Below are 115343 nucleotides of genomic sequence, written 5' to 3'. Positions count from 1 at the left end.
AGCTTACGCAAAAGTAAACCGCTAATATAAAAGACGAGGAAAACGATCCTCGTCTTTATTTATGGGGAGGAAAGAAGATGACGAAGAAATTTGAATTGTCTCCGCAACAAGAAGCAGAGATGATTGCTAGTATTAAGGCGTATTTTCTAGAGGAGCGCGATGAAGAACTAGGTGATTTAGCAGCGCGACTTATCCTTGATTTTATTAGCAACAAGCTAGCTCCTCACTTTTATAATAAGGGAGTAGCGGATGCGCATCAGTATTTAAGTGAGCGATTAGAGGATGTTTTTGAAATTCAACGCTATTAATAAGAAGGGCTTCACGCAACGGTGTGAAGCCCTTCTTATTGAGAATATGGTTAAGGAAGAGGTCTTTTAAGCATGTTGTATTCTGGTATCAAACTTGATAATGGAACCATTTCTGCTTTATGCTCCTTAAACACAGGAATATATCTTTTTAAGACACTTGCTACGGTTGGACCCGTAATTCCTACATGACCAATCGCAATTACTTGCTGATCATAATCCAATCGTTGAGCAATTGTATTCGCTTTTCGAACGATGTGCTCGGCTGTGAAAATATCATCTAAAAACAATTCGTTTTCTAAATAAGGAACGCCGATCTCCTTTGCAAGCTTAGGGATGACGCTTTTTCCCGTTGTTCGACTATCAAGGTAAAACAACCCATGGCGCTTACATGCTTCTAACACAATACGCATCACCCGTTCATCTGCGGTTGCTTTGGAACCCATGTGCTGATTCATTCCTACTGCATGCGGAACCGTCTCAATGGCTTTTTCAACTCGGCGCTTAATTTCCTTATCGCTTAAGTCAGTTGTAATCGCTCCAGGGCCAAGCCAGCTCTTTTTCCCCTTCACAGGTTCCATTGGGAGATGAATGATTACTTCATGTCCATACTGATGTGCTTTGTTGGCATCTTGCGCCGTTGTAGCTAAAAAGGGCATAATGGCAACGGTAAGGGTCGTAGGCAATTTTAACATCTCATCTGTTCCACGCATATTGTTGCCAAAGTCATCAATGACCAGCGTCAAGGTTTTTGTTGGTTCGTTAGCTGTTGTTGCGCCGTAAACACACGTCGTACCGCTCGCTAATATCACTGATAGAAAAAGCGTAATCAACCCTTTCTTCATGAAAAATCCTCCTTTGTCCAATTGTCTTATTTATCCGTAGCATGTCCAAAGTAGGGCGGAAACATTTTCAAACCACACATTTGAATTGAAAAAGTTTTAAATGTGTAAAAAGGGGAATTTTATGTGTAGTTGACTTAAACATGAAATGGAGAAAGCAGATGAAGCCTAGAACAAAGCAGCAAGCGAAAAAAACAAAAGAAGACGTCAAGCCCTGGGTAGCAAAGTTTGGTCGTTTTGGCATTATGACAAGAGGGGCTGTATACATATTAGTTGGAATTGTTACCTTAATGGCTGCTCTTGGAATAGGAGGCAGTACGAAAGGAGCGCAAGGAGCATTCTCCTCTGTGGCGAGTGTGCCGTTCGGTGAAGTGCTTCTATGGGTTATCGGCGTTGGGCTTATTTGCTATATTATATGGCGCATTCTTGAATTCTTTACAGACCCCGAAAATCAAGGTGAAGATGTAAAAGGGTGGCTGAGCCGTACCGGATATATTATTAGTGGACTTATTCATATTGGTTTTGCCAGCAAAGCATTTATGATCGCTAATCACGCCGGAAAGTCGGGAGACGCCAAAGAAAAATGGACCGCTAAAGTATTGTCAGAGCCGTTTGGTCAATGGATGATTGGTCTACTTGGTGTCATTATTATCGGTGTAGGTATTCACGAGCTGTACGTAGCATATACAGAAAAATTTGTGAAGCGCTTTAATATTGCGAAGATGAATCCAAAGGAGATTCGCATTGGAAAGCTAACAGGAAAAATAGGCATAAGCGCAAGAGGAATCGTTATTTGTATTATCGGCTACTTTTTAATCATCACGGCCATTACACTAGACACGGACAAAGCAATGGGGATCGACGAAGCCATTGGGAAGCTTGCAAGTGAACCATACGGTCAGTGGATGCTTGTAGCTGTGGCGATTGGGCTGTTCCTGTACGGAATTTTTGAAGTGATTAAAGGCAGAAATCAGCACATGGGGTTGAAGGATTTTTAATGTAAAATGCCAGCAGCCCTTTTGCAAAAATACAACAATGAAACGAGTGAATGAAAGGTTCAAATCAACTATGATTTGAACCTTTTTTGACTTTTTCTTCATCGACTACCATCGGAATATGTAGAATCATAATTATTAGATGCCTTCCATAATCGGTATAAGCCATCACCGTGCATTTTGTTTAAATGGTATTTTATTACAAAAATATAGGTGCAGATGCTATAATTTTTAAAAAGGAAATGGCCATCGTTGTCGGAAACTTTTGTTTTATAAATAAGAGGGGGAGATTGAGTTGAAGTTTAAATTTATCTCAATTCTATTTGTATTAGCCACTTTTCTTGTTGCTTGTAACATGGGAGAGGATCCAAAGGACCACTTAGGAGAAATATACACGGTGGTACTGGACTCCATTATGAAAGAAGACAAATCGTTAAACAGTGATATGGAATTTATAGCGATTGATATGAGTAGTTTTAATGAGGTAAATGGAGATGATAAGAAGGTGATTTTAAGCTATTTTCGAGATAAATATAACGTTGACGTCATGAATGCGACAATGGATAAACTAAAAGACCAGGGATACTACAATCAGGATACAATGTCATTGGACGGTGTGCTTCTTAAAATAGAGAAGATTGAGGTTAAATTTAATAACAGCGTATTAATCCAAGCCTCTAAGTTTAGATCAGGAAAAGGTGCAATCGGTGTTGAAAGCAAAGTTCATTATAAAGATGGAAAGTGGAAAATAAAAGAGTCTAACGAAATATGGGCAAGTTGATTTACGTCTAAATTTCTATATCAAGCGGTAAGCAAAAGAGGTGTATAGCGCATCTCTTTTTCGGTGTGCTTTCTTGCTGAAGAGAGCTCAGCGCTACAAGATAGTATTCATAATGGAGAAATTTCTAATGGTTAATTTTACCTCAATAAAAAGAACGTTTGTTCCTGTTTTGTGTGGTATAATTTAAATGAAATGGAAAAGATTTATTTTTTTGTTTGAAATACGTTTCGAACGAGAAAGGGATTCTTATATAAAACTGGAAGTGAAAGAGAGGAGAAAAAGATGAAATCGTTAACAGAAGCTTATATTAATTCACTTGCTCCAAATGCAAATGCGATTAAAAACGGCTGGGGACTAGTAAAAAAAGGGAAGTTCCAAAAGCTTGCCCAAACAAGCGATGAGACGCTTTTGTTTGGAGAGTGTGCAGGAAGTGGGAAAACCCCTTATTATACGTCTGCTGACTTTATGAATGAAGAAAGCCCTGTTTTTCGGTGCACGTGTCCGAGTCGCCAATTTCCTTGCAAGCATTCGCTAGGATTACTTTATTCGTTTCTTGAAAAAGGGCCATTCCCAGAAGAAGACCCCCCACAAGATGTGATTGAAAAACGGGCGAAGATTGAAAAGAGAAACGAAACGAAAAAAGAAAAAGCAACCACACCGCGCAAAATAAATAAATCAGCACTTAAAAAGAAATTAGAGGCACAGCAAAAGGGCCTTGATATTCTTGACGTTCTGATACAGCGTATCACTCGGTCTGGTATTGCAGCAGTTGATGTAAAGCTTCTAAAGGAAATCGAACAAACCGCGAAAGAACTTGGAAACTACTATTTAAAAGAACTTCAGCAAACACTGCGAGAGTTTACATACATATGGAAAGAAAAAGTAGACGAGCAAACCTTATATAACGAAGCATTTTCACAGCTTACGTCTCTTTATACAGTTTGTAAAAAGGGGAAAAAGCACTTATCCGAGCGCTTACAAAGAGAAGATTTGCATCCAGATACAACTACCTCTATTGAGGAAAAGTTAGGTCACGCATGGCAATTGAGTGAGCTTCGTGAGTGTAGCCGCACCGAACGTGATGCAGAGCTACTTCAACTTTCATTTTCATGTCGGCTTCAGCCAGCTCGGAAGGAATACATAGATGAGGGCATATGGGTGTCGCTGAACGAAAAACAGCTTTATTACACAAAAAATTATCGACCTGTTCGCGCAGCGAAAATGATGAAAGCGGAAGATAGCATCTCAGCGGTTTTACAAACAAATGAGCTAGTCATTTATCCGGGGGAAGGAAACCTTCGTGTCCGCTTTGATGACTATCAGCTTCGTGAAGTAAAAAAAGACGACTGGAATAAACTTGAGCTTATGGCTGAAACCGACTTTGCGATGGTCATTAAAAAGGTCAAGCAGCAGCTAAAAGACCCACTTCATAACAAACACCCGCTTTCGTTGCTTCATTACAAGCAAATGGGAGTCGTAAATGGAACATGGAATATTGAGGATGAAAACGGTCAACGTATTACGCTGTCACATGGAGAACATGCTTCACTGAATACTCTTTCGCTGCTTCAGTCCACGCTCAGAGAAAACGGCATGATGCTTGTTCAGTTTCAACACGACCTTGCGACAGGGAAGTTAACTGCACAGCCGCTTAGTCTAATCCGTAACGAAAAACTCATTCGTTTAGCTATTTAAAGGGAGGATTTGTTATGATACCTGTTTTACATGAATTATATGAAGAAACGAAGCGATTAGCTGTGGCGGGAAGTGATTTGGCTGCAGGAGATCCTAAGTTACACAAAATTGCTGCTGTCCTCACGAAGATGGGTGAGAAGGCTCCAGTGTTTAAGCAGCTAGCTCAAATGACAGAGTTGCTTGCGAACGATCGCGAAGAAAGTGCGGAGCGCCTTTTATCACTCTCTTCGCTTCTGCATTCGGTTTTATATACGCAAGGAACGACTGGAGATGAAGGTGAATGGGAAGACCGATCAGACGAGGTAACGATAGAAGCTGACACGTCGTTTTCATATCGTACAATTGAACCGCTTCTTGAAGCACTCACGTCAAAAGGATCTGGACGTTTACAGGTCATTGAACAGGCGTTTCAAGCGAACGCTTATCACGATTTACGTCTTGTTCAGCCGCTTCTTCAAGCTTTGGATGATTCATACCCAGATATTGCTGACTTTGTTGCTCATCATATGCTCCCTTCGCTAGGAGAAGCTATTACTCCATTTCTTTTAGGTGACTACGATCTAAAAGGAAAGCGATCAGACGCAAGGCGATTAGAAGTTCTTGGGGAAATACTTCGTGAAAAAGGATTAGAGTTATATCGTGAGGCTCTAAGCGAAGGCTCTTTCCAAGTAAAGATCGCAGCTACCTCCATTTTAGCCGATTATCCAGACGAAGAAGATGCGATTATGGAAGAAACGAAGGCGAAAAAATTAGAAGTGCGTCAAGCGGCGTATGAAGCGCTAGTAAAGAGTAGCAGTGAAAAAGCTGCAAAGGTCATTTTAGAAGGCTTATCTTCACAAGATAACGATTGGCTTATCTATACCGTCGCACGTAGTAAATCTCCAACATTAAACGAGGGATTGTTTCGTTTAGTAAAGGAAGCGTACGAAACATACAAAGAGGGAGAAACGAAAGAATCAAAGCGTCATCTCAGTCTTCTTTTGTATGGATTAAAAGGAAAAGAACAGGAGAACATGAGAGATTTACTTCAAGAGATTGCTGCGGACGAGCAGGTTCCTAGTGGGATAGCAAGAGATGCTGTAACGATGCTACTAGAGTTGAAAGACGAAAAAAATCTCCTGTTTGTTGAGCAGATCTGTGCGAACAAGCAACGTTCTACGCTCGTGGACCTTTCATTTCAAGCATCTCTACAGTTAGGGCGTACAAAAGAAGACGTGTTTGATCGCTATCAGTACTATGTGAAGAAGACGAGAAGAGATCCGGTTGGAAAAGTAATATTAGAAGAATTAGATGAACGTATTGATTTTGTGCCCGCTTTAAAGGAATGGGAGCCCATCTATCGCTACTATTATATGGAAAACAATGAACGGAACAGCGGTTTAGAATGGGATCAGCGATGGTTATCTCTTTTTCAGTCGCTTGATGAAGAACAGCTTGTTTATCGTCTAAGCCGATCGGTCGAAGAAGAAGGTCATCTCCAATACTTGCTTGCAAAGGTAAAGAAAAATCCGTATTTTTCGAGTCAAAGAGGCGTGAGTGTCATCCTTTCTCTTATTCAGTCAAACTATGAACATACATTTGATGTAATGAAGGATATGCTCATAAAAACAGATCGATATGCTGACTCTGTGAAATTTCATATCTCATCCATTGTTCACAATTTGGAGCTATTCGCTCAGCTGTCCCCGTCGTACGCAGGTGAATTAGAAAAAGTCGTGCAAGAAGAAATGAAGCATCCGAAATTAAAAGATAAAATGCTAGAGGTTGTGTATGAAATGAAGAAAAGAGAGGGAGTTCAAGTATGAGTGAAGCACTGCGCCTTTCGGCAGAGGAGTTATACGAGCAGGAACTAAAACAATTAAAACAAGCAGATAGCGGCGTTCGACCCCCGGGGTGGCAAATGTCTCCTCGATCTGTCAAAACCTTTATTACTGGAGGCGTTTGTGATGGTCATGTCATTACGCCAAAATACATTGGAAACGAGCGCATCGTTGAAATGGCAATTGCGACCCTGTTAACTGATCGTGCGCTGTTACTCATCGGTGAACCGGGTACGGCAAAATCCACGCTGTCTGAGCTACTGGCAACGGCCATTCACGGAGATTCAAGGAAAATCATTCAAGGAACGGCAGGAACGACAGAGGAACAAGTTCGCTACGCCTGGAACTACGCGCTACTTCTAGCGAACGGTCCGACAAAGGAAGCACTCGTAAAAAGTCCCATTTACCGGGCGATGGAAGAAGGAAGCATTGCGCGTTTTGAAGAGATTTCACGCTGTTCCTCTGAGGTGCAAGATGCGCTAATTTCCATTCTGTCAGAAAAAAGCTTAACGATCCCTGAGCTTGGTACAGAGCTATCTGCTTCTCAAGGGTTCTCGATTATTGCCACGGCAAACACAAAGGATCGAGGCGTCAATACAATGTCAGCGGCGCTGAAAAGACGATTTAACATTCTTGTTTTGCCTGCTCCACAAGATTTAGAAACAGAAATGAACATTGTGCGAAAGCGGGTTCAGGAACTATCTACTCAATTTCAGCTGCAAGCAGATCTTCCAAGTGATGAAGCGATTGAACGCATCGTGACTATTTTTCGTGAGCTTCGAAGCGGAAGAACATTGGATCAAAAAGAAAAGCTTAAGCCACCAAGCGGTACAATCTCAACGGCAGAAGCAATCTCTCTTTTAACGAACAGTATGGCGCTTGCGTCTAGCTTCGGGAGCGGGCAAATTGGCTATGAAGATCTAGCAGCTGGTCTTCAAGGAGCGATCGTAAAAGATGAAGAAAAAGATAAGATCGTATGGAAAGAATACATTGAGAACGTGATGAAGAAAAAAGGAAGCGAGTGGCGTGGTCTTTATCAAGCTTGTAAAGAGCTGAACGAGAAATGATGCCACATATTTTTGGAATACGTCATCTGTCGCCGGCATCTGCTCATCATGTGTTGCATTATTTAAATGAGATCAAGCCAACAGCTGTGCTCATTGAAGGTCCTTCAGATGCGACACATCTCATTCCGGAAATCGTTCACCCAAAAACAAAGCCGCCTATTGCCATTATGGCGTATACGCAAGAAGTTCCCATTCAGACCATACTTTACCCCTTTGCACACTATTCAGCGGAGTACCAGGCAATGAAATGGGCTGTTGAGGAAGGTGTGCACGTTGAGTTCATAGATCTTCCTACTGACGTAACAATTGCACTCGATAAAGGGAAACCGTCTGCTACAGAGCGGGAGATAAAAGAATCTGTGTTTGATCAATTAGCTACACTAGCAGATGAACATGATTATGAATCTTTTTGGGAGCGCTCCTTTGAACACGTAGTCGATTCCTCTCAATTTGTAGACTCGATTCATTTGCTCTCTACTCATCTACGAGAATTAGTGGGGAAGGAAGATTCATCATTTGAACAAGGCGTCACGCATATTCGTGAGTCGTTCATGAAAAAACAAATTAACCGTGTCTTAAAGGAAGGACATTCACCAGAACGAGTGGTTGTCGTAACAGGTTCTTTTCATGTTGATGCGCTAAAAGAGGAATATAAAGAAGAGTCACTTTCGGTACCTGATACAGCTAAAACAAACGTGACGTTAATGCCCTATACGAATTATCGCTTGTCCAGTTACTCGGGATACGGTGCAGGGAACGCAGCGCCCGCCTATTTTCATCACATGTGGACGTACATGCAAGAAAATGATCGAACAAAACTTCCGATTTATTATTTATCGTCCATCGCAAATGCACTGAGACAAAGCGGAACCTTCCGTTCTGCGGCAGAGGTAATTGAGGGGGTTCGCCTTGCCTATGCGCTCTCATCCTTTCGCTCTGAGCCGTCTCCAACACTGAAGGATTTACGTGATGCGGCTACTGTGACAATGGGACAAGGAGACTTTTCGGTGATTGCAGATGCGTGCGCAACAATAGAGATAGGTAATATGGTTGGTTCACTTCCTGATGGGGTTAGTCAAACATCGATCCAAGAAGATTTTTCGAGGCAGCTAAAGCGATTGAAGCTTGAAAAGTATCGATCAACAACTGCACAGGTGATGGAGCTCGACATACGAGAAAATCGCCGGGCGAAAAAACGCGAAACGGCTTTTTTAGATCTTGAGCGATCGTTCTTTTTTCATCGTCTTCAGCTTTTAAATATCGAATTTGCCAAGCCCGTTATGCGTGCACAAGACGATGCCACGTGGGCAGAGAATTGGGAGATAAAATGGACGCCGACCGTTGAAATAGAGCTAATTGAAGCAATTCTTCAAGGAGAAACGATTGAACTAGCGACAGCGTTTGTATTCAAAGAACGTTTGAAATCTTGTGACGGCGTAGCGGCAGCGGCCGAAATGGTACGTCTTGCTTATCAGTGTGGAATGCCGCATGTGCTAAAAGAAGCACGTGGTGTTCTTCAAGAGTTAGCAACAGATACGGGAAATTTCGTTGATACGTCACAGGCCATTCGTGATATTGGTTATGTCATACGCTACGGAGATATTCGTCAAACCGACATTTCTCCACTATATCCGATTATGACGCAGCTATTTCTTCATGCCACACTGTTACTTGTGCCATCTTCAGCGTGTAACAATGAGTTTGCGCATGAAATGATGGGCGCGATTCAAAGCGTTCATATGATTGCGCTTGAGCAGTTTGAATCGGTTGACGATGAGTTGTGGCATCAAAAGCTAGAAAAAGTGGCAGAGCAAGATAATTTAAATGCATTGCTTTCTGGCTATGCATGCGCCATTTTGATTGAACGAAATCGGTTAACGGCTGACTGGCTGTCACATGAGGTGTCAAGGAGGCTCTCACCCGGCATCCCAGTTGATCTTGGTACGGGGTGGTTTGAAGGACTTTGCATGCGAAACAAATATGCTCTGTTATCACGGACTTTTATATGGGAAGAGATGGATCACTATATTTCATCGCTCGATGAGGATGAATTTCGAAGAGCTATTGTATTCCTACGCCGAGCGTTTATGTTATTTTCAACATCAGATCGAAGCAAAATCGCAGAAATACTCGGTAGTCTTTGGGGAACCGATGAATTACAAACGGCTGAGCACCTTGCTTCACCGTTATCAGAAGAAGAAGAATCAATGCTTGATGATTTAAATGACTTTGACTTTGGAGACTTTTAATGATGAGTGAACAAATGAAGAAATGGCGGTTAATTTTAGGCGAAGCAGCAGAGCGTACGTTTAACGAACAAGGATTTACAGCTTCTTCTCTTTCGGTAGAAGAGCGACTGATGGACGAGGCGCTTCACGCTCTTTATGAAGGTGATCAACAGCTTGGACGATCGATTAAACTGTCAAAATGGCTTGGAGATGTGCGAACATTATTTCCGTCTGACATTGTCTCAGTCATTCAGCAGGATGCGATTGAAAAAAGAGGTCTCACACAGCTTCTGTTCGAACCTGAAACGCTAAAGAGCGTGACACCAAGCATCGAAATGGTCGCTACGCTTATGGCGCTAAAGGGACATATTCCCGAGCAAACAAAGGAAACGGCGCGTGAACTGATCGCAACGGTCGTTGAAGAAATAAAGAGTCGGTTAGAAAATGACATCCAGCAAGCGGTAAAAGGCGTTCTAAACCGTAAGCAGCGTACGCCTCTCGGCAGCGGTGCGCAAAGTATTGACTGGAAATATACGATTCAGCGCAATTTAAAAAACTATGACCGTGAACGAAAGGTTGTTATACCAGAACGTTTTTATTTTTATGAGCGGGAGCGGAAATCGACGAATTGGACCATTATTCTTGATATTGATCAAAGTGGATCAATGGCAGATTCCGTTATTTACGCTTCTATTATTGGCTCTATTTTTGCCAGCCTTCCAGCTCTCAATACGCACGTCATCGCGTTTGATACAGAAGTAGTTGACCTTACGGAACAATGTCAGGATGATCCTGTGGACATGCTGTTTGGGATTCAGCTGGGCGGTGGAACAGATATTAATCGTTCACTTGGCTACTGTAAGCCATTAATTGAAAATCCGGATAAAACCATTTTTATTTTGATTTCGGATTTATATGAGAATGGAAACGAAGCTGCCATGATGCGGAAAATGAAAGAGCTGAAAGAAGACGGTGTTAAGGTGATTTCTCTTCTTGCGCTTTCAGATGACGGAGTACCCTCTTACGATGAACGAAACGCGCGAAGACTCGCAAGTATGGGCATTCCTTGTTTTGGCTGTAGTCCACAGCTTCTCCCGGAATTGATTGAGCAAGCGCTAAAGGGAGAGGACTTATCGCAATGGAAATCGACAAATAACCACAAATAATACGAAAACCCTTTCAAAAAAGAAAGGGTTTTGGCTTTTTATAGGGAAATAAGTAAGAGACACAGAGGAGGAGAAATTGATGAATACTATTCCAGTAGCAGTTCAGCTTTATACATTACGAAACGAAACAGAAAAGGATTTTATCGGAACGTTAAAAAGCGTCGCCGAGATGGGGTATGATGGCGTTGAGTTTGCGGGGTATGGAGACCTTCAGCCACAAGAAGTAAAAAAGGTGCTAGATGATCTTGGGCTAAAGGCTGCTTCAAGTCATGTTCCACTTTCATACATAAAAGAAAAAATAGATGAATTAATTGAAACGCAAGTAACAATTGGAAGCAAACATATCGTTTGTCCATATTTAATGCCAGAAGAACGCACAGAACAGCATTACAAGGAGCTCATTTCGGTGCTAAATACAGCCGGAGAAAAATGTGCGAAGAATGACATTACGCTTTCTTATCATAACCATGACTTTGAGCTACAGCTTCTTTCAAATGGAAAAACAGCGCTGCAAACGATTTTAGAAGAAACAAATCCGCAGTGGGTAAAAGCAGAGCTCGATGTATACTGGCTTACTTATGCGGGAGAAGATCCAGTAGAATGGCTGAAGAAGTATGACAGCAGAACACCGCTTGTTCATTTAAAAGATATGACGACTGATGGGAACCGTGAATTTGCGGAGCTTGGAACAGGTGGAGTGAATCTTGAATCAATCCTTTCACAAGGGGCACAATCTATGGTAGAGTGGTGGATTGTCGAGCAAGATGTTTGTAAGCAGTCTCCATTAGCGAGCGTGAAGCAAAGTCTTGCTTACTTACAACAAAGAAAGTAGGAACATCATTGGCGTTAGAAATGAAAAGCCACTGCGAAAAATGTGAACGGCTGTTGTACATTAATACAGAGGCTTATATTTGCAGTTATGAGTGTACGTTTTGTAAAAAGTGTGCAGAAGAATTAGGGCACTGCTGTCCTAGCTGTCATTTTGAGTTAGTGAGAAGGCCAAAGCGTAAGAGGATACGATAGAAGGACGGCATGAAGCCTTCCTTCTATTTTAATTTCTTCGTCATAAAGACGCTATTTGGGTCAAGTGTATAATCACTAAATGGACCGCATTCGGTAAACCCTGCTTTTTGATAGAGAGTTCTTGCTGGAAGAAAAGCTTCCATTGAGCCTGTTTCTAAGCTTAATTGCGTATAACCACGTCGTGTTGCTTCCGCTAAAATGTGGTGAAGCATCTTATTTGCCACGCCTTTTCGTACGTGCTCTTTCGCCGTTTTCATAGACTTTACTTCACCATGAAAAGCATCTAGCTCTTTTAAAGCACCGCATCCTAGTAAATGACCATCTTCCCAAACACTCCAAAACGTAATGTCTGGTTGCTGAAGCTGACTAAGATCGAGCGCATGAATGCTCTCAGCAGGTGAATGAAGCGTCATACTATGTAAGTGATCTTGTAGGAGCCCCGCAATCTCTATTCCGGTTAAATCATCGTTTCGAATTTCCATATGTATGTTCCTTTCTTTTGCTAGATTGAATCTTTTCATTATACAGTATCCATTACTGTATTTGTTCAGAAAATTTAAAAAATACGTTGACGAACGTTTTGAGCTTATCCATAATAAAGAAAGGTATAAGTAAAGGGGAGCTGTATATGAAGGTAGAAGGAGCCAGTATTTATCCGTTTTCCGAGCAGCATATAGAAGAGACCTATTTGACCCCAAGTTATCGCATTGATTTACGTAATCCAGTGAACGTCGCACCATTTATAAATGCAAATGTGGTTAGTGATTGGTCACAGCTCACATGGAAAGACGTTGGAAAGCCATATGAAGTAAAAAAAATGGCCAAATCACGTTTGGACTGGGAGGCCGAGCATTCTGAGCCGATGCCCGTGAAAGAATCATGGAAATATTTCAATCAATCGTTTCACGAATGGTTTGTGAAGGATGTGCCGACTGCAATCGATGAATCGAAAAAGAGGTTTAAAGAAAAATTAAAGCGCTTTCAAATAAAAGAAGTAAAGTCTGCAATTGGAGATGTTGTCCAGATTTCCTTGTGGAATTATGTGCACCGAATAGAGGATGGCATTTGGGATCCAAGAGGAAAGCGAGCGTTGTTTGAAGATTTGGATCTGCAAAAGCCGCGCATTCTATTTTTAGGTGCAGCAGAAGGGTACGAAGCGATGCAGCTTGCTGCGATGTATCCAGGAAGCGAAGTCGTTTTGGTTGATTATGATGAATATTGCAAAACCCATCGCTTCGCGGAGTTTCCGAGTACGTATCCGTTTTTAGGTGGAAACCCAGCTACGGGTGGCTTGAAGGTGTGGTATAAAGATCAGCTAAACATTGAATACGTGGTAGAGGATATTCGCAACTTGTCTTACGGAAGGGAGTTTGACGTAGTCATGAGCGTCGGGCTGCTTGAGCACGTTCCGGATGAGCACAAACCCGAAATTATGGATATGCACCGTCGATTTTTACGACCTGGTGGCTATGTTATTATGACAACTCCCCGAAATCAGCTAAAGTCTCGCATGTATTACCGAGTAATGGCTGACGTCATGAATCATACGTATCGTGAACTGATGGACATTCGCCAAATGGGGTTATACGTCTATGAATCCGGTCTTGATATTGTAAGACATGGTTACATTAAGGTTCACAACGGAATTGTAGCGAAGGAGCGCTAGTCGTGGTTTAAGAGTGGCCTTTTAGGGAACACTCCCTGTACGAACAATTTTTAGGGAGTGTTTCGCATGATTAAAAAGAACGAAGAAACGATTGCGTGCTTTAGTGAGTACGATGCATTACATAAAGTGATTGTTTGTGAACCTGATCATATGAGGATTAGTGAAGTCATTAACGAAACGCAGCGTCGTTATGTAAAAGATAATATTGATGCAGAGGTCGCAGTTCAGCAGCATCGCCATTTTGTAAGTGCAATGCAAAAAGAAGGGATTGAGGTTCTGACGCTTCCTTCGTTTGAACGCTACCCGGAACAGGTTTTTACCCGTGATATTGGATTTACGCTCGGGAACACGTTATTCATCTCTGAAATGGGGAAAGGGATTCGACAGGGTGAAGAGCAAGTTCTTATGACGTGGCTTAGGGAACATGGATATTCCTATCATAACCTTGAAGATTACCGTATTGAAGGTGGCGACGTCATCATTGACCGAGATCGTATTTTTATCGGTGTAAGTGACCGAACGTGTTCAGATGCAATTGCTCACCTTCAAGAACAGCTCCCAGCGTTCACGGTTATCCCAATACCGTTTAACGAGCGGTATCTCCATCTAGACTGCGTATTCAACATTATTTCACCAACTGAAGCGCTTGTCTTCTTACCAGCATTATCCAAAAAAGAACGAAAGCTTTTAGCTTCTTATTATCATTTAATTGAAGTAAGTCAAGAGGAACAGTTTACGCTTGGAACGAACGTGCTTTCAATTGGACAGCAAAAAATATTGAGCCTACCGGTTAATCCAGGCGTAAATACAGCACTTCGTGAAAGAGGCTATCACGTCATTGAAGTAGATATTACCGAAATCATTAAGTCAGGTGGATCATTCCGTTGCTGCACAATGCCCGTAGTGAGAATAAAGTCATAAAAAAACCTTGTCAATGGACAAGGTTTTTTTATGGATCAAGTCGTTCGCGGTACCATTTAATCGTTTCTTTTAATCCTTCTTCCATGCGAATTGATGGAACATAGTCTAATAATCGTTTCGCTTTTTCTAGACTAGGCTCACGGTCCTGCATATCTTCAAAGCCTTTCCCGTATGCAACGTCATAGGGGACTTCCACAATGTCTGAACGAGAGTCGGCAAGCTTTCTAATTTGAGCAGCGAGTGAAGCGATGGATATTTTTTCATTTGATCCAATGTTGATTACTTCGTCATTTGCTTTTTCATCAATACAGTTCACGAGTGCGTGAATGGTATCATGGATGAACGTAAAACAACGCGTTTGTGTACCGTCACCGTATACAGTGAGGTCTTCATTGCGAAGCGCCGCAACAATAAATTTCGGCACCACACCACCGTATTGAGAGGACGTTTGTCTCGGTCCGTACGTGTTGAAAAAGCGTACAATCGTAATCGGTAAACCGAGCGCACTATAAGCAAAGCATAGATGCTCATCAAGGGATTTGGCGGTTGCATAGCACCAGCGTGTCGTCTGCGGAGGGCCTAGTACCCGATCAGAGTCTTCTGTGAAGGGAAGCTTTGTGTTTTTTCCGTAAATCTCAGACGTGGAAGCAAACACGACTTTAATTCCTTTTTGATAAGCAACTTCTAAAATGTTTCTCGTTCCTAAAATACAGCCATCAATCACCTTGAGCGGGTTTTCGACGGTATTTTTTACACCGAGAACCGCTGCTAAATGATAAATGAGATCGCATTCCTCTACTAAATCCTCTAGCAAATGCCGATCTAATATATCACCCTCCACAAACGTGAAATGCTCAACGTTTGTGGAAGGAAGATACTCCTTTTTTCCGTTTGAAAAGTCATCAACTGCTGTAACATGATGACCAAGGTAGAGAAGACGTTCAATTAAATGGGAGCCGATGAAGCCAGCTCCCCCTGTTACAAGGATGTTCATATTTTTTTTCCTTCCCCAAGTCTCACCACTTTACCTACACTACTGCGACCTCTCGTAATATTACGCGTATCAAAGATAATGGAGGAGTGATCAAGGATTTGTTGCAGAGGAATGGAAGAATGATCAGTTAAAATAACTACTGCGTCCATATCGCTTAGAAGCTGATCGGTAAGGGAGGAGCTTGTTAATAAGTCGTTTTGAATGCGTAAGCTCGGAATGAGCGGATCATGGTAATAAACGTCCATTCCTTCCGCCTTCATTTCTTCCATAATTTCAAGCGCTTTTGAATCACGCGTATCGGCGACATCTTTTTTATAGGTTACGCCGTATACGAGTACTTTAGGGGAAGCGTCTTTTCCTTCCGCCTGTAAAAGTTGCTTCGTGTAGCGAACGATGTAGTGAACCATCCGTTCATTGATTTCATCCGATAGGTGAATAAATTCACTTACAGTTGAATACTGTCCTAGTTTCCACTGTAAATAGAGGGGATCGACAGGGATACAGTGACCACCGATTCCTGGTCCGGGATAAAATGGGGTAAATCCGTATGGTTTCGTTGAGGCGGCGCCGATGACTTCCCAAATATCAACACCTAAGTGCTCACAAAGCATGGCGATCTCATTAATAAACGAGATGTTAATGAAACGAAACGTATTTTCAAGTAATTTGGTTAACTCTGCTGCTTCTGCTGATGAAACGAGAACGACCTTATCGTAAATTTTGTCGTAAATGTCAAAGGCCGCTTCCGCACAAGCAGTCGTAATTCCACCTAACACCTTTGGAATTTGGTCTACGCGATACGTTTCGTTTCCTGGGTCAATTCGTTCAGGAGAATTAGCAAGGAAAAAGTCAGATCCTGCCTTAAGGCCGCTTTTCTCTAAAATAGGAAGCAGCACTTCTTTTGTTGTACCAGGGAACGTCGAACTTTCTAACACAACAAGATGGCCTTTTTTTAAGCGTTTTTGAATTTCTTCTCCAGCACTATTTACAAACGTTAAATCTGGATTTTTGTCCGCGGTCAACGGAGTGGGAACACAGATAATAATATTTTTAACATCTTCAAGACGATCAAAATCATCCGTTACGCGAAAGCGGTTCGCCTTCATGACGTTTGTTAATCGTTCGCTACTAATATCATCAATATAGCTTTTAAAGCTATTAATAGATGCAAGTTTTCTAGGATCAAGGTCAATTCCCGTTACGTTGAACCCTTTTTCCGCTAGCATGACTGAAAGAGGCAATCCAACAAAGCCTAATCCGAGAACAGCGATGGTTGCTTCTCTGTCTAAATGTTTGGCGTCTTTCATTACAGTTATCTCCTCGCAATACAAAATGATCATTCATTCTAAGTTATGCTCTATTAATATGAAAGACATAGGTATCCTCCTATTTATGAGAAAATTAGGCTTTTTCTAGGAGAAGGACGTTCGTTTTTTAACAAAGACTACTTCATTTGTTTCTTTTTCACCTTCTAACCAATAGAAAGCTTCTTCTTCTGTTAAGAGATCGCTTTGGTCAGGAAGCGTTGTTTTGTAATAGCGTGGAATTCCTTCAAATACAGCGCGGTTTCGTTTTCCGTCTGTAAATCCTCCTCTAAATCCGTTCATTTGATTCCAATAGTCAATTCCTTCTAAAATATCTCCGAGGATCTTTTCAGGATTAAACACTTTTTCAAGCGTGACGGGATTAATGCGGCGAAGGTAATCAATTTTGACGACCTGCTGCATTCTAAGGTTTGTCTGCGTAGCTCGAATGTGCGCGATGCACAAATTATAAAGCGAATCTTTTCCGATCGTCTCTAGCACCTCATTTGTCATCACAAAAGGAGAGATCGTCAAGGCGGATGTCTTAAATGAGTTCATTTTACACGTAATGTTAATAAAATGATTGGCCATGTGCAGGGCGTTCATGCCTTCAAGCTTTCCGGCAAAGTCACTTTGATCATTTAAGGCAATATCGGTTTCTTTGTTCATCACCCGTCTTGCCATCATGAGGAGCTCCTCGATATCGACCGGAATGGCGGCTTCATGAAACACGAGGGTATTTTTCGAAGCAACCTCGGCACCTAAACGGAAGGCCGTCCCATAGTCACGAATTTGAGAAGAAATAAAGTATGGTAGATTTAATTCCTCTAAAACTCTTACTACCTTTTCCGTTTTATTTCCGTAAATAATCGGAATGATTTCCCCATGTGTTTTTACAAGTGCTTTTAATAAATGACGAAGATAAGTGGAGTGACGAGAAATCGGAACGATAAAAGATACCTCAGCAAGCCCCTTCGTTCCATGTTTTTGCCATTGACCTCTTAAATCTTCTAATGTTTCTTTCGTCACTACTCGTTTCCGATGGGTAGGAAAGTGTAAGCGTGGTCCGTATTCATCTATTAAATATTGAAACGCTTCTAACGTATCTCCGTGAATACGCTGATAGGCTTCAGGCATCACTTCAAAGAGCTTTTTTCGGTGGTCCGTTCGCGTTTTATTCACAGAGAGCACGTCAATGTCATTCGACACGCGGATTTTTACCTTTTTTTCGATGGCAATGCATGTCGCGAGCTGAGGGTTCGCGAGAGATTCAACACCAATTTCTTCAATTGCCTTTTTACTTAGCGCATGGGGAATGGTGAGAAGATTTTCAAGACCGAGATCAAGTCGACCTTGGATGATGTTTGATAAATAGCGGTCGATACACGGTTCATCTGGAGATGGGTGACGAGCTACCCAATCGATTGCATTTAACGTCATTCCTGCACCGTCTTCAATGTCGGTAATGAAAGGGAGAAGGTGCTCTGCTTCAATGGCGATATCTGCATCTGTAAAAAGGTAAATATCTGCATCAATGGAATGGATAGCGCCTACCGCACGTCCGACGTCATTTCCAAGGCGCTCCTCATACTCGATTACCGTTGCTCCGTAGTCTCTGGCGATATCCGCTGTTTCGTCCGTCGCGCCGTTAACAACAACGACGACTTCATCTGGCTGCAATCGGTTGACTTCTGCTAGTACGCCACCAATCGTATCACTCTCATCCATCGCTGGAATGACGACCACTAGTTTTTTACTCATATCACGTTCTACAAAAAGGGTCATTCAACATTATTCCTTTCTAAAAAGACTTGTGCCTTTATATATATATGGTAGATGCGGAATTTGGTAACAGTGAATGTGAGGAAGAAGCCTGACATGACAGGGGGGACAGCCATGATAACCGTTGTGACCGTAACGAATCGGGATCATTTGATTGAAAATGTATTCACGAATTTTGAGCACCAAACCAAGGCCGAGAAGGAGATGATTGTTGTCTTAAATCATTCAACGATGGATGTCGGGGAATGGAAGAAAAGGGCATCGCTACATCATAATATTCGGGTATACGTTCATCATGAAAGCGCGACGCTCGGAGAATGCCTAAATCTGGCTGCTAGTGAGGCTAGTTATTCCGTGATCAGCAAGTTTGATGATGACGATTTTTACGGCCCTTTTTATTTAACAGAAGTGGAGTCATCTTTTAAAGAAACAGATGCAGACGTTGTAGGGAAAGCAGCCATTTATACATACTTTGAGGAGGATGAACTACTTTCTTTGTTTCAACCAGGACAAGAAAATATGGAAGTGAGCGCTGCTGATTTTCCCACCCAGCGATGCTTAACGGGAGCGACGCTTTCGTTTAGAAAAGAAGTTTCAGAGAAGATTCCCTTTGCATCGCTTAATATAGGAGAAGACGTTGATTTTCAGAAACGCTGTCTCCGGAGTGGAATGAGGTTATGGTCGTGCTCAAAGAAGAATTATGTACACATTCGCTATAGTGATCAAACCCATCATTCTAGCATGCACGGAACGGCAGTGTTAAAGCGAGTCTCTCAGCCTATCGGTTACCACATAGATTATAAAATTTTCGTGAACTAACGTAAAAAAGGAGTGAAAATCACTCCTTTTTTGTTAAATGCACGTTGTATCTCCATCAACAAGAGCGGAAATACTTTCGACTTGGTTTCCATCTAATACAATTAGCTTCGAAGCGACAAATGGAGAAATAAGCTCTGGTACAACGATGCAAATATAGCATTCTTCTTGATTAACGTTTGTAATAATGCCCCGAATGACATCTCCAGACTTTGTTCGTATATCGACATCTTCATTAATAAATTTTTCGACAAAGCTTGGAATACAACAAGGGATAATAGGGGTAGGGTCAACGCAGTTTGAACGTTTGAACCGTACGTTAGCATAACTCATGTAACATCCTCCTTTGTTTCATTTAGTTCGTGTTTTCATGGAGCAACAAGCAAGAGCACTGCGGAATGTACTCCTTGCAGAGAGGTACAGGTTTTGTATCTTTTCTTGGGGCGCACTCATTCGCCTCGAGCTCAATTCGAACAGTCGCTTCACTCGTGACATCCAAACAAAAATCAAGGTCAATTTGAATTTGTTGAATGGCATGATCACAAATGACGACAGGATCACATTGGAAAGACGAGATTACAGGTATAATTCTCGTTCCGTGTGGGGCACAAAGCAGTAAGCGCTGGGTAGTGGTGAATGGGGTTGGATTGGAAGAGAGTACGCAGCCACAGTCATCTTCAATCTCTAGCGTAATAAATCCTGTAACGGTTGCGCTGACTTTTTCTAGATGAACCGTCTCTCCGTTTGGAAGAGTAACAGCTACCGTTGAATGACGCCGTATGGTAATCATGTCCGATAATTCTTCAAGCGAAATCGGTTCTCCGTATGAATCGCTTAAAAAGCAGTCAATTCCTTCACGGTGATGAAACAGCTCACATAAATCTCCGATTGCCACATTGTATTGATCATCTCCTGCAGGAGGGTTTTCACATAAGCTAAAACCTATGATGGATAAGTGGACATGACGATTAATCCAATCATAAATTTTGGGCACGCGTATACATACGTTTTCTTTTTCTTCCATACTCATAGTACCTCCTTTCTGATGGTTGTTAAGTTAGCCATGCCGCTTATTACATACTATTTTCAATCTGTATAAAGGTGTCATGGAAAAGGGTCATTTTTCATCCAAGGTGAATATAATGCAGAAATAAATGACGAAGGATGGTTGATTGCCGTGACCACCAAACGTTTTTTACATAGCTTATTGTGATTGGGTGAATGTGATAGAGAAATTCTATGCCCGAAAATTTCCATTTGTTTTCGTGAAAATGACCTGATGCAGGACACAGGCATTCAAAAACGAGCAACACGACACGACTTATATGAAAAAGGAGACTGCTATGATCAGCTTAGTAGACTTAAAAAGACAATTTCAATCTATTAAGGACGATATTTTAAAAGAAATTGAAGGGGTCATTGACGGGGGGCAATATATTTTAGGGCCAAAGGTAAAAGAGTTAGAAGAGAAAATTGCCCAAAAGTTAGGTGTAAAAGAAGCGGTAGCCGTTGGGAACGGAACAGATGCGCTTGTCTTAACCCTAGACGCTCTTGGTATTAAAAGTGGAGACGAAGTGATTACGACACCGTTTACTTTTTTCGCGAGTGCAGAAGCCATTTCACGCGTAGGAGCAACACCGGTATTTGTTGACGTCGATCCGATCACCTATAATCTCGATCCAAAAAAACTAGAAAAGGCCATTACTTCCGCGACGAAGGCCATTATTCCGGTCCATTTATTCGGTCAGCCAGCCGAGATGGATGACATTGTGGAAATTGCGAAAAAACATCAATTATATGTGATTGAGGACGCATGTCAGGCGTTCGGCTCTTCTTATAAAGGACGCCGTACAGGAAGCCTAGGAGACGTGGCTTGCTTTTCCTTTTTTCCAACAAAAAACCTTGGAACGTTAGGAGACGGTGGAATTATTACGACCTCTAACGAACAGCTAGCAGCGCGTATTCGGAAGTTACGAATGCACGGAACATCGAAAAAGTATTACCACGATTCCATCGGCTATAACAGTCGATTAGATGAAATCCATGCAGCCATTCTGCTGATTGTATTAGACAAAATTGATACGTGGAACGAAAAGCGGAGAGAGCATGCTGCCTATTATCGTTCGCATTTAGCCAACCATCCTTTGTTCACTCCTCCAAAAGAATTCGATCATCTCACCCATATTTATCACCTCTTTTGCTTAGGATCAACGCAACGCAAGGAAATTATGGAGAAGCTTGCTGAACATGATATTCAAAGCGGTGTGTACTATCCGCAATGTCTTCATTTGCAAGAAGTATACGCAGATCTTTCCTATAAAAAAGGTGACTTTCCTGTATCCGAGCATTTATCTGAAACGCTGTTTGCTATTCCACTTGATCCGTTCATCACGAAAGAAGAACAAGATGAGGTTATTGGCGTGCTTTTATCTGTAAAGGAGGTGTAAGTGCTTGACTACATTTGGTTTAATTGGCTGCGGCTATATTTCAAAGCGGCACATTCAAAGCCTTTCTAAATGTCCGAATGCGTGTCTTGTAGCTGTTAGTGATATACAAGAGGAGCGAATGAAACAAGCAGCCTCTTTATATCAAGAGAGCGCTGGGGAAAATTCGAGTATTAATCATTACGGAGACTATCACCATATGATGAAAGATTCCTCCATTGATGTCATTATTATTGCGACGTCTTCTTTGCTACACGCCCCCATTGCAAAGGAAGCGATCGAACATGGTAAGCACGTTATTATTGAAAAGCCGCTTGCTTTATCCATTAAAGATGCTAATGACATTATTGAATGGGGAAAAAAGCATAATCGACACGTGATGGTTTGTCATCAAATGCGCTTTCGTCCTATGATGCAAAAAATTAAAGAAGTCGTGACGAGCGGAAAAATTGGAAAACCGTACTTAGGGGTAGCCAGTATGCGAATTAATCGCTCTGAAGAATATTATACATCAGCTCCTTGGCGCGGAGATTGGGAAAAAGATGGTGGAATGCTGATCAATCAAGGCATTCACGTCATTGATTTATTGCAGTGGTTTCTCGGTGATGTGAAATCTGTATATGGGGATATTTCACGGTATCTATCTGTTAAAGAAACAGAAGACGTCGCACTAGGTGTGTTAACGTTTGAAAATGAAGCAAAGGGGATCATCGAAGCAAATGTTATCACCCAACCAAACAACATTGGTTATTCGCTTTCCATATTTGGTGAAAAAGGTACCATTTCAATAGAGGGTTCAGGTCTAGATATTATTACAAGATGGTACGTAGATGGAGAAGAAAACGATTCTGATGTGAACGAGCTGCTTAATGATCATTCGGAGCATCTATCCATGTACCAACAGTTTTTAGAAGTGATTAACACCCAGATAGGAACACCGTTAGTAAATGGAACAGAAGGAAAGAAGGCGTTAGAGACCATTTTTGCTCTCTATCAATCTGCTCTCGAGCAAAAGATCGTGACACTGCCTCTTGATCATTTTTCAACCGCACACATGAAGAGAAAGGGAGATTGATTCGTTATGAGCATGGGCACCATTTTAGTGACGGGAGGGGCAGGTTTTCTCGGTTCACAGCTTGTAAAACGGCTACTGAAAGAAGCTGACCATATCTATGTCATTGATAACCTTGCAACCGGCAATAAGGCGGCCATTCCTACATCCACGAAGATTACATTTTATGAAGAAAGCATTACGAACGAAGGTTTGCTAAAGGACGTACTGCCAAAAGTAGATTATGTGTTTCACTTTGCATGTAAAAACTTAGTTAATTCAGTTGAGAACGTAAATGAAGATTTTTTGACAAATATGTATGGAGGCTACTTGCTGCTTCAGCATGCGCATCAGTATGCCAAAAAGTTAAAACGATTTGTCTATGCCTCCACGGCTTCTGTATATGGTGATGCGGAGATTCTTCCAACACCTGAAACTTACTACAACATTAAACTACCGTATTCGGCAAGTAAATTTTCAACCGAGCATTATGCACAGGTTTACTATCACCTCTATCAGCTCCCAGTCGTAACGCTTCGTTTTTCCAACGTATATGGACCAGGGCAGCTTATTACAAATCCGTATTGTGGAGTTGTCGCAAAGTTTTTTGAAGCAGCTGAAGAAGGGGAACCGTTAGCCATTTTTGGTGATGGAAAGCAAACCCGAGATTTTACCTTCGTAGAAGATGCCATAGAAGCAACCTATATAGCGGCACTAGATGATCGCTCCATTGGTGGGGTATATAATGTAGGAACAGGTGTTGAAACGAACGTACTACAGCTTGCCAAATGTATTCAAGAAGTAACGAACAAAAAAGGAAGCTTAGAGTTTCTTCCAAAACGCAGAGTGGACGTAGTAATGAGACGGAGAATGGATATTGCAAAGATACAGGCTGAATTGAGTTGGAAAAATAATCATACGCTTACGGAAGGTCTTCAAAAAACGTATGAATGGTTAAAAGGGGAGTATTAAATGAAGGTTTTCCATGGGACAACGGAAATTGCAGGTCAAATGGGTATCTTAAGTGAAGCACTGCAAAAGAAGGGTCACTATTCAATTGGATACAATACCTTTCACTCCTATTTAGGGTATGAGGATCATTTAGTCAATACGGATGAACAGACGATTGAGCAGGAACGTGAAAACATCATTCGGGCGTTCGACGTGTTTCATTTTCACTATGGAACGACGTTGTCACCAGGTTTTGAAGATTTAGAAAAGATTGCGCGATTAGGTAAGAAAATGGTGATGCATCATTGGGGAAATGATGTACGGTTTCATGATATAGCCCGTATCCACAATCCATATGTATACACAGGTGATTCACCTCCTAATAAAGTGATGCATGAAAGGTTAACTAAAATGACCCGCTATATTAAGCAAGCGATTGTACAGGATTATGAAATGGTTCCGTACGTTGAAAACTATTACGATCACGTTCACGTCGTGCCAATTGCGATCGATCTTTCTCAATTTACCCCTGCCTATCCTGATCCAACGAAAAAGCGTCCTTTGATTTTACATGCCCCAACAAATCCAGATTTTAAAGGAACAGCGCACGTTGAGAAAGCCATTGAGCGATTGAGAAAAGAGTATGATTTTGACTACAAGCGCATCGAAAAGCTTAAGCATTCAGAAGCGATTGAGCTGTATAAGGAAGCAGATCTTGTTATTGATCAAGTATTGTGTGGGTCACATGGTCTGCTTAGCGTAGAAACAATGGCGCTAGGCAAACCGGTTGTCACCTACATTCGGGAAGATTTAGTTTCACGTTTTCCAAGTGAACTGCCAATCGTGAATGCAAATCCTGATACGCTATACGATCAGGTGAAGAAACTTTTAGAAAACCCATCTTTAAGACGAACGCACGGAGAGCAGGGGCGTAAATATGTCGAAACGTATCACAGTAGTGATGTCGTCATTGAGCAGCTACTAGCGATATACGAACAGCTATAAAAAACGGAGGGAGCACCTGTAGATAGGTACTCCCTCCGTTTTTTAACTTTTGAGGAACGAATAGAGGCTTTGATACAAAGAGGGATTGCTGTAATAGAGATCACGTAGGTTTTGATTCGCAAAGTCACAGACAATGAGTGCCTTATCATATTCATAAGTGCTTGCCCCGTCTATATAGTCGGTAATGTGAGTGGCATTAAATGTAGGACCTTTTCCAGCAATCATTTGAACACCTGTACGATGATATTTCGCATAGTTGGTCACGTGCATAATGTACTCGGAAGATATTTCTGTATTCCCATAGTAATTTGCACTTGCACTTGCTACATCAAATTCAAAAGACGTAATATCATAACATCCATATCCATTTAAATACGGAAGCCACATAGATAGGAGTTGCTTGCTTCGAACATATTGAACACTCGCTTTTACCAGTTCCTCATCTTCTTTAGGGATGGTTCCTCGTTGCCATACGAAGCCTTTTAAGCGTAGCTTATCGTGTAGATGAAAGCTACTATTCCAGCGCGCAAGAAACGTGTCAATCCACCATTTAACCGCATCAAGGCGATCAGCAGGTGATTTGAAATTATAGAACCTTCCGTTTATCATCCCGAAGTTTTCTTGAAAGGTAAGCGGATAGGGAATGGTGATCCAAACGTCTGTATATTGTGCAAACGGTGTGTTTAATGAAAGGGCATCAAAATTATATCCTTTCGTAAAGTAACGATCTAATATAAAATTCCAGTCCTCTTTTTGAGCTAATTGTTCAAAGCCCGCGTACATAGGGTGAATGGAATAACCTTTTCGACCTTCATAAGCATTGAAAATAAATGATGTAAACATCCGATCAACCGGTTCGTTATTGACTAAATAAAACTGATAAGGTCGTAATTCTTCCATTGACCACTCATATTCAAGCGTTTCAGAGCCATATTCACCAAACGGCAGAATGCAAATGTGATTGTGAATATTTAGCTCTTCTGGCGTTTGAAATCCATAGGGACGAGTAGACAAATTAAATTCCCTCCTTTTTAAATTCTTATTAGTATATGACAAGAAGATAGAAGTGGTCATGGTTGTCTGCGGATTTACTGTCATACAGCTAACCACTTGCCTTCATATGAATATACTAATGGGGAAGGAGAGATGTAGATGAAAATTGTTCATGGCCCCACTGAAATAGCGGGACAGATGGGTATTTTATGTAAGCACTTACGAAAAAAGGGATACGATGTAGCGGGCTACAATTGGTTTCATAGTTACTTAAACTATAGTGGAGATATTGTAAGCACGGATGCCTACGAGATTGCTAGACACTTACCCGCGATAATTAGTAAGGGAGATTTGTTTCATTTTCATAATGGGGACACGTTTCTTTTAGGGGGCGGAGATCTTCCCCTCATCAAGGGAGCGGGTAAAAAAATGATTATGCATCACTGGGGGAATGATGTTCGGACAACGACGAATGTGGCAAAGCTTAATTCATATCCGCTTCCACCTAGTTATCTAACCGATGAGGAAATTCATCAGCGCTTAGTGCAGTTCTCAAGCTATATGGACCACGTTATTGTACAGGATTATGAGATGGTGCCTCATGTAAAGGACTATTATAAAAACGTGCACGTTCTTCCGCTAGCTTGTAATATCGAAAATTTCAAGGCTTCTTATCCATCCACAACAAATGCAGTACCAAAAATTATTCATGCGCCGACCAATCGTGAGTTTAAAGGGTCTTCATACGTAGAAAATGCGATTGAACGACTAAAAGGAGATCATTCCTTTTTATATCAGACGATTGAAAAGAAAAGTCATAAAGAGGCGACCGAAATGTACGCGCAGTCCGACATCGTGATTGATCAATTGCTATGTGGGACTCATGGAATGCTGAGCGTAGAAGCGATGGCGATGGGGAAAGTGGTAATCGCTTATATTCGTGATGACGTAAAAGCTTATTTGCCGCCAGATCTTCCGATTGTTATTGCCAAACCTGAAACGATTTACGACGTGCTTTCAGCATTAATCAAAGATCCTGTACGCCGCAACCAGATAGGTATCGCAAGCAGAGCGTACGTGGAAAAATATCATGCAGCAGAAAAAGTCGTTGATCAGCTCGTTTCCATCTACAATACCATTTAAAATATGAAACAAGTAAGGAGAGCTTAGTATGATTCATCCATCAGCTATTATTGGAGATCAGGTTGTTTTAGGGGAAGGCGTCGTCATCGAAGAAAATGTGACCATTGGGGATCATGTGACCATTGGTCATCATGTTGTGATTAAAAAGGATACTCAAATCGGCAGTCACGTTGAAATTGCTGATTTAACGGTATTAGGGAAAAATACGTCTTCAAATAAAAAAATGGCCCGAAAGCCAGGAAAACAGCTAGGTCCACTTCTCATAGGTGATCACGTTCGAGTGGGGTGTAATAGCGTAATTTACCGAGGAACGACGCTTGAGAGCGGCGTATTTGTAGGCGATTTATCCAGTATTCGCGAACATGTAACCATTGGTGAAGACAGTATTATTGGTCGAAACGCCATTGTTGAAACAAATACAACAATCGGTCGTCGCGTTACCATTCAAACGGGTTGCTACATTACAGCCGATATGATCATTGAAGACGAAGTGTTTATCGGACCGTGTTGTTCAACGTCTAACGATATGTATATGGGAATGGGCAATTATGAGCATCAGGGTCCCATTATCAAAAAAGGGGCGAAAATTGGAAACAACGCAACGCTTCTTCCGGGAATTACAATTGGGGAAAACGCCATCGTAGGAGCAGGTACAGTCGTAGTGAAGGATGTACTGAATCATCATACAGTGGTTGGAAACCCTAGTCGCATTATTAAAAAGTAGCAAAAGGGACCCTTCTTGTTAACAAGAAGGGTTCCTTTTGCTATTTAATCCGTGTATATAAATTTAGCAGCGTAGCGCTATTTTTGATCATATCGTGGTGTTCCTCTACGTAAATTCGTCCCTGTTTGCCAATATCTATAAGGCCGTCTTGATTGTCAAGGCAGTGTTTAATGATTTCGGTAATGGTATCAGGATTTGCAGAAATAATTGGGAGGCAATCTGGATAGTGTTCCTTCATATAGTCACTAATCCAGCAGATGACAGGCTTTCCCATCGCCATACATTCCACGGCCAAAAGACCGTAGCTTCCAATATGAAGCTGATCAATCACTAAATCTGCACGCTCATACATCTTTTTCGCTTCTTCATGAGACTTTCCTTGAATGAGTTCAAAGTCAAAATCATACGTTAGCTGTAGTTGTTCAATAGCCTTTGTAATGTAAGAAGTTCCTTTTACAAGAGGAGAGGTTGGAGCGTGAACAATTAGCGGTTTATTGTTTTTGGGGAGGTCAACGAGGTCATAATGAGTTAAATCAATAGAAGAAGGGAGAATGTGAACGTGCTCATAGTAGTCCTTTACATACTGAGCTAATTCCATATCTGGAACAATACAGTGCTGAAATGAGTGACCAAGTCTTGCTAGATTACGACGAATGCCTGTCTCGTCTTGGTTTTTAACAACGACGTATGGATTTGTCTGCTTGGCAAGTGAACCTATGCGTGCATCACTTCCCCAATGATGCATCAGCAGCTTTTTATTATCATTTTTTAGTATTGGAATATCAGAAGCATCCCATGTTAAACACGTACCAAAATGAAAATGAAACAGATCAAATTGATCACACAGTTCTTGGGAGAGCTTTCTGAGTTTCTCATTTAAAGAAGGCGTGTTTTTTTGATCAAGCAATGACCACGCGTAGTCAGACGTATACCCTAAATAATAAGGGTAGTAGTTTAATGTTTTAGCATAAACATCGTGATAATGAAGTCCTTTTGCTAGCGTATGCATTTGATTGGCAATTTCAATTGAGCCTTGGAGGACACGGAGGTCTCCGTTTGTATGGTTAAAAGATGAGGTTGTATGAAGAGATTGAAGCGTTTGTTTTACCTTTAATTCTCTTTCTCGCGTGGAATTTAATAGAGAAACATATTCTTTAAGCGCCTGATCTGATGGAAACTGTTCGTAGCCTCGCCAAAACCAAAGCCATGCGTTCTCAACCATTGACATCTCTAAATAAGCGATTCCCGTTAATAAATACAGTTCAGGTGAGTTCGGACCATTTTTTTGCAGAACTTGCAGCAAATCAAATGCTTTGCTGTATTCTTTTGCTTGAATATGCTTTGCAATATGTGAAATAAGGTTATTCAAAGAAACCCTCCTTCGTTTTTTTCTTTCTATTAGTATATGTGAAACGAGCATGACTGCGCATATAAAGCGGATAATAGGGCTTTTTTGCTTGCCGCCAGGTGCACCATTTAAACGCTATAGTAATATTCTATAAAGAACGGGTAAAAATCGGTGATCTAAACAAGTGCTGAAATTTAATTTTTTGTAGAGAGAAAGGCGGGTATACATGATTAGCATTAGCTTATGTATGATTGTGAAAGATGAGGAAGCGCTCTTAGCAAGGTGCCTTGATACGGTAAAGGATATTGTGGATGAAATTAACATTGTTGATACAGGTTCAACGGATCGTACAGTCGAAATCGCCAAGGAATATACGGACCGGATATTTTTCTTTGAATGGATTGGGAATTTTGGGGCGGCCCGAAACGAATCATTTAAGTACGCCACCTGTGACTACATTTTATTTTTAGATGCAGATGACGTATTGTTAGAGGAAGATCAACGAAAGTTAAAGGAATTAAAAGAAACGCTTGATCCGTCAGTTGATTCTGTTTCTATGTATTATGATGCAGGGACAGATGAATTTGGAAACGTGACGCTTCGCTATCGTCGCAATCGATTAATTAAACGCTCTCGAAATTTTGTTTGGAAAGGCGATGCTCACCAATACTTAGAAGTGTACGGGAACGTTATTAACGCAGGCATTTCCGTTACGCATAAAAAGGAAAAGCATTCGGTTGGACGAACGCTCGGTATTTATCAGAAAAAGATTGATCGAGGAGACGAATTCTCTCCGCGTGATCATTTCTATTATGGAAACGAACTTCGCGAAAATGGCCATTATGAAAAAGCGATTGAGAGCTACGATAAAAATATTAGCATGGCTGAAGGCTGGATAGAAGATAAGGTGTATGCATGTATTAATAAAGCGGACTGTTATCGGTTTTTAGGAGATACGGATAATGAATTGAAATCATTGTTTCAAACCTTGCAGTTTTCCAAGACTCCAAGAGCGGAAGCTGCAAGCAGAATAGGCTATAACTTTCAAGTAAAAGAGGATTATGAATCAGCCGTATATTGGTATGATATTGCAACAAAACAAAAAGCAGATCCCAATCAGTGGAGTTTCAGCTACCCTGCTTACTACACATGGTATCCGCATTTGCAAATGTGTCTTTGCTACTACAGACTCGGAAATTTTGCCAAATCGTATTATCATAACGAACAAGCAAGAACTTATCGACCAGAGGATCAGCGAATTGTTAATAATAAGGTATTGTTAGAGGAGAAATTGGGGATAGAGAAAGAGCAGTAACGATCTGATTTAATGGTGGGAAAATGTTCGTAACCCACACTCAGTATACGTAAAAGTTCATAAATATTGAGGCCCGAGTCTGTGACTATTTTAGTGGAAATAGTCACAGACTCGGGCTTTTTAGTTTCTAGGTGGTTTAAAATTTGTCTCCAAAATTAAAAAGACCAAGGAACCTAGGGATCCTTGGTAAGCTATTGTGAAGTTATTCTTCTTTAATTAAGATAATCTAACAATCGTCAATGCAGCACCTGCACCGTTTTGAAGTGTCGCTGCACCTAACAAGCCAAAGAATTGAAGTGTAATGGTGCTTCCAGCAGCTAAAGTAACGATAACGTCGGCATTAAATTCTGAAATACTTAACACAGGGTTGACTGTAGAAGCAAGGTTAGGAGCACCGTTAATGATTAAACGAGAACCTAGTAATAAAGCAGCGGTCGTTTTTGCTTGATACGTAATATAGTATCTACCAGCAGTTGGAACTGTAAAGACTGTATTCGTACCGTCAACTGTAATACCGCCTGATAAGTTTTGTGCATTTGGAAGAGGAACAGACGTACCACCTAATACAACTGCGATGATAGAACCACCTGTATTAGCCGCAAATCCAGAAGTATTGGTAACGCCAGGGCCAGTAGGACCAGCAGCACCAGTAGGACCAGCAGCACCAGTAGGGCCAGCAGCACCAGTAGGGCCAGCAGCACCAGTAGGACCAGCAGCACCAGTAGGACCAGCAACACCAGTAGGGCCAGCGGCACCAGTAGGACCAGCAGCACCAGTAGGACCGGCAGCACCAGCAACGCCAGTAGGACCAGCAACGCCAGTAGGACCAGCAACGCCAGTAGGACCAGCAACGCCAGTAGGACCAGCAGCACCAGTAGGACCAGCAGCACCAGTAGGACCAGCAGCACCAGTAGGACCAGCAGCGCCAGTAGGGCCAGCAGCACCAGTAGGGCCGGCAGCACCAGTAGGACCAGCAGCACCAGTAGGACCAGCAGCACCAGTAGGGCCGGCAGCACCAGTAGGGCCAGCAGCACCAGTAGGACCAGCAGCACCAGTAGGACCAGCAGCACCAGTAGGACCAGCAACGCCAGTAGGACCAGTAGCACCAGTAGGACCAGCAGCACCAGTAGGACCAGCAACGCCAGTAGGACCAGCAACGCCAGTAGGGCCAGCGGCACCAGTAGGACCAGCAGCACCAGTAGGACCAGCAGCACCAGTAGGACCAGCAGCACCAGTAGGGCCAGCAGTACCAGTAGGACCGGCAGCACCAGTAGGGCCGGCAGCACCAGTAGGGCCAGCAGCGCCAGTAGGACCAGCAGCACCAGCAGCGCCAGTAGGACCAGCAGCACCAGTAGGGCCAGCAGCACCAGTAGGACCAGCAACGCCAGTAGGACCAGCAGCACCAGTAGGACCAGCAGAGCCAGTAGGACCAGCAGCACCAGTAGGGCCAGCAGCACCAGTAGGACCAGCAGCGCCAGTAGGACCAGCAGCACCAGTAGGGCCAGCAGCGCCAGTAGGACCAGCAGCACCAGTAGGGCCAGCAGCACCAGTAGGACCAGCAACGCCAGTAGGACCAGCAGCACCAGTAGGACCAGCAGCACCGGTAGGACCAGCAGCACCAGTAGGACCAGCAACGCCAGTAGGACCAGCAGCACCAGTAGGACCAGCAACACCAGTAGGGCCAGCGGCACCAGTAGGACCAGCAACGCCAGTAGGACCAGCAGCACCAGTAGGACCGGCAGCACCAGTAGGGCCGGCAGCACCAGTAGGGCCGGCAGCACCAGTAGGGCCAGCAGCACCAGTAGGGCCAGCAGCACCAGTAGGGCCAGCAGCGCCAGTAGGACCAGCAACGCCAGTAGGACCAGCAACGCCAGTAGGACCAGCAGCACCAGTAGGGCCAGCAGCACCAGTAGGACCAGCAGCACCAGTAGGGCCGGCAGCACCAGTAGGGCCAGCAGCGCCAGTAGGACCAGCAGCACCAGTAGGGCCAGCAGCACCAGTAGGACCGGCAACACCAGTAGGGCCGGCAGCACCAGTAGGGCCAGCAGCGCCAGTAGGACCAGCAGCACCAGTAGGGCCAGCAGCGCCAGTAGGACCAGCAGCACCAGTAGGGCCAGCAGCGCCAGTAGGACCAGCAGCACCAGTAGGGCCAGCAGCACCAGTAGGACCGGCAACACCAGTAGGGCCGGCAGCACCAGTAGGGCCAGCAGCGCCAGTAGGACCAGCAGCACCAGTAGGGCCAGCAGCGCCAGTAGGACCAGCAGCACCAGTAGGGCCAGCAGCACCAGTAGGACCAGCAACGCCAGTAGGACCAGCAGCACCAGTAGGACCAGCAGGGCCAGTAGGACCTACGCTGCCACCACCAGTAGCAGTAAGAAGTTCTACATCATCAAATACTAAATCAGCCACTCCCACACCAGGAAGTTTATTTACTAAGACAAGTGCTTGGGTAGTACCAGCAGGAGCTGGGGATGTGTTGCGATAAGTCTCAAGCCATGTGTCATTAATTGTAATATCAGGAATACGGTCAATATCAATGCTTTCGATAACACCGTACCCTAAGAAGTTGAACGCAGCATCGTAATAGCTAACTTGTAAAGTAGCCGCCGGTGGTGTTCCAGGTCCTAGTTTCCCAATTGAAACTAAAAACTCGAAGCTTTCACCAGGAGATGCAGGCACAAATTGATAAAGAAATGAGTTAACTGTTCCTCCCTGTAAGATGACAGAGAAGAAACCGGTATGAGAATAGTCTCTTGTGATCGTTCCATTTAACGAAACCCAAGGTGCTAGACTACCGGTTTCAAAGCTACTATTAATAACGAGATTATTAATACCCAAATTTTTACCTCCATTCGTTTCAATAAAAATCGCTTGAGGAAAATTCCTCTATACATACTATGTAATCTGGAACAGAGGGTCACGACTAGTGTCCATGGTTGTTTTGCTCAAATGTATAGAAAATCGAAGCAGAAAGGAGAAAAAATATTGCTGTATATATTTAAAAAAACAGAAAAAATTGATCCTAATTTTAAAAGTGAGTTCCGTTTTTGTAGTAGGAAAATAACGATTTCAAAAGAATATTATAAGGAAGAAAGGAGTGAGACGATGCGTATTATTTCACTATGTCCAAGTAATACCGAGCTATTATCTTATTTAGGAGTCATTGATGATGTGATCGGAGTAGATGATTATTCGGACTGGCCCAATTTAGATCACTGCAAGCGACTCGGTCCAGATTTGTCCATTGATATAGATGCTGTAGAAGAGTTAAACCCAGACCTCATTTTAGCATCACTAAGCGTGCCAGGGATGGAGCGAAACGTGGAGGAATTAGCAAAAAGAGGGCTTCCATTTATCACTTTAAATCCGCAATCTCTAGTAGATATCGCTGAAGATCTGCGTACTGTGGGGAAGGCAATTGGACAGAAAGAAAAAGGAGAAGAGCTCTCCCAACATTTTTTAGCATACATACATCAATATAAAATCATCACAAACTCAATTGAGCAAAAGCCTTCGCTATATTGGGAGTGGTGGCCAAAGCCTGTTTTTACTCCCGGAGGCGTCAATTGGTTGACGGAAATAAGTGAATTAGCCGGAGGAAGGAATAGCTTTGCTGACGTTGAGCAGGCAAATATTCAAACGGATTGGGAAACGGTGAGGCAAAAAAATCCTGATCACATCTGTATGGCGTGGGTGGGGGTACAAACGAAAAAAATGAAGCCATCTCTTTTAAAAAAGAGGGAAGGATGGTTAAGTATAAAAGCGATAAAGCAACAAAACGTACATGTATTAGAAGAGGAATATTACTGTAGACCTTCTCCACGTTTGCTCATCGGTCTTAAAAAACTGGCACCGCTTATACATCCAAAGCTTTTCCCATCGTTTGATGGCAAGGACCCATTGCTTGATCGTGATTAGAGGAACGAAGTGCACTTCTCCTGCATATGCTTATACCATAATATAGGCAAAAGCCGTGGAGGAGAGTGCAGCATGAAAGGTTTGTTTGAAAAGGCAAACGATAAAATTACGAACTTCCTACAAAAAGAAAATAACCTTCTTTCTAAGGCCAAAGAGAAGGTAGAAAGAGCTGGGGTTCCAATTCCAATCACAGCGGATTTACTCTCAAAAATGATCGCAAAGCAGCTCGATCCAAACGAGATTCGTGATTTTCAATTAACTTTTGAAGATGAAAATCTAGTGATTAAAGGAACAGCGAAAAAAATGTTGCTCAAAATTCCGTTTCAGCTTACTCTCCAGCCAGTGAAAACGGAAAAGCGAACGATATACTTTTCGTTGAAGGAAATGAAGCCGTTAAATCAAGATTGGATTCGGAGTAAAGCGCTGAATAAACCACCTCTACTTTCATATGAAGAGGGGCATGTAAAACTCGATTTAAATCAGCTGGATAAAATCAAGTACGTTCCTGTTGGTAACATTCAGCATATGGAAATTAAAAACGAAAAACTTTGGGTGAAAATTGGTTTATAGAACTCCGAGGAAAGGGGTTCTTTTTTTCCTTTGATTGTTCTACCTATACCAAAAGGAAAGTGTTCATGGTATAAAAAAGGGGAAGAGATATAGTAAGATACACGTATAAGGAAATAGAGAGTGAGCTGATGACATGAACGTAAAAGCACTGCTAGACAAAATAAATAAGCGAACACCTACCATACTTGGAATTGATCAATTTTCGCAATTTGCGATTTTGGTTCCGCTCATCGAAAAAGAGGGAGAACTACATGTTTTATTTGAAGTACGTTCAGCTGACTTAAGAAGGCAGCCTGGTGAAATATGTTTTCCTGGTGGACGAGTAGAAAAGGATGATCCTGATGAAGCCTATACGGCTGTTCGTGAAACGACTGAGGAGCTAGGAATCGACGCATCAGCAATTATAGCGACAGCGCCGCTTGACTATATGGTATCTCCGTTTGGAACAGTGATTCATCCATTTGTAGGCATAATTAACGACGTTCCGTTAAAGCCTAACGCATCTGAAGTAGGTGAAATCTTCACGGTGCCGCTCTCCTATTTTAAAGAGCAGAAGCCAGATATTCATAACGTCACGTTTAAAGTCGAGCCTGGGAAAGATTTTCCGTTTCACCATATTATCGGTGGGGAGGATTACGAATGGCAGGCGCGACATATGGAGGAGTACTTCTATTATTATGAAGATCGCGTCATCTGGGGATTAACCGCTCGAATATTGGCTCATTTTTTAGAATTAACGAACAACTAAATGTCTTTAAATTCGATTATTTGATTGTGAAATAGTTTGAGCAAATAAATTGTACAAGCCTAAAAAGCGTGGTATCTTTTATAGCGTTGATGATCATTCTAAATAAAGATCGTTAACTACTTACTACATTTGGAGGAATTGACTATGATCGCAATTCAAGCATACATGACAGTTAGACCAGAAAAACGTGAAGAATTTATTAAAAACGTAACAGAAGTAATTGAAGCTTCTCGTAAAGAAGAAGGAAACATCAGCTACATGTTAACAACAAAAGTTGAAAATGAAAATGAATTTGTGATGTTAGAAGAGTGGAAAGACCAAGCTGCAATTGAAGCTCATAATACATCAGCTCATTTCCAAAAATTCGCTGGAAGCGCAAAAGAATTTTTAGCAGCACCATTAGACGTAAAACACTACCAAGCGTAAGTATTACAGAAAAAAGCCGCCAACTTTGGCGGCTTTTTTCTGTAATTTTATTTTTACTTAAACCATGTGCTAAATAATAAGTGATAAAAAGACACTTGTATTTAGTGGAAGTCAATAGACTTATATTTGTGTTAAATAGTGGTAGTAATAAAGAACTTATGTATGGGACTCACTAAACGGAAGAAAGGATATTTGTAAGCGATTACTATACTCAGCCCCAGGGAATAGAGCCGGAATCTGTGTCATCTAGCCACTTTAAATGCGGTGTTTTCATATAGGAATTAATTCCCTTTGACAGCGAAATGATTTTTGTTACTATACTTTAGTCGATAAAACATTCGATTAACAAATTAATAAAAAGTAACGAAGGAGAATTAGTATGAACACATTACAACATTTAGTCACAGCACGTACAGCGAAATCTCCGGCTAAAGAGGCATTGGTAGAAGGAAACGAAATCTATTCATATAGTATGTATAACGAACGCATCAATCAGGGGGCACATGAATTAATCAAAAGAGGAATTAAAAAAGGTGATCGTGTCGGCATCCTTTGTCAGACAAGTATTGCTTACCCTGTACTCATTATGTCTGCATTGAAAATTGGTGCGATTGTTGTTCCAATTAGCACAGGAATGACGGCATATGAGCTAAACAGCATTTTAAAAAGCGGGGATTTAACAGCTGTCTTTTATCACGATGACTTTGCTTCTATATTAGAAGAAGCAAAAGAAGGAACGAACATTTCGCAAACAATTCAAGTCGAAAAGGGAGCAGCGTTTACAAAGCAGTTCGCTGATCAGTCGACAGAAGAGCCAACGTTAGGTTATGATGTGACGTCAGAAGATATTGCTTTTATGATGTTCACATCAGGCACAACAGGAAATGCAAAAGGTTGTATGCTAGCGCACGGAGCAATTGCTGGGTTCTTAAGTACGTCTTTAAATGAAGACGTTGAAATTGAAGAAGATATGAGATATTTAGTGGCACATCCTTTCTTCCACATGAGTACAATAAGCGCATTGGTTCAGTGCATCTCAACGGGTTTAACAATGGTATGTACAAAGGAAACAGATCCAGCGAAGATTTGGGAAATCGTTGAACATGAAAATATTAAAGTAATGCTTGCATTGCCACCAGCATTCACATACATGATGGAGGAGCTAGAAAAAAATCCACGTGATATTTCGTTTAAGCTTGGATTATCAGGTGGAACAAAAGTTCCGGAAACACTAATCGAGCAATTTGATGCACAAGGGATGACGCTAGCACAAGGTTATGGCAGTACAGAGGCGTGGATTATTAGCGTTTGGCATCCTGATATGGGATGGAAGAAAATCTCGTCTGCGGGTAAACCAGTACAAGGCGTAGAAGTGAAAGTAGTAGACCCTGAAACAAGAGAAGAACTTCCAACAGGTAACATTGGTGAGATTATGGTTCGCAGTCCATATATCTTCAAAGGATACTGGAATAACGAAGAAGCAACAAACAACGTTCTTCAAAACGGCTGGCTTGCGATGGGGGATGCAGGACGTGTAGATGAAGATGGGTTTATCTACATCGAAGGTCGCTACAAAGATGTTGTCGTGTACGGCGGTGATAACATTTATCCTGACCAAGTAGAAGAAGTGATTCGTGAGTTTGATGATGTGTTAGAGGTTGCATTAATTGGCTTACCCGATCAATTCTGGGGTGAGGTTCCTGCTGCGTTTGTCGTAAAAAAACAAGGATCTTCCTTAACAGAGCAACAAATTGTAGAACACTGTAAGCAAAAGCTTGCGGCTTATAAAGTACCAAGCGTAACGTTTAAAGAAGATTTACCGAAGAACAGCGTTGGTAAAATTGTGAAGCGTACGATTAAAGAAGAGGCTATTCGCGAGCGCGATCTGGCTCATGCATAAAAAAAGACGACTGCGGTCGTCTTTTTTTTAGATCTTTTGAAGACCTTCTTGCATTTTTTTCATCAATCGGAAATACTCGTTTTGTTCTTCTTCTGACAAATTACCAAGTAAATTTCCCCAAAACGAAAGGCGGGTCTCGTTAATGGCTTCTACAACGATACGTCCTTTATCTGTAAGCTCTACCCACACGCTTCGACGATTATTTGGCTTGCGAATACGAACGATGAGCGCTTCTTCTTCTAGCTGATTTAGCACAAGCGTAATTGCTCCTGGAGATAGGGAGAGACTTTTCGTAATCTCATTAATGACACATGACTTTTTGTCGTAAACGATCTTTAAAATCGCGTCCTTTGTAGGCGTAAAGTGATAGGGCCAATCGTTGTAACGTTCTTCAATAAATTGGTTTCGATATTTTAACAGAGCATCTTTTACTTGATCAAGGTGCTCAATTTGCGCTTTAATGTCTTCGTTATTAGGCAGATGCAAAAGGCTAATCCTCCTTTAATGATTCAAAAGTTAAGCGGTTACCATCTATTATATCATTCTCTAATTGTCTTCGTCAGGCTCATTTCGACTCATTAATAGGTTTATTTGTCAGAAAATAGGTAAAAAGAGTGCTGTAGGGAAAAATACATAGGTCAAAAGATGAGTGAGCGAAGTCCTTTTGAAAAAATAAAAATCCTTCTTTATACTTATTAAAAATTCCCTATAGAATGTAGACGAATGAATGGTAATTTTTTATAATAGAAGAATTGAAAAGTAAAAATGGAAATAAAAAACGCTTTTCAATTGTATAAGGGGGAACATATGAAAAAAATAATGAGTGTTTTATTAGTGGCAGTTGTCGGTGCTGGATCGTATTTGGGATATACTATGTATGAGCAGTCAAACTCCAAGCACTCTAGTAAACCTGTAAGTGGTATTGCTATGGCTGCAGAAAAACAACCTGCTTCACACTACAAAGAATTGAAGCCTGAAAACTTCACCTTTAATTTAATTGATGCTCGTACTGGGGAAACGATTCGCACGTTTCAGCCCGTTCATTTTGATGATAAGAGTACATATGAAGATACCATCAAGCATTTAGCAAGCGATTTGGCTGATAAGTATGATACGCCAATGGAAAACGCAAAGATGGACGCAAATGGAAATTTAGTTGGTGGACATAAACGAGTTGTTCTGAAGGAAAAAGAACTAGTGTCGCGATTAAAAGACCTTCACATCTATTCACGTAATATTCAAGTGCCTATTGAGGAAACCGAGCCTAACGTCACGTTAGAAACAGCAAAAGGCATTAATGAAGTTGTGATTGGTTCCTATAAAACAGGATTTAACGTACATGATACAGGGCGAAATCGTAACGTTGAGCTATCAGCACTTGCGATTAATAATATTATCTTAGGGCCTGGAGATACGTTTTCTTACAATGAAACAGTAGGAGAGAGAACGGCAGCAAGAGGCTATCAGCCGGCTCACGAAATCGTAAATAAGGAGTTAACAATGGGAATTGGCGGTGGGATCTGCCAAACTTCTTCAACGCTCTTTAACGCGATTGATCTAGCAGGTCTTGAAGTGGTGACACGTACAAACCACTCTAAGCAAGTAGGGTATGTACCAAAGGGCCGTGATGCAACGGTTTCGTGGGGCGGACCGGATTTCAAGTTTAAAAACCCTCGCAACTATCCTGTACTGATTAAAACGATTGTGGATAAACAAAATGGATCATTAACGGTAGAGGTTCGAACAGCAAAACGCTATACGCTATAATAAAAAAGCCAGCCCTGACGAGGGGCTGGCTTTTCTTATGATGAACATCTACAAGCTGTATAGTGCCGACACGTGCACGAACAGCCACATATGCTGCGACATGGACGCTTTTTTTGACAACCGCACGTCGATCTCTTTTTAGGCTGATGACAGCTGCAACGCTTAGAACCGTGGCATTGTTTTTTATAACAACACATTTTTCTCCACCTCATTTTCTAGCAGTATATGAGGGCGAGGAGTGGAGAGAAAGGGACAAATGCCTAACTTTTTAGGCTACTTCACTATAAAACTCTAATCCTTTGTCCAGTCGGGTCGAGGTAAATGAACTTTAGGTTTAGGAATTCGCTTGCGTTTTTTCTGTGGTGGAGTAGGAGGCATAAGCTGTTCTGACACACGGTACTCAGATACGTTGCCTTTATTTCGCTTAACTTTTGTTTTAGGCTCTCGGGGGTAAGATGGCAACGGGAAAATAAAACGATAGTAGGAAACCTTCTCATCAACAAGATCCATCATTTTTTTTAGTAAGTGATTTTCCTTATGTGAGTGAAGAGATGCTTCATTGAACAGCTGATGGTAGTGATCAACTAGTTCCTTTGCTTGGCGATGAATTAGAGCAATCTTTTCATTCATTTCTTCACCTTTTCGATCTACTAACAGCAGGGCTTTTTTATGTATAATAGGTTTTAAAGCGGTCCATTTTTGTGTAAATAAGAGGCACTGAGTAATATACTGGTGCAATAACTGATGCAAGGAATGAACGACGAGCAGGATTGCACTATGTTTTACAGTCGCGTCTAACAGAAAAGAGGACACTTTTTTTAAAACGGCATTGAAAATGAGAAAAAAAGCATTGTCACGTTGAATGGATGAGGTAACAAACCTTTCGATTGTAAGTTCGATTGCATGCTGATCGATCGCATGAATTATCTCACTGATATTGGCATCGAAAATGTCTGTTAAATCATTCATATCAACAACTCCTTTCCCTTAGATGTATCCTTTGTCCGTGCCTTAGTTTATCTTATTGATTGAGAAATGTAATCATGCTACTTATTTACAGGAGAAAACTAGTCCAACTAGAAGAGAATATGTACAAAACCTCTGAACATAAGATGGTAAAAAGAGTTAGAAAGGAGTAAGTCTTTCATGTCTATGCCTAATATCCCAGACATCAACCCCGATATTAAGTTAGAACGGACAGATGTGATTAACTTATTATTAGCATCCATCGGGCTAGAGGAAATATCTCTATCACATATTTTAAATGCGGAAGCAGAAAAAATTAAAAGTGCTGTAGACGATTGTTGTTGTGTCCATGATTTGCTGGCGTTGAACGAAAGCGTTGAAAGCATGGTTCGAACGATTGTCCAAAAAGAAATGGTTCTTTTATTTAAGTTGGAAAGTGTGCTGAAAATTCCTGAACATCCTATTCACCCACCATGTAAATGCGACTGTGATGGAAGTAATAAATGCAAATGCCACGGTTAACTTTGGAAAGGGAAGGGCCCATACTCAATTAGTCTGGCCCTTTAATATGGAGAGATTATAGTCTGCGGTAGTCAAACGTATTTAAAGAATGGTTAAAATATTTTCAAGTTTAGTTTGCAGAAGCATTTCATTTTTGATTACATTTTTCAGCAATGAACTTACGCTCGTATTTGTAGCGATAAGACCAGCAAAATCCAAACTTCCATTGTTAAAAGCCGCCACTGCAGCCTGAATTTTCTCTCCCTCTGCATTTATAATGTGTGCTAACCCTAACTCTTCAAGTCCAATTGAAGCGAGTAGAATGTTTACAGCCTGGTCACGAGTTATGTTCAAATCCTCAGGTGGAATAATAGGCATTCCCATCTTTTTATCTCCTCCGCACAAAAGATAGTTACAAGTTACACAGTTATTGTATGTAGCTCTACCACAAATGTCACAGTTTTTAACGTAAATAAGAAAAAGATCAAGGGTATCCTTGATCCTTTTCTTATTTAAAGAAACTCCATTTTGAATGAATCGGGACAAGCTCTTCCTCATCATCTTCCTCTTCATAAAATCCGCGTTCTCTTAAATATTCAATAAAATATAACTCTGCTTCTTTTCGCTCATCGTATGGTTTGACGGATAAGACGAATCCTACCTTGTGCTGGTCGGTGTTTTCTACACCGGATATGTATGCCTTGACGTTGTGCTGCAAAAACAACTCTTTTGCAGGGATGATAAGCTCCTTAATAAACTTGGAAATGAGCTCCATCTCAAATTCAAACGTAAAGCGCTCAATCTTTGAAAGATCTGCAAAGACAACCCCAATAAATGACGTGTTATGTATTTCATACTCACGCGTTTTTTCTTCCCATGAAATATGTCCAATTTCTTTTAAGTAGTTAATAAAATAACCCGTACCTTCAGTTTTTTCAAAAGGGCTTGTGGAGAGAACGAGGCCAAGCTTTTTATACTTATGTAAGTAGACACAAGAGAGGTAGGCGGACACATGATTGTTTTTAAACACATGATTTACCCCCTGAAGAAGGCCATCTAATACATAGTGAGTGATCTGTAAATTTTTGCGTGGAAAGTAGTACTCATGCTTCGTTAATTCTTCCGTATCAGCAAACGTAGCGCCAATAAACCCCGTATTTGAAAGGATGGGCGTCGACGCTTTTTTACTAGTCCTTTTTTTAGCGGCCAATTAGATACAACTCCTTACACTGACAAACGAACGCTTGTTCTAACTTCTATCATAACGATAAAAAGAGAAAAAGTAAAGAGTGAAAAATAAAATTAAAGCAAACAATGTTCTAAATGATCACTATTGTTTTTAAATAAAGCAACTAAGGATAACCCTTGCTTATTATGAAATCAACATAAAAGCGTCTACTCAATGAATCCTTCTTCATCAAGTAGACGCTTCACATAGCTCCTTATAATGACAACGAGCGCACAAGGAAGTCGCATTTCTCGGAAACTTCTCTATTCCTACAGGCTCGTTTTTCTCAGGACATTTTTGATAGTTTCTCATTGTATTTATACTCTCATCGATATACTGTTCTACACTTCTGATATCTGCTGCTGTGAAATGATACGTATGAGCACTGCCTTTCAACAAATATTCACGGCGTACGACGACTTGATCAATGGGTACATGATAAGACTTCATAACATGATAGGCAAGAAGAGAAAGCTGCCTCACATCATCACTTTGATCATGAGCTGTCGTCCAATCAACCACAATATAGTTATAGTCTTTTTTATAAATGTGATCAACCATCGCATATATTTTTGTTTTAAATGCGTAAATAGAACGAAACGGATTATCATATCCAATATTCTTAACGTGAGGGGATATGACATCGCTCCAAGAAGAACTAGAACGAAGATGACGAAAACAGAGGATAAGACGTTCAGTAATACGTTTGCTAGCTTGTTCTCGCAAATAACCGTCGTGGTAAATTTCCCAAAACATTGTATAGCGATTTGGCTGATGAAACCAAGACTCGGCATGCGTTGTTGAATCCAAAAAGGCTTGTCTAAGTTTTAAACGCGCCCGGCGTGACAACATTTCAACGTCAGGAACCGTATTGTACTGTACCATTTCTTTGATCGCATCATGAACAACTTCGTGAATAACTTGTCCAAAGAAAGCGGGAAGATCAACAAGCTTTTTTAAACGATAGCATTGTTTTTGAAACGAGTTTGAGTCTGACAGCCACCCGTTATGCGACAGGTAATAGTGGTATGCATATTTTCGTGGACATTCCGTCAACAATTGTTGTCTAGCGTGTGACCATGTGAAAGTTGGAAAAGGGGTTATATTCATAACTTCAGCCACCTTTATACTATAATTCTCTAGTAAAATTATACGTGACTGAAAAAAAGATAGAACTAGTAAAAAAACCTCCTCTAAAAAAAGAGAAGGTCAGTTTGCTGAGTTATTTTTGTGAAAAGCATCAAGTGCTTGTCTGAGATGTCCATTATGAGCATTAAGCCAATTCACGAGATCGTCGTTCTCTAAGTTTGTACGAAGTGATAAGATGGACAGCTTCACAGATTGATACCGAGCAAGTTTTTCTTTGACGACATCTAGCGGAGCGCCTGTTAAGTCCTGTATAATATGTTGCGCACGTATTTCTAGTTTTTCATTCGACGGCTTTACATCAATCATTAAATTTTCATAGACTTTGCCCAGGCGAATCATGACGGCGGTTGATAGCATGTTTAAAATCATCTTTTGTGCTGTGCCAGCTTTCATTCGCGTTGATCCGGTTACTACTTCTGGACCAACCTCTGCTACCATCGCTTCTTCTGCGATTTCCTGCATGGGTGACTGAGGAGAGCAAGTAATGGATGCAACAAAAGCACCGCGGTGTGTAGCTTCTTTCATGGCGCCAATTGTGAATGGTGTACGGCCGCTTGCAGCAATTCCAATGACGGTATCGAGAGAGGTCACATTACGTTTTGCAATTTCATCTGCTCCTAGATCGACATTATCTTCCGCTCCTTCAACAGCATGAAGGATAGCCGTCTCACCGCCTGCAATAATCGCCTGAACAAAATCTGGTTCTGTGCTGTAAGTAGGAGGACATTCTGACGCATCAAGAATTCCTAAACGTCCGCTCGTTCCGGCGCCTATATAAAAAATACGGCCGCCTTTTTTCGCTCGATCAACAATGCGGTCAATGACGCGTGCAATAGTAGGAAGGACTTTTTGAACGGTGAGCGCGACGCTTTGATCTTCTTCATTAATCATTTTAATGATGTCAAGTGATGAAGATTGATCAATGTTCATTGTATTTGGGTTTCGTTTTTCAGTAAGAAGTGATTTGATATTCATTTCCAAGCTCCTTTGACGGAAATTCTAAAATAATATTTCATATAAAAATTATCATATTTGAATTTATATTTCATTTTGTACTATAATTATAGTAAATTGAAAGTGCATACATTGCAATCTTTTTTTAGAAAGGACCGCCCATGAGAAAAATTATTCGTAATCAATTTGACCATTACTCAGCATCGGAGCAACTCATTGCTCGTTATATTTTGGATCATCCCGATCAAGTGGTGGAAATGACGACTAAGCAACTAGCGGAGGCTAGTCAGTCAAGTGAAGCAGCGGTTATTCGCTTTTGTAAACGAACGGGGATTAATAGCTTTACCGATTTTAAAATCGAGTTAACAAAAGATTTGTCTGCAAGTCCAGTTAGTGAACAATGGGATTCACCTTTGAATCATGAAGATAATTTAGGAGATATTGTAAACAAGGTGTTTGTGAAAACGAACCAGGCACTGCAAAACACACAAAAGCTGTTATCATTAGAAGAAATTGAACGTGCTGTCTCGCTTCTTTTAAAAGCTCCCCGTATTTATATATATGGAGCAGGAGGATCGTTTATCGTAGCAAATGACTTGGCACAAAAACTACTCCGAATTAACCTGCCTGTTTTTCAAGCGGCAGATATTCATCTTCAAATGACCATGGCGGCTAACATGACGAAAGAGGATGTACTGATTGTCATTTCAACGTCTGGAAAAACAAAAGAAATATTAGATTTGCTAACCGTTGCTTCCGAAAAAGGAACGTCGTCCATCCTGCTTACACAAAATGGACGCTCACCTGCAAAAAGAATTGCAAACGTTATCTTAACCATTTCAGAAGAAGAGCACAACATCCGCATGGCAACCATGACGGCACGTATTGCGCAGCTTGCTGTGATTGATACATTATTCATCTACCTTTGCATGCAAAAAGGACCTGAAGTATACGAACGAATTATTGATACCCATCAGGTCGCACAGCGGCTGAAACTATAAAGTAATCCATACACTAGCACTTGCGAACCTTCCCGTAAGTGCTTTTTTGCTTGTTATCTAGGCGCTTTTCATACATTTTTGGGCAAACACACAAGCAGATAAATGTGAGATTAATATCCTAAGAAAGAGATATTTTCTAAAATAGCTCGGACATTATGATGAAAGGAGAGCTATTTTCTTGGCATTTATTAATCGATATTCTGCAACATTAAATGGATCGCTTACATTCACTGGAAATACCTTAGGGCTTAGTAAATTAAATAACCAAAATCAACCAGGTACAGTGCATTCTATTGGGGCTTTTACGACACTTAATACCTCTTCACAGGTCGGAACGTTTCCTGCTGGTACAACTTTGAACTGGCAACAAAATGAATCACAGGCTATTCTAAATTTACCTGCTGGTAGCACAGTAAGATACGCAGAGTTAGTGTGGGGTGGCTGTTATGTTACGTCTAACACAAACGTTACAAGTTCTATCAATAATTCCGTTACACTTGTCACACCAGTTGGAAGTGTAGCTGTCAGTCCTGATGCAGCGACTTCCAATAACCTTACACCTTTTTATGTTCGTTCTGCTAATGTAACTAGTATCATTCAAGCCGCTGGAGCAGGTACGTATAGTACGCGTGGCGTCCCGGCTACAATTGATCCACTTGAAAACACCGTTAACTCAGCAGGTTGGACACTAGCGGTTGTTTATGAAAATCCTTCACAAACGGTTCGGAATTTAAACCTATTTGTGGGAGGAAATCAAATCTCTGCAGGTGGCGCAACGTTAGATGTTAGTGTAAGTGGCTTCTTAACACCAGCTGCCGGACCTGTCGCAGGGAGAGTAGCAATTAGTGCTTTAGAAGGAGACGCAGTGATCGTAGGAGATCAGCTGTTATTTGGACCGACGGCAAACACACTAGGAAATTTATCTGGACCAAATAATCCTTTAAATAACTTTTTCTGTTCGCAAATTAACAACGATAGTGGAAATTTGGATACAACCGGAACATTCGGTACCCGAAATGCAAATGCTGTTACCGCGACGAATATCTCGGCTGGGCGACAAGGTTGGGATATTACAAATGTGGATGCATCTGCGCGCTTAGTAAATAATCAGACGTCAGCCGTAGCAAGGCTCACCACAAGTGGGGATGCATATGTTTTTCATACGCTCGGCATCCAAATTGATACGCAGTCCGCCAACATTATTTCCACTAAAACCGTTAATCGCACGAATGTAACAATTGGAGATATTTTAACCTATAACATCACCCTAACGAATAACGGCCAAAATAACGCAACAAATGTTGTATTTAGCGATCAAATTCCTTCTGGAACTACCTTTATTCCGGGTTCTCTTCTTGTAGATGGTGTGCCAAACGCTGGGAATGTAACGAACGGTATTTCATTAGGAACCGTTCCTTTTTGCCCAACTACCGGATGTACTCGAATCATTCAGTTTCAAGCTCGAGTCACAGGACAACCAGGAACCAATCCTATTCCCAATGCGTCTAGCACAACTTATCAATACGAACCAGTTCCAGGAACAATCGTTAACCGAACTTCTACAAGCAATACCGTTATAACTCAATTTGAAGTACCTCGTTTAAATGCAACGAAAACTGTAAATCAGGCATATGCAGAAGTAGGGGGTCAGTTAACATATACGGTCGTGTTAGCGAATACCGGTACACTTCCACTTACAAATGTAGTTTTTACCGATCTAGATCCTGCAGGTACAACGTTTGTTCCTGGAAGCGTTACTGTTAATGGAGCACCGAGTACTGGAAACCCCAATAACGGTATTCCGCTTTCGACTATTAATACGGGTGGTACGACAACGGTTGTATATCGTGTCGCGGTAACATCAGTTCCAGTTGTTAACCCAACGGTCAATACTGCCACGATTACGTATCAATATACAGTTCCAGGTAGTTCAACCGCCTCCGGATCTATTACGACAAATGGCGCTCAAACAACAATTCAACAAGTCAACGTAAGTGCTATAAAATCCACTAATCAAAGCGTAATCGCTCTAGACAACGCTATCACATACACCGTTCAAGTTAGAAATACCGGTACAGTTCCGTTAACAAATGTCATTTTAACAGACGCGTTGGAAGGTGGAACAGGTGTATTTGTTCCAAACAGTCTCGTTGTAAACGGTGTGCCTACTGGTGGAAACCCAACTACTGGAGTAAATATTGGCACGATTGCCCCGGGAGCTTCGACTACGTTATCGTTTTCTGTCTCATTTAGCAGTCTGCCTACGCCAAATCCTGTTCCAAACAGTGCAACGATTCAATACCAAGTCACGGTAAACCCAAATCAGCCACCAGATAACCGGTCAATTACAACTAATCAAACACTAGTGAGAGTAGAAAATCCAAGTCTAGCAAGTACTAAAAATGTGGATAAAGCGTATGCCGAAGTAGGTGATACGTTAACTTATACCATTAATAGTACAAATAATGGAAGCATCCCGCTATCAAATGTTTCATTTATCGATGCTAGCCCTACTGGAACATCATTCATTCCAGGAACATTGCTAATTAATGGGGTACCAAGCACACTTAATCCCAATACAGCAATATCCTTACCAAATTTAAATGTAGGTGGAAGTTTTACTATTCAGTACCAAGCGCGCGTCAATACAAGACCAACATCCGGTCAAATTTCAAATACTGCTCTTACTAATTATACGTATCAACTCCAGGCAGGCGGACCTGTCATTCAAGATTCTGAGACAACAAACGTCATTACAACGACGATAGAAGTAGTATCATTATCTTTCATTAAATCTGCAAGCGCTGATACAGAATTCGTAGGGGATGCCATCACTTATACCTTCCAGTTAATTAATAACGGGACAGTGGCTGCGACAAATGTATTATTTAGCGATGCAATTCAAGCAGGGACTACGTTCATACCTAATAGCGTCACCATTAACGGAACACCACAGCCTGGGATTAATCCAACTGTTGGCTTTTCATTAGGAACAATTGCCGTAGGTGCTACTACAACACTATCATTTGACGTTGTAGCAAACGAAGTGCCAGCCATCAATCCCGTATCAAACCGAGGATCTATTGATTATAATGTTGTCATTGACCCAACACAGCCGCCATTAAGTCGAAACCAATTAAGTAATATAACACTTGTAACAGTTGAGAGTGCCGTATTGGATAGCGAAAAATCCGTCAGCAGTGCTTATGCCTTGTTAGGTGACATTTTAACTTATACAATCGTACTCCAAAACACAGGAACGTTGGATTTGACGAGCGTATTATTCACAGATTCCGATCCTCCAAATACTCAATTTATTTCTGGATCTGTAACAGTGGACGGTGTTCCAAACCCAGGGAATCCAAATTTGGGGATCCCAATTGGGACATTACGTGAAGGTCTTAGTACAACAGTTCAATACCAAGTACGGGTTGTTACAACCCCAAGATTAGACGTGCCAGCACGCACAGAAGTGATTGTCAATTCATCTTTTACAACATTCCAATACATCCCCAATCCTGGTAATCCAGAAGTTGAAGGATCATCAACTTCTAACCCAGTCAGTACGTTAGTTGAGCGACTTAATACGTCTCTTACAAAAACAACGAGTAATACAGTAACAGAAGTGGGTGATATCATTACCTACACCCTACTCGTCAGCAATCAAAGCGCACTCCCATTAAACAACTTTATTCTTCAAGATACGCTTGCACAAGGAACATCGTTTGTGCCAAATAGTCTGGTCGTAAGCGGAACATCGATTGCTGGTGACCCAACGGTAGGGGTGAACATCGGAACCATCCCTGTTGATGGAACAAGAACGGTAAGATTTGCTGTATTAATTGATTCACTTCCAACTACCAACCCGATCGCAAATCAGGCTACTGCATCGTATGAGGTGACCGTAGATCCAAATCAACCGCCCCGTCCACAAAGCTTGACGAGTAATCAAATTTTAGTTACAATCGCAAATCCTTTACTTGCCATGAACAAAACGGTTGATCTAGCATTTGCAGAAGTAGGAGGTACACTCACCTATACTATTACCTTGACAAACACGGGAAATGTAGCATTAACGGATATCATCTTCGCAGATCTAGACCCTTCTGGTACTACTTTTGTACCAGGTTCAGTCTCCATTAATGGAACGTCAAGTGCAGAGAATCCAAATACAGGATTTCCACTTGCTAGTTTAAGTCCTGGTGCAACCACTACGATTCAATATCAAGTGTCGGTCACATCAGCACCGGTTAGTAATCCAACGCTCAACGTTGCAAATGCATCATTTGAATACCTATTAAACCCTAATGATCCACCACTTCAAGGTAACGCAGTGTCAAATCCAGCAGCAACAACAGTCAGGTATGTAAATCCATCTATCATCAAGTCAATCGATAAAACTATTGCAACAGTTGGAAGTATCATCACCTATACTATTCCAATCGTGAACAATGGAAATACCACTCTCACAAATCTAACCTTTATTGATCAGATTCGCCCAGGTACTACGTATATTCCAGGATCGCTCACATTAAATGGCGGAACAATAGCAGGAGATCCAAGTACAGGAATTAGGCTTAGTGACTTACTTCCTGGAGAGCAAATTAACATTGCGTTTAAAGTTTCCGTTGATAATGTGCCTACCATTAACCCTGTTCCAAACGAAGCTACCATTAACTATGACGTGACGATTAACCCAAGCCAACCCCAACAAGCAAGAAGCACGACAAGCAATGCGACGCTTGTCACTATTGAACAAATTCAAGTCACAAGCATAAAAGAGGTCGACGTTTCTGCTGCTGAAATCGGGGATACGCTCACTTATACAGTCCTACTGACTAATAGTAGTACACTGCCAATTGCAAACGTAACAACGATTGATATAGATCCGTCTGGAACGACGTTTGTTCCAGGTTCTGTAACAATAAATGGAACATCAACACCTGATAACCCGAATACAGGTGTTAATGTGGGAGCACTTGCAGCAGGATCTAGCGCTACTATTCAATATCAAGTGACCCTTACCTCGGAACCAATAGGAAATGTTATTACAAATACAGCATTCACCAATTACCAATACACATTAGAAGCAGGAAATCCATCAATTAGTGGTAGCATTTCCTCGAATACTGTTTTTACAACGTTAGAAGAAGTAGATACGATCGTTATCAAAACAGCCAATAGACAAACGGCACTAATTGGAGAGAAGATTACCTATACTGTGCAAATTCAAAATATAGGAACAGTAGACGATGAAAACATTTTGTTAACAGACATTATTCAAAACGGTACAACGTTTATCACAGGTAGCGTGACGGTTAACGGTGTTTCAACAACAGAAAATCCAAACACAGGTATTTTAGTAGGTACTGTTGGTCAAGGAACCACTGCTGTGGTCACATATCAAGTGACGGCTAATTTTGTTCCAGCAATTAACCCTGTCACAAATCAAGCCACAATTAACTACGAGGTTACCATCGATCCACAGCAACCACCTGTACAAGAAACAGCTGTTAGTAATATTACAAACGTCACCATTCAGCAAGCGGCATTGACAAGTGTAAAGACCGTAACACCAACCGTTGCTGAAATAGGCGATACGTTGACATATACGGTCACTCTTCAAAATACAGGAAATATTCTATTAAGTAACCTTATATTTAATGACCCTGATCCCAATGGCACAGCGTTTATTCCTGGCAGTGTCACGGTTAACGGAGTTGCGTCTAGTGGAAATCCAGACATAGGCATCCCTCTTCAGCAATTAAACCCCGGGGGCACCATTGTGGTTCAGTATCAAGCAACCGTTATAAGCATTCCTGTTCAGAACCCAGTTACAAACATCGCTGTCACAAACTACGAATATATTCCTAGCATAGGCCAACCAGCAGTGAGAGGAACATCCATTTCAAACGGGGCACAGACAACTATTCAACAAATTGATGCAACACTTACGAAATCAGTGAACGTCACATTTGCCACGATAGGTGACAGCATCACGTACACCATTCAATTAACAAATAATAGCACCGTTCCATTGCTAAATGCCGTTTTAACAGACACTATTCAATCACAAACAACTTACATTCCTGGATCTCTTACTGTAAACGGTGTACCAAATTCCAATAATCCAAATACCGGTATTGTACTTGGAACAATTGAAGTTGGTGGAACAAGAATCATTGTATTTAATGTCAATGTAAATGCCATTCCGACTAGTAACCAAATTACCAATCAAAGTAGCTTAAACTATGACATTGTACTAGATCCTGCACAGCCACCAATTTCAAAACAAGTAACTAGTAATCTTACGAATATTTTAGCCGGAACCACAAATCTTCTTAGCACCAAGACCGTCAACAGCACATTTTCTGAAATTGGTAATACGCTCGTTTACACCATTGCGTTACTAAATACGGGCACACTTCCGTTAAGCAACATCGTGTTTACAGATACCGATCCTGCAGGTACTACATTCATTCCAGGAAGTGCCACAATTAATGGAGCTCCAGTAGGCGCTGACCCAAATGCAGGGATTAACTTAGCTGATCTCGCGCCTAGTGCGACAACTACCGTTCAGTATAGTGTCAAGGTCACATCTGTTCCAAATTCAAATCCGACAACCAACACTTCTGTTACAACATTTGAATACGTACCAGGTCCGGGACAGCCACCAATTATAGGGTCATCTACATCTAATCCTGTACAAACAACCATTCAACAAGTTGCTTTAACAGTCACAAAAGCTTCAAGTGTATCAAATGCACTGATCGGCGATACGATTACGTATACCATTCAAGTTGTGAATAATGGTACAGTAGATGCATTAAATGCTATCTTAACGGACCTTATTCAATCAGGCACAGCATTTGTGCCAGGAAGTGTGACCATTAACGCTTCTCCATCAGCAGCTGATCCGAATACTGGAATTCCCCTTAACATCATTGCAGCAGGGGAAGCTGTTGTGGTTACTTTTGAGGCAACGGTTAACTTTGTGCCTGCAACAAATAACGTACGAAATCAAGGGATTTTAGCTTACAACGTCATTATTGATCCAGCACAGCTACCACAGCCGAGATCACAAGCCACGAATGTAACGGTGGTTGCACTTGCATCTGTTACTCTCACAAGCACAAAAACTGTGAGTGAATCATATGCATTAGTTGGTGATACATTAACTTACACGGTTGTTTTAGCGAACAACGGAACGATTACTTTAACAAATCTCTTATTTACAGATCCAGATCCAGCAGGAACAACGTTTGTGCCAGGAAGCGTCACGATTAACGGAATTTCTGATGTAGGAAATCCAAATAGCGGTTTAGCTTTACCATTTCTTGCACCGGGGGGAACGGTAACGGTTGCTTACCAAGTGAGCACAACAGATGTTCCGACTGTCAATCCGACGACTAATATTGCCACGACTACTTTTGAATATGTATTAGCGCAAGGACAGACTCCAGTCCAAGGAACCGTTACCTCTAATCCTGTCACGACAACCATCGAACGTGAAGCATCAACATTTACAAAAGAGGCCGATCTAGCTGTTATTGAAGTAGGTGGCACAATTACCTATACACTTCAAATTGCCAATACTGGAACAGTAGGGTTTTTGAATAGTATCTTAACTGACCTCATTGCAGCAGGAACGACCTTTATCCAAGGAAGTGTGACGATTAACGGAGCGCCATCATTAGCTGATCCTAATGCTGGAATTGCGCTCGGAACCATTGCGGGAGGAAGTACGACGACCGTGACATTCCAAGTATCGGCGGATTCTGTTCCACCAGGGGGAATCGTACAAAATCAAGGTACTCTAAACTATAATGTCATCATTGACCCAACACAGCCACCTCAAACGAGAAGTCAAACCACGAATGTAACGACCGTAACAATTGAGAACGTCAATCTTTCCAGTGTAAAAACGGTGAGCGCCGCCTTTGCAGAAGTAGGCGACACGCTTACGTATACCGTTGTTCTAACCAATACAAGCAACGTGGCGTTATCAAATGTAATCTTCACAGATCCAGACCCAGCCGGAACGACGTTTGTGCCGGGAAGTGTGACCATTAATGGAGCACCAAATGCAGGAAATCCAAATACGGGAATTTCGTTATCTACACTCGCACCAGATGGAACAGTGACAGTTTCCTATGAAGTAAACGTCACCTCTGTTCCAGCTATTAATCCAACAACAAATGTAGCAACAACAACGTTCCAATACGTCCCAGGTCCAGGGCAACCACCGATTACTGAAACATCTTCGTCCAATCCTGTTATTACGACGATTTTAGAAGAGCGAATCGCATTTACAAAAGTGGCAGATGTAGCAACGATCGAGGTAGGGGGCGTAATCACCTATACGATCCAAATTATAAACGGTGGAACGACTTCATTTTTAAATTCTGTCTTCACCGATCTTGTGCAAGCGGGAACGACGTTTGTTCCGGGAAGCGTCACGATCAACGGAGCGCCTTCTGCTGACAACCCGACAGGCATTACGCTCGGAACGTTGGCACCAGGCAGCACAACGACGATTACCTTCCAGGTAACGGCTGATTCCGCACCACAGGGTGGTATTGTCCAAAACCAAGGTGTTTTAAATTACGATGTCGTGATTGATCCAGCCCAGCCACCGCAGCCAAGACAGCAAGCAACAAATATTACAAACGTTACGATTGAAAACGTCAATCTTTCCAGTGTCAAAACGGTGAGTGCGGCGTTTGCAGAAGTAGGCGACACGATTACGTATACCGTTGTTTTAACCAATACAAGCAACGTTACATTATCAAATGTAGTCTTTGGTGATCCAGATCCAGCAGGAACAGCGTTTGTGCCAGGAAGCGTCACGATCAATGGTACACCGTCAGCCGGGAATCCAAATACAGGTGTGTCTCTGCCACCACTTGCACCAGGTGGGGTGGTAACCGTTGCTTATCAGGTTACAGTTACGTCTGTTCCAGTCGTTAATCCAACAACGAATATTGCTACAACGACGTTTGAATATATTCCAGCACCTGGTCAACCGCCAGTTATAGGGACTTCTTCGTCAAATCCTGTTACAACGACGATTAATGACGAACGTATTACGTTTACGAAATCGGCAGACGTGACGACGATTGGAGAAGGCGGGGTCATCACGTATACGCTTCAAGTTGTAAATAGCGGAACGGTAGCGATCTTAAATACGGTGCTTACCGATCTTGTGCAAGCGGGAACTACGTTTATACCAGGTAGCGTGACGGTAAACGGCGCACCAAATGCAGGGAATCCAAACACAGGCATTGCGCTCGGAACGCTTGCAGCAGGTAGCACGACAACCGTTACGTTCCAAGTAATGGCCGATACGGTTCCACCTGGTGGCGTCATTCAAAATCAAGGCGTCCTGAATTACGACGTCATTATTGATCCAACACAGCCGCCACAGCCAAGACAACAAGAAAGTAATCGAACCGATGTAACCGTCGAAAACATTAATTTATCAATCGTAAAAACGGTAAATACAGCATTTGCGGAAATAGGAGACACGTTAACGTATACCGTTACGTTAACGAATACAAGTACCTTTAACTTGACGAATATTATTTTTACCGACTTAGATCCAATAGGTACCACGTTCGTGCCAGGTAGCGTCACGATTAATGGTGCACCATCAGTAGGGAATCCAAACACAGGTATTGCGCTATCACCTCTTGCACCAGGAGGGATCGTGACCGTTTCGTACCAAGTAAACGTGACATCTGTCCCTGCAAGTAATCCGACCATTAATATTGCTTCTACTTCCTTTGAATATGTACCAGGGCCAGGGCAACCACCGGTTCAGGAAATCTCCTCTTCTAATCCTGTTACAACTACGATTGTTCAAGAGCGCATCACCTTTACGAAAACAGCGAACACCGCAACAATCGGAGTAGGCGGCGTCATTACGTATAGCGTCCAGGTCGTAAATGAAGGAACCGTTCCATTTTTAAATGCGGTTTTAACGGATATTATTGAAGCGGGAACAACATTTATTCCAAATAGCGTCACGATTAACGGAGCACCGTCAACAGATAACCCGAATACAGGCATTACCTTGGGCACATTAGCGCCTGGTAGTACAACAACCGTCATTTTCCAAGTAACAGCAGATTCTGTTCCACAAGGCGGCGTCATTCAAAATCAGGGCACGCTGAATTATAACGTGGTTATCGATCCGACACAGCCACCTCAGCCAAGAAGTAGCGTGACGAATGTAACCAATGTAACAGTTGAGAACGTCACTCTTTCTAGCGTCAAATCCGTAAGTACGGCTTTTGCAGAGGTAGGCAATACGCTCACATATACCGTTGTGTTAACCAACACAAGTAACGTGGTCGTCTCAAACGCTATTTTTACTGACCCAGATCCAGCGGGGACGACGTTTGTACCAGGTAGCGTCACGATTAACGGGACGTCATCATCAGGAAATCCGAACAACGGTATTAATTTAGCACCTGTTTTACCAGACGGTGTCGTGACTATTCGCTATCAAGTCAACGTATCTTCCGTTCCAGCAATCAATCCTACTACGAATATTTCGATTACAACATTTCAATATATCCCGGGACCAGGGCAGCCACCTATTCAAGGCACCTCTTCGTCCAATCCAGTTACGACGACGATCGTCCAAGATCAAGTGACGTTTACCAAAGCAGCAAACGCGACAACAATTGGTGAAGGCGGAACGATCACGTATACGCTACAGGTTATAAATAGCGGAACGGGATCACTATTGAATACCGTGTTAACGGATCTAATTCAACCAGGAACAACGTTTGTTCCTGGTAGCGTGACGATTAATGGCACACCAAACGGCAGTAATCCAAACAGTGGCATTCCACTCGGAGCGCTTGCGCCAGGTAGCACAATAACGGTTACCTTCCAAGTAACGGCTGATTTTGTCACATCAGGAAGCGTCATTCAGAATCAAGGAACGCTAAATTATAATTTCATTGTTGATCCAACGCAGCCGCCACAGCCGAGGGAACAATCGAGTAACACAACGAGTGTGACGGTTGAAAATGTGAATCTTTCAAGCGTTAAAACAGTTGATCAGGCGTTTGCAGAAGTAGGGGATACGCTCACGTATACCATTGTTCTGACGAATACGAGTACCTTTACTTTAACCAATGTCATTTTCACGGATACCGATCCAGCAGGCACAACGTTTGTACCGGGAAGTGTGACGATTAATGGAACACCAAATGCAGGTAATCCGAACAACGGAATTCCACTAGCACCATTAGTATCTGGTGGGATCGTAACGGTTTCCTATCAAGTCAACGTCACCTCCATTCCAGCCGTTAATCCGACAACAAACGTTTCAACTACAACATTCCAGTACGTGCCAGGACCAGGGCAACAACCAATTCAGGAAACGTCCGCTTCCAATCCGGTTACAACGACAATTTTGCAAGAACAGTTTACGTTTACAAAAGTAGCGAACCCAACCACAATTGAAGTAGGCGGCGTCATTACGTACACGCTACAAGTGGTTAACAGCGGAACGGTCGCCTTTTTAAATGCCGTCTTAACGGATCTCGTTCAAGCAGGAACCACATTTATTCCGGGCAGCGTGACGATTAACGGAAATCCAGAAGAAAACAATCCGAATACAGGAATTCCGCTCGGAACGCTAGCGCCAGGCAGTACAACAACGGTCACCTTCCAAGTAACAGCGAATTCTATACCTTTTGGAGGAGTCGTGCAAAATCAGGGCACGCTGAATTATAACGTGATCATAGATCCGACACAGCCACCGCAACCAAGAGAACGGGAATCCAACGTGACGAGTGTGACCATTGAAGCAGCTATTCTTTTAAGTGAAAAAACAGTGAATACCGCTTTTGCTGAAATAGGAGATACACTCACCTATACAATTGTCTTAACGAATACAGCTTCTGTAACATTGTCAAACGTTGTGTTTACTGATCCAGATCCAGCAGGAACGACATTTATTCCTGGAAGCGTATTGATCAATGGAGCACCAAATGCAGGTAATCCAAATACAGGGATTCCATTATCACCAATCTCACCAGACGGAACGACAACCATCAGTTACCAAGTGAGCGTCACATCGGTTCCAGCGGTTAATCCAACAACAAATATCGCCATCACAACATTCCAGTATGTGCCTGGTCCAGGTCAGCCACCTGTTCAAGGTACGTCCACTTCTAATCCAGCTACAACAACAATTGAACGAGAACAAATTACCTTTACGAAATCATCTAATTTCACAACTATTGGTGAGGGCGGAGTCATTACCTATACACTACAAGTCGTAAATAGCGGGACTGTGGCATCGTTGAACACAGTTCTAACGGATCTCGTGCAAGCAGGAACGGCCTTTGTGCCCGGAAGCGTGACGATTAACGGAACACCGTCAGCTGGGAATCCAAATACGGGCATTTCACTCGGAACGATTGCACCAGGAAACACCACAACGGTCACGTTCCAAGTCACGGCAAATTCTGTACCACCTGGTGGCGTCATTCAAAATCAGGGGACGTTAAATTATGATGTTGTGATCGATCCAACGCAGCCACCTCAGCCGAGAAGCGCACAATCAACGATCACAAATGTTACCGTCGAAAATGTGAATCTTTCGAGCGTGAAGACGGTGAGTGCAACGAATGCTGAAGTAGGGGATACGCTCACCTATACGGTGGTCTTAACGAATACGAGCACCTTCACATTAAACAACGTTAGTTTTAACGATCCAGATCCAGCGGGAACCACGTTTGTTCCGGGAAGTGTCACGATTAATGGTGCTCCGTCAGCAGGTAATCCAAATAGCGGCATTGCGCTATCGCCACTTGCACCAGGGGGATCAGTGACCATCACGTATCGTGTTAATGTCACATCCGTTCCAGCAGCGAACCCAACAACGAACATTGCAACCATAACGTTTCAATATGTGCCGGGACCAGGCCAGCCACCTGTTCAAGAGACGTCGTCTTCAAATCCAGTCACAACAACGATTCTGAACGAACAGCTAACTTTTACAAAATCAGTAAATGCTTCAACAGTAGAAGTAGGGGGAACGATCAACTACACACTTCAAGTGGTGAACAGTGGAACGGTAGCGCTCTTAAACACCGTACTAACTGATAATATTCAAACAGGCACCACGTTTGTACCAGGAAGTGTGACCATTAATGGAGCGCCATCTGCATCTAATCCAAACAGTGGCATTTCACTTGCAACAGTTGCTCCAAATAGCATGACGACTGTCACATTCCAAGCAATAGCTAACGCCGTTCCACTAGGAGGAGTTGTGCAAAATAAAGGTACGCTAAATTACAATGTCATTATCGATCCAGCACAGCCACCTCAACCAAGAAGCCGAGAAACAAATGTAACCAATGTGACCATTAAAGAGGTAATTCTAGTAAGTAATAAGACGGTCAATACTGCTTCCGCAGAGGTCGGTGATACGTTGAGATACACCATTGTGTTAACGAACACGAGTGGAGTCACATTAAATAATGTTACTTTCAACGACCCAGATCCAGAAGGAACCACATTCGTTCCAGGAAGCGTCAGAATTAACGGATTGTCATCAGTGGGAAATCCAAATAACGGCATTTCTTTATTGCCTATTTTACCAGGAGGAACCGTAACAATCGTTTACGAGGTGACGGTCACATCTGTTCCAGAGGCAGATCCAATCACGAACATTTCCAACACAACGTTCCAATACACAGCGAGTCCGGGTCAGCCGCCTTTACAAGGAACATCAACTTCAAATCCAGCTACAACAGCTGTTGAGCAAGAGAACGTAGCATTTACTAAAACGACAGATGTTCCAGCTGTTGCTATTGACGGAGTGATTACGTATACGCTTCAGATTGTTAATAGTGGAACAGTGAATTTACTAACGGCTGTTTTAACAGATGTCGTTCAAGCTGGTACCACGTTTGTGCCAGGTAGCGTCACAATCAACGGTGCACCATCGTCGGTTAATCCGAATACGGGTATTACGCTAGGAACGCTAGCACAAGGAAGTACGACTACTGTCACGTTCCAAGCTACTGCGGAGTCGGTACCAGCAGGAGGCGTTGTAAACAATCAAGGTCGTTTAAATTACAGCGTTGTGATTAATCCTACTCAACCGCCGCAGCCAAGGGAAACAATTAGTAATCAAACGAGCGTAACCATTCAGCAAGGTATTTTAACAGCCTCTAAAACTGTGAGTAGTGGAGTAGCGACAATCGGAGAAAACCTCACCTACACGGTGACACTTACGAATACAGGAAGTGCACCTGTTAATAGTATTGTCTTAACCGACGTTGCTCCGAGTGGTACGATATTTGTGCCAGGTAGCGTGGTTGTAAATGGTACACCAAACACAGGTAACCCTGCATTAGGTCTTTCTGTACCGTCTATTAATCCCGGGCAAACAGCAACCGTTTCGTTCCAAGTAAATGTAGCTTCAGTTCCAACAACAAATCCAACAGAGAATGTAGCAACCGTTCGCTATCTATTTTCACCAAATCCACAGGATCCGCCAATTGAAGTAACAACGCCAACAAACGTAGCAATCACTCTCATTCAGCCATATACAAGAGAGCAGGTTATTAATCTACTTCTAGCTTCAATTGGAACAGAAGAATTATCCCTTGCGCACATTTTGAATGCTGAGGGAGAAAAGATTCAGGCAGCCGTCGCCGCATATAACAATGGGCAAATTAGAATTGCTGAGCTGCTTACAACCAACAATAGCGTAAACAGCATGTTAACAGATGTAGCGAACATGGAGATGGTTCTTCAGAATAAGCTTGAGGATATCATTGAGTTAATTGAACGATCTAGATAAGGTTCAAGAAAAAGCGCCCTTCGGTTTTAGACCGAGGGCGCTTTTTACATAAAATTTGCTATCACATAGCACGAGGAGGAGAATCACAAGGATATGAATAAGCCAAACAGTGAAACCCATTTCTTTCTAAAATCGGTCGACTCATAGGACTTGCATCAACCATGAGATAGGAGCGACCACACTCACGCGCTTTTTGAACGCGCGTAGCTAATAGCGCACTATAGTGACCTTGCTTTCGGTATTCTTGTAATGTCGATCCGCCCCAGAGACTCGCAAAAGAGGTATTGATCTCGATGTACATCCAAGCGGCGCTAACAAGCTTGTCTTCATCATAGATCCCGTACAAGAAAAGGGATTCTGGATGCTCCTGTTTATCACGCCATAACCGTTCACCAAGTTCCTGGTGAGGTTCATTCCAGACGGTATTTTCTAATTTAATAATGTCATCGATTCCTTTTTTATCGGTGATTTCTTGTACGGTGATAGAGGTGTCCGGGATAGTGTATTCCTTTATGTCCATTACCATTAAGGCTTCTGGATCACCGATGGTAAAGCCATGGTCCTTTAACGTGTCTGTAAGGTTATGTGGCTGATCATAACTATATACTTTCCACTCAAACGATTGGTTAAGGCCGCGAAAGTATTTTAATTCCGCTTCAATAACGGTATCGACGTTCTCCTCAGTCAAAGATGAGGCAATAATAAAGCTATTATCCGTAGTGAGAGAAACGTGTCGGACAACGTGGTCACTCTCTTCTCTTCTAAAGCCGGGTGCTTGCGCATTCACGCGCATTTCTTGATGGAAAATAGTTTGTAAATCGTTAAGCATCTAAATAATCTCCTTTTGTATGTATAAAAAATAGGTCTCTTCAACTATTCTCCTTTAACCCGGCTAATTCCTTTCGTGATGCGTAGACATTTAACGCTTGACGAAGGAAAGGTTTTTACGTATAACGAAAAAGGGAATAACAAGGATCAAACAATTAAATGAGGAGCAACGACATGAAAAATATTGATCAAGCAGACTATGAAGCGTTGCAAGAAGAAAACCGACAGCTTCAAAAGGAAAATGAGCACCTTCATAAAATGGTACGGGAGCTTTCAACACCGATTATTCCGTCCATTATTCCAGAAACGATTTTAGTTCCTCTAGTGGGGGCATTGTCACGTCAGCGTATCGTGACGCTTCGTGAAAAAATCCTTTTTGCCATCCATGACCAGCAGGCAGAAAATGTCATTATTGATTTTACAGGAATTACACGACTCGATATTAGTGAAATTGGTTACGGGGAAATTGGGACATTAATCGAAGATCTTACGTCCGCTCTGAAATTAGTGGGGGCTGAGACACTATACGTTGGGTTTTCAACGGAGCTAGCGAAAGAATTAATACAATCAAACGTCAATTTTTCGAGCTTTAAAACATTTGCCAGTTTTCGAATGGGACTGCAACACTTGATGGATCAAAAGGGATTAACATTCACAAAGAAAGTTTTATAAAATCTAGTACAGATGTATCACTCTGAGCACAAGGCTCATATACTACATTAACCTAACCACTTCTTTCAACGAAAAAAGAACGGAATAGCTTATGCGCATAAACTATCCCGCTCTGTTAATTTTATAAGGGTGAAATTATAGAATACCTAATTGCACGACTAATGCAAGTAGGATTTGAAGAAGAAGCTGTAAGGAAATTGCAACATCCGTATCGTTCGTTGTAACAGAGATATTTTTGGAGTTTTTAATGATAAGCTGTTGACGATTTGCTTGTAGAATTCTAGATTTCTCTAAAAGTTCTTGCGTCACTCTTTCTGCACGAGCAGCATCAGCAATTGTAATATTAATTACGATTGCAATTGCTACTTGAATTGCTGCTTGAAGAGAAGCAGCAATTTGTGTTTCATTAGTCGTTACGGAAATGTCACAAGAATCCTTGATCACGATTAACTCTTGTGATAACTGCTCGATATCAGAAGATAGCGCTGCATTTTGGCCTACCGCTGCACCAAAAGAACCTGATCCACAAGAATATCCGTGGCAATAATGTTTCTTTTTATGACATTCTTTTTCTTTTTTCTTTTTACAGCTTTCTTTCTCTTTTTGCTTACATTTTTCTTTCTTTTTCCATTTTTTGTACTCTTCATATTCTTTCCATTTTTTAATCTGCTCTTTTTTTGACATCTCCTCAGTTCCTCCTCTTAGGAATTATTCTCTCTTTTTTTTCTCATGAGCGCTCTCAATGGAGCTTCTTGACTCACTTTCTGGCTAGACATAGCGTCTTTACTAGCCGCAGCTCTTTCCATCATTTCGTCTACTTTCGCTTGTAGATCTAAGATGGTTTGTTTTAACTGCTCGCGCTGTTCAGGGGATACTGTATTCTCTGGGGCCGCGCCAACATTGTTACGCGTTAAAATATCCCCCACGAATAACTGTACAAAATCCGCCGAAAGACCTGTGAGTTCCTTTTTCAGGTTTTTATCACTCATATATTTCACCCCCATAGAAATAAGATATTCATTTCTAGTAATCTAGCAACAGCCATTCACCTATTTTGCAGGGTCTATTTTTTTGATTTTTCTTTGAAGAGAGCGTATAACAGAGAAGGGAAAAGTTTGAAAAAAAGACGATAAGATTTCGCATTTTCATGCTTAGTGCGTTATGATGGAAAAGACGCACAAAAACGATATTAAACAAAGAAAGATGAGAATGAATGCCGAATATGCTATTTACGAGAGAGCAAATTAAAGATTTATTTTTAACCACTACCTATAATCGTGGATACGCTTATTACCGGGAAGGGCGTGTTCGTGACTTAAAATTCTCACCGGAACAAGAGGCTTGGTTTGCAAAAGTGATAGGTGATGACTCTTACTATGTCACCGTTGAAAAGCGCCATCAATCATTTAGTTCTTCTTGTGACTGCCCTGCCTATGATCGCTACTTAGAGTGTAAACATGAAGTAGCTGTATTATTAGAGCTTTGTGATCAAGAAACAAACGAAATAGGACAAAGGGGTCCAAGAGCGGGAGATTACGAAGCGGTTGATCAGTTCATCCAACTGTTTAGTGGCTATCAGCAAGCCGTGTTAGATGCCCACAATGATGAAGTAAAACAGCTGCTCGAAGTGGAGTTTGTTTGCAAATCCGCTACGCCAACTTTTTTACATCCACAAGGCATGTATTTAACTCTAGAACTTAAAATAGGTCCTGATCGTACATACGTAGTCAAGAACATCAAAGAGTTTTTGACGAAAGTACAAAATCAGGAAACACATGAATTCACGAAAAAGTTTACATACGATCCTAGTGATTATGCATTTAAAAAAGAAGACAACACCGTCATTCAAATGCTACTCGAATTAGTCAATACGGAACACTTCTACCGACCACCTAACCCTTATCAGCGACAGAGTTCGTCTTCGTTAACAACCGACCGAGAGTTATTAATCCCTACAATGGGAGCAAGGAAGCTTCTGTTAGCCTTAATGGAGCGGAACTTTACGTTTGTTCATGAAGAAGTTATCTACCCGCATGTGGAGCTAATTGAAAAAACCTTGCCATTATCATTTCAGCTTCATAAGCTAGGTGATCAGGCATTTGAGTTAGATCTGTTTCAACTCCACCGGGCATCCTTTTTCGATCGCTACGATTTGGTCTTTTTAGAAGGAACCTTTTACACGCTGTCACCTGATCAGCGTATGCTTGTCGAAGGACTTCGTCAAAGTGCCGTGTTAGGAGAAACGATTCCGATTGCTTCTGAGCAAATGGAGGACTTTCTTTCACAAGTACTACCTGGTCTTAAAAAGGTAGGAAACGTTTCTATTGATGAAGAAGTGTCGACTAAAATCAGCGAGCCGATTCTTCAGTCAAAGGTATTTGTGGACGAAGAAAATGGACGCCTTGTGGTAAAACTCGAGTATCATTACGATGATATCATCATTAACCCATTTTCATTCAGTCAAGAAAGCCGGGGCGAAAAGGGTGCTTTTTTAATTCGAGATACGGAAAAAGAACGAGAAATTATGGCGATCATTGAACGAGCGCCGGTAAAAATTCACAAGCAACAGCTTTATTTGGATGAAAATGAAGATGATCTGTATACGTTCTTGTTTCACGTACTGCCTCGTCTAGGGCGATTAGCAGACGTGTATATGTCAGATCGTGCACAGGCATACTCACCCCCAGAGGGTGCGGTTCCTTCTACAAGTATTGATGTCGGAGAGAACCGAGGATTATTAGAAATTAACTTTGATTTAAACGGCATCGATCATAATACGATTCAAAGCGTTCTAAAATCGGTGATTGAGAAAAAATCGTACCATCGTCTGCCCGACGGTCGGTTTATTTCTCTTGAACAAGAAGATTTTCAAACGCTCTATCAGCTCTTCGATGAACTGAACGTGACGGAGGACGATTTAACCGACAATCGATTGCAGGTTCCCGTGTACCGAGGTATGCAGGTAGAAGAAATTATGAACGGAAAGAACAAATATGCAACGAAATCAAGTAAAGCTTTCCGTCGCCTTATTCAGCATCTCAAGAACCCTGAAGACCTTGATTTTGAAGAACCAACCAATCTACAAGCGGAGCTTCGTGATTATCAGCACAATGGTTTTCAATGGTTTAAGGCGTTGTCTCACTATGCATTAGGCGGTGTGTTAGCGGATGATATGGGACTAGGAAAAACCCTACAAAGCATTTCTTACATTGTCTCAGAAAAGAACGAACAGTCCGAAAAACAGTCCTTTTTAGTCGTTGCACCGGCTTCGCTTATTTACAATTGGAAAAATGAATTTGAGAAGTTTGCGCCTCATTTAAACGTTGAGGTGATTACGGGGACACCGATTGAGAGAGAAGCGCTTTTAACAGGGGAAAACGAGCATGACGTATGGATTACCTCTTATCCAACGCTTCGCCAGGATCTAGCTTTTTATCAACAGCATACGTTTAATACGGTCATTCTCGACGAAGCACAAGCGGTTAAAAATTACACGACTAAAACGGCGGCTGCGGTTCGCTCGCTCCGTGCACAGCGTAAATACGCACTGAGTGGAACACCAATTGAGAATTCGCTTGATGAGCTGTGGTCACTGTTTCAAACGGTTTTACCAGGTCTTTTCCCTGGGTATAAAGCGTTTAAAAATCTATCGAACGACCAAATAGCACGTATGGTACGCCCGTTTATTCTTCGCCGTGTGAAAAAAGATGTACTAAAAGAGCTTCCGGATAAAATTGAAAGCAATCACGTCTCAGAGCTGACGAAAGAACAAAAAGAACTATATGTTGGTTATTTAGAAGAAGTGAAGCGATCCATTCAAACGGAGGATTTCAATAAAAACCGCATCAAGATTTTAGCGGGCTTAACAAGACTTCGTCAGATTTGCTGTCACCCATCGTTGTTTATTGAAAACTATGAAGGGCAATCAAGCAAGCTAGATCAGCTCTTAGAACTGACGCAAAATGCGATTGAAAATGGAAAACGTTTGTTGATCTTTTCGCAGTTCACAAGCATGCTCCACATTATTCAAGAGCGTCTTGAAGGAATGGGCATCTCCTTTTTCTACCTAGATGGCCAAACGCCGTCGAAAGAGCGTGTGGAGATGTCTGAGCGCTTTAATCAAGGAGAAAACGACGTGTTCCTCATCTCCTTAAAAGCAGGAGGAACTGGATTAAATTTAACCGGTGCCGATACCGTTGTTTTATATGATCTGTGGTGGAATCCAGCTATCGAAGAACAAGCGGCTGGACGCGCGCATCGCATCGGTCAAAAAAATGTGGTGCAGGTGATCCGCCTAATTTCCAAAGGAACGATTGAAGAAAAAATTTATCAGCTTCAGCAAAAGAAACGTGAGCTCATTGAGCAAGTTATCCAACCAGGTGAAACGATGCTCTCAAGCCTCACAGAAGATGAAATTCGCGAATTGCTGAGCATGTAATAAAAATCCCCCGAGTAAAAATCCTCTACTCGGGGGATTTTTTGTAGTAGTATACGTATATCAATCTGAAGGAGAGGAGATGTCGGCATGTCGTTAAATGAAACCTTGCAAAAACATTATTCAACATATACAAGCGAACACTTTCATTTACTCGCTGCTTCGGACGTTCGGCCTCAGCTTGCAGAAGAAGAAGTGGACCGACACGTGCTTGTGCTGCATCGTTCAACCACACCGGTGAACATTCAAGAGAACGTCGCTGGTCAGATCTACCGAGGACAGGCGTTTCAAGGCGATCTTAATTTTATCCCAAGTCATGTGGATAATAGCTGCGAATGGGGAGTTGATTTGTCCTTTTTACGACTGGAGATTTCAGCTGATAAAGTAAATCAAATTGCTGAACAGGAAAATCGTTCATCCAATTTGTCTTATAAAATTCGCACAAAGGACGAGAAGCTTGTGCAGCTAATGACGTGGCTTGAAGTGGAGGGGAAAAACGGATTTTCGCAGGGGCAACTGTACACCGATTCAATGATGAACTTAATCACGTTACACTTGTTGAATGAATATGGAAGTAGCAGAGGAAATGATCTGGAGTGGAAAACGCCTTCCTCAACGGTTTTTTCGACTGCTATTGAATATATGCATGCTCATTACGATCAAGATATATCATTAGAAAAACTCCATCAGTTATCACATCTCAGCTCATCACACTTCATTACAAGCTTTAAAAAGGAAATGGGGATTACGCCACATCAATATTTGCTTAAAATTCGAATTGATCGAGCGAAAGAGCTGTTGATCGATCCCGTACTCACGATTGGTAACATTTCGTTACGCCTTGGGTTTTCAGATCAAAGTCATTTTCATCGCCATTTTAAAAAATGGACAGGGGTCACGCCACTTCAGTGGAAAAAGAATTTTGTACAAAAATAACGAAATAACGTACAAGAAGGAAAGGCGTCACTTCTCCTATAATGAAGACATCTTAAACATATAGGAGGGTTTTCAACATGAAAACATTAATAAACGTCTTTCATCCAAATTTATCAGATTCAAACGTCAACAAGGAGTGGGTAGCACGCCTTGAACAAGAGGATGTAACCATCAACCGCATTTACGAAAAATACCCTGACTGGCAAATTGATGTGGAAAGAGAACAAGCTCTTCTTTTAGCGCATGATCGCATCGTGTTTCAGTTTCCGTTTTATTGGTACAGCACACCTCCTTTAATGAAGAAATGGCTAGATGATGTATTAACATTCGGCTGGGCATACGGAACGGGAGGAACAAAGCTAAAAGGAAAAGAAATGGTGCTCGCTATTTCGGTGGGTGGACCACAAAAGTCTTATCGTGCAGGTGGATATAATACGTATACCATCAGTGAGCTAACGCGCCCAATGCAACAAACCGCTAACTTAACAGGGATGGCCTTTTTAACACATTACGTCCAATATGGTTCAGTTGTCGTTGGAAAGGATGAAATAGCAGCAAGCGCTGAACGTTACGTAAAGCACATTCTAAATCCTGAGCTGAACCCTGAAGTGGAGCTAAAGCGTATTTTATCTGAAATGGCAGAGCAAGACGTGTCACTGTAAATATAGGTGGTTAACAAAAACCCAGCAGGGCCCAGTATAATACCTGGAACCTGCTGGGTTTTTAATGGTTTATTTGCTTGTGTTTGATTTAAAGAACTCTAAAAAATGTCTAGCTGTTGTAGAAAGATAATGATTTTTCCTCCAAATTACGGTGATCTTCGTTGCGAGCGTTTTTTCTTTAATTTCAATAAAGTGGAGACGATCTTCTGATACCAATCCCATCATATCTCGAGGAATTAAAGCAACGCCCATTCCATCACTAGCCCAATTAAGCATTGTTCTTGTATCATCTATTCGACATTTCACTTTCGGTTCAAATCCCGCTTTGTTACATGCCTCTTCTATATTGTTTGCATACCGATTATGGAAAAGTAACGGTTTTTCTTTCAAATCTGCTAAATGTATGTATGCTTTGTTTGCTTTTGATAACGAATCCGCTGATCCAGCCATCATCGGTTCCTCCCGAAGACTAATATAATCAAACGCCTCCAAATTAAACGGGGTTCTAATAATGCCGATTTCCACGACTCCTCTTTTCACTAACTCTAGAATCTCAAAAGTACTGCTTTCTTTAATGCGAAAATCAACGCCGGGATAAATGGTATGAAACTCTTGTACGATCGTAGGTACGAGGGTTTCGCCCGCAGAAGAAATGGTTCCGATGGAAAGAACTCCCTGTGATCCTTCTTTTAGATCCCGTAATTCCTTCGACGTTTTTTCTAGCAGGTCCACAATTTGTTGAGCTCTATTCTGTAGGAGCTGTCCTGCATCTGTGATTCTCATTTTACGCGTATTTCTTTCAAATAATCTTAGCCCAATTTCGTCCTCTAATAGCTTTAACTGCTGGCTAAGAGGAGGCTGAGCCATATGAAGCCTGTTTGCTGCTTTACTAATATTACCTTCTTCAGCGATCGCCAAAAAATAAGTTAACTGCTTTATGTCCATTCAAACACTCCTATTTATATGTAAACACTATATATTCTAAACTAAATAAGTATTTTTCGTATATATCATATGCTGATAAACTTATTTTAAAAGGGGAGGTTATTGTTATATCATGCCTAACCCTCATTTTAACGTGAAAATCATTACGCGTTAAACGTTTGATCTTACAAGTAAAGGAGTATTTCTATGCAACAAGAATTTAATCATTCTCAATTTTCATTTGATATAGACGGTACTGACCTGCGTATCTCATCGATCCATCGTGGCGGTGAGCTATGTCCAATCGTTTTTCTACATGGTTTTGGGTCAACAAAAGAAGACTATGCTGACATCGTTCGGTATTCCTCTTTTTCCAATCATCCTTTTCTTGCATATGATGCACCAGGATGTGGAGAAAGTGATTGCTCAGACTTATCGAAAATATCCATTCCTTTTTTAGAAAAAGTTGCGCTCACGATTATTGAACGTGTAAACTTCAAACATTTTCATCTTGTCGGGCATTCGATGGGTGGACTTACTGCGTTAATGATTGCTCACAAATACCCCGAAAAAGTAGTGAGTTTTACAAATATTGAAGGAAACATTGCACCTGAAGATTGTTTTCTAAGTAGACAAATCATCCAATACAAATGTGAGGACAAGGATGAATTTTTCGAACAATTTGTTGAGCGTACACGTCACTCCCCAGCGTTCTCAAGTGCCTTATATGCCTCAAGCTTGCGCCACAAAGTTCGTCCAGGCGCAGTCAAAACAATTTTTGAATCGATGGTTCATCTATCTGATCATGCAGATTTGATGAGTAAATTCTTAGGCCTCTCTTTTCCTAAAATGTTTATGTACGGTGATCAAAACAATAACCTAACGTATCTTGATCATATTCAATCAGAGGGGGTTCATTTAGAGGAAGTTCCGAATTGTGGTCACTTTCCTATGTACTCTAATCCACCATTCATGTGGAATGCCATTCACAACTTTCAAAAAGCCGCAGAGAAAAAGCAATCGACTTTATTAAGGAAATATGGTTATTTAAAATGAAAACACAGAAGTGTTAGGCAGTAGTGAAAAAGATAGTAAAATGAAGAGGATGCGTTATATTCCTTCCACCCATTTGATGAGTGGAATCAATATAATGACGTCCTCTTTTGAATGTGTATGTATGAAGATGATTTATAAAATCATCCTTTTATTCCAGACATTTCTTTTTTATAATAGTAAGTAACAGTTTTTGTTGAAGAGGAGGGGGAAAGATGAGCCTACAATACAAACGAGGAGAGCCTTTTCGTTATGAATTTAAGAAGCCGCGGAGTTGCACTTTCGGAATTGTTTCCGTTGGCAGTAAGGTGATTGATAGTAAGCGAGCTCTTGGTCAAATTCTTGATATTAGTACGGGAGGAGCAAAATTTCAAAGTAATCTTGCTCTGCCCCTGCAAAGTGATTCTATCCAGATTCGTCTAACATTTCAGCTAACGGGGGCACCTCTAGAAATAGAAGGGACGCTGCTTTGGCAAAAGCAATACGGAGCGGTGTATCAATATGGACTGGAGTTTCGCGATGAACAGATTGCCAAACGAATCTTAACGGAGCTAAAAAGCTATGCTAAACTAGAAAGAGAACAGCAAGAATAGAAAGGAACCAACATGATTTCATTTGAACCTATTACAGAAGAAACGCTTTATATCGCCGACGAAATTGTGCGGTCTAATCACGTATATAATGCATTAGAAAATAGTCGACAAACACGAACAGCTGAAGAATTGAAAACAGCTTATTTAACTTCATCCACGAATAGCTTGTTTGTGAAAGCTGATGACACGTACGTTGGAATTCTTGATTATATGGAGACAAATCCAAACGACGGTCAATTTTGGATTGGCGCTTTGCTTATTCATGAGGCTTACCACGGATACAGCTTTGGAACACAAGCTTATCTAGCATTTGAAGCAGAACTGCCAGACACGCTTCCAGCCATCCGACTAGGGGTATTAAAGTCGAATCCGCGAGCAAAGCTTTTTTGGGAACGCCTTGGTTTTGATACATATGCAGAGGCAGATGTAAACGGAGCAATGGTTGACTGCATGGAGAAGAGATTGAAAAGCGAAGAATAAACAATGAGTTTATTCTTTTTTTGTTTGATGAAATACCCATTTTGAAAAAAGGCTTGATATTATACCCCTATGGGTATAATATAAGTAATAGAAATCAAATAAAGCATGAAAAGAAGGAGGAGCTACAATGTTCGGATGGCTATTTGGGTCCACGTACAATAAAATTTCAACAATGGAATTAAAGCAGACGTATTTAAAGGATAAAAAGGAAAAATTCTTTTTAGATGTTCGTACACCAGGTGAGTTTAAAGGACGTTCTATTTCAGGATTTAAAAATATTTCCCTTCAAGCGCTGTCAGGGAAGCTATCACAAATTCCAAAGAACAAGGAAATCGTTGTTATTTGTCAAAGCGGTGGAAGAAGTGCCATGGCTTGTCGTATGCTAAAAAAAGCTGGCTATGATCGCGTAACGAATGTTAAGGGTGGAATGAGCGCTTGGCGTTAATCATGATTTTAACCTAATATTGCCCTTTTATATACCTCTATAGGTATGCGAAACAATAAAGGAATTGCAACATTCATCAAGAACTAGTAATAAAGATGTTCAACAGATAGGAGAGGAGCTTATGACAGTCTACACCATCACGATGCTTTTTGTATTAGGCTTTCTTGGGGCTTTCATCTCAGGACTAGTAGGGGTCGGCGGCGCCATTATTAATTACCCACTGCTATTATATGTGCCACCGTTAATTGGTATAGCATCTTTTGGAGCACATGAGATCACAGGTATTGTTGCGGCACAGGTGTTCTTTTCTACCCTAGCAGGAGTGTTGGCGTATAGGAAAGGTGGATACCTGAATAAAAAACTCATTATTTCAATGGGGGGAAGCGTGCTCGTCGGAAGTGTAATCGGAAGCTTTGGATCAAACGGTTTTTCGGAGCATACGATTAACATTATTTACGGTGTACTCGCTCTATTAGCAGTTTTTATGATGTTTTTACCCAAAAAGCAAGTTGAAGATAAGGGAGAGCTAACGTTCAATATAACCCTAGCAGGTATTTTAGCGTTTGTGGTAGGAGTTGCAGCAGGAGTTGTAGGAGCAGGTGGATCATTCTTACTTGTTCCAATTATGCTAGTTGTGTTAAAAATTCCGACTCGAATTACGATTGCTTCTTCATTAGCCATTACCTTCATTTCCTCTATTGGATCTGTTTCAGGAAAACTAGTGACTCACCAAATACCGTGGCAGCCGACGCTTGTTATTGTAATTGCAAGCTTAATTGCAGCGCCTATAGGAGCGAAGCTGGCGCAAAAAATGAATACACGTATGTTACAAAGTATATTGGCAATTTTAATTATGATTACGGCTATTAAAATATGGCTTGATGTTCTTGGCGTTTGATTTTAATCAACAATACGTTGAAATGAAAATAAAAAGGAGGATGTCCCTCTTTTTTGTTTTCAGCCACTATTTGCGTACGGGACATGCACAAGGCATTCTTCATTTGCATAGTAAATTATACGCGGTTGACAAAATACCCAATAGGGTATAAGATCAACGTATCGCAAATAACGATAGATCTTTTAGCTACACAGAAAAATGATTGGCAGAACGGAGGATGTATATGGACTACAATGCGCAGGTTAAAAATCGCGTGAAGCGCATGGAAGGTCAGCTTCGTGGTATTTTAAAAATGATGGAAGATGAAAAGGACTGTAAAGACGTTATTACACAATTGGCATCCGTTCGCTCGGCAATGGATCGAACAATCGGTGTAATTGTCAGTTCTAATCTAGTTGATTGTGTGAAGGCGGCTGATCAAGAAGGCGAGCAAGCTGATGAACTAATTAAAGAAGCCGTCAATTTGTTAGTAAAAAGCAGATAATCATCAGGATTGACACAAAAAAATTTGTTTGTTAATATACCCCTATGGGTAATTAAAATAAATACAAATGATAGATGGAGGAATTATAAATGAACGCAGATAAAGTATTAGATGCAAAAGGGTTAGCATGTCCAATGCCAATTGTAAAAACAAAAAAAGCAATGAACGAACTAGAATCAGGTCAAGTACTTGAAATTCATGCAACAGATAAAGGCGCTAAAAATGACCTCGCAGCATGGGCAAAATCAGGTGGACATGAACTTGTACAGCACGAAGAAGAGCAAGATGTATTAAAATTCTGGATTAAAAAAGGCGAACGTTAACTTACTTTTAACTTCTCATATACCCTATTAGGTATATGAGGGAAGGAGAATGACATGGAGCAAAAGAAACGAACGACCATCGTATTATTCAGCGGTGATTATGATAAAGCAATGGCTGCTTACATTATTGCAAACGGGGCAGCAGCCTATGATCATGAGGTTACGATTTTCCATACGTTTTGGGGATTAAACGCACTACGCAAAGAGGCGAATATACCTGTCAAAAAGGGATTTTTAGAAAAAATGTTTGGGGGTATGATGCCTCGAGGCGCAGACAAAATGGGGCTTTCTAAAATGAACTTTGGTGGATTTGGTCCTAAGATGATTAAAAAAGTCATGAAGAAGCACAATGCGATGCCTCTTCCAGACCTTATTGAACTAGCCCAGGAGCAAGATGTGAAACTTGTTGCGTGTACAATGACGATGGATTTATTAGGGCTTCAAAAAGAAGAACTACTAGAAGAAATTGAATATGCAGGAGTTGCAGCTTATTTAGGAGACGCAGAAGACGGAAACGTGAACTTATTTATCTAAGGAGGAAAAGCGATATGAAACGCATAACAGCGAAGGATTTAGAAGAAAAATTGAATACAGAATTCAATCTAAACATTATTGATGTAAGAGAAACAGACGAAGTAGCTGAAGGGAAGATCCCTGGTGCGGTAAATATCCCTCTTGGATTAATTGAATTTCGTATGAATGAATTAGATAAAAACAAACCTTACATTATGGTGTGCCGATCAGGTGGAAGAAGCGGAAGAGCGTCTCAATTCCTTGAATCTCATGGCTATGACGTAACAAACATGGACGGCGGAATGCTAGCATGGGAAGGAAAGACAGTTTAAAAATTTTACACTTAAATATACCCTGCGAGGTATGAAAAGGAGCGTTTATAATGGGAAACATTCAAGCTAATGTATTACTAGACGCAAAAGGACTTGCATGTCCAATGCCAATCGTAAAAACGAAAAAAGCAATGAAAGACCTTGAAGCAGGCCAAGTGCTTGAAATTCAAGCAACAGACAAAGGGTCAAAAGCGGACCTTAAAGCGTGGTCGGAAAGCACAGGTCATCAATATCTAGGAACAATCGAAGAGAATAATGTATTAAAGCATTTTGTACGAAAAGCATCAGGGGAAGAAACAGCTGAAAAAAATCATCCAAACGTATTATCAAACGAACAGCTTCAACAAAAATTAGCGGAGGATGTAGTGGTTTTAGATGTACGTGAATCAGCAGAATATGCATTTAATCACATTCCAAATGCTGTCTCTATTCCACTTGGAGAATTAGAAAGTCGTTTAAATGAGCTTTCAAAGGAAAAAGAAATTTTGGTCGTATGTCGTACAGGTAGCCGCAGTGACCTTGCTTCTCAAACATTGGCCAAAAATGGTTTTGAAAACGTATGGAATGTTGTTCCTGGAATGAGTGAGTGGTCAGGAGCAACGGATAGCAACGTAAAATAAGGAGCTGCTTATCGTATGAAGACGGTCACAGTGTATACTTCTGCGAACTGTTCATCGTGTGCAAAGCTAAAACGTTTTTTATCGGTTCAGGATATTAGCTTTCGAGAAGTAAGCTTGGAAGATGATTTAGAATTAAAACAAGTTTTAATCAATAAAACGGGAAGAACGGGGCTTCCACAAACCAACATTGATGGAGAGTGGGTTGTAGGTTTTCATATTCCCGAACTAATGACATTATTAAATAGGAGGAATACAAATGAATAACAAAGTAGCCATTATCGCAAGTAACGGCGGATTATTTGATGCATATAAAGTATTTAACATTGCAACAGCTGCAGCAGCAACAGATAAAGAAGTAGCGATTTTCTTCACATTTGAAGGTTTAAACTTAATTCACAAAGAAGCAAACAAACAGTTGCCAATGCCAGAGGGAAAAGAGCACTTTGCAGACGGTTTTGCAAAAGCAAACGTTCCCTCTATTCCTGAATTAATTGACATGGCACAGGATCTAGGAGTAACGTTTATCGGCTGTCAAATGACGATGGACGTGATGGGGCTTGAAAAAGCAGATTTTATTGAAGGAATTGAAGTAGGCGGAGCTGTTACGTTTTTAGACTTTGCAAAAGATGCAGACACAACGCTAACATTCTAGATTTTATTTCCACCTTTGCTAACAGCAAAGGTGGAGAAAACAATCTATTTTTTTATCCAAAAATATACCTATGGGGGTAATTTAAAATGACAGTAACGATGATGACGTCAAAAGAAGTAGCGCAAAAAGTCATGAACAAAGAACATCTTTTCATTTTCGATGTACGCAACCAAAGTGACTTTAACGACTGGAAAATCGAAGGCGAAAACTTCTCTTATTTAAACATCCCATATTTTGATTTATTAGACGGTGTAGAAGAAATCATAGATCAACTGCCTAAAGATCAAGAGATTGTGGTCGTTTGTGCAAAAGAAGGTTCCTCTGTGATGGTGGCAGAAATGCTTTCTGAAGAAGGACGTAATGTATCATACCTACAAGGCGGCATGAAAGCGTGGAGCGAACACTTACATCCTGTAAAAGTGAGTGACCTAAAAGACGGCGGAGAGCTTTATCAATTTGTTCGTATTGGCAAAGGTTGCTTATCTTATATGGTCGTTTCAAACGGAGAAGCAGCGTTAATTGATGCAACAAGAATGACAGATGTGTATTTAGATTTCGCCAAAAATATGAATGTATCGATTACTCACGTATTTGATACGCATTTACATGCCGATCATATTTCAGGAGGTCGAAAAATCGCGGAAGCAACAAATGCAACGTACTGGCTACCACCGAAAGATGCAGAAGAAGTTACGTTTAAATACGAAGCGTTAGAAGATGGCAAGAACGTACAAATCGGAAACACCCAAATTGATATTCAAGCGCTCTATACACCTGGTCATACAATTGGATCTACATCATTTATCGTAGACGATTCTTTCTTACTATCAGGCGATATTTTATTCATTGATTCAATTGGACGTCCTGATCTTGCTGGAATGGCAGAAGACTGGGTAGGAGACTTACGTGAAAGCTTGTACAAACGCTATAAAGAATTATCAGATGAATTAGTTGTATTACCAGCTCACTTCATGATCATTGATGAATTGAATGACGATGGGACGGTTGCGGCGAAGCTAGGTGATTTATTTTCTCATAACCACGGTCTGCAAATTGAAGATGAGGCGGAATTCCGTGCGCTTGTAACAGAAAATTTACCTCCTCAACCAAATGCATATCAAGATATTCGTAAAACAAATATGGGACAAATGACACCAAACGAAGAAGAGCAACGCGAAATGGAAATTGGTCCAAATCGTTGTGCGGTGAGATGATGATAATGGAGGCGAACGCAATCCGCGTTCGCTTTTATTTTTGTTTTATTTGACAAAATCAACTATTGGTAATATCATGTAATTAAAGGTGATGAAAATGAATAAACAAGAAAAAATGGAAGTACGAGAATTGCTTCAGCAGCTTGTTCGTGACTTCGGGTTGCTTCAAAAGGGTGGCTCAGATTGTTGCGGTATTACGGTGATACAAAGTCATATTGTATATGAATTAGATAAAACGCCAAACATCTCGCTGCAGACATTAGCGAGTAAACTCATGATGGATACTGGTATGCTGAGTAAGCAAGTAAATAAATTAGTAGAAGAAAATCTCTTGTCAAGAGTTCCAGATCCGAATGATCGTCGCTACGTGTTGCTTTCATTGACAGACAGTGGAAAAGCAAAAGCCGATGAAATTTCAGGACAAATGCTTAAGTATATGGACAATATTATGAACTATATTGAAGCTGAAAAGCAGAAGCAAGTCGTTGAAAGCTTAGATCTTTTACTCTCAGCAATGCGCAAAAATGATGGAAAAGGAAGCTGTGCCACGAGGTAACGTGGCATACTTTTAGGATATATAGTTGATAAAGTCAATTAATGATAAATTCAAACAAAAAGGGGCATAAAAAATGGAAAAACGATGTTGTCAAATGAACAATGGTGAAAGAACGAGCCGTGTAAAAGAAAAACAAGATCTACCCGTTGTTATTATTGGTGCTGGACCGGTTGGATTGGCTGCTGCTGCTCACTTAAGTCGTTATAATCAATCATTCCTTTTAGTAGAAGCTGGTGCGGAAGTAGGAGCAAATATAAAAACGTGGGGACATATCCGCTTATTTTCTCCTTGGCGCTATAACATTGATAAAGCTGCTTGGCGTCTTTTAGATGAAGAAGGATGGAGAGAGCCTGATTTAGATTCGCTCCCAACCGGTCATGAAATCATCGCACGATATCTCCATCCTCTTTCTGGAACGAAAGTAATAAAACCTTATCTTTTATTGAATACAAAAGTAGTATCCATAAGCCGTGACAGCCAGGATAAGATGAAAACAGCTGATCGTGAACAGCGTCCGTTTGTTGTGTATGTGGAACAAGAAGGAGAAATGAACGTTCTTCATGCACGAGCAGTCATTGATGCAACGGGAACGTGGGGAAATCCTAATCCCGCTAACTCTGATGGCGTATGGTTATCAGGCGAACACAACATTTCCAACAGCGTGTTTTATGGAATGCCTGACATACTCGGACAGGAAAAGATGAGGTATACGAATAAACGTGTAGCGGTAGTAGGAAGTGGTCATTCCGCCATCAATGCGCTACTAGAATTAGCCGAACAAAAAGAGCTGTATCCAGAAACATCTATTACATGGTTAATTCGAAAAACACGTGTTGAAGACACCTATGGAGGCGAAGAAAAAGATGCACTTGCTGCAAGAGGAGAATTAGGAACACGTATCCATCGGCTGGTCGATCATGGCATCATTGAGGTTAAAAAAGATTTTAAAATTCAACAGATGAATCAAACGGAAAACGGAAAGGTGGAAATTAAAGGTCTTTATCAAGGGCATACAACCGTGTTGCCTGTATTTGATGAAGTCATTGTAAACACAGGCAACCGACCAGACCTTTCTCTTTTAAGAGAACTGAGAACGCAAATTGATTCAGCTACGGAAAGTGTTGGCGCGTTGGCTCCCCTTATTGATCCGAATATTCATAGCTGTGGAACAGTAAGACCACATGGAGAAAAAGAGCTGAGACAGCCTGAAAAGAACTTCTATATTGTTGGAGCGAAGAGTTACGGAAGAGCACCTACTTTTTTAATGGCTACAGGATATGAACAGGTTCGTTCAGTAGTCGCTTACCTTGCTGGAGATCTAGAAGCAGCGGAAAAGGTTGAGTTAGATCTTCCTGAAACGGGGGTTTGCAGTATTAACCTTGTTCGAGAGTCATCATGCGGTACAAATTCTGGATGCAACTAATAAGAAGAGGAGCGGTTCGTTATGACGATCAATCACGCTGGAATTTTGAAAAAAGAATATTTCATTTCCTATTTAACACTCATCATGAATGCTCACGGATGTGACATTGACGCCGCAAAGCAATATACGTTAAATCGCCTGTTTGGGGGAGACATAATGAGCATGGGAGAAAGCACTTATCAAAACTTCTTATTGGCCGTCGCGGATTTTCAGCATCTCTGTTGTGAAGGGAGCGAATGAGTGCGATTAATGGGGAGCGAAAAATCTTACTAATCTCATGGATAACGGGATTATCTCTCCTTGGTGATTCGATGTTATACATCATCCTTCCCATTTACTGGAGAGAGGCAGGACTTGAAAGTATTTGGCAAGTAGGCATACTGCTTTCCATCAATCGCTTTGTCCGGCTCCCTGTAAATCCAATTGTGGGCTGGATTTACGGAAAAATTTCACTTAGAACAGGCCTTCTACTTGCAGTTTGTTTAGCGGGTATTACAACGATTGGATATGGTTTTGCGAATAGCATGGGTGTATGGGTGTTGTTAAGGGGAATGTGGGGAATTGCTTGGTCATTCTTTCGAATTGGGGGCCTATCAGCAGTTGTGTTGTATTCTCCAACGTCCTCTCGTGGAAAACTGATAGGGAGATATAATGGTATTTATCGAGTCGGCAACTTAATTGGAATGCTAGGTGGTGGGTTGCTAGTCCCTATATTTGGGATTACTTCTATCTCCATTGGTTTTGGCGTCATTTCGCTTCTAGGATTGCCCATTTTATTAAGCAAGTTGTTCATTACTGAAAAAATTCAGGCGAGGAAAATCAATCCTAGGTTGTCTGAAAAAGAGAGCTTTCATGCTCAACAACTCAGCATCATAATCAGTGGATTTTTTATCACGCTTCTCATTCAAGGCATTTTTATTTCCACATTCAGTCAGCTCGTTCAATCTCAGTATGGAGCCACTTTTTCTCTGTTTGGTTGGATAATCAGCGCCAGTCTCTTTTCGGGAGGGCTTCAAGCGTTGCGATGGGGATGGGAACCATTTTTGGGAAGTTTGGTTGGATCATGGTCAGATGGTCGTTATGGAAGAATGCCTCTCTATATTGGGAGTTTAGTGGGAATGGGAGCGGTATTCAGTATTGTCGCTCACTCATTTCCGCTGTATATATGGAGCGGGTTTGCTGTCTTAATTATGATTGGTTCAACGTTTGTTATTACGCTGACAGATGCAGTGGCCGCTGACTCTTCAAAAACAAATCGTGCTGTACCTTTCCTTACTATCTATTCAATGGCTCAGGATATCGGAGCAGCGTGCGGTCCGTTTATTAGCTATTTGCTTCTAACCGCAGAAAACGGTTTTTACTATTTATACACTGGGGGCAGTATCGCATTTCTTCTACTATCATTGCTTTGGATCCATCATTATATATCAAGCAGTCATGAACCAGATCGAGTACGAAGAAACAAAAGAAGCAGGTGGAAAAATACGTTCTAACAAAACGTATTTTTTCTATTGAATATATAAGCATATAGTTATATAATGATTATTGCATAAAAGGGGTGGATAAAATGAGTACAAAAAACGTGATTGAAGTTGAAAAAGCGGCTCAGGTGTTAAAGCTACTAGGGGATAAGACACGGTTGTCGATGATGAAGCTTTTAGAAAACAATGAATGCTGTGTATGTGAGCTTGTGGAAATTTATAAAATGAGTCAGCCTGCTATTAGTCAGCATCTCAGAAAACTAAAAGACATTGAGTTGGTTCGTGAACAGCGAAAAGGGCAGTGGATTTTTTATTCATTAAATAAAGACAGCGCCTATTATGAATTTGTGTCTGAATTACTAAGTGTGCTGCCAACTCAAGATGAACGGTTAGAAGAATTAGAAAAACAGGGGCTACGAATTAGTTGCTGTTAGTAGGAGGTTTCAAGATTGGTTTCCATTATACTCGCATCATGTATCTTTTTACTGACGCTGATCTTTGTCATTTGGCAACCTAAAAATTTATCGATCGGGTGGTCAGCTTGCGGAGGAGCAGTTCTAGCACTTCTTGCGGGCGTAGTCGATTTTACAGATGTTTGGGATGTCACTCAGATTGTGTGGAATGCGACATTAACGTTTATCGCTGTCATCATTATTTCATTAATTTTAGATGAAATTGGCTTTTTCGAATGGGCGGCTTTACATATGGCGAAGGCCGCAAAGGGAAACGGTGTGCGCATGTTTGTGTACGTAGCTTTTTTAGGGGCAATCGTTGCCGCGTTCTTTGCGAACGACGGGGCAGCGCTTATTTTAACTCCCATTGTACTTGCGATGGTTCGTGCCTTGAAGTTTGACGAGAAAATGGTGTTTCCGTTCATCATTGCAAGTGGGTTTATTGCCGATACAACGTCACTACCACTTGCCGTCAGTAACCTAGTCAACATCGTATCAGCTGACTTTTTCGGCATTCACTTTGCCGAATATGCGTCTCGCATGATTATTCCGAACTTCTTTTCACTATTTGCTAGTATTCTCGTTCTGTATTTGTATTTCCGGAAAAGCATTCCAAAGAAGTATGAGCTAGCGGATTTAAAGCAGCCAGTCCAAGCGATTAAAGATCAAAAGATGTTTCGTCTTTCATGGATTGTCCTTGCCATTTTAGTAATTGGTTATTTTGCTGGGGAAGCTATTCACGTACCAGTTTCAATTATTGCGCTAATCGTTGCTTTTTTCTTTTTAATTATGGCTCGGAAAAGTGCAGTGGTGGAGACGGCAAAGGTCGTAAAGGGTGCACCTTGGGCCATCGTGTTTTTCTCGATTGGAATGTATGTGGTCGTATACGGACTAAAAAATGTGGGGCTAACAGAAGTATTGTCAGACGTTATTCAAGCGATTGCCGATAAAGGATTGTTTGCCGGCACCATTGGCATGGGCTTCATTGCGGCGATTCTCTCGTCAATCATGAACAATATGCCGACCGTTATGATCGACGCATTAGCCATCCATGCGACAGACACGACAGATCTCATGAGAGAAGCACTCGTTTACGCAAACGTCATCGGCTCTGATCTTGGACCAAAGATTACACCAATTGGCTCTCTAGCTACATTGCTTTGGCTTCACGTATTATCAACAAAAGGCGTGAAAATATCATGGGGAACATATTTTAAAACGGGCATTATTTTAACCATTCCAACGCTATTTATTACGTTAGTTGGGCTATATGTATGGCTACTAATCATTTCATAACACATCATAAAGGAGATTTTACACATGTCTAAAAAGACGATTTATTTCTTATGTACAGGAAACTCATGCCGAAGCCAAATGGCTGAAGGATGGGCGAAAAAATATTTGAACAGCGCCCAATGGAACGTTTATAGCGCCGGAATTGAAGCACACGGTCTGAACCCAAATGCGGTAAAAGCAATGAAAGAAGTGGACATTGATATTACGAATCAAACGTCTGATATTATTGATCCTGAGATCTTAAACAATGCAGACTTAATCGTTACGCTATGCGGAGACGCAGCAGACAAATGTCCAATGACACCTCCTCATGTAAAACGCGAGCACTGGGGCTTTGATGACCCAGCAAAAGCACAAGGAACGGAAGAAGAAAAATGGGCGTTCTTCCAACGCGTGCGTGATGAAATTGGTGAACGTATTCAACGTGTTGCTGAAACAGGAAAGTAAACGGCGAAGAGAGTAAGAAGTGACTGCTTCTTACTCTCTTTTTTTATCCACCAAAAGGAAAATAATGTATAATGATGATTGTACTTATTGAAAAGAAAGGAGAAAACATGCGGAAGTTACTCGTTTTAACCGGGGCAAGCTTATTACTTAGTCTAACCGCTTGCACGGAAACAACAAGCACAAAACAAAAACAGACAGAAATAGAAGAGACGGAAAACCAAACAGAGAATAAAAAAAGCACATTTTCGTCTATAGAAGAGATTTCACCTTTTCGAGATATTCAAAGTAAACTATATGGTTTTTGGGCAACGGGGAATCAATATATTATTATCCATGGTAATAACAAAGGGGACATGATCGCTTCAAAAGAGGATGTAGATCCGGCGAATCCTAAGGGAATTAGAGGCTTACAGATTGCGGAGTTTTATTTATTAAAACAGGGTAAAACGAAATTTAACTACATTGCAAAATTATATCCACCAGGTAATACGGAGTTTCCCATCACCTTTAGTAAGGATTATAAACAGGTTACGATACAGTTCCCTTCCAAAAATCCCATTACATACTTAATGACAGATGCATCTCCAGAAGAATATTTTTTTAAATAAAAGAGGCATTGATACACAAAAGGAGATCCTATCAGGACCTCCTTTTGTGTACGTTTAGTTTACCCATTCAACAACCTCATCAACGGATTGTCTGGATTTTTCCCGGTGCGGATCTTCAGCGCGATATCCAAATGCAGCCATCACCGAAATACCAAAGTTTTCACGGTCTAAAATACCGGCTTCTGATAAAATGTCAGACGCTTTTTCATAATTTAAGCCTTCGATCGGGCATGAGTCTATGCCAATGAGAGCAGCGGCTGTCATCATATTGCCGAGCGCAATGTAAGTTTGCTTACTAGCCCAGTCCAATAAGGCACGTTCGCTTTCATATATGTTGATCGACGTATCCTGAAATCTCGTGTATGCTTCCGTCATACTCGCAAGCATGTCATCAGGAATCTCTTTCACGTTTTTTAGCAGATTTTGCACATAGTCAGACTGCGGTGTTGCGTTTTTGCGGGCGAAGATTAACACAATATGGCTTGCAGTCGGCAGTTGACCTTTAGCACCTGTACTAATCTCCTTCAGTTTTTCTCGAATTTCACGGTTTTGAATGACGACAAATTTCCACGGTTCAAAGCCGAGGGAACTAGGAGACAGGCGTCCAGCTTCTAAAATAAATGAAAAGTCTTCTTCTGAGATTTTTCGTTCCGCATTAAACGTTTTCGTCGCGTGGCGAAACTGAAAAGCATTCAATATCTGTTGCTTTGTTAAATCGGTTGTCATATGTAAACCACCTTTGTAAATGTTTTTGATTTTTAACCCCTTATTCGGATCGTTAATAAGGGGATTGTTACTTTATTGTAGTAAAGTGAACAGGGATAGTAAAATAAGATGCTTCATCAATTTCAAATTTTGTTTGAGGAGGAATAATAATGAAAGCAGATATAGAAGCGCAAATTCAAGCGATTTTTCATGATCGAGAAGTCTATCCAGCGGGATCATACAAACCCGTGTATATTACAGACGTGAAATGGAACGGCCAAATGGACCATTTTATCGTGCAGTACAAGCTATCTGAGTCAACCTATACTTTTCATTACGATAAAAACCACGATGCTTCTATTCACGCTAATCCAGTTGAGCAACTGAAGGCCGAGGTCGCCTACGTTATACGCATGTGCGAAAGAGGAATTGGAGCGAAGGCTTATTACCCTTGCACAACGATCACTTTAAGATAGAAACAAAAGGCATTTCAATAGTTATTCCTTGTGCACATGTAGTAAAATGGAAAAGCTTCTCTTTTGACCATTAACTACTATACTGCGGGAATAAAAACACTTCATTTTTTATTTTATCGCTTTCTCATGATAAGATGGACACACTATAAAAAATTACATCTTGGAGGTAAACAAAATGCCATTAATTCGTTTTGATTTAATTGAAGGTAGAACTGATGAACAGCTAAAAACATTATTAGACACGGCACATGATGCAATGGTAGAAGCATTTCAAGTACCCCAGCGTGATCGCTATCAAATCGTCACTCAGCACCCAGCAAACCAAATGATCATTCAAGATACAGGACTTGGCTTTGAACGTTCAAAAGACGTTGTGGTGATCAGTGTGACAAGCCGTCCTCGCACGGAAGAACAAAAACAAAACTTCTACAAATTACTGGTTGAAAAGCTCGGTGAAACATGCGGAATTGAGCCAAACGACATTATGATTTCAATTGTATCCAACACAGATGCCGACTGGAGCTTTGGTATGGGTGAAGCTCAGTTCTTAACGGGGAAATTATAAAATCGGAAAAGCCTCTTCTTATTATAAAAGGAGAGGCTTTTTTTATCTTCATATGAAACCTCCATTTAAGCCACTTTTTAACTCCTCCCCAAAAGCATAAATCAATGCTCCTAGTCCAAACTAATGAGGCATGCATATGCTTGCAAATGGATGCTAGGAGGGGTTACGATGGGAAAATTATTGTATATTACGGCGCATCCTCATGATGCGGCATCTTCATATAGTATCGCGGTTGGGGAAGAGTTTATTAAGTCATACAAGCAGGCTCATTCAGGAGATGAGATTGTTCACGTGGATTTATATAAAGAGCATATCCCACATATTGATAACGATGTGTTCAGCGGTTGGGGGAAACTGCAAACGGGCAGTCAATTTACCGACTTATCCGATCATGAGCAACAAAAGGTCGGCCGTTTAGCCGAGCTTGCGGAGCAATTCGTCGGAGCTGATAAGTACGTATTCGTGACGCCAATGTGGAACTTCTCGTTTCCACCGGTTATGAAGGCATACATTGATTCAATCTGTGTGGCAGGGAAAACATTTAAATACACAGAACAAGGCCCAGTTGGATTGCTAACCGATAAAAAAGCGCTGCACATTCAAGCACGCGGCGGCATTTATTCAGAAGGCCCAGCAGCAGAAATGGAAATGGGACACCGATACCTTTCCACAATTGCACAGTTTTTAGGAATCCCATCTTTTGACGGAATCTTCATCGAGGGGCACAATCAGTTCCCAGATCGTGCCGAACAAATTAAGCAAGATGCGATTAAAAAGGCTCAAGAAAAAGCAAAAAACTTCTAATTAAAAACAGCTCACGTCGATTGGCGTGAGCTGTTTTGTAATGAGTTGACCTATTAACGATTACCTGCGTAGTTGAAGATTGGATCGCGTAATTCGAAATCATATGTTTCGGCATTCACGATTCCAACGACTTTATCTCCATCATATAAATCAAGAAGGAAAGAAGCCATTTCTTTTGCTGTATGGTATTTTGGAAGATTGCCTTCGTAATCAAATCCTTCTGATCCACGTGCACGATCAGCAAACTCTGTTTCTGTTGCAGCTGGCGCTAACACTTTTGCCTGCATTTTTGCATTTTTTCCTTTTAATTCTTGCGCAACACCTTCAGTAAAGGCACTTACATAAAATTTTGTTGCGCAGTATGTGACTGCTTCTGGAACGATGTTGTATCCACCGACAGATGAGATGTTCATTAATTGTGTTCCTTCTGTGTTTGCATAGTCACGTACGTAAAGAGAAGATAAAATCGTAAGAGCTTCAATATTAAGGTGAAGCATTTTTCCAATTTTACCTAAGTCCTGCTCGCCAACAGATGCAAAGTTTCCGAACCCTGCATTGTTTACCCATGTTTCAATATCATATTTTTTCATGTCTTCATAAAGTTTGTGAGCATTTTCAGGCGTTGCTAAATCTGCCGTATGAACGATCACTTCTACATCGCTTTTCACGTTTTGAACCGCTTCTTTTAATTCTTGCAGCTTGTCCTCACGACGCGCAATTACTACTAAGTTTTTCCCACGCTTTGCAAAAGCAAGAGCTGCTTCGTATCCAATTCCTGAACTTGCACCTGTAATCACTGTGTATTTCATTGTAATTCCTCCTAGAAATGTAATAGTAAATAAGCTATAGTGTGAGTATAATCGTTAGAGTTTACTCTAAGGCAACAATTATTTATTCAATCACTTTAGTCAGATACGGGAGGGTATCTATGTACACTATTAGCCAAGTTGCACAGCACTTAAACATTAGCGCGCACACTTTGCGTTATTACGAAAAGGAACGCATTATTTCACCGAATCGCAATGAGCACGGTGAGCGCTTATATACAGAAGATCATCTAACGTGGCTAAAGTTTGTGATGAAGCTCAAACAAACACAAATGCCCATTGCTAAAATTCGAGCGTATGCGCAGCTTTTTTTAGAAGGTGAGCACACGGCATCTTCACGTCTACAGCTTTTAGAAGAACATCGTATATCCATTAAACAACAGATTGAGACACTGCTTGTGACAGAAGAAATGCTGGACCATAAAATTGCCTCTTATAAAGATCTGTTACTGAAAAAAGCTGTTACACCATAAACCTTTTATATTCTAGCAATTAACTGATCATTTTATACAAGCGAGGAGCCGAGGATGAACGACCAATTTTATGATGAATTATTAAATATTAAAACAACGAAAGAACAACAGGGGTTTCATGAATCTCTTCACTATCACCGCTATGAAGCAACGCCGTATCGCGGTCTTGAAAAACTATGCAAGGAGCTTTCTTTTACCGAGTCCGATCATGTGATTGATTTTGGATGTGGGAAGGGACGGCTTGGCTTTTATTTATACCATTATCACCGAGCATTTGTGACGGGCATTGAAATGAGTGACGAATACTATGAAGATGCTGTCCAAAATCTTCATCAGTATAAAAAAAAGTATCACCATCGCAACGAAATTCAGTTCAAAAAATGCTTAGCGGAAGAATACGAAATTCAAGAACAGCACAACTGTTTTTATTTTTTTAATCCGTTTTCCATTCAAATCTTTATGCGCGTCATCAATAATATCCTGTCATCGATTGAAAAGGCACCGCGACCCATTACGCTTATTTTCTATTATCCATCTGATGACTATGTTTATTTTTTAAATAACCACGCCGCGTTTCACCTGACAAAAGAAATTCAATTGCCAGGCGCCTACGAGCGAAATGAGTATGAACGATTTTTAGTTTATGAGCTGAGCTATTGATTATACGTTCTCTGGTGGAGAGAAACGGCGTAGCTTATTTATTTGCGAAATCCCAAGATAAAAGTCCCCTAAGATCTAATCTTAAGGGGACTTTCTTTTAGTAGCTATATGGATAGGAGGGCTGATATGGATAATACGGAGCGTACGGGTAAGGGGCTGTACGTGAATCCAGATAATAAGGTTTTTTCTTAGGTTTGGTTCCGCATTCATCCGTAGGGCCAATCACCGTCGTTTGATTTTTCAATGGAGCGAGCGCTTTTCGCAGCTGATCGGGGTCTAGGCAATACGTATGTGCTAAAACTTCAATAGGAGTTTTATTCAGAATATCCGACCCAAATACGTATTCTGGATACGGGGTGTCAAAAATGGCTAAAAGATGCGTATCATCTTCTGATGCAATTTCCCAGTGCCAAAATCCTTGTGGAATATTCGCTACTTGGCCAGGAATGAGGGGGATATCGCTCACTTGATTCGTATACGGATTAATTAAAGACACGACCGCTGCTCCTGAAATGCAGTAAACGAGCTCGGAAGCATTTTTGTGGTAATGCGGTTCTACTACTTTTCCCTTGCTCAAATAAATATCCAGTAGTGACGTATTCCCAAGCGTATTGAGCACATCACGTCCTAGTCGATTAATAAAGTTACTGGAATTTCGTGTATTTAACCGATTTTTATTCACATCTGAAAAATACTGTACGTCTTTTCCTGTAAACGTAGTATAAGGATTTGTCATGATTTCCTCACCTTTCTAGGCACAATTGATGTTGTATGATATTCATGTCGCACGTAAAGGTGACAAACGCCTAATTTCAATTGTTTTATTTTTCCATATTGATATAATGAAAACATTAGTATGTACGAGCATACGGTCGATCAGTTATCCCTGCTGCACTGCTTCATGGCATGTTGAACATGTTCGTTTTGACGGATGGTGTGAAGAATGAAGGAGGGAGCGCTACACTTGAGTTCATTAAGCTTCTGTTATTGGTACTGCTGGTAGCTATGGTAGGAGCTGCATATTTCAGAAGGATAAGTCGTTTCGTGACAAAGAATGAGACTCCATAAAAAATAAAACAAAATGAAAAAAGAGGGGGAGTTTGTTATGGACTATATTAGGATTTTCGACGAAATTACTGAGATTATAAAAAAGCACTATGCAGGGTATGAAAGGGTCAATCACACTATAGTGGATTTTTATATAGAAACGCTACAAAACATAGATACGGCAAAAATGACAGATCAATTTTTTGTTGATTTTGTAAATGACTTCTTACTTGAACTAGATGATCAGCATCTCTCCTTCGTAAATATGAATAAAAACATACAGCCAGGTAAAAAGCTACTACTTCGAGCTGATCAAGAAAACGTGTATGTTGTCCGAGCATTAGAAGGATTGGAAATAAGAGAGGGGGACGAACTTTTAGAAATCGATGGGTTATCTGTTTCGAAAATACGGGCAACCCGAAAAAAGTACCTTCGAAGTTCTGAAGCCATTCCTGAACGTGAAAATTGGAGTATCTATGCGAAAGGCAGTCAAAATATTCTCTATAAAAACAATAACGGTGAAATAAAGAAACAACATTTAATACATAACGGAAATATAACTCTTGAAGCCAATCATCTTCGCGCATTAAACGATGATACATACTTATTAACGCTTCATCACTTACAAAAAGCAGCTGACATTGAGCCGATTTTATTGGAAATGGAGCAATATCACTCGTCAATGAAGAACTTAATTATTGATGTTCGTCAAAATCCCGGTGGAAATACAAGTTTAACGGCTGATCTACTTCCATATGTCTTTCCTAAAAATGAACGTCCCTCGTTTGCAATGCCAGAAACTTTATATAATTGTACCGAATTTAACTATGAGACATTCAAAAAAAACGTAGATGAAATTCATCCAAATGACATAAATGAAGATACCGGCAATATCTTCGCCTACTTTTTAGAGGTTTTTAAAGAAAATAGAGGGAACGGATTTATCGGTTTTGATTTAGAACAATTCACACACAGCTATGCAAGCTCATACAAACCTTTAGAAAAAGAGTATATCGAAAGAGTTATTATTTTAGTAGACTCATATACGGCAAGTGCAGCAGAAGAATTTGCGCTGATCTGTCACTCATCTTCCAAAGTAACGACAATGGGAAGAGCAACAGCTGGAGTAAACGAGTACCATAGTGTCATGGGAGTGACCTGGAACGATACGTTTGAATTAGGGTATTCGATAGCAAAGTCAGGAAGACCGCTCGTTTCACATCCTCTTCACGGAAAAGGGGTTCAACCTGATCACTACATTCCATGGACAAAAGAATTTCTGACAGAAGACGTTGATATGATAGCGGCCCTGTCGTTATTAAATTCTCTTGCGGTAAAATGAGTAATGGCACTAATGCTATTGTATTGATACACCCTTTTTTACGTTTGTAACGTTATCACATAATTAATCGTCTATAGTAGAAATAGATGGTGAAAGAGGGATGCGCTGTGAAAAAAGTTAGCGTTTTGTTTATCACATTTTTCGCTGTTTTCTTAATGAGTGGATGCAACAATCAACCTACAATAAAATCAGAAGAAAAGCTAGTGATTGAACAGCTTACCAAAACAGAAGGGCAATATGAACAGATTAATGAAATAACGGATAAAAAGGAAATCAAAAAGGTCTTAGCTTTTTTCAAAAAAGCGGAATGGATAAGTGCTAGTGACAAGAGCACCTATCCAAAAATTAAAATGAATGATTACTATGGGCTTTGGGTTATGTCAGACAATGCTTTAAAAGTAAGAATCGATAGCTTGAACCAAAATACCGTTCTTTCAAAAAAGGATTCTAACGAGTTATATCAACTTATTATAGGTGAAAAGCTTAGTGAGTAAATGTCACTAAGCTTTTTTATGTCAAACAGATAATAGCACTGTTACTGAACGTTTACTTGTGAGGTGAATCGCACCATACAAAGGAATTTGCATCTATTCTTCTATATGCAATCGTGCCCCTTTATGACCGTCATATCCCAATGGTTTCTTCATATATATAGTGAATGATCATCATGAAGCACTGGAGGGACCCTCAATGTTTGTATATAAAGTTCGGTCTGGTGATACGCTCTTTGCGATTAGTGCGAAATTTAGTTGTCCAATGGATCAAATTCGAATGGTTAACGGTCTAACAACGATTAATATTGTGCCAGGTCAGGCGCTTTTAATACCCCTTTATACATATACAGTCCAGCCTGGAGATACGTGGAGTGGAATCGTTCGTAGCACGTACGTATCAAAAAAACAGCTCCAAAAGGCAAATCCATCGATTAATCCATCACTCCTCTATGTCGGAACGAAAATCAAGATTCCCAGCATTTCCAACTACTTAGCTGCCACGATGTCTTATTATGGCATTCGAAATGAAGAAGCCGATCGAACGCTTATTGCTGATTTTGCGCCATATTCATCAGCAATTGCCATGTTTGAATATCACTTTGCTCCGAATGGTGATATTGTTAATCAGCTCAATGACCGAGTGGCCATTGAAACGTCTTGGAAAAATCGCGTCGTTCCACTTGTTACGGTTACAAATTTAAATGACAGCGGATTTAGCGGAGATTTAGCTCATGAAGTATTAAATAATCCGGTCGCCCGAACGAACTTGGTTAATAATATTTTCACCCTTGTGAATAGTCGTGGATACGGAGGAGTCAACATTGATTTTGAACAGGTAAGAGGCGAAGACCGCGATCTCTTCACCGGTTTTTTAGAACAAGTCCGCAAAAAACTAAATGCCTCTAAGTACGTTATGACGATTGCGGTTCCGGCTAAAACGAGCGAAGATATCCCGTGGCTTCAAGGCTATGACTACGGTGGAATTGGAGATGTAGTCAACTATATGTTCATTATGGCCTATGACTGGCACTACGGGGGAAGTGAACCAGGAGCTGTTGCCCCCATTGAGGAAGTTCGAAAAACCATTGAATTTGCGATTGATCGGGTAGAGCGTAAAAAACTGATTATCGGCATGCCTCTATATGGGTATGATTGGGCTCTTCCATATGAACAAGAAGCACCAGCCTCTGCGGTTTCCAATCAAAATGCATTGCTGCGAGCAATGAATAACCAAGCGCGAATTCGTTATTCAAAAGAAGCGCAGGCTCCGTATTTTCGCTATACGGATAAAGACGGAAAGCGTCATGAAGTATGGTTTGAAGATGTACGAAGCATTAGTGAAAAAGCGAAGCTTGTTCGTGAGTATAACCTCCAATCCATCGGCGTCTGGCAGCTGACTCTCGGCTTTACCGCAGGCCCGTGGATCTTACGGAAGTTTTTCACTGTCCGAAAAGTGTGAACAGGATGGCTATTTTGCTCTCCTGTTTTTTTCGTGTTTATTGATTTGTAAAAATATTACCTATCTAAATGACTATAAAAGAAGATTAATAAAAAGCCATGTGGGTACTTAGATTTATGATGTTATCCTCATTTTTGCATTAACTCATCTATTATAAATAGGTCTCTTAACAATCATATACATATTTATAACAACCTCATTACACAATCGTTCTTTCGAATGGTAATATATAGAAGTTGGAGGCGGTTTCGTGTACAAATATTTATCAGCTCTTTGCGCGTTAATAAGCGTTGTTTTATTTTACAGTCATCCTCTACCTTATTCTAGTTGGATCTCTTTAGCTATCCTTGTGGTCGGTAACGTTTTAGGTATAGTGAGTTTCAGAAAAGAACCGAGTTTCTTTGCGAATATTGCACTCACAGCCAATACCTCTGTTTTTGTTGTGTTTCTTTTAGGGTTGTTTGTGAGAGTATTTATTTGGAACCGTCCGTAGTTGTTTTTGTATGAATGGACATAAAAATTATAATTTTTTCAAAATAAACATTACGAAAAGCTCAGGGAGACAATAGATCCCTGAGCTTTTTGTTGCGGCCACACGCACGCCCTCGTATTCTTTAAACGGCTTCTTTTTCTTTTACAATACCAACGAACAAGACAATGAACCCTACCAAAAACATTACCGGAAAAAGACACCACATAATGAGTGCAGCCCAAGTGTTTCTAACTATAAATGCGTACGTTAGTCCAATTGAGAATGACAGGAAAGGGGCAATTGCAATCATAATTGTAATGCCCCAAATCATATACTTTCTTTTTTTGGACTTTCCTTTACACAAGTACGAAGCAGATAGTAATCCGATTATAACAATCGTTAATGCGACTATAATAGCTGTCAATCGTATTCCCTCCTTTATCGCGCAAGGTCATTATATGGCATAAAAAACCAATTCATTAATTTATTTTAACACGGATACGGATAAAAAGTTGTTGTTTTCAATGCAATTTGTATCATTCGTTCGATGTGAAAAATAGTTTACTTTTTGTAAAAAATATCTTACATTTAAAATAGAAAAAAATGGATATCAGAGAAGAGGAAGAGAATGCTCCAAAATAGTATTGCTATAGGTAGAGCAGAAAAGAAGTGGACACAGCAAGATTTAGCAAATGAAATAAACGTCAGCCGGCAGACCATTATCTCCTTAGAGAAAAACAAGTACAATCCATCTTTGGTATTAGCTTTTAAAATTGCTCATTCGCTTGGAAAAGAAATAACCGACGTATTTCAGTATGAGGAGGATGTGGAATCGTGAATATGGCCACAGGGGGATTTTTAACGTTAACTTTGCTGGTGATCATTTCTGAGCTTTACAAAATGACCTTTGAGCGAAACATGGAATCTAAGGATGAAAGAGGACAGCTGTTCATTCTCAAAATTAAGTCTTTATCTTATAGAGTGTTGACCGCTGGTATTGTCATTGGAGTCGTATTAGTTGCCGTAGTTGAGGTGATGAATAAAGAATATTTTATTTATTATGTTATGCTTGTGTTTTTTGTTCAAAGTATTTCTTCATCGATTTACCTAGCCTTTGTGCGAAGAACGTACTGATGTAAAAAAGCCTTCTCAGCAGAAGGCTTTTTGTCTGTTTTAGCGCTCAGTTTTTTTTCCCTTTCGGAAATATCGTGTAGGAAATGACGACTAAAATCTCAATACCTACAATTAACGTCCACACTTTGCTAATGTTGTTTGCGACCGTATTTTCAAAAGGAACAGCAACGGACTTTGAAAACCACAGATCGGCTAGCGTCTTTAAGGACGTAACGTCTGCCATTTGATCAGCTAAGCCAATAAATAGAATGATAAGTACATGCGCTACGATGAACACAGCCAAATGCCAGAGCAGTTCTTTCCATTGCTTTACTGCATAAGTCATACCGTAAAGTTCAGGCTTCTTTTCTTGGAGGGGAAGGGGCTCCCCTTTTATTTTTGCAACGGTTCTCTGTATAAAGGCATCTAGTTTTTTAAAGTCTGATTTGCCATAAGTGAACGCATAAATAATAAAAATAATCACGATGATTTGATAGATTGAAAATTTCCCAGTCTCCATATAGTCCATAAATCCAATTGTAGCGATCCAAAGATCATTAAGGATAAAGATAGCAAAAAAGAGAACGCTCGCTTTTTTAAATTTAAACCAATACCTCATAATTAAAAAGGTTAAAATTGAGACCCAAAAGACGATCTCACCAGCAATAAGAAAGAGCCATTTATTCTCCAAAATAAAATCCATTTTCTCTCCACCCCTCGTAGGTTTCAACATATGTCCTCGTGTTTGATCCAAATGTATGACCCCATTGCCTGCACAAGAAGAAATGTATTTCCTTCATAACCTGCATCAAAACTTGAGCGCTTACAGAAAAAGTGCTAAAAGCTAGTATGTACCGAAATATTGCATGACAATTTTCAAAATTACGATACTCGATGGGTCAAAGCTTTTTAAACGTTCAACTTAGCGCTCAACACCATTATATGGTATTTTTATGTTTTTTTGTAATTCTTTTTCAGCTATGATGAGGAAGTGTTTAATTTGATCTTTTTTTATAAAATACAACATTCCTAAAACTATTTCTGTCTCTTTTACGAATATATAGATGAACAACGAAAGTGAAGTGATAATGCAATGGATTTTGAAGGGCGATGGATTAGGAAGATACAACAACATGGTCATGAGGAGAGTGCCAACAAATTAATTAAAAAGTATTATAAAGAAATTTTCTCATTTGTTTATAAACAAACCGTTGATGAACAATTATCACAAGATTTAACGCAAGAAATTTTTGTTCGCGTTCTGCAGTCAATCTTAAATTTTGATCGCAAAAAATCTTCGTTTCGTACATGGCTTTATCGCATTTCTTCTAATCATATGGTCGATTATTTTCGCTCCAAATCGTATCGCACCACGAGACAAACGGTGTACGAAGAAGAGATTGAAATTGAAGGAATTGATTACGTTCTAGAACATTTGGCGACGAAGGAGGATATGCAGCTCGTCAATCAACTGCTTCAGCAATTTGAAGCTGAGGAGCAGCAAATTATCCGTTTTAAATTGTTTTTGGAATTAACTTTTCAGGAGATTTCAGGAATGCTCAATTTGCCCGAATCCTCTGTAAAAACAAAGTACTATACGATTCTTAAGAAGCTAAGAAAGGAGATGAAGCATTATGCCTGTTAAGAATAAAAGATTGTCCATACCTTATCCTTCAGACGACGAAATAGAAAAACAAGTAAACATGATTGTTGCGAAGGGACTTACAAAAAAGCTATCCTTTTTCTCCTCCCTATACGAGCTGATGCGTCAAGTCGGCTGGAGAGCCATTTTTATTAATCGTGTAGAAGGTCTAATCACCGGTATTTTAACGCTTATTGTTTGGGCTTATTTCTATCTAGGAAATCACACATCGTCTGCTGACACATCTCATTTTTACGTGCTGCTGTTTGTGCTATCGCCGTTAATCTTTATAAGCTTAATGCTATGTAGCTACTACTATAAAAAACTCGCACAAACATTTGAGCTGGAGATGACGACGAAATATACGATCTTTCAACTACTAGCCGTTAAAATGCTTGTTTTCAGTAGTGTAGCAATTATTATCAATATGACATGCGTATTTTTGCTATCACTTACATTTAATGTGGATGTGCTGCGAGGCATTTTATTATCGATGACGGGTTTATTTTCATTTTCTGCTGGTCTATTACTCTTTCTCATGTCTGGCAATTTTTTAAGAAGGGTTTTCGTATTTATGGGAGTGTGGGGGCTAGTAAATGGGAGTTCCTTTATCGTATGCGGGGAACAATATCAGTTCATCTTAAAAGAGCTTCCTAGTTTTGTATATGGAATTATTTTAGCCGTAAGCTTTTGTGTGTATATGATTTCGCTTAAGCACGTATTTAACCGTAAACAGGAGGAAGGTTTGTCATGTTAGTGTTGCAGAATGTTGAAAAAAGATATGGGGATTTTACCGCTTTACAAGCTATTGATTTAGAATTTAAACAGGGTATTTATGGTCTATTATCACCAAATGGAGCAGGGAAAACGACGTTAATTAAAATGCTTGTAACGCTTATTCAGCCGACAAACGGTCAAATCCTATACAATGGAAAACCAATTGAAGTGCTTGGAGAGTCGTACCGTGAGTTAATTGGATACCTTCCCCAGCAGTTTGGCTATTACAAGCATTATACGCCCGCAAAATATTTAACGTACTTAGCCGCACTAAAAGGAATGAACAAAAAAGAAGTAAAGCAACGAATTGACGACGTGCTTGAGAAAGTCGCGCTAACAGAAGTAAAGCATAAAAAAATGAGGAAGTTTTCCGGTGGGATGATTCAGCGCGTAGGAATTGCCCAAGCACTTCTAAATGATCCAAAAATCCTTATATTGGACGAGCCGACAGCAGGACTAGATCCGAAAGAACGAGCGCGTTTTCGTCATTTGTTATCTGACCTCGCTCGAAACCGTACCGTCATTATATCCACGCACATTGTATCTGACATTGAATCTATTGCAAATGAGATTATTATGATAAAAAATCAGGAGTTACTATATAAATCGCCCGTCACAGACATTTGCCAAACGTTAGAAGGAAAAGTGTTTGAAACGTCCTTATCGTTTGATCATCTACCATCGTTTCGAGAAACCTATTTAACACTGCAGGAAAAGCAGGAGCATGGAAAAATGCTTGTTAGGTTTGTGGCCAATAAACCAATCGATCCTTCATGGAACGCCGTTCATCCGCAGCTAGAAGACGTATTTTTAGCTGAATATGAAAATGAAAGCACGATAGGTCGGTAAGATGAACATTACGTGGCTCGAAATGAAAAAAGCACTATGCTCACCGGTGATCCTTGGTTTATTAGGAATCTTCATTGCATTTAATATCTTTACCATTGTAAGCGGAGCGTACCATAAGACTGAGTTGGGAATAGTGAATGAGATTATCGAGAAATATGGACTTCATTTTAATGACTCAAGTCTAAAAACAATGCAGGAGGATTTAAATAGAGAGGTACGCACAGTTAATTCTGGGTTTCAAGAAGCGCCTGCTTTTTTACATACGATGACAGCTGAAAAATACAACAAAGAATCAAAAAAGAAACAGCATGAAATTGACCGAATGGGTCTTATGCAAAGTTATATCAACATGGGAAAAGCGCTGGATCAGCGTTATTCGGAGCTGAAAGTAAATGAACTAAAAGAACCGATCATCCAGAGCTTTCACCTGCATGGAACAGCAAAAGAGTTGATGTCAAACGAGTATAAAAAATTAGGAACTCGTTTAGAGGAAATAAAGCACAACGAAGAGTATAAGCAGTGGTTTTTTGCAGGGACCTATCAAATGCATACTAAATTATTTCGCGATCTGTTGAAAAATATCGCGCTTGAAGGGATCATGCTTGTTGCACTGATGACCGCTCTAATTGCTAATTACGAGTTTGAACATCGATCTCACTTAGTAGCGTATAGTACAAAAAGAGGTCGTCATATCGTATGGAATAAGCTTGTGGCTACATTATTAATGACTATTCTGCTATTAATTCCATTGTTCGCTGTCAGTTTAGTAACTTTTTTTCACGTGTACGACTACTCCAGGTTATGGGGAGTTCAAATTAGCAGTGGCCTTAACTGGGAAAATAAGTGGCCGTACGTTACGTGGTGGCCGGTGGAATTCAAACAATATTTATGGCTCGCGATCGCAATTATTGTCATGGCGTTGCTTATCGTATCGATATTAACCTTTACAGTGAGCATGTTTGTGCGAAACAGTTATATCACGTGGATTACGGTGACATTATTACTAACTACGATCTTCATTCTTCCGTCTTTTTTTATAAAAATACCAACTCTGTTCATTCTGTTCAATTTTAATTTAACGTCCTTGTTATTAAATCCCCATATGTACTTTTCAGGATCATCAACGATTGAACCAAGATTTGAACATCAGGAAATGATTACGCTATTTATTTATCTTGCTATCGGTTTGTTTTGTGGTGCATTTGCAATCAGAAAGTTCTATAGAAAGGATATTGGTTAATATGCAGCTATTTTGGATGGAAATGAAGAAAATTTTCTCGTGGAAAATGATGATCTTACTTGCGTTTGTTAATGTTGTCCTTTACTTTTTACTCTTTAGCTTTCACATTGAATATTTTCCAAACGGTCGACCAGACAGAGATGATTTTGCTATTGAACAGAAGTTTATACCCAAATACGGAGCGAATATTAATCGTAAAGAGTACGGAGATTTTGTGAAGGAATATAATCAAAAGGTACAGCAGGCGGATACGTATTTAAAGAATGATCCTCAAGCAGATGATGCAGGGATTACATCCTATGAGAGCTTGAGACAATGGGATGACAATAATCAAAAGCAAAGTAATTATCATGATCTAATATTTTTTAAGCGAAGTATAGATGAATTTTGGGAGCTTCAAGCGATGGAGGGATCTATGGAGCAGTACAAATATAGAGTGGAACCAATCCAATCCGAAATGAAGTATGCAGAGAAGGGGCAAAAAAAACATTTTCAAACGATACTTGCAGAGAAAAAATACCCATCTTATACAGATACAGTATTAGAAAATTTTAATAATGTTAAAACTAACTTATCCATTATTCTTTTTATTAGTGTAGCTATTTTCATTTCTCCACTATTTTTAAGAGATCGTTTAAAAGAGTTAGAGCCGCTTCAATATAGCTCGAAAAAAGGGAGGAGAGTTTATCGAACGAAGTTGCTTGCTGGTTTAGCAAGCACGGCGATTTTAACGACTCTATTGTTGTTCGTTTACCTCTCTATATATGCGACAAATCATACATCATCACACTTTCAGCTGCCTTTACATTCAATGAGCAGTTACTATTGGTACGATGTGACGTTTTGGGAGTACATTGTTTGGTCTGTACTCGCTATCTGTTTTTCTTCTTTATTGCTTGGTACGCTATCAATGGCTATTTCAACCATTGTACCGAATACAATTGTACTGATAGGTGTGCAAATCCTCACAACGTTTGTCATGATTGCAGGGGTTGCTTTCTTTTTGATTGGAGATACGTTTAGCATTTTTCATCCCATTTGGTTTGTCCCAGCAGGATATGCTGTATTTTTTGTACTAGTAGTAGGTTTGATGATCGTTGTAGGGAAAAGAGAAGCGCGGCGTGATGTACTCTGATGGAGAAAAAAAGCTATCTAATGTATTAGGTTTTCGAGTACAAAAACCTAATACGCATACAAATTAGCAGGGGGGATAGAAGTTATGGTCGGTGTGTAAATATGCGTGCTAATTGCTATTAGGTTTTGTATGTTGAAAAAAGCAAACAGGTTTCTGGATATTTATGTTAAAATAATAGAAGAGCCATACAGATGACGAAGGAATTTACATATGCCCAGAATGCATTAAAGGGGAGTAGTTGAAGTTGAAAAAAATATCTTTGTTCATCCTTCTATTTTTGTTGTTAGCTGGATGCAGTTCTATTCAACACAATACAGACTTAGAAAAATCCATTAATTCTGTTGTACGAGATAAAAGTGAGAGTGAGATAAACCTAAAAAAACGAACAACTTTTGAATGGGATAAGGCATACCTGATTACGCCATACAGCACACAAGAAGGTATCGAAAAACAGTTAGGCATAGATTTTAAAGACCCCTCTAATATTGGTATGAGGGACGACATCTATCTGCTGGTTTTCCTTAACAAAGAAAAAGTGGTTCAATATGTGCAAATGGAACGTCAAGGAGCTTACTTTTTAATTGGTGAAAGGGCGTTTCTTACTCCAGAAGAAGATGCAGTGACTATTGAAAGACATTAAATGGATTACCCTTGTTATTGTAATGGTTGCTAATCATTAACAAAATAAGACGATAAAAAAGGCTCGTAGCCATAATGCTTCGAGCTTTTTTTTGTTCTAACGTCACTGCTAAAGTGTCTGCTAATTCAACTGAGAATTATCTTGTGAAAAGCATTGTTCATTCAAATTTTGCACCTCAAAACCGAACCCGTTAGATGATATCTGAGCATTTTTTTGTCTATTCGCTATTAACGAGTCGTTTCATTAAGTCAGTAAAACCCATGGAAATTGCACTTCACTCTGAAGGGTAAAAATGGAAAATGAAGAATTTTTATAAAATAGGGGAGGAGAAATGATGCTAAGTCAAAACAAAAATGGATTTAAAATTTTTGTTTGTATTATCCTTGTCTGCATACTGCTTATAAGTGTAGCGTTTCTTGTAGAGTTACATCATCTAATTAGCTTACTTGAAGAATATAAAGACATAGCGGATTCTCTTTTCTCTTATATGCAGCAAACTCCTTAGGCTTTGTACAAGCTTACAAAAGAAAATAACCCCCTTAATCGAAGTTAGATAAGGGGGGGTATTTTTACTTTTTCACCGCATCAACAATTAAAGATGGGAAAACTAATTGCTCGCCTTGATTTCTCGGATCATATTTCTTAGAGCGAAAAATAACGCCATCCGCACCATCCCAATCGTTGTAATGAAAACTCCCAGCTTCGTCACAGTATTCAAGAAGCGTAACATCGTAACCAGCGTCTTCAAACATGCTTATTAACATTTGGTAATGATAAACGATTTTATGATCAGCTGCTGCGTGATCCTTTGGTCCAGGGCCTCCAACCTGTACAATGTTCTGATAATCCGCATTTGGAAAATAAGCATCTGGTACTGCACAACGAATATAGCCAGATGGTTTTAAATAAGGAAAAATCATTTTGGCGGCCGTCACGCCTTCTTCATATGTAAGGTGTTCCCACACATGCTCTGCTAAAACAGCATGAATGGAGTTTTTTTCAAATCTACTATGCCACATACTTTTGTCTAATAAATTTAGCTCTTCTTCCTGCGTATGTATCCAACCTGGATTATTATTGTATTCTCCAGCCCCAATTACAATTTTAATGTCATTTAACGTGTTGTTCATTCAACAATGGCTCCTTTCAATTTGTACTCACTGCTGTTATTTCGACATATTGAGACTTTTTTCCTTTTACTATAAATATGATTGTCTACAATATTCTAAAAATCCTTTTATGGTATAATATGGGTTGTGATAAAAATAACGTACTTTGTACTATTTTGGTGTAAAGTTGCTTGGCAAGGATTCGGTCATCTAAATAGAGGTTTTTTCCTAACGTCGAGTTAATCCACTATCTCTCTACGAACTATTACGATATTTACTACATCACGTTATAAAAGGAGAACGTTAGTATGAAAGCAAGTGAAATTTTAACGAAGCTTGATCTTTATGCAGAGGATTATAATTTTCCGATTCTTGATAACATGAATTTTGATTTTGCACAGGGTAGACTGTCTGTTTTTCAATATCAGGACCAGTGGGCAATGATATTTGAGATTGTCGGGGTAGATCCGAATCTCAACATATCAAATGACCTCTTTGTTTATAGTAACACGAGCAACCCACAAGGATTAATTATAGGTTGCGACAATATCTTAACCTTACAGAATAACGCAGACATATTTGATGATGATGGGGATTTTTTAGTTTCTCCGTTCGACTTGAACTTAATAATTAACGAAAAAAGTGTTCATACTCAACCAACAGAAGAAGCATATACGCAGCTTGGAATTAAAACAAAACCATATACTCCAACGAATATGGTCCGTTATTTAAGTGTTACATACAAAGAGTATTTTTGGCTTGACGTTTCAATCTTGTTAAAAGAGGCCTCACTTAGCAATGAGTTCACGCTCTTTTATCAAACTGATGAATGGCAACATACGGATGAAGAAAAACCAAGCGAAAATGAATTCTTTCAAAGCCTAGCAAAAGCGATGGAACTAAAGGACGCATCACTTATTCAACGAAATGAACCGAACACACACTGGTCGCGATGGACGTGGAGTGATTTTGAAAAACAGGGAGAATGACCAACTTGTAATCTGTACAGCTTTATTTTGATCGCGAGTAGGGAGGACATGAAATGATTGATTATCGCATTCAGCCTATTGCTGAGTTCTCGCCGAAAATTGGAGAGCTAGTGTCGATGTTAGAACATACGAGGGCCGTCACCTTAGAAGAAATAAAGAATTTGAGCGAAGAAGAACTGGACTTTTTAGTTACACCAGAATCTAATTCCATTGGTGCGCTTTTACAACATATAGCGGCTATTGAATTTGTACATCAGGTCATCTCATTCGAAAATCGTGATCTGAATAAGAACGAGCTTGAAGAATGGAAATCCGCACTGGAGCTAGGAGAATCTGCAAGAAAAAACATTCGAAAACATACAATTAGCTACTACATAGAGGTGTTGACGCAAGTTAGAGCGAAGACAGTAGAGAGGCTTAAAGAACTTGACGACAATTGGTTGTTCGAGGAAAAGAAGTGGCCAAACGGCGTTCCTTATAATTATTACTACCTGTGGTTTCATGTGCTAGAAGATGAAATTAATCACCGTGGACAAATTCGAACAATAAAGCGATTGTTTGCAACGTCATCGAATATACAATAAGAAGAACAGGGATGGAGGGGACGAAATGGAATGGGTGGCAATGAGCTTAGCGGTATTATCGTACATTTTTGTGGCTGATATGATGAAAAAAAATAAGCAATTAGAAGCGAGAGTTCAGGAATTGGAGAATAAAGTTCAGTAGTTATTTCTATGAAATAGCCAAAAATCGGGGCATATTCAACAGAATATGCTCTATTTGTCTGTGGTGAAAATCTTTCGTTCATGATTCTTATGTAGAAAGATAAAAAAAAGAAACGATTTTTTGTAACGAAATGAAAGTGGCGAAGTTATATAGGTGAAGGGGGTGGAAGAGATCGACTTTGAAGAGGTTTACCAACAATATTTTCGAGAGGTTTATTTGTATCAACGACCATAGATTCTTTTAGAAAATGACGATGATCGCGCAACACATCTCACTATTTTTTTCTACCATATATGCAATCAGCAACTGTCGGAGTATAATTACAATAAGGAATAAAATGGGATTTTTTAATTTTGAGAGGCGAGAGCAAAATTGGTTTGAGGTGTTCAACATCTTTATTTTATTGGAAAGGAAGAGTTGATGTGGTAAAGTCTATTATCGTCCGAGCAGTGGTTCCATTCATCGTTTTGTGTTTCTTACTAGGCTATATGTATCCTTTTTCAAGTATTAGCGTTGCTAAATCCATTGCGTATGAACCAGATCAGGTATTCGTTAAAGAGTATGTTCATTCTTTGAAGGATCTAGATAAGATTCGTACTTTTAAAGATGAAGACACGCGTCTAGCGGTGAATATGATGATAAAAGAGTTGCATGCAAAGTGGGTGACAAGTGCTTCATCACTGAACATGGGTAAAAGTGAATTAAACGCTCAAATCATACAGCTCACGCACATTTATGATCAACTTCTCAAACTTCGAACAAAGCATGCACAAAATTATGATGAAAATACGAACGCTTTTTTGTTTCTTCTTATTGAGGATACAGATGCACTAAAAAACCAGCTAATGGACATTAGAGATACCGCGTTTTCGAGTCGAAGCGAATTACAAAGGGCACTTGGTAATGCACATATGGGCTTTGCTCAGTACCTTAATCGAACAATTTCCTTTTACGAGTGCTATGATGAAATGAAGTGAGGATGCTTACATAATGGTCAGCTTCCGCATGTAAAAATATTTTTGCGATGATGGAGAAAGGTGAAAATTGATTGGAAAACGTGATGCTTACCTATAAAAATGAAGGGTTTTCTGCTAATAAGCATCATGTATTGTATGCTTAATCATAAAAAACGTTAGTCAGCCTAGAAATGAACGTTGAATTTCATACAAGTTCCCAGAAGCATTTTCCGTTTTGATACATATGCTGAATGTATCCTAGAAAAAGGCGGAGGTGAAAGATATGGGAGCACATGGTTGTGATGGAGGACACGGTGGTTACGGATTTGGCAGTGGCTTTGCTTTATTGATCGTCCTCTTCATTTTATTAGTCATTATCGGTAGCACTTGGTCCGGAGGTGGATGTGGAGTAGGATACGGAGCTGGATGTGGCGGATATGGTTACGGTTGGTAAGTAAGAGGGTTTTAAACCCGATACAATAGTCAACCACTTCTAAAAAAGCTAGCAGCATGCTAGCTTTTTAAAATTGAATTTTGTTTCTCTCTAGTGAACGAAGGTGAGAGCAATTTTTGAAAGTCTATTGTCAGTCTTTGAGCTATTTTGGTAATCATCTTAAAGACATAATATGTGCATTTTTTGCTGCTAAATCACTTCAAATACACCTACTTTCTTCTATTGAAAATAAGGTGAAATGTAATCGATTTTATCCATTTATAGCGCTCAGTCGTTACAGAATAAGAAACTTATTTGATACGGTATATCGTCAATAGGTGAACCTTTTCATTTTTTACATAAAAACAGCAGCACTCTCAAACAAAAGTCGTAGAAAACCTCCTTCTAACGGAGGTTTTTTGTCTTTGTCAGTTCTTGAGATAATAGAAAAAAAGAGGAGATGAGGCTCGGTGTTGTTTCATTATCATTTTTGGACTCCATATGTGGAAGAAACGGAGAAGTTTTATGAGTCACTCGGGTTTTCAGTCGTGCAGCGAATTGGTCGAGTAGAAGGGACTTTTCAAACGTTTGATCCACCGTTGCAGTGGGAGGATTTTCGAAATCATGCGATTCAGTTTCGAATTATTGAAATGCGTAAGGACAAGATAAACATTACGTTCGGATACGGAAAACGTGTCTTATTCGATCATATTGGATTCCTTGTCTCAAAAGAAGAACATGATCACATTGTGGTTGATGCCAACAGCCTTCTTTGGAAATCTGATATTGATGAACGACGAACCTTTATTCAAACGCCGTATCGTTTTCGAATAGAGCTACAAACGCGCCAGGAAATGATTGAAGATGGCAGCTGTTCACTTCAAGGCATTACAATTACGTCCAGCGCAGGAGACTTGAAAACGTCACTATCTTCACTACTCGGAGAACTCTCAACAACCATTGAGCAAGCTGCGGGTGAAAAAACGATGTTAACTTTGGCACGTATGACAGGGGTAACAGCAAGCGTGGATCCAAACGGAGTAGTCATTCATCCATCATAAACGTAAAAGAGGCATCTGTCGCGAGATGCCTCTTTTACGTTACTTTTTATATTTAACCGTGTTCCACATGACTTTTTTTGTTGTAAGCGTACGTGTGCATTTGTTATTGCTGTTGTATTTCGTAATCAATTGAACAATTGTCCCTTGTGTTTTACCTGTTACTGCAGACGTTGGATGATGGAACATGTAGACACAGTCTTTTGTACGAAAGTGTCCCCCAAGACGATCTGTGCGACCACTATGTGCCGATGCATCCCCCATATTGGCAAATAATAAAATGGATACCGCTAACGTTCCAACTAGCTTTTTCATTTTTCCCTTCCCCCTATATATCAAATCTTCTTTATTATAAATAGAAAAATATGGGTTTTCAACATGAAAATAGGGAAAAAGTTGCTGTTATTAAGAAAAAAGAGGATTTTTAGCTCTAAAACAGGGTAATAAGAGACTAAATACCTAGTAAAAAAGATCTTTTTATTCAACTATTAAAAAGTCTGTATTCGTTTTTTAGTTGGTAGAAGAGAACTGGAAATAACAGCTAGTTTAAACCGCTTCAGTAGCTGGGTAATGTAAGCATGGGTATGCATATTTTCCCCCATTATAACAACAATAACGAATAGAGCAGTAAAAAAAATGCAGTTATTAGTTGGTTCATTTTCTAACAGGATTTACTTTTCAAAAAGGAGGAATGGAACGAGACGATAAAATTTTAAACTCACCTTTTTTTCGTTCTGGCCACGCTTATTTTTTTACAATTCAACAAGTTTATTTCACAACATGACCGTCCATTTACTAAAGAATACGAAACAAATTAAAAAAATTTTTCTTTTTGTTTAGTAAGACGAAAAAACGGTTTGAATATTCAGTCTATATGTGTTCTAATAGAAAAGTTTTCGAAGAGAAATGCTTAGAAACAATTGTACTGGGATTATTGTCATAGCAGTATCTATAGCTGTTTTCTAAACCACCTGATGACTGTTTACTTTCAGTAACCTTGTCAATGATTTTTCTTCAAAAAATTTAAGGAAAAAAATGAAGAGTCAGGATAACATTGGTTGACACACCGAAATTCTTCTTGCTTTTCGGTTTGACTTTGCCACTCAGTCTTGTATAATCGTATACCGTGACCGTCGGGACGGGATTGAAACATTATAAATTGAGAGGAGATGACGTAATAAATTGAAGTTCAACCAGAAAAAAATCAACGTTGTAGACATTAATAAAACAAAAAAGAGCGTGTTTGCGACAGGTGTCGGAAACGCAATGGAATGGTTTGACTTTGGTCTCTATTCCTATCTAGCTGTTATTATCAGTCATAACTTTTTCAGTGCTGTTGAAAATGAGCAACTTCAACTACTATTCACATTTGCAACATTCGCGATTGCCTTTTTAATGCGTCCACTAGGAGGTATTATCTTTGGTAAAATTGGAGATAAAAAAGGCCGGAAAACAGTTTTAACGATTACAATTATTTTGATGGCATTTTCTACACTTTTAATTGGCTTGTTGCCTACATACGATCAAATAGGTATTTGGGCACCGATTTTACTATTAGTCGCTCGTATCATTCAAGGTTTCTCAACGGGTGGGGAATACGCAGGAGCAATGGTGTATATTGCAGAGTCTTCACCAGATAAAAAGCGAAACTTGTTAGGAAGCGGATTAGAAATTGGTACCCTTGTTGGTTATATTATCGCTTCGCTGCTTGCAAGTATTTTATTTACGGTTCTTTCAGATGACCAAATGTCATCTTGGGGCTGGAGAATACCATTCTTACTAGGATTGCCGCTAGGATTAATTGGTTTCTACCTACGAAGCAGCTTAGAAGAAACACCTATCTTTGAGAATGAACTTGCTCATGCAGAAGAAGGGGACGAAGAAGGTTTTGGATCAATACTAAAAAATCACACGAGAGATATCATCGTTTGTTTTGTTGCCGTAGCGTTCTTTAACATTACAAACTACATGCTCCTTTCGTACATGCCTTCTTATTTATCAGAAATTATCGGTATATCAAGCACAGTAGGAACAGTATTAATCACAGTTGTGATGATTATCATGGTTCCACTTGCTCTTATGTTTGGTAAACTTAGTGATAAAATTGGGAACAAAAAAGTATTCCTTATTGGTTTAGGTGGCTTAACGCTATTATCAGTCTTAGCGTTCTACTTCATCAACTTAAAATCACTTGTGTTCGTTTCTTTAGGTATCTTCATCTTAGGTGTACTTCTTGCAACTTATGAAGGAACAATGCCTGGATCACTACCAACAATGTTCTTTACAGATATTCGTTATCGTACGTTATCAGTAACATTCAACGTTTCAGTATCAGTCTTTGGCGGAACAACGCCGCTAGTTGCAACATGGTTAGTAAAAGCAACAGGTAACCACTATGCACCAGCTTACTATTTAACAGCGGTCAGCATCATTGGGTTCCTCGTAATTCTGTTCTTATTTAAGAGTACGTCTGGAAAATCACTCAAAGGTTCTTATCCAACCGTTGAGTCTAAGTCTGAATACAATAACGCAGTTGAAAATCCAAAAGATTCATTATGGTGGCACGCAGAGCAACCAGAAAAATAAGTTTTCCAAAAGGGCGAGACAGTGATGTCTCGTCCTTTTTCTTCTATTATATATGTGTCATCTGAAAGCGTATCTTTCGTTCTTTTTCGGTTTTAGGCGTATACTAAAAATAGAAGGAACTAGACGCACAAGGAGATGGTGTTATGACAAGCAAGCATCTACAGGATTATACAATTTTACATAACGGTGTACATATGCCATGGTTTGGTTTAGGGGTTTATAAGGTAGAAGAGGGGCAAACTGCGGTTGATTCAGTGAGGCTGGCAATTCAACATGGTTATCGAAGCATTGACACAGCCTCCTTTTATAAAAATGAAGAAAGCGTTGGAAAGGGTATTCGTGAAAGCGGTATACCGAGAGAAGAGTTATTCATCACAACAAAGGTGTGGAATACGGAGCAGGGATATGACGAAACGCTCGCTACTTTTGACCAAAGCCTAACTAAGCTAGGTCTTGACTACATCGATCTTTATTTAATTCATTGGCCAGTGAAAGAAACGTTCAAAGAAACGTGGCGAGCGCTTGAAAAGCTCTACAAAGATGAAAAAGTGCGTGCAATCGGTGTAAGTAACTTCAATATAAATCATCTTGAACGTTTGCTTGAGGATGCAACCGTGAAGCCGATGGTCAATCAGGTCGAGTATCATCCGTTACTATCACAAGAGGAGCTTCATCAGTATTGCAAGGAGAACGGCATTCAGCTTGAAGCATGGTCACCGCTTATGCGAGGACAGCTTCTTGAGAACCCGGTGCTATTAGACATAGCAAATAAATATAGCAAATCCACTGCTCAAATTGTGCTACGATGGGATCTTCAAAATGGCGTTGTAACCATCCCGAAATCAACGAAAGAGCAGCGAATTGTTGAAAATGCGTCGATTTTTGATTTTCAGTTAACAGATGACGAAATGAAGCGTATTTCAAATTTAAATGAAAACAAACGCTCTGGAACAGATCCAGCAACGTTTGATTGAGGAGAAAATCCCTTCGCACGACGTGAAGGGATTTTCTATGTAACAGGCTTTCTCACAGTAGAATTTTCACATTTTAATTGCCTGCACCGCCTTACTTCCTTATAATAAGACAGGTACGTTCGATAAAATATTACGTAAAAGGTGTAGGTATGAAAAAATTTAAAGCAACGGCCATTTGGTCCATTCTTCTCGCTTTAGTGCTAAAAGTGTCAGGTCTTGCTCGAGAATCCATCGTCGCAAAAGAGTTTGGAGCATCAGCAGATACGACCGCTTATTACTTGGCGTTCTCATTTATTACATTAGCAACTGCAATGTTCTCTACCGGTTTTAACAATGTGTTTTTACCGATGTATGTACAAAGACGAAAGCAGGGAGAAGACGTATCAGATCGCAATGCAAATAGTCTTTTGAACATTACGATTGTCATCTTCGGTGTGATCAGCGTTCTAGGCTGGTTGTATGCAAAATGGTTCGTGCCAATTATTTTTCCTGGTATGTCAAAAACCGTTGAACCAGTCGCTGTACACGTAACGCAAATTTTCTTTATCTTTATGATTCCGATTGTGCTAAGCGTCCTGTTGGATTCCTATTTGCAGTCACGTCGCATTTTCGTTCCGTCGCAGTCTTCTAAATTAATTGCAACCTTTATGGCGATCGTATTTGCAATTTTATTCAGCCATACGTGGGGCATTGATGCCGTTGCATACGGTTTTGTAATTGGAACATTGATTGGTGTTGTAATTCAATTCCTCTATCTCGTAAAATCCGATTACAAATGGAAGCTAGAGTTTAATATGGATAAGGAGTTTAAAAAAGCGTTTGTTTTACTACTAATTCCATCACTTCTAAACTCGGCAGTTGGACAAGTAAACTTTTTAGTGAACAAGTCGTTTGCAGCAGGTACGTTTGATGCAGCGGTTACGTACTTAAATAACGCATCCATGATCGTAAGTATTCCAACGGCTATTTATTCGACCACCATTGTGGCGATGATCTTTACGCTGATGTCTGAGCAAACGCAGGACAAAAAAGCATTTGGTGATACGTTCTATCGTGGTATGGAAATGTCAACAGTCGCGCTATTACCGATTTCAATTGGACTTATCCTAGCGGGGGATTCCGTTATTTCTTTTATCTACGAGCGCGGAAAGTTTACAGCAGAAAATACGCACGGTACGTATATGGCACTCATTTGGTATACGCCAACGATCTTCTTCCAAGGAATGCAGCTGATTTTATCAAAATCAATGTATGCCAAAGGAAAAACATCAACCGTATTCCGAATCAGCGTCACAACGATTGTGCTAAACTTAGTACTGAACTGGCTGCTTGTTGATCGCTTCGGATATCTCGCATTAGCATTTGCAGCTTCAGCAGTATCCGTCTACTTCTTTGTCGTTTCAATGATTGTCGTGTACAAAGATTTAGGAAAAGACGAATTCAAGCGATTCATGCGCATGATACCTAAGGTTCTGATTCCTGGTGCGATCATGGGGCTAGCCGTCGCAGCCGTTAAATATCTGCTTCCGATCGGCAACTTATATTCACTTATTCAACTATGTATCCTTGGCCTAGTCGGCGTAATCGTCTACGCGGTCGCACTAAAACTTATTAATCCAACGGCGTTTCATCGTTTGGTTGGATTATCGAAGAGAAGAAAGAAGTAAAAATGATCTACAAGATGACTCCTATGAGAGTCATCTTTTTTTTGCAAAAAAACACTGTATAAATTTGGAATAATCATATACAATGGTAGTTGCTGTTAAAAAATAGAAAAAGAGGGGTCATATGAACAGAGTTTTAAAATGGTTGTGCTGCTTTGCATTCGTTATCGCACTAAGTACAGCGGGTATCACAGCATCTCAGGCTGCAAGCAAGGTTATGTGGGGGAAGTTAGAGTACAAGAGTGGCATGATCGGCAAGGTCACGGTTACGAAGGATACGACGAGATATGAAAAAAATACAAAAGGAAAGTTAGTGTCTGTTGGGAAAATGAAGAAGGGTGAGGAGTGGGGCGTCTATGCTTTAAAGCCTCAGCACTACGAATTAACTCGAAAAACATATGCGGTAAAGTCGGGTTCATTAAAATATGAAGTCCTAACAAAGTCAAAAATAGACCAAATTAAAGCAGACTCAAGAGTTATTACAAGTGGCTTAAAGCCGAGCACGAAATATGAATACCAATTTTCTTATCCTGGGTATGGACTGTATACGTCCAAGTTTATCGGACGCGAAAATGGTTATGACTTGTGGGATAGCTATGATTCACGAACAGGAAATAGGGAAACCTGGTGTTACTTTGAGAGTAAATCTGAATTTGTTTATGGAATCTATGAGTCTGATGTGGGTTCGTGGATCAAAATGCCGCTGTATTTAAACAAAAGCTGGTCCGATTACGTTGAGATGGGCTCTGATAAACTAATGTACTACCGAGTCACATCATTGTCTAAAACGGTGACTACAAAAGCAGGAACATTCCGAAATGCGATAGAAATTAAAGATTCATTTGGAAACTACTCTTATTATTATCCTGGAATTGGGCTAATCAAAAGCATTGGATACCAAAATAAGAAAATGGTTGTGTACGAAGAATTGTATAAAATGACAAAAGTTCGATAATAGTAGCCACTCCTATCAGCGGAAGCATATGTCGATCTTGTAGTAGATCAAGAAAGTAAAGCTAGGATTGAAAACGATCTTCAAACGATATAATCATCAAAACTCCTTCTTGATATTGAAACAAAATCATGTAAAATAAAAGTTAGACGAATACATACAGCGATGGAGTTCGCTATAAGTGCCTTCGGGCTGATGACTCCTACTCATTCTATGCAATGGGTAGGAGTCTGTTTTTTTGTCTATAGTAAAGGAAGAGGTGACACAACATGAAGGTTTTATTCGTTGGAATTGGCGGCATTATCGGGAGCTTGCTTCGCTATTATACGGGGGTTTTTACACATACATGGTGGGGAAGCGAATTTCCACTTGGGACATTGCTAATCAATTTGATTGGCAGCTTCTTTTTAGGTTGGTTTACATACCGCATTATTAAGCGAAACGTTCTTCACCCGGCGGTTGCGACTGGAATTGGAACAGGAATTGTAGGTTCATTTACAACTTTTTCGACGTTCAGCGTTGAAACCGTTACGCTTATGAAAGCTCAGCTGTGGGGGTTTGCTCTTTTGTACGTATTAGTAAGTGCGATCGGCGGTTTGCTTATGTCATGGGCTGGCTGCAAGCTTGGTAGTCAATCAGCGGGTAAAATGAAGGGAGGTCTTCCTTCATGACGGTTGTATGGATTGGAATCGGTGGATTTTTAGGAGCGATTTGTCGCTTTCTACTTAGCGGATGGTTTAATAAAAAGTCACGTGTAGGATTTCCATACGGAACGCTGTTCGTCAACCTGCTTGGATCGTTTTTACTTGGCTTAATCATGGGTATCGGCGTTTCATCTGGCACATACTCTTTTTTAGGCATTGGATTTATGGGAGCATTCACGACGTTTTCGACATTTAAATTAGAAAATATCCAGCTTCACGGCCAAAAGAAAGCAACCGTTTCGTACTGGTATTTGGGCAGTAGCTACATCGGTGGTCTTTTACTTGCTTTTATTGGAATGTGGATTGGGATGAAGTAGGAAAGGTAATGAGAAGGATAGTTAGCGTGAAACGGGGCTGATTATCCTTTTTTAGTTGACTAATTTTCATCTTAAAGAGATTTATACCCTACCTTATATGATAGAATTATTGACCACTGTATTGAATGGAGCCTTGCTTATAAAGGGCCAATAAAAAGAGAAAAGGACCCTCATCAGTATCGTTGATGAAGGTTCTTTGTCGTTTTTATTAAAGCTGTTTTAGTTGAAAGATCATTTATTCTTCATGATACTCCATCAGCCAGCAATCTTGATAGATGCCCTCGTGAAGTTCTTGCTTGGGCAGCAGCCTTACTTTTTTAAAACCACATTTCTCATAACAGTGAATGGCTCTTTCGTTTCTTGTTTGCGGGTCCATCACAATTCGGTCTGCTTTTTGTTGGACGAGCAAAAACTCAATCATTGACGTAACAAGTAATGTGCCCATTCCTTTGTTCCAGTAGGTTGTTTCTCCGATAAATTGATCTGTGCCGTAAACATTTTGACCGCAATACCCATACTCTTTTTTCTCTTCAGCCTCTAACGGATAGTATTGAATATAGCCAATCTCATTGCCTTTATACTCTACAATGCATTTAACTTCTTCATCATTTTCATCATAAAAAACCTTTCTGACTTTGTTTAAGTCAAATGGATTGTCTCTGCCTTCATAGAACTCAAGAACCGATGGATCCGATAGCCATTTTGCTAACAGAATATCGTCTTTATCTTCTAATGTTCTCACTGTTAAACCCTGATTTTGAAACAATATCACAGTCTGTTCCCACTCCCTATGTAGCTATCTAACCTATATTTTACCATAAAACTTTAACTATCTTTAAATGCGTAATTGCATAAAAAAGTAGCTTGTAGTCGTGGGTACGTATTTTGGTGAACCAATCAATCTTTGGTAGAAGCCTTTCTGTTAGCCTTAATAGAAGTAAACGGAAAGAGGGAGGTAGGAAAATGTCTGAAGGTGTAAGTGTAGCGATTTTTGCCATCTTTTTATGGGCACTTGCCATGTTTAGCCCCGAGTTTGCCGCTCATGCGACACGCGCTGTCCAAGCCAATGAGCTGAAAGAATATGCGATCCAGCAAACGGCTAAATACGGAGGATATACAAGCGAAGTGCAAGTAAAGGTTGAAAAGCGAATGAAAGAGTTCAACATGTCTTCTACTGATTGGGAAGTGATCCACCCAGCGAATGCGGTGAACATGGACCAAACGTTTGAAATTGAAGTACGAGGTAAGTATGAATATCGTGTCTTTAATCTGTTAGGGACGGGTGTAGGACATAAGGATGTACCTGTGAAAGCAGTGGGATCTGGATTAGGGCAAGTTCTGTATAGGTAGATGGAAAACTAGTGCCTAATATTAATAGAAAGATTCATTAGAATGAATTTTTTCTATTAATAGTGAACGCAAGACTAACACAACGATTATTTTATTCGTTAGATGGATATACTAAATAACTTTATGTATAAATTGAACTAACGATTGTTATACTAAGGATACCAAGAAAAAACATTGTAGAATTTCAAAAAAAGGACGTAAAAACTCTTTAATTGAGCTTTTGAAACTTATTTTTTAAAAACTAAAAAAGCCTTCCGACACTGTCGTTAAAGGCTTTTTGGGCTATCTATCATAATACAGCAATGGCTTTAATGGAACTATGACCGTCGGACACGCGACAAAATCGCGTGTATAATCATAATACAGCAATGGCTTTAATGGAATTATGACGGAATTTCACTTGGTGATTTCGCCAATTATATCATAATACAGCTATTATTAGTCAGCAGAAATAGGTATTATAAAATCACAAGTGAAGTCACAGCCCCATGTGACTTTACTTGTGATTATTAACTGCTGTAAACCCTTGATAATACTAGAGGATTAATACCGACCTATAGTAATTATTAAAATTTGTGCTTAATAAGGCCATTAAACCCTTAATTTTCAAGGTTTTATTAAAGTTGTTAACCACATGACGATATTTGTATATATGGTAACAGATTAGTAGATAACTTAAGGGGGCATTACATAATGGCTAAGAAAGAAAATGTTAATAAACCGTTCTATAAAAAATGGTGGGTCTGGGTTATAGCTGCTATTGTCTTATTTCCTATAGTTGGAGGTGGAGGTGAAGAAGAAACGACAGAAAAGGCAACAACAGACGTGAAGGAAGAGCAGCCAAAAGAGGAAAAGAAAGAAGAACTTAAAGCTGTAGATCAAGAGGCATTTAAATCCTATGCTAGTAATATCACTGGTGGAACTTTTATAAAGAATATTTCTGTCACTGACAATAAAGGGCTTGTGGAATATTACGGTTCTTTTGAAGAATATAAACAAGCTAACCCAAACAGTAATTTAACAGAAACAGACTATAAAGGTTATTTTGAAACTGGTGATGCTATTGAAAAGATTTTAGTAAGTGAAAACACCAGGTTATTACGTCAGTTCCCTGAATTAACAGCTACTTCAATGGCATTGCCTTATGGTGGAAAAACTTACTCAATAGATTTAGAACGTAAAGAAGTTAACGAATATTTAGGGTTTAAGGTTGAGGAACTAACCCCAGGTGCTGACGGTTCATGGAATAAGGACTTTAATGACCCTATTGTTTATGATGACGCTAACCGTAAAAAATTCTTTGGTAAGTTTGTAGAGGTAAAATAATAATCTAAGCGGGGGTTAAGTTTATTCTTAATTCCTGTTTTTTATTTGATTAAATAGGTAATGTCTTGTTAAAAAACGCTTTTGAAAGGTTTGTTCTTAACTGTAGATTATTACAAAATATGTTAAAATAAACCAAAGGGAGTGATTTTATGAGTGGAATATTAAAAAAGTTTAAAGGTTTTTGGTTATACTCTGTTATATTAGGTTTAATGTCTACTGTTATTTTATTTCCAACAAGTACTACTTTTGCTAGTGCAAGTTCGTCTTCTAGCAGCGTAATTGTTCCTGATCACATTATTTATCTTTCTGATGAAGAGTATAAAGATTTAATAACTAGCTTTGAAGAGGAGAATAATGAAAGTCAAATCTCAATTCAAGGTATCAAACCAGCACAGGAAAAAACAGATTGGGGAAGTTTGCTTTCACGGTCCACCTTTACCGGGAAAAGTTCTGGAGGAATAAAGCAATATACAAACAGAGGTAACGAAGCTAGTGCACACATAGAGTTTGGTAAAATAGGCGGTGGAGGTGAAGTTACACAATACGTAAATGGCACAAAGGTAACGTACGTAAAAAAAACCCCTAGTGGGGATGTAAGGTTATATAGAAGCTCCAGTGAAACGGATGGCAATAACAGACCTACCATTTCATTCTTAAAAGACAAAGTAAGATTTTTGGGAGATTAATCTAAAGGGAGGATGTAAGATGGATAATGAAAGATTGGTTATATGGGAACCTTTGGAAGAAAATCCTTTTTGCAGATATACAAATGAAATGCAGTTTGTAGAAATGCACTATCAAAAAGA

The 115343-nt window shown here is 40.4% G+C and carries 113 protein-coding genes and 1 riboswitch (1 of these 114 running past the window's edge); of the genes, 85 read left to right on the top strand and 28 right to left on the bottom strand.

Annotation, left to right across the window (positions count from 1 at the left end; all coding sequences use genetic code 11):
• Together AMD01_RS16725 and AMD01_RS16720 are read left to right on the top strand one after the other, a co-directional pair.
• On the top strand, nt 1–25 hold the 3' portion of the coding sequence (locus tag AMD01_RS16725) for a YxcD family protein (RefSeq protein ID WP_053402590.1). 275 nt of this gene lie to the left of the window's left edge; the window shows 25 of its 300 coding nt (coding positions 276–300); its start codon lies off the left edge, out of view; the stop codon is at nt 23–25.
• Between the two features lie 52 nt (nt 26–77).
• On the top strand, nt 78–308 hold the full coding sequence (locus AMD01_RS16720; RefSeq protein ID WP_053402589.1) for a DUF2164 domain-containing protein: 231 nt from the start codon (nt 78–80) through the stop codon (nt 306–308).
• A 50-nt stretch (nt 309–358) separates the two neighbouring features.
• Here AMD01_RS16720 and AMD01_RS16715 read toward each other — a convergent pair whose 3' ends face one another.
• Nucleotides 359–1150 (bottom strand): divergent polysaccharide deacetylase family protein, encoded by a 792-nt coding sequence (locus AMD01_RS16715; RefSeq protein WP_053402588.1) that lies wholly within the window; start codon nt 1148–1150, stop codon nt 359–361.
• A gap of 158 nt (nt 1151–1308) precedes the next feature.
• On the opposite strand from AMD01_RS16715, the gene AMD01_RS16710 reads away from it, so the two are divergent.
• The 9 genes from AMD01_RS16710 to AMD01_RS23690 all read left to right on the top strand — a co-directional run bounded on the left by AMD01_RS16710 (nt 1309) and on the right by AMD01_RS23690 (nt 11922).
• Nucleotides 1309–2145, top strand: a complete 837-nt coding sequence (locus tag AMD01_RS16710; protein ID WP_053402587.1) for a DUF1206 domain-containing protein — start codon at nt 1309–1311, stop codon at nt 2143–2145.
• Nucleotides 2146–2437: 292 nt separating this feature from the next.
• Nucleotides 2438–2923 carry a hypothetical protein gene (locus AMD01_RS16705; protein ID WP_053402586.1) on the top strand — a complete coding sequence of 162 codons (486 nt, stop codon included), beginning with the start codon at nt 2438–2440 and terminating at the stop codon, nt 2921–2923.
• A gap of 282 nt (nt 2924–3205) precedes the next feature.
• Nucleotides 3206–4618: an SWIM zinc finger family protein gene (locus tag AMD01_RS16700; protein ID WP_053402585.1), complete on the top strand. Its 1413-nt coding sequence runs from the start codon at nt 3206–3208 to the stop codon at nt 4616–4618.
• Nucleotides 4619–4632: 14 nt separating this feature from the next.
• Nucleotides 4633–6423, top strand: coding sequence for a HEAT repeat domain-containing protein (locus AMD01_RS16695; protein ID WP_053402584.1), 1791 nt, complete (start codon nt 4633–4635; stop codon nt 6421–6423).
• Nucleotides 6420–7505: an ATP-binding protein gene (locus AMD01_RS16690; protein ID WP_053402583.1), complete on the top strand. Its 1086-nt coding sequence runs from the start codon at nt 6420–6422 to the stop codon at nt 7503–7505. The genes AMD01_RS16695 and AMD01_RS16690 overlap by 4 nt, the downstream gene beginning before the upstream one ends.
• Nucleotides 7502–9754, top strand: a complete 2253-nt coding sequence (locus AMD01_RS16685; protein WP_053402582.1) for a DUF5682 family protein — start codon at nt 7502–7504, stop codon at nt 9752–9754. Before AMD01_RS16690 ends, AMD01_RS16685 begins: the two co-directional genes overlap by 4 nt.
• Nucleotides 9755–9756: 2 nt before the next feature.
• Nucleotides 9757–10899 (top strand): VWA domain-containing protein, encoded by a 1143-nt coding sequence (locus AMD01_RS16680; protein WP_053402869.1) that lies wholly within the window; start codon nt 9757–9759, stop codon nt 10897–10899.
• 79 nt (nt 10900–10978) lie between these two features.
• Nucleotides 10979–11731 carry a sugar phosphate isomerase/epimerase family protein gene (locus tag AMD01_RS16675; RefSeq protein ID WP_053402581.1) on the top strand — a complete coding sequence of 251 codons (753 nt, stop codon included), beginning with the start codon at nt 10979–10981 and terminating at the stop codon, nt 11729–11731.
• Between the two features lie 8 nt (nt 11732–11739).
• Nucleotides 11740–11922, top strand: coding sequence for a DUF1272 domain-containing protein (locus tag AMD01_RS23690; protein ID WP_083446591.1), 183 nt, complete (start codon nt 11740–11742; stop codon nt 11920–11922).
• 23 nt (nt 11923–11945) lie between these two features.
• Here the strand turns inward: AMD01_RS23690 and AMD01_RS16670 are convergent, their stop codons facing one another.
• On the bottom strand, nt 11946–12404 hold the full coding sequence (locus AMD01_RS16670) for a GNAT family N-acetyltransferase (RefSeq protein ID WP_053402580.1): 459 nt from the start codon (nt 12402–12404) through the stop codon (nt 11946–11948).
• A 146-nt stretch (nt 12405–12550) separates the two neighbouring features.
• Here AMD01_RS16670 and AMD01_RS16665 point away from each other — a divergent pair, with 146 nt between their 5' ends.
• Together AMD01_RS16665 and AMD01_RS16660 are read left to right on the top strand one after the other, a co-directional pair.
• Complete coding sequence (locus AMD01_RS16665) at nt 12551–13588, top strand: class I SAM-dependent methyltransferase (RefSeq protein ID WP_053402579.1); 1038 nt, start codon at nt 12551–12553, stop codon at nt 13586–13588.
• Between the two features lie 66 nt (nt 13589–13654).
• On the top strand, nt 13655–14509 hold the full coding sequence (locus AMD01_RS16660) for a dimethylarginine dimethylaminohydrolase family protein (protein WP_053402578.1): 855 nt from the start codon (nt 13655–13657) through the stop codon (nt 14507–14509).
• Nucleotides 14510–14537: 28 nt separating this feature from the next.
• On the opposite strand, the gene AMD01_RS16655 is transcribed toward AMD01_RS16660, so the two are convergent.
• The 3 genes from AMD01_RS16655 to AMD01_RS16645 all read right to left on the bottom strand — a co-directional run bounded on the left by AMD01_RS16655 (nt 14538) and on the right by AMD01_RS16645 (nt 18592).
• On the bottom strand, nt 14538–15503 hold the full coding sequence (locus AMD01_RS16655; RefSeq protein ID WP_053402577.1) for an NAD-dependent epimerase/dehydratase family protein: 966 nt from the start codon (nt 15501–15503) through the stop codon (nt 14538–14540).
• Nucleotides 15500–16810, bottom strand: a complete 1311-nt coding sequence (locus AMD01_RS16650) for a nucleotide sugar dehydrogenase (protein WP_053402576.1) — start codon at nt 16808–16810, stop codon at nt 15500–15502. Before AMD01_RS16650 ends, AMD01_RS16655 begins: the two co-directional genes overlap by 4 nt.
• Nucleotides 16811–16915: 105 nt before the next feature.
• Nucleotides 16916–18592, bottom strand: coding sequence for a glycosyltransferase (locus tag AMD01_RS16645; protein ID WP_053402575.1), 1677 nt, complete (start codon nt 18590–18592; stop codon nt 16916–16918).
• Nucleotides 18593–18703: 111 nt separating this feature from the next.
• Between AMD01_RS16645 and AMD01_RS16640 the strand changes: the two genes are divergently transcribed.
• A complete protein-coding gene (locus AMD01_RS16640) occupies nt 18704–19408 on the top strand; it encodes a glycosyltransferase family 2 protein (RefSeq protein WP_053402574.1) in 705 nt (234 codons plus the stop codon).
• A 33-nt stretch (nt 19409–19441) separates the two neighbouring features.
• Here AMD01_RS16640 and AMD01_RS16635 read toward each other — a convergent pair whose 3' ends face one another.
• The gene (locus AMD01_RS16635) at nt 19442–19738 is read right to left on the bottom strand and encodes a hypothetical protein (protein WP_053402573.1); all 297 of its coding nucleotides are present in this window, start codon (nt 19736–19738) and stop codon (nt 19442–19444) included.
• 22 nt (nt 19739–19760) lie between these two features.
• Nucleotides 19761–20429: a BMQ_0737 family morphogenetic spore coat protein gene (locus AMD01_RS16630; protein ID WP_053402572.1), complete on the bottom strand. Its 669-nt coding sequence runs from the start codon at nt 20427–20429 to the stop codon at nt 19761–19763.
• Nucleotides 20430–20748: 319 nt separating this feature from the next.
• Here AMD01_RS16630 and AMD01_RS16625 point away from each other — a divergent pair, with 319 nt between their 5' ends.
• Genes AMD01_RS16625 through AMD01_RS16610 form a run of 4 tightly spaced genes read left to right on the top strand, consistent with a single transcriptional unit; the run spans nt 20749 to nt 24856 of the window.
• A complete protein-coding gene (locus AMD01_RS16625; protein ID WP_053402571.1) occupies nt 20749–21852 on the top strand; it encodes a DegT/DnrJ/EryC1/StrS family aminotransferase in 1104 nt (367 codons plus the stop codon).
• Between the two features lie 4 nt (nt 21853–21856).
• The gene (locus tag AMD01_RS16620; protein ID WP_053402570.1) at nt 21857–22924 is read left to right on the top strand and encodes a Gfo/Idh/MocA family protein; all 1068 of its coding nucleotides are present in this window, start codon (nt 21857–21859) and stop codon (nt 22922–22924) included.
• Between the two features lie 12 nt (nt 22925–22936).
• On the top strand, nt 22937–23872 hold the full coding sequence (locus tag AMD01_RS16615; RefSeq protein WP_245638967.1) for an NAD-dependent epimerase/dehydratase family protein: 936 nt from the start codon (nt 22937–22939) through the stop codon (nt 23870–23872).
• Nucleotides 23873–24856 (top strand): glycosyltransferase family 4 protein, encoded by a 984-nt coding sequence (locus AMD01_RS16610; RefSeq protein ID WP_053402568.1) that lies wholly within the window; start codon nt 23873–23875, stop codon nt 24854–24856.
• A 42-nt stretch (nt 24857–24898) separates the two neighbouring features.
• On the opposite strand, the gene AMD01_RS16605 is transcribed toward AMD01_RS16610, so the two are convergent.
• On the bottom strand, nt 24899–25870 hold the full coding sequence (locus AMD01_RS16605) for a DUF4855 domain-containing protein (protein WP_053402567.1): 972 nt from the start codon (nt 25868–25870) through the stop codon (nt 24899–24901).
• A gap of 138 nt (nt 25871–26008) precedes the next feature.
• Here AMD01_RS16605 and AMD01_RS16600 point away from each other — a divergent pair, with 138 nt between their 5' ends.
• Together AMD01_RS16600 and AMD01_RS16595 are read left to right on the top strand one after the other, a co-directional pair.
• On the top strand, nt 26009–26992 hold the full coding sequence (locus AMD01_RS16600; protein WP_053402566.1) for a glycosyltransferase family protein: 984 nt from the start codon (nt 26009–26011) through the stop codon (nt 26990–26992).
• Nucleotides 26993–27020: 28 nt separating this feature from the next.
• A complete protein-coding gene (locus AMD01_RS16595) occupies nt 27021–27716 on the top strand; it encodes an acyltransferase (RefSeq protein WP_053402565.1) in 696 nt (231 codons plus the stop codon).
• Nucleotides 27717–27756: 40 nt separating this feature from the next.
• Here AMD01_RS16595 and AMD01_RS16590 read toward each other — a convergent pair whose 3' ends face one another.
• Nucleotides 27757–29085 carry a glycosyltransferase gene (locus AMD01_RS16590; protein WP_053402564.1) on the bottom strand — a complete coding sequence of 443 codons (1329 nt, stop codon included), beginning with the start codon at nt 29083–29085 and terminating at the stop codon, nt 27757–27759.
• 205 nt (nt 29086–29290) lie between these two features.
• On the opposite strand from AMD01_RS16590, the gene AMD01_RS16585 reads away from it, so the two are divergent.
• A complete protein-coding gene (locus AMD01_RS16585; RefSeq protein WP_053402563.1) occupies nt 29291–30379 on the top strand; it encodes a glycosyltransferase in 1089 nt (362 codons plus the stop codon).
• Between the two features lie 216 nt (nt 30380–30595).
• Here the strand turns inward: AMD01_RS16585 and AMD01_RS16580 are convergent, their stop codons facing one another.
• A complete protein-coding gene (locus AMD01_RS16580) occupies nt 30596–33217 on the bottom strand; it encodes an NTTRR-F1 domain (protein WP_053402562.1) in 2622 nt (873 codons plus the stop codon).
• Between the two features lie 267 nt (nt 33218–33484).
• Between AMD01_RS16580 and AMD01_RS16575 the strand changes: the two genes are divergently transcribed.
• The 5 genes from AMD01_RS16575 (at nt 33485) to AMD01_RS16555 (ending at nt 37941) form a co-directional block, all read left to right on the top strand.
• The gene (locus AMD01_RS16575) at nt 33485–34297 is read left to right on the top strand and encodes a cobalamin-binding protein (RefSeq protein ID WP_053402868.1); all 813 of its coding nucleotides are present in this window, start codon (nt 33485–33487) and stop codon (nt 34295–34297) included.
• Between the two features lie 72 nt (nt 34298–34369).
• Entirely contained in the window at nt 34370–34867 is a 498-nt protein-coding gene (locus AMD01_RS16570; protein WP_053402561.1) for a hypothetical protein, read from the top strand.
• Nucleotides 34868–35000: 133 nt separating this feature from the next.
• Nucleotides 35001–35615: an NUDIX hydrolase gene (locus AMD01_RS16565; RefSeq protein WP_053402560.1), complete on the top strand. Its 615-nt coding sequence runs from the start codon at nt 35001–35003 to the stop codon at nt 35613–35615.
• Nucleotides 35616–35759: 144 nt separating this feature from the next.
• Nucleotides 35760–36041 carry a putative quinol monooxygenase gene (locus AMD01_RS16560; RefSeq protein WP_053402559.1) on the top strand — a complete coding sequence of 94 codons (282 nt, stop codon included), beginning with the start codon at nt 35760–35762 and terminating at the stop codon, nt 36039–36041.
• Nucleotides 36042–36420: 379 nt separating this feature from the next.
• Nucleotides 36421–37941, top strand: a complete 1521-nt coding sequence (locus AMD01_RS16555) for a class I adenylate-forming enzyme family protein (RefSeq protein ID WP_053402558.1) — start codon at nt 36421–36423, stop codon at nt 37939–37941.
• Nucleotides 37942–37968: 27 nt separating this feature from the next.
• On the opposite strand, the gene AMD01_RS16550 is transcribed toward AMD01_RS16555, so the two are convergent.
• Nucleotides 37969–38427 carry a MarR family winged helix-turn-helix transcriptional regulator gene (locus AMD01_RS16550; protein WP_053402557.1) on the bottom strand — a complete coding sequence of 153 codons (459 nt, stop codon included), beginning with the start codon at nt 38425–38427 and terminating at the stop codon, nt 37969–37971.
• A gap of 321 nt (nt 38428–38748) precedes the next feature.
• Between AMD01_RS16550 and AMD01_RS16545 the strand changes: the two genes are divergently transcribed.
• Entirely contained in the window at nt 38749–39708 is a 960-nt protein-coding gene (locus AMD01_RS16545; RefSeq protein WP_053402556.1) for a VanW family protein, read from the top strand.
• 291 nt (nt 39709–39999) lie between these two features.
• Here AMD01_RS16545 and AMD01_RS16540 read toward each other — a convergent pair whose 3' ends face one another.
• Nucleotides 40000–40677: a hypothetical protein gene (locus AMD01_RS16540; RefSeq protein WP_053402555.1), complete on the bottom strand. Its 678-nt coding sequence runs from the start codon at nt 40675–40677 to the stop codon at nt 40000–40002.
• 177 nt (nt 40678–40854) lie between these two features.
• Between AMD01_RS16540 and AMD01_RS16535 the strand changes: the two genes are divergently transcribed.
• Nucleotides 40855–41196, top strand: coding sequence for an alpha-helical endospore appendage domain-containing protein (locus tag AMD01_RS16535; RefSeq protein WP_053402554.1), 342 nt, complete (start codon nt 40855–40857; stop codon nt 41194–41196).
• Between the two features lie 81 nt (nt 41197–41277).
• Here AMD01_RS16535 and AMD01_RS16530 read toward each other — a convergent pair whose 3' ends face one another.
• The 4 genes from AMD01_RS16530 to murQ all read right to left on the bottom strand — a co-directional run bounded on the left by AMD01_RS16530 (nt 41278) and on the right by murQ (nt 44527).
• Nucleotides 41278–41559, bottom strand: coding sequence for an alpha-helical endospore appendage domain-containing protein (locus AMD01_RS16530; RefSeq protein ID WP_053402553.1), 282 nt, complete (start codon nt 41557–41559; stop codon nt 41278–41280).
• Nucleotides 41560–41683: 124 nt separating this feature from the next.
• Complete coding sequence (locus AMD01_RS16525; protein WP_053402552.1) at nt 41684–42385, bottom strand: hypothetical protein; 702 nt, start codon at nt 42383–42385, stop codon at nt 41684–41686.
• Nucleotides 42386–42592: 207 nt separating this feature from the next.
• The gene (locus AMD01_RS16520; RefSeq protein ID WP_053402551.1) at nt 42593–43513 is read right to left on the bottom strand and encodes a PD-(D/E)XK nuclease family protein; all 921 of its coding nucleotides are present in this window, start codon (nt 43511–43513) and stop codon (nt 42593–42595) included.
• A gap of 99 nt (nt 43514–43612) precedes the next feature.
• A complete protein-coding gene (murQ, locus tag AMD01_RS16515; protein WP_053402550.1) occupies nt 43613–44527 on the bottom strand; it encodes an N-acetylmuramic acid 6-phosphate etherase in 915 nt (304 codons plus the stop codon).
• A gap of 140 nt (nt 44528–44667) precedes the next feature.
• Between murQ and AMD01_RS16510 the strand changes: the two genes are divergently transcribed.
• Both AMD01_RS16510 and AMD01_RS24250 read left to right on the top strand, forming a co-directional pair.
• A complete protein-coding gene (locus AMD01_RS16510; protein ID WP_053402549.1) occupies nt 44668–45507 on the top strand; it encodes a MurR/RpiR family transcriptional regulator in 840 nt (279 codons plus the stop codon).
• A 178-nt stretch (nt 45508–45685) separates the two neighbouring features.
• A complete protein-coding gene (locus tag AMD01_RS24250) occupies nt 45686–60346 on the top strand; it encodes a DUF7507 domain-containing protein (protein ID WP_053402548.1) in 14661 nt (4886 codons plus the stop codon).
• Between the two features lie 61 nt (nt 60347–60407).
• Here AMD01_RS24250 and AMD01_RS16500 read toward each other — a convergent pair whose 3' ends face one another.
• Complete coding sequence (locus AMD01_RS16500; RefSeq protein WP_053402547.1) at nt 60408–61175, bottom strand: GNAT family N-acetyltransferase; 768 nt, start codon at nt 61173–61175, stop codon at nt 60408–60410.
• Nucleotides 61176–61348: 173 nt separating this feature from the next.
• Here AMD01_RS16500 and AMD01_RS16495 point away from each other — a divergent pair, with 173 nt between their 5' ends.
• A complete protein-coding gene (locus AMD01_RS16495; RefSeq protein WP_053402546.1) occupies nt 61349–61846 on the top strand; it encodes an STAS domain-containing protein in 498 nt (165 codons plus the stop codon).
• 135 nt (nt 61847–61981) lie between these two features.
• Here the strand turns inward: AMD01_RS16495 and AMD01_RS24605 are convergent, their stop codons facing one another.
• Both AMD01_RS24605 and AMD01_RS16485 read right to left on the bottom strand, forming a co-directional pair.
• Nucleotides 61982–62530 carry a spore coat protein gene (locus tag AMD01_RS24605; RefSeq protein WP_053402545.1) on the bottom strand — a complete coding sequence of 183 codons (549 nt, stop codon included), beginning with the start codon at nt 62528–62530 and terminating at the stop codon, nt 61982–61984.
• Nucleotides 62531–62547: 17 nt separating this feature from the next.
• Nucleotides 62548–62835, bottom strand: coding sequence for a hypothetical protein (locus AMD01_RS16485; protein ID WP_053402544.1), 288 nt, complete (start codon nt 62833–62835; stop codon nt 62548–62550).
• Between the two features lie 224 nt (nt 62836–63059).
• Between AMD01_RS16485 and AMD01_RS16480 the strand changes: the two genes are divergently transcribed.
• The 3 genes from AMD01_RS16480 to AMD01_RS16470 all read left to right on the top strand — a co-directional run bounded on the left by AMD01_RS16480 (nt 63060) and on the right by AMD01_RS16470 (nt 67879).
• Complete coding sequence (locus tag AMD01_RS16480; protein ID WP_053402543.1) at nt 63060–66284, top strand: DEAD/DEAH box helicase; 3225 nt, start codon at nt 63060–63062, stop codon at nt 66282–66284.
• 87 nt (nt 66285–66371) lie between these two features.
• Nucleotides 66372–67217 (top strand): helix-turn-helix transcriptional regulator, encoded by an 846-nt coding sequence (locus tag AMD01_RS16475; protein ID WP_053402542.1) that lies wholly within the window; start codon nt 66372–66374, stop codon nt 67215–67217.
• 77 nt (nt 67218–67294) lie between these two features.
• A complete protein-coding gene (locus AMD01_RS16470; RefSeq protein ID WP_053402541.1) occupies nt 67295–67879 on the top strand; it encodes an NAD(P)H-dependent oxidoreductase in 585 nt (194 codons plus the stop codon).
• Between the two features lie 69 nt (nt 67880–67948).
• Here the strand turns inward: AMD01_RS16470 and AMD01_RS16465 are convergent, their stop codons facing one another.
• A complete protein-coding gene (locus tag AMD01_RS16465; RefSeq protein WP_053402540.1) occupies nt 67949–68824 on the bottom strand; it encodes a LysR family transcriptional regulator in 876 nt (291 codons plus the stop codon).
• A gap of 186 nt (nt 68825–69010) precedes the next feature.
• Here AMD01_RS16465 and AMD01_RS16460 point away from each other — a divergent pair, with 186 nt between their 5' ends.
• From AMD01_RS16460 to AMD01_RS16360, 21 genes are all read left to right on the top strand, one after another.
• Nucleotides 69011–69859, top strand: a complete 849-nt coding sequence (locus tag AMD01_RS16460) for an alpha/beta fold hydrolase (protein ID WP_157052775.1) — start codon at nt 69011–69013, stop codon at nt 69857–69859.
• 212 nt (nt 69860–70071) lie between these two features.
• On the top strand, nt 70072–70449 hold the full coding sequence (locus AMD01_RS16455; protein ID WP_053402538.1) for a PilZ domain-containing protein: 378 nt from the start codon (nt 70072–70074) through the stop codon (nt 70447–70449).
• Between the two features lie 12 nt (nt 70450–70461).
• Nucleotides 70462–70929 (top strand): GNAT family N-acetyltransferase, encoded by a 468-nt coding sequence (locus AMD01_RS16450; RefSeq protein ID WP_053402537.1) that lies wholly within the window; start codon nt 70462–70464, stop codon nt 70927–70929.
• A gap of 127 nt (nt 70930–71056) precedes the next feature.
• Entirely contained in the window at nt 71057–71374 is a 318-nt protein-coding gene (locus AMD01_RS16445; RefSeq protein WP_053402536.1) for a rhodanese-like domain-containing protein, read from the top strand.
• A 121-nt stretch (nt 71375–71495) separates the two neighbouring features.
• A complete protein-coding gene (locus tag AMD01_RS16440; RefSeq protein WP_053402535.1) occupies nt 71496–72272 on the top strand; it encodes a sulfite exporter TauE/SafE family protein in 777 nt (258 codons plus the stop codon).
• A 223-nt stretch (nt 72273–72495) separates the two neighbouring features.
• Nucleotides 72496–72756: a metal-sensitive transcriptional regulator gene (locus AMD01_RS16435; protein ID WP_053402534.1), complete on the top strand. Its 261-nt coding sequence runs from the start codon at nt 72496–72498 to the stop codon at nt 72754–72756.
• Nucleotides 72757–72845: 89 nt separating this feature from the next.
• Entirely contained in the window at nt 72846–73079 is a 234-nt protein-coding gene (locus AMD01_RS16430) for a sulfurtransferase TusA family protein (protein WP_053402533.1), read from the top strand.
• 54 nt (nt 73080–73133) lie between these two features.
• Complete coding sequence (locus AMD01_RS16425; RefSeq protein ID WP_053402532.1) at nt 73134–73613, top strand: DsrE/DsrF/DrsH-like family protein; 480 nt, start codon at nt 73134–73136, stop codon at nt 73611–73613.
• Nucleotides 73614–73627: 14 nt separating this feature from the next.
• The gene (locus AMD01_RS16420; RefSeq protein WP_053402531.1) at nt 73628–73924 is read left to right on the top strand and encodes a rhodanese-like domain-containing protein; all 297 of its coding nucleotides are present in this window, start codon (nt 73628–73630) and stop codon (nt 73922–73924) included.
• A gap of 50 nt (nt 73925–73974) precedes the next feature.
• Nucleotides 73975–74544 (top strand): sulfurtransferase TusA family protein, encoded by a 570-nt coding sequence (locus AMD01_RS16415; protein WP_053402530.1) that lies wholly within the window; start codon nt 73975–73977, stop codon nt 74542–74544.
• Between the two features lie 15 nt (nt 74545–74559).
• Nucleotides 74560–74808, top strand: coding sequence for a glutaredoxin family protein (locus AMD01_RS16410; protein ID WP_053402529.1), 249 nt, complete (start codon nt 74560–74562; stop codon nt 74806–74808).
• Entirely contained in the window at nt 74801–75196 is a 396-nt protein-coding gene (locus AMD01_RS16405) for a DsrE/DsrF/DrsH-like family protein (protein ID WP_053402528.1), read from the top strand. Before AMD01_RS16410 ends, AMD01_RS16405 begins: the two co-directional genes overlap by 8 nt.
• Nucleotides 75197–75282: 86 nt before the next feature.
• The gene (locus tag AMD01_RS16400; RefSeq protein ID WP_053402527.1) at nt 75283–76410 is read left to right on the top strand and encodes an MBL fold metallo-hydrolase; all 1128 of its coding nucleotides are present in this window, start codon (nt 75283–75285) and stop codon (nt 76408–76410) included.
• 97 nt (nt 76411–76507) lie between these two features.
• Nucleotides 76508–76966, top strand: coding sequence for a MarR family winged helix-turn-helix transcriptional regulator (locus tag AMD01_RS16395; protein WP_157052774.1), 459 nt, complete (start codon nt 76508–76510; stop codon nt 76964–76966).
• Nucleotides 76967–77039: 73 nt separating this feature from the next.
• Complete coding sequence (locus AMD01_RS16390; RefSeq protein WP_053402525.1) at nt 77040–78389, top strand: FAD-dependent oxidoreductase; 1350 nt, start codon at nt 77040–77042, stop codon at nt 78387–78389.
• 21 nt (nt 78390–78410) lie between these two features.
• Entirely contained in the window at nt 78411–78629 is a 219-nt protein-coding gene (locus tag AMD01_RS16385) for a hypothetical protein (RefSeq protein ID WP_053402524.1), read from the top strand.
• Nucleotides 78626–79882, top strand: a complete 1257-nt coding sequence (locus AMD01_RS16380; protein ID WP_083446588.1) for an MFS transporter — start codon at nt 78626–78628, stop codon at nt 79880–79882. Before AMD01_RS16385 ends, AMD01_RS16380 begins: the two co-directional genes overlap by 4 nt.
• Before the next feature lie 74 nt (nt 79883–79956).
• Entirely contained in the window at nt 79957–80304 is a 348-nt protein-coding gene (locus tag AMD01_RS16375) for an ArsR/SmtB family transcription factor (protein WP_053402523.1), read from the top strand.
• A gap of 15 nt (nt 80305–80319) precedes the next feature.
• Nucleotides 80320–81618: an arsenical efflux pump membrane protein ArsB gene (locus AMD01_RS16370; RefSeq protein ID WP_053402522.1), complete on the top strand. Its 1299-nt coding sequence runs from the start codon at nt 80320–80322 to the stop codon at nt 81616–81618.
• Nucleotides 81619–81642: 24 nt separating this feature from the next.
• The gene (gene arsC, locus AMD01_RS16365; RefSeq protein ID WP_053402521.1) at nt 81643–82065 is read left to right on the top strand and encodes an arsenate reductase (thioredoxin); all 423 of its coding nucleotides are present in this window, start codon (nt 81643–81645) and stop codon (nt 82063–82065) included.
• A 71-nt stretch (nt 82066–82136) separates the two neighbouring features.
• Entirely contained in the window at nt 82137–82673 is a 537-nt protein-coding gene (locus AMD01_RS16360) for a hypothetical protein (RefSeq protein WP_053402520.1), read from the top strand.
• A gap of 54 nt (nt 82674–82727) precedes the next feature.
• Here the strand turns inward: AMD01_RS16360 and AMD01_RS16355 are convergent, their stop codons facing one another.
• Complete coding sequence (locus AMD01_RS16355) at nt 82728–83399, bottom strand: NAD(P)H-dependent oxidoreductase (RefSeq protein ID WP_053402519.1); 672 nt, start codon at nt 83397–83399, stop codon at nt 82728–82730.
• A gap of 149 nt (nt 83400–83548) precedes the next feature.
• Between AMD01_RS16355 and AMD01_RS16350 the strand changes: the two genes are divergently transcribed.
• The 3 genes from AMD01_RS16350 to AMD01_RS16340 all read left to right on the top strand — a co-directional run bounded on the left by AMD01_RS16350 (nt 83549) and on the right by AMD01_RS16340 (nt 85223).
• Nucleotides 83549–83854, top strand: coding sequence for a hypothetical protein (locus AMD01_RS16350; protein WP_053402518.1), 306 nt, complete (start codon nt 83549–83551; stop codon nt 83852–83854).
• A 175-nt stretch (nt 83855–84029) separates the two neighbouring features.
• A complete protein-coding gene (locus tag AMD01_RS16345) occupies nt 84030–84419 on the top strand; it encodes a tautomerase family protein (RefSeq protein ID WP_053402517.1) in 390 nt (129 codons plus the stop codon).
• A 168-nt stretch (nt 84420–84587) separates the two neighbouring features.
• Nucleotides 84588–85223: an FMN-dependent NADH-azoreductase gene (locus tag AMD01_RS16340; protein WP_053402516.1), complete on the top strand. Its 636-nt coding sequence runs from the start codon at nt 84588–84590 to the stop codon at nt 85221–85223.
• Between the two features lie 53 nt (nt 85224–85276).
• Here AMD01_RS16340 and AMD01_RS16335 read toward each other — a convergent pair whose 3' ends face one another.
• Nucleotides 85277–86032: an SDR family NAD(P)-dependent oxidoreductase gene (locus tag AMD01_RS16335; RefSeq protein ID WP_053402515.1), complete on the bottom strand. Its 756-nt coding sequence runs from the start codon at nt 86030–86032 to the stop codon at nt 85277–85279.
• Between the two features lie 119 nt (nt 86033–86151).
• Between AMD01_RS16335 and AMD01_RS16330 the strand changes: the two genes are divergently transcribed.
• Nucleotides 86152–86523 carry a MerR family transcriptional regulator gene (locus AMD01_RS16330; protein ID WP_053402514.1) on the top strand — a complete coding sequence of 124 codons (372 nt, stop codon included), beginning with the start codon at nt 86152–86154 and terminating at the stop codon, nt 86521–86523.
• Nucleotides 86524–86577: 54 nt separating this feature from the next.
• On the top strand, nt 86578–87183 hold the full coding sequence (locus AMD01_RS16325) for a methyltransferase (protein ID WP_053402513.1): 606 nt from the start codon (nt 86578–86580) through the stop codon (nt 87181–87183).
• 97 nt (nt 87184–87280) lie between these two features.
• Here the strand turns inward: AMD01_RS16325 and AMD01_RS16320 are convergent, their stop codons facing one another.
• Nucleotides 87281–87919, bottom strand: coding sequence for a cupin domain-containing protein (locus AMD01_RS16320; RefSeq protein ID WP_083446587.1), 639 nt, complete (start codon nt 87917–87919; stop codon nt 87281–87283).
• Between the two features lie 369 nt (nt 87920–88288).
• On the opposite strand from AMD01_RS16320, the gene AMD01_RS16315 reads away from it, so the two are divergent.
• The 3 genes from AMD01_RS16315 to AMD01_RS16305 all read left to right on the top strand — a co-directional run bounded on the left by AMD01_RS16315 (nt 88289) and on the right by AMD01_RS16305 (nt 91525).
• Complete coding sequence (locus tag AMD01_RS16315; protein WP_053402512.1) at nt 88289–89572, top strand: S41 family peptidase; 1284 nt, start codon at nt 88289–88291, stop codon at nt 89570–89572.
• Nucleotides 89573–89679: 107 nt separating this feature from the next.
• The gene (locus AMD01_RS16310; RefSeq protein WP_053402511.1) at nt 89680–90066 is read left to right on the top strand and encodes a hypothetical protein; all 387 of its coding nucleotides are present in this window, start codon (nt 89680–89682) and stop codon (nt 90064–90066) included.
• A 196-nt stretch (nt 90067–90262) separates the two neighbouring features.
• A complete protein-coding gene (locus tag AMD01_RS16305) occupies nt 90263–91525 on the top strand; it encodes a glycosyl hydrolase family 18 protein (RefSeq protein WP_053402510.1) in 1263 nt (420 codons plus the stop codon).
• 614 nt (nt 91526–92139) lie between these two features.
• On the opposite strand, the gene AMD01_RS16300 is transcribed toward AMD01_RS16305, so the two are convergent.
• Nucleotides 92140–92421, bottom strand: coding sequence for a hypothetical protein (locus tag AMD01_RS16300; protein ID WP_053402509.1), 282 nt, complete (start codon nt 92419–92421; stop codon nt 92140–92142).
• Nucleotides 92422–92625: 204 nt separating this feature from the next.
• Between AMD01_RS16300 and AMD01_RS16295 the strand changes: the two genes are divergently transcribed.
• Nucleotides 92626–92835, top strand: a complete 210-nt coding sequence (locus AMD01_RS16295; protein WP_053402508.1) for a helix-turn-helix transcriptional regulator — start codon at nt 92626–92628, stop codon at nt 92833–92835.
• Between the two features lie 2 nt (nt 92836–92837).
• Entirely contained in the window at nt 92838–93131 is a 294-nt protein-coding gene (locus AMD01_RS16290; protein ID WP_245638976.1) for a hypothetical protein, read from the top strand.
• Between the two features lie 46 nt (nt 93132–93177).
• On the opposite strand, the gene AMD01_RS16285 is transcribed toward AMD01_RS16290, so the two are convergent.
• On the bottom strand, nt 93178–93813 hold the full coding sequence (locus AMD01_RS16285; protein WP_053402506.1) for a hypothetical protein: 636 nt from the start codon (nt 93811–93813) through the stop codon (nt 93178–93180).
• A gap of 390 nt (nt 93814–94203) precedes the next feature.
• Here AMD01_RS16285 and AMD01_RS16280 point away from each other — a divergent pair, with 390 nt between their 5' ends.
• The 6 genes from AMD01_RS16280 (at nt 94204) to AMD01_RS16255 (ending at nt 99393) form a co-directional block, all read left to right on the top strand.
• Nucleotides 94204–94755: an RNA polymerase sigma factor gene (locus tag AMD01_RS16280; RefSeq protein WP_053402505.1), complete on the top strand. Its 552-nt coding sequence runs from the start codon at nt 94204–94206 to the stop codon at nt 94753–94755.
• On the top strand, nt 94745–95509 hold the full coding sequence (locus AMD01_RS16275) for a hypothetical protein (RefSeq protein ID WP_053402504.1): 765 nt from the start codon (nt 94745–94747) through the stop codon (nt 95507–95509). Before AMD01_RS16280 ends, AMD01_RS16275 begins: the two co-directional genes overlap by 11 nt.
• Nucleotides 95503–96378, top strand: a complete 876-nt coding sequence (locus AMD01_RS16270; protein WP_053402503.1) for an ABC transporter ATP-binding protein — start codon at nt 95503–95505, stop codon at nt 96376–96378. Before AMD01_RS16275 ends, AMD01_RS16270 begins: the two co-directional genes overlap by 7 nt.
• Before the next feature lies 1 nt (nt 96379).
• Nucleotides 96380–97618: a hypothetical protein gene (locus AMD01_RS16265; protein WP_053402502.1), complete on the top strand. Its 1239-nt coding sequence runs from the start codon at nt 96380–96382 to the stop codon at nt 97616–97618.
• A 1-nt stretch (nt 97619) separates the two neighbouring features.
• Nucleotides 97620–98753 (top strand): ABC transporter permease, encoded by a 1134-nt coding sequence (locus tag AMD01_RS16260; protein ID WP_053402501.1) that lies wholly within the window; start codon nt 97620–97622, stop codon nt 98751–98753.
• Nucleotides 98754–98997: 244 nt separating this feature from the next.
• Nucleotides 98998–99393 carry a hypothetical protein gene (locus AMD01_RS16255; protein WP_053402500.1) on the top strand — a complete coding sequence of 132 codons (396 nt, stop codon included), beginning with the start codon at nt 98998–99000 and terminating at the stop codon, nt 99391–99393.
• 569 nt (nt 99394–99962) lie between these two features.
• Here AMD01_RS16255 and AMD01_RS16250 read toward each other — a convergent pair.
• The gene (locus AMD01_RS16250) at nt 99963–100523 is read right to left on the bottom strand and encodes a class I SAM-dependent methyltransferase (RefSeq protein WP_053402499.1); all 561 of its coding nucleotides are present in this window, start codon (nt 100521–100523) and stop codon (nt 99963–99965) included.
• 287 nt (nt 100524–100810) lie between these two features.
• On the opposite strand from AMD01_RS16250, the gene AMD01_RS16245 reads away from it, so the two are divergent.
• The 5 genes from AMD01_RS16245 to AMD01_RS16230 all read left to right on the top strand — a co-directional run bounded on the left by AMD01_RS16245 (nt 100811) and on the right by AMD01_RS16230 (nt 104667).
• Complete coding sequence (locus AMD01_RS16245) at nt 100811–101491, top strand: DUF7003 family protein (RefSeq protein ID WP_053402498.1); 681 nt, start codon at nt 100811–100813, stop codon at nt 101489–101491.
• Nucleotides 101492–101544: 53 nt separating this feature from the next.
• Entirely contained in the window at nt 101545–102075 is a 531-nt protein-coding gene (locus AMD01_RS16240; protein ID WP_053402497.1) for a DinB family protein, read from the top strand.
• Between the two features lie 564 nt (nt 102076–102639).
• Entirely contained in the window at nt 102640–103194 is a 555-nt protein-coding gene (locus AMD01_RS16235) for a hypothetical protein (protein ID WP_053402496.1), read from the top strand.
• Nucleotides 103195–103456: 262 nt separating this feature from the next.
• Nucleotides 103457–103627 (top strand): YjcZ family sporulation protein, encoded by a 171-nt coding sequence (locus tag AMD01_RS23595; protein WP_083446585.1) that lies wholly within the window; start codon nt 103457–103459, stop codon nt 103625–103627.
• Nucleotides 103628–104076: 449 nt separating this feature from the next.
• Nucleotides 104077–104667 carry a hypothetical protein gene (locus AMD01_RS16230; protein ID WP_053402495.1) on the top strand — a complete coding sequence of 197 codons (591 nt, stop codon included), beginning with the start codon at nt 104077–104079 and terminating at the stop codon, nt 104665–104667.
• A gap of 39 nt (nt 104668–104706) precedes the next feature.
• On the opposite strand, the gene AMD01_RS16225 is transcribed toward AMD01_RS16230, so the two are convergent.
• On the bottom strand, nt 104707–104979 hold the full coding sequence (locus tag AMD01_RS16225; protein ID WP_053402494.1) for a hypothetical protein: 273 nt from the start codon (nt 104977–104979) through the stop codon (nt 104707–104709).
• An 867-nt stretch (nt 104980–105846) separates the two neighbouring features.
• On the opposite strand from AMD01_RS16225, the gene AMD01_RS16220 reads away from it, so the two are divergent.
• The 6 genes from AMD01_RS16220 (at nt 105847) to crcB (AMD01_RS16195) (ending at nt 111861) form a co-directional block, all read left to right on the top strand.
• A complete protein-coding gene (locus AMD01_RS16220) occupies nt 105847–107250 on the top strand; it encodes an MFS transporter (protein ID WP_053402493.1) in 1404 nt (467 codons plus the stop codon).
• Between the two features lie 143 nt (nt 107251–107393).
• Complete coding sequence (locus AMD01_RS16215; protein ID WP_053402492.1) at nt 107394–108224, top strand: aldo/keto reductase; 831 nt, start codon at nt 107394–107396, stop codon at nt 108222–108224.
• Between the two features lie 149 nt (nt 108225–108373).
• Nucleotides 108374–109891, top strand: a complete 1518-nt coding sequence (gene murJ / locus AMD01_RS16210; RefSeq protein ID WP_053402491.1) for a murein biosynthesis integral membrane protein MurJ — start codon at nt 108374–108376, stop codon at nt 109889–109891.
• Nucleotides 109892–110012: 121 nt separating this feature from the next.
• Complete coding sequence (locus AMD01_RS16205) at nt 110013–110843, top strand: hypothetical protein (RefSeq protein WP_053402490.1); 831 nt, start codon at nt 110013–110015, stop codon at nt 110841–110843.
• Nucleotides 110844–110992: 149 nt separating this feature from the next.
• Nucleotides 110993–111052, top strand: a riboswitch (Fluoride riboswitch).
• A 57-nt stretch (nt 111053–111109) separates the two neighbouring features.
• The gene (crcB, locus tag AMD01_RS16200; RefSeq protein WP_053402489.1) at nt 111110–111511 is read left to right on the top strand and encodes a fluoride efflux transporter CrcB; all 402 of its coding nucleotides are present in this window, start codon (nt 111110–111112) and stop codon (nt 111509–111511) included.
• Complete coding sequence (crcB, locus tag AMD01_RS16195; RefSeq protein ID WP_053402488.1) at nt 111508–111861, top strand: fluoride efflux transporter CrcB; 354 nt, start codon at nt 111508–111510, stop codon at nt 111859–111861. The genes crcB (AMD01_RS16200) and crcB (AMD01_RS16195) overlap by 4 nt, the downstream gene beginning before the upstream one ends.
• A 235-nt stretch (nt 111862–112096) precedes the next feature.
• Here the strand turns inward: crcB (AMD01_RS16195) and AMD01_RS16190 are convergent, their stop codons facing one another.
• Nucleotides 112097–112630 carry a GNAT family N-acetyltransferase gene (locus AMD01_RS16190; RefSeq protein ID WP_211263407.1) on the bottom strand — a complete coding sequence of 178 codons (534 nt, stop codon included), beginning with the start codon at nt 112628–112630 and terminating at the stop codon, nt 112097–112099.
• Nucleotides 112631–112824: 194 nt separating this feature from the next.
• Between AMD01_RS16190 and AMD01_RS16185 the strand changes: the two genes are divergently transcribed.
• From AMD01_RS16185 to AMD01_RS16175, 3 genes are all read left to right on the top strand, one after another.
• Complete coding sequence (locus AMD01_RS16185; RefSeq protein WP_053402486.1) at nt 112825–113211, top strand: hypothetical protein; 387 nt, start codon at nt 112825–112827, stop codon at nt 113209–113211.
• A gap of 693 nt (nt 113212–113904) precedes the next feature.
• Nucleotides 113905–114537, top strand: a complete 633-nt coding sequence (locus AMD01_RS24780) for a hypothetical protein (protein WP_053402485.1) — start codon at nt 113905–113907, stop codon at nt 114535–114537.
• 149 nt (nt 114538–114686) lie between these two features.
• Complete coding sequence (locus AMD01_RS16175; RefSeq protein ID WP_053402484.1) at nt 114687–115223, top strand: hypothetical protein; 537 nt, start codon at nt 114687–114689, stop codon at nt 115221–115223.
• The last annotated feature ends 120 nt before the right edge of the window (nt 115224–115343 follow it).

The organism is Priestia koreensis (assembly GCF_001274935.1).
Lineage (GTDB): Bacteria > Bacillota > Bacilli > Bacillales > Bacillaceae_H > Bacillus_AG > Bacillus_AG koreensis.
This window is presented reverse-complemented; position numbering and strand designations above follow the sequence as displayed.

What these genes read in the sequence shown, in the direction of transcription:
- AMD01_RS16540 (WP_053402555.1), bottom strand. Translation starts at nt 40,677, where the DNA reads ATGAATGATTTAACAGACATTTTCGATGCCAATATCAGTGAGATAATT.
- murQ (WP_053402550.1), bottom strand. Translation starts at nt 44,527, where the DNA reads ATGAATATCAAATCACTTCTTACTGAAAAACGAAACCCAAATACAATG.
- AMD01_RS16405 (WP_053402528.1), top strand. Translation starts at nt 74,801, where the DNA reads ATGAATAACAAAGTAGCCATTATCGCAAGTAACGGCGGATTATTTGAT.
- AMD01_RS16225 (WP_053402494.1), bottom strand. Translation starts at nt 104,979, where the DNA reads ATGAAAAAGCTAGTTGGAACGTTAGCGGTATCCATTTTATTATTTGCC.
- AMD01_RS16695 (WP_053402584.1), top strand. Translation starts at nt 4,633, where the DNA reads ATGATACCTGTTTTACATGAATTATATGAAGAAACGAAGCGATTAGCT.
- AMD01_RS16400 (WP_053402527.1), top strand. Translation starts at nt 75,283, where the DNA reads ATGACAGTAACGATGATGACGTCAAAAGAAGTAGCGCAAAAAGTCATG.
- AMD01_RS16545 (WP_053402556.1), top strand. Translation starts at nt 38,749, where the DNA reads ATGAAAAAAATAATGAGTGTTTTATTAGTGGCAGTTGTCGGTGCTGGA.
- AMD01_RS16205 (WP_053402490.1), top strand. Translation starts at nt 110,013, where the DNA reads ATGAACAGAGTTTTAAAATGGTTGTGCTGCTTTGCATTCGTTATCGCA.
- AMD01_RS16335 (WP_053402515.1), bottom strand. Translation starts at nt 86,032, where the DNA reads ATGAAATACACAGTGATTACAGGTGCAAGTTCAGGAATTGGATACGAA.
- arsC (WP_053402521.1), top strand. Translation starts at nt 81,643, where the DNA reads ATGTCTAAAAAGACGATTTATTTCTTATGTACAGGAAACTCATGCCGA.
- AMD01_RS16710 (WP_053402587.1), top strand. Translation starts at nt 1,309, where the DNA reads ATGAAGCCTAGAACAAAGCAGCAAGCGAAAAAAACAAAAGAAGACGTC.
- AMD01_RS16435 (WP_053402534.1), top strand. Translation starts at nt 72,496, where the DNA reads ATGGACTACAATGCGCAGGTTAAAAATCGCGTGAAGCGCATGGAAGGT.
- AMD01_RS16460 (WP_157052775.1), top strand. Translation starts at nt 69,011, where the DNA reads ATGCAACAAGAATTTAATCATTCTCAATTTTCATTTGATATAGACGGT.
- AMD01_RS16715 (WP_053402588.1), bottom strand. Translation starts at nt 1,150, where the DNA reads ATGAAGAAAGGGTTGATTACGCTTTTTCTATCAGTGATATTAGCGAGC.
- AMD01_RS16585 (WP_053402563.1), top strand. Translation starts at nt 29,291, where the DNA reads ATGATTAGCATTAGCTTATGTATGATTGTGAAAGATGAGGAAGCGCTC.
- AMD01_RS16260 (WP_053402501.1), top strand. Translation starts at nt 97,620, where the DNA reads ATGCAGCTATTTTGGATGGAAATGAAGAAAATTTTCTCGTGGAAAATG.
- AMD01_RS16385 (WP_053402524.1), top strand. Translation starts at nt 78,411, where the DNA reads ATGACGATCAATCACGCTGGAATTTTGAAAAAAGAATATTTCATTTCC.
- AMD01_RS16685 (WP_053402582.1), top strand. Translation starts at nt 7,502, where the DNA reads ATGATGCCACATATTTTTGGAATACGTCATCTGTCGCCGGCATCTGCT.
- crcB (WP_053402489.1), top strand. Translation starts at nt 111,110, where the DNA reads ATGAAGGTTTTATTCGTTGGAATTGGCGGCATTATCGGGAGCTTGCTT.
- crcB (WP_053402488.1), top strand. Translation starts at nt 111,508, where the DNA reads ATGACGGTTGTATGGATTGGAATCGGTGGATTTTTAGGAGCGATTTGT.
- AMD01_RS16355 (WP_053402519.1), bottom strand. Translation starts at nt 83,399, where the DNA reads ATGACAACCGATTTAACAAAGCAACAGATATTGAATGCTTTTCAGTTT.
- AMD01_RS16375 (WP_053402523.1), top strand. Translation starts at nt 79,957, where the DNA reads ATGAGTACAAAAAACGTGATTGAAGTTGAAAAAGCGGCTCAGGTGTTA.
- AMD01_RS16445 (WP_053402536.1), top strand. Translation starts at nt 71,057, where the DNA reads ATGTTCGGATGGCTATTTGGGTCCACGTACAATAAAATTTCAACAATG.
- AMD01_RS16440 (WP_053402535.1), top strand. Translation starts at nt 71,496, where the DNA reads ATGACAGTCTACACCATCACGATGCTTTTTGTATTAGGCTTTCTTGGG.
- AMD01_RS24780 (WP_053402485.1), top strand. Translation starts at nt 113,905, where the DNA reads ATGGCTAAGAAAGAAAATGTTAATAAACCGTTCTATAAAAAATGGTGG.
- AMD01_RS16600 (WP_053402566.1), top strand. Translation starts at nt 26,009, where the DNA reads ATGAAAATTGTTCATGGCCCCACTGAAATAGCGGGACAGATGGGTATT.
- AMD01_RS16665 (WP_053402579.1), top strand. Translation starts at nt 12,551, where the DNA reads ATGAAGGTAGAAGGAGCCAGTATTTATCCGTTTTCCGAGCAGCATATA.
- AMD01_RS16280 (WP_053402505.1), top strand. Translation starts at nt 94,204, where the DNA reads ATGGATTTTGAAGGGCGATGGATTAGGAAGATACAACAACATGGTCAT.
- AMD01_RS16455 (WP_053402538.1), top strand. Translation starts at nt 70,072, where the DNA reads ATGAGCCTACAATACAAACGAGGAGAGCCTTTTCGTTATGAATTTAAG.
- AMD01_RS16595 (WP_053402565.1), top strand. Translation starts at nt 27,021, where the DNA reads ATGATTCATCCATCAGCTATTATTGGAGATCAGGTTGTTTTAGGGGAA.
- AMD01_RS16645 (WP_053402575.1), bottom strand. Translation starts at nt 18,592, where the DNA reads ATGACCCTTTTTGTAGAACGTGATATGAGTAAAAAACTAGTGGTCGTC.
- AMD01_RS16500 (WP_053402547.1), bottom strand. Translation starts at nt 61,175, where the DNA reads ATGCTTAACGATTTACAAACTATTTTCCATCAAGAAATGCGCGTGAAT.
- AMD01_RS16450 (WP_053402537.1), top strand. Translation starts at nt 70,462, where the DNA reads ATGATTTCATTTGAACCTATTACAGAAGAAACGCTTTATATCGCCGAC.
- AMD01_RS16610 (WP_053402568.1), top strand. Translation starts at nt 23,873, where the DNA reads ATGAAGGTTTTCCATGGGACAACGGAAATTGCAGGTCAAATGGGTATC.
- AMD01_RS16565 (WP_053402560.1), top strand. Translation starts at nt 35,001, where the DNA reads ATGAACGTAAAAGCACTGCTAGACAAAATAAATAAGCGAACACCTACC.
- AMD01_RS16250 (WP_053402499.1), bottom strand. Translation starts at nt 100,523, where the DNA reads ATGAACAACACGTTAAATGACATTAAAATTGTAATTGGGGCTGGAGAA.
- AMD01_RS16470 (WP_053402541.1), top strand. Translation starts at nt 67,295, where the DNA reads ATGAAAACATTAATAAACGTCTTTCATCCAAATTTATCAGATTCAAAC.
- AMD01_RS16295 (WP_053402508.1), top strand. Translation starts at nt 92,626, where the DNA reads ATGCTCCAAAATAGTATTGCTATAGGTAGAGCAGAAAAGAAGTGGACA.
- AMD01_RS16345 (WP_053402517.1), top strand. Translation starts at nt 84,030, where the DNA reads ATGCCATTAATTCGTTTTGATTTAATTGAAGGTAGAACTGATGAACAG.
- AMD01_RS16275 (WP_053402504.1), top strand. Translation starts at nt 94,745, where the DNA reads ATGCCTGTTAAGAATAAAAGATTGTCCATACCTTATCCTTCAGACGAC.
- AMD01_RS16390 (WP_053402525.1), top strand. Translation starts at nt 77,040, where the DNA reads ATGGAAAAACGATGTTGTCAAATGAACAATGGTGAAAGAACGAGCCGT.
- AMD01_RS16425 (WP_053402532.1), top strand. Translation starts at nt 73,134, where the DNA reads ATGGAGCAAAAGAAACGAACGACCATCGTATTATTCAGCGGTGATTAT.
- AMD01_RS16615 (WP_245638967.1), top strand. Translation starts at nt 22,937, where the DNA reads ATGGGCACCATTTTAGTGACGGGAGGGGCAGGTTTTCTCGGTTCACAG.
- AMD01_RS16575 (WP_053402868.1), top strand. Translation starts at nt 33,485, where the DNA reads ATGCGTATTATTTCACTATGTCCAAGTAATACCGAGCTATTATCTTAT.
- AMD01_RS16430 (WP_053402533.1), top strand. Translation starts at nt 72,846, where the DNA reads ATGAACGCAGATAAAGTATTAGATGCAAAAGGGTTAGCATGTCCAATG.
- AMD01_RS16270 (WP_053402503.1), top strand. Translation starts at nt 95,503, where the DNA reads ATGTTAGTGTTGCAGAATGTTGAAAAAAGATATGGGGATTTTACCGCT.
- AMD01_RS16630 (WP_053402572.1), bottom strand. Translation starts at nt 20,429, where the DNA reads ATGGAAGAAAAAGAAAACGTATGTATACGCGTGCCCAAAATTTATGAT.
- AMD01_RS16410 (WP_053402529.1), top strand. Translation starts at nt 74,560, where the DNA reads ATGAAGACGGTCACAGTGTATACTTCTGCGAACTGTTCATCGTGTGCA.
- AMD01_RS16625 (WP_053402571.1), top strand. Translation starts at nt 20,749, where the DNA reads ATGATCAGCTTAGTAGACTTAAAAAGACAATTTCAATCTATTAAGGAC.
- AMD01_RS16655 (WP_053402577.1), bottom strand. Translation starts at nt 15,503, where the DNA reads ATGAACATCCTTGTAACAGGGGGAGCTGGCTTCATCGGCTCCCATTTA.
- AMD01_RS16650 (WP_053402576.1), bottom strand. Translation starts at nt 16,810, where the DNA reads ATGAAAGACGCCAAACATTTAGACAGAGAAGCAACCATCGCTGTTCTC.
- AMD01_RS16530 (WP_053402553.1), bottom strand. Translation starts at nt 41,559, where the DNA reads ATGGGAATGCCTATTATTCCACCTGAGGATTTGAACATAACTCGTGAC.
- AMD01_RS16555 (WP_053402558.1), top strand. Translation starts at nt 36,421, where the DNA reads ATGAACACATTACAACATTTAGTCACAGCACGTACAGCGAAATCTCCG.
- AMD01_RS16465 (WP_053402540.1), bottom strand. Translation starts at nt 68,824, where the DNA reads ATGGACATAAAGCAGTTAACTTATTTTTTGGCGATCGCTGAAGAAGGT.
- AMD01_RS16285 (WP_053402506.1), bottom strand. Translation starts at nt 93,813, where the DNA reads ATGGATTTTATTTTGGAGAATAAATGGCTCTTTCTTATTGCTGGTGAG.
- AMD01_RS16395 (WP_157052774.1), top strand. Translation starts at nt 76,508, where the DNA reads ATGAATAAACAAGAAAAAATGGAAGTACGAGAATTGCTTCAGCAGCTT.
- AMD01_RS24605 (WP_053402545.1), bottom strand. Translation starts at nt 62,530, where the DNA reads ATGTCAAAAAAAGAGCAGATTAAAAAATGGAAAGAATATGAAGAGTAC.
- AMD01_RS16360 (WP_053402520.1), top strand. Translation starts at nt 82,137, where the DNA reads ATGATGATTGTACTTATTGAAAAGAAAGGAGAAAACATGCGGAAGTTA.
- AMD01_RS16480 (WP_053402543.1), top strand. Translation starts at nt 63,060, where the DNA reads ATGCCGAATATGCTATTTACGAGAGAGCAAATTAAAGATTTATTTTTA.
- AMD01_RS16315 (WP_053402512.1), top strand. Translation starts at nt 88,289, where the DNA reads ATGGACTATATTAGGATTTTCGACGAAATTACTGAGATTATAAAAAAG.
- AMD01_RS16305 (WP_053402510.1), top strand. Translation starts at nt 90,263, where the DNA reads ATGTTTGTATATAAAGTTCGGTCTGGTGATACGCTCTTTGCGATTAGT.
- AMD01_RS16570 (WP_053402561.1), top strand. Translation starts at nt 34,370, where the DNA reads ATGAAAGGTTTGTTTGAAAAGGCAAACGATAAAATTACGAACTTCCTA.
- AMD01_RS16560 (WP_053402559.1), top strand. Translation starts at nt 35,760, where the DNA reads ATGATCGCAATTCAAGCATACATGACAGTTAGACCAGAAAAACGTGAA.
- murJ (WP_053402491.1), top strand. Translation starts at nt 108,374, where the DNA reads ATGAAAAAATTTAAAGCAACGGCCATTTGGTCCATTCTTCTCGCTTTA.
- AMD01_RS16495 (WP_053402546.1), top strand. Translation starts at nt 61,349, where the DNA reads ATGAAAAATATTGATCAAGCAGACTATGAAGCGTTGCAAGAAGAAAAC.
- AMD01_RS16635 (WP_053402573.1), bottom strand. Translation starts at nt 19,738, where the DNA reads ATGAGTTATGCTAACGTACGGTTCAAACGTTCAAACTGCGTTGACCCT.
- AMD01_RS16640 (WP_053402574.1), top strand. Translation starts at nt 18,704, where the DNA reads ATGATAACCGTTGTGACCGTAACGAATCGGGATCATTTGATTGAAAAT.
- AMD01_RS16485 (WP_053402544.1), bottom strand. Translation starts at nt 62,835, where the DNA reads ATGAGTGATAAAAACCTGAAAAAGGAACTCACAGGTCTTTCGGCGGAT.
- AMD01_RS16700 (WP_053402585.1), top strand. Translation starts at nt 3,206, where the DNA reads ATGAAATCGTTAACAGAAGCTTATATTAATTCACTTGCTCCAAATGCA.
- AMD01_RS16175 (WP_053402484.1), top strand. Translation starts at nt 114,687, where the DNA reads ATGAGTGGAATATTAAAAAAGTTTAAAGGTTTTTGGTTATACTCTGTT.
- AMD01_RS16680 (WP_053402869.1), top strand. Translation starts at nt 9,757, where the DNA reads ATGAGTGAACAAATGAAGAAATGGCGGTTAATTTTAGGCGAAGCAGCA.
- AMD01_RS16670 (WP_053402580.1), bottom strand. Translation starts at nt 12,404, where the DNA reads ATGGAAATTCGAAACGATGATTTAACCGGAATAGAGATTGCGGGGCTC.
- AMD01_RS16185 (WP_053402486.1), top strand. Translation starts at nt 112,825, where the DNA reads ATGTCTGAAGGTGTAAGTGTAGCGATTTTTGCCATCTTTTTATGGGCA.
- AMD01_RS16240 (WP_053402497.1), top strand. Translation starts at nt 101,545, where the DNA reads ATGATTGATTATCGCATTCAGCCTATTGCTGAGTTCTCGCCGAAAATT.
- AMD01_RS16510 (WP_053402549.1), top strand. Translation starts at nt 44,668, where the DNA reads ATGAGAAAAATTATTCGTAATCAATTTGACCATTACTCAGCATCGGAG.
- AMD01_RS16320 (WP_083446587.1), bottom strand. Translation starts at nt 87,919, where the DNA reads ATGACAAATCCTTATACTACGTTTACAGGAAAAGACGTACAGTATTTT.
- AMD01_RS16720 (WP_053402589.1), top strand. Translation starts at nt 78, where the DNA reads ATGACGAAGAAATTTGAATTGTCTCCGCAACAAGAAGCAGAGATGATT.
- AMD01_RS16245 (WP_053402498.1), top strand. Translation starts at nt 100,811, where the DNA reads ATGAAAGCAAGTGAAATTTTAACGAAGCTTGATCTTTATGCAGAGGAT.
- AMD01_RS16340 (WP_053402516.1), top strand. Translation starts at nt 84,588, where the DNA reads ATGGGAAAATTATTGTATATTACGGCGCATCCTCATGATGCGGCATCT.
- AMD01_RS16290 (WP_245638976.1), top strand. Translation starts at nt 92,838, where the DNA reads ATGGCCACAGGGGGATTTTTAACGTTAACTTTGCTGGTGATCATTTCT.
- AMD01_RS16690 (WP_053402583.1), top strand. Translation starts at nt 6,420, where the DNA reads ATGAGTGAAGCACTGCGCCTTTCGGCAGAGGAGTTATACGAGCAGGAA.
- AMD01_RS16330 (WP_053402514.1), top strand. Translation starts at nt 86,152, where the DNA reads ATGTACACTATTAGCCAAGTTGCACAGCACTTAAACATTAGCGCGCAC.
- AMD01_RS16265 (WP_053402502.1), top strand. Translation starts at nt 96,380, where the DNA reads ATGAACATTACGTGGCTCGAAATGAAAAAAGCACTATGCTCACCGGTG.
- AMD01_RS16350 (WP_053402518.1), top strand. Translation starts at nt 83,549, where the DNA reads ATGAAAGCAGATATAGAAGCGCAAATTCAAGCGATTTTTCATGATCGA.
- AMD01_RS16380 (WP_083446588.1), top strand. Translation starts at nt 78,626, where the DNA reads ATGAGTGCGATTAATGGGGAGCGAAAAATCTTACTAATCTCATGGATA.
- AMD01_RS16520 (WP_053402551.1), bottom strand. Translation starts at nt 43,513, where the DNA reads ATGAATATAACCCCTTTTCCAACTTTCACATGGTCACACGCTAGACAA.
- AMD01_RS16325 (WP_053402513.1), top strand. Translation starts at nt 86,578, where the DNA reads ATGAACGACCAATTTTATGATGAATTATTAAATATTAAAACAACGAAA.
- AMD01_RS16675 (WP_053402581.1), top strand. Translation starts at nt 10,979, where the DNA reads ATGAATACTATTCCAGTAGCAGTTCAGCTTTATACATTACGAAACGAA.
- AMD01_RS16215 (WP_053402492.1), top strand. Translation starts at nt 107,394, where the DNA reads ATGACAAGCAAGCATCTACAGGATTATACAATTTTACATAACGGTGTA.
- AMD01_RS16535 (WP_053402554.1), top strand. Translation starts at nt 40,855, where the DNA reads ATGTCTATGCCTAATATCCCAGACATCAACCCCGATATTAAGTTAGAA.
- AMD01_RS16475 (WP_053402542.1), top strand. Translation starts at nt 66,372, where the DNA reads ATGTCGTTAAATGAAACCTTGCAAAAACATTATTCAACATATACAAGC.
- AMD01_RS16420 (WP_053402531.1), top strand. Translation starts at nt 73,628, where the DNA reads ATGAAACGCATAACAGCGAAGGATTTAGAAGAAAAATTGAATACAGAA.
- AMD01_RS16415 (WP_053402530.1), top strand. Translation starts at nt 73,975, where the DNA reads ATGGGAAACATTCAAGCTAATGTATTACTAGACGCAAAAGGACTTGCA.
- AMD01_RS16660 (WP_053402578.1), top strand. Translation starts at nt 13,655, where the DNA reads ATGATTAAAAAGAACGAAGAAACGATTGCGTGCTTTAGTGAGTACGAT.
- AMD01_RS23595 (WP_083446585.1), top strand. Translation starts at nt 103,457, where the DNA reads ATGGGAGCACATGGTTGTGATGGAGGACACGGTGGTTACGGATTTGGC.